The 84,031-nt window shown below is 51.4% G+C and carries 77 protein-coding genes and 1 pseudogene (1 of these 78 running past the window's edge); 46 read left to right on the plus strand and 32 right to left on the minus strand.

Translation table 11 applies throughout. The annotated features are described in order from the left end of the window. Positions 1 to 844, plus strand: the 3' portion of a protein-coding gene (locus tag ACFR81_RS03080) for a mannitol-1-phosphate 5-dehydrogenase (protein ID WP_343876227.1). The gene continues 311 nt to the left of window position 1, outside the view; 844 of the gene's 1,155 nt are visible here — the last part of the coding sequence; its start codon lies off the left edge, out of view; its stop codon occupies positions 842 to 844. A gap of 154 nt (positions 845 to 998) precedes the next feature. Here the strand turns inward: ACFR81_RS03080 and mscL are convergent, their stop codons facing one another. From mscL to coaA, 3 genes are all read right to left on the minus strand, one after another. Next, a complete protein-coding gene (gene mscL, locus ACFR81_RS03085) occupies positions 999 to 1,397 on the minus strand; it encodes a large conductance mechanosensitive channel protein MscL (protein WP_343876226.1) in 399 nt (132 codons plus the stop codon). Between the two features lie 178 nt (positions 1,398 to 1,575). Next, positions 1,576 to 1,788, minus strand: a complete 213-nt coding sequence (locus ACFR81_RS03090) for a D-alanyl-D-alanine carboxypeptidase family protein (RefSeq protein WP_343876267.1) — start codon at positions 1,786 to 1,788, stop codon at positions 1,576 to 1,578. A 123-nt stretch (positions 1,789 to 1,911) separates the two neighbouring features. Beyond that, a complete protein-coding gene (coaA, locus tag ACFR81_RS03095; protein ID WP_068169491.1) occupies positions 1,912 to 2,868 on the minus strand; it encodes a type I pantothenate kinase in 957 nt (318 codons plus the stop codon). Positions 2,869 to 3,017: 149 nt separating this feature from the next. Here coaA and glmS point away from each other — a divergent pair, with 149 nt between their 5' ends. The 3 genes from glmS (at position 3,018) to ACFR81_RS03110 (ending at position 7,053) form a co-directional block, all read left to right on the plus strand. Next, entirely contained in the window at positions 3,018 to 4,901 is a 1,884-nt protein-coding gene (gene glmS, locus ACFR81_RS03100) for a glutamine--fructose-6-phosphate transaminase (isomerizing) (protein WP_343876266.1), read from the plus strand. 125 nt (positions 4,902 to 5,026) lie between these two features. Continuing rightward, complete coding sequence (locus ACFR81_RS03105) at positions 5,027 to 5,473, plus strand: holo-ACP synthase (RefSeq protein WP_145175102.1); 447 nt, start codon at positions 5,027 to 5,029, stop codon at positions 5,471 to 5,473. After that, the gene (locus tag ACFR81_RS03110) at positions 5,470 to 7,053 is read left to right on the plus strand and encodes an NAD(P)H-hydrate epimerase (RefSeq protein WP_343876225.1); all 1,584 of its coding nucleotides are present in this window, start codon (positions 5,470 to 5,472) and stop codon (positions 7,051 to 7,053) included. Before ACFR81_RS03105 ends, ACFR81_RS03110 begins: the two co-directional genes overlap by 4 nt. Positions 7,054 to 7,126: 73 nt before the next feature. On the opposite strand, the gene ACFR81_RS03115 is transcribed toward ACFR81_RS03110, so the two are convergent. The 3 genes from ACFR81_RS03115 to ACFR81_RS03125 all read right to left on the minus strand — a co-directional run bounded on the left by ACFR81_RS03115 (position 7,127) and on the right by ACFR81_RS03125 (position 10,935). After that, on the minus strand, positions 7,127 to 8,602 hold the full coding sequence (locus tag ACFR81_RS03115; protein ID WP_186303180.1) for a sugar transferase: 1,476 nt from the start codon (positions 8,600 to 8,602) through the stop codon (positions 7,127 to 7,129). A 275-nt stretch (positions 8,603 to 8,877) separates the two neighbouring features. Further along, on the minus strand, positions 8,878 to 9,663 hold the full coding sequence (locus ACFR81_RS03120; protein ID WP_145175096.1) for a phosphatase: 786 nt from the start codon (positions 9,661 to 9,663) through the stop codon (positions 8,878 to 8,880). Between the two features lie 15 nt (positions 9,664 to 9,678). Then, a complete protein-coding gene (locus ACFR81_RS03125; protein ID WP_343876224.1) occupies positions 9,679 to 10,935 on the minus strand; it encodes a glycosyltransferase in 1,257 nt (418 codons plus the stop codon). A gap of 123 nt (positions 10,936 to 11,058) precedes the next feature. On the opposite strand from ACFR81_RS03125, the gene alr reads away from it, so the two are divergent. Genes alr through tsaD form a run of 5 tightly spaced genes read left to right on the plus strand, consistent with a single transcriptional unit; the run spans position 11,059 to position 15,223 of the window. Beyond that, entirely contained in the window at positions 11,059 to 12,282 is a 1,224-nt protein-coding gene (gene alr / locus ACFR81_RS03130) for an alanine racemase (RefSeq protein WP_377148629.1), read from the plus strand. 3 nt (positions 12,283 to 12,285) lie between these two features. After that, positions 12,286 to 12,894, plus strand: coding sequence for a tRNA (adenosine(37)-N6)-threonylcarbamoyltransferase complex ATPase subunit type 1 TsaE (tsaE, locus tag ACFR81_RS03135; protein WP_190618036.1), 609 nt, complete (start codon positions 12,286 to 12,288; stop codon positions 12,892 to 12,894). 27 nt (positions 12,895 to 12,921) lie between these two features. Next, positions 12,922 to 13,632 carry a tRNA (adenosine(37)-N6)-threonylcarbamoyltransferase complex dimerization subunit type 1 TsaB gene (tsaB, locus tag ACFR81_RS03140; protein ID WP_145175093.1) on the plus strand — a complete coding sequence of 237 codons (711 nt, stop codon included), beginning with the start codon at positions 12,922 to 12,924 and terminating at the stop codon, positions 13,630 to 13,632. A gap of 48 nt (positions 13,633 to 13,680) precedes the next feature. Then, positions 13,681 to 14,130: a ribosomal protein S18-alanine N-acetyltransferase gene (gene rimI, locus ACFR81_RS03145; RefSeq protein ID WP_377148631.1), complete on the plus strand. Its 450-nt coding sequence runs from the start codon at positions 13,681 to 13,683 to the stop codon at positions 14,128 to 14,130. Continuing rightward, a complete protein-coding gene (gene tsaD, locus ACFR81_RS03150; protein WP_343876221.1) occupies positions 14,123 to 15,223 on the plus strand; it encodes a tRNA (adenosine(37)-N6)-threonylcarbamoyltransferase complex transferase subunit TsaD in 1,101 nt (366 codons plus the stop codon). Before rimI ends, tsaD begins: the two co-directional genes overlap by 8 nt. Here the strand turns inward: tsaD and ACFR81_RS03155 are convergent. Both ACFR81_RS03155 and ACFR81_RS03160 read right to left on the minus strand, forming a co-directional pair. Further along, the gene (locus tag ACFR81_RS03155; protein WP_343876220.1) at positions 15,207 to 16,364 is read right to left on the minus strand and encodes a glutamate--cysteine ligase; all 1,158 of its coding nucleotides are present in this window, start codon (positions 16,362 to 16,364) and stop codon (positions 15,207 to 15,209) included. The two genes, tsaD and ACFR81_RS03155, sit on opposite strands and share 17 nt — an antisense overlap. A 124-nt stretch (positions 16,365 to 16,488) precedes the next feature. Next, on the minus strand, positions 16,489 to 17,775 hold the full coding sequence (locus tag ACFR81_RS03160) for a class I SAM-dependent methyltransferase (protein WP_343876219.1): 1,287 nt from the start codon (positions 17,773 to 17,775) through the stop codon (positions 16,489 to 16,491). Positions 17,776 to 17,984: 209 nt separating this feature from the next. Here ACFR81_RS03160 and groES point away from each other — a divergent pair, with 209 nt between their 5' ends. The 10 genes from groES (at position 17,985) to ACFR81_RS03210 (ending at position 31,182) form a co-directional block, all read left to right on the plus strand. Next, positions 17,985 to 18,281, plus strand: a complete 297-nt coding sequence (gene groES, locus ACFR81_RS03165) for a co-chaperone GroES (protein WP_198924120.1) — start codon at positions 17,985 to 17,987, stop codon at positions 18,279 to 18,281. Between the two features lie 33 nt (positions 18,282 to 18,314). Further along, the gene (gene groL / locus ACFR81_RS03170) at positions 18,315 to 19,901 is read left to right on the plus strand and encodes a chaperonin GroEL (RefSeq protein ID WP_145175079.1); all 1,587 of its coding nucleotides are present in this window, start codon (positions 18,315 to 18,317) and stop codon (positions 19,899 to 19,901) included. 213 nt (positions 19,902 to 20,114) lie between these two features. Then, positions 20,115 to 22,205, plus strand: coding sequence for an acyltransferase family protein (locus ACFR81_RS03175; RefSeq protein WP_343876218.1), 2,091 nt, complete (start codon positions 20,115 to 20,117; stop codon positions 22,203 to 22,205). A gap of 50 nt (positions 22,206 to 22,255) precedes the next feature. Further along, entirely contained in the window at positions 22,256 to 24,289 is a 2,034-nt protein-coding gene (locus tag ACFR81_RS03180) for an acyltransferase family protein (protein WP_343876217.1), read from the plus strand. Between the two features lie 181 nt (positions 24,290 to 24,470). Beyond that, on the plus strand, positions 24,471 to 25,988 hold the full coding sequence (gene guaB / locus ACFR81_RS03185) for an IMP dehydrogenase (RefSeq protein ID WP_068169442.1): 1,518 nt from the start codon (positions 24,471 to 24,473) through the stop codon (positions 25,986 to 25,988). Positions 25,989 to 26,045: 57 nt separating this feature from the next. Next, entirely contained in the window at positions 26,046 to 27,176 is a 1,131-nt protein-coding gene (locus ACFR81_RS03190; protein ID WP_068169437.1) for a GuaB3 family IMP dehydrogenase-related protein, read from the plus strand. A gap of 109 nt (positions 27,177 to 27,285) precedes the next feature. Next, a complete protein-coding gene (locus ACFR81_RS03195; protein WP_343876216.1) occupies positions 27,286 to 28,254 on the plus strand; it encodes an SURF1 family protein in 969 nt (322 codons plus the stop codon). After that, the gene (locus ACFR81_RS03200; protein ID WP_068169432.1) at positions 28,251 to 28,817 is read left to right on the plus strand and encodes a DUF3817 domain-containing protein; all 567 of its coding nucleotides are present in this window, start codon (positions 28,251 to 28,253) and stop codon (positions 28,815 to 28,817) included. The genes ACFR81_RS03195 and ACFR81_RS03200 overlap by 4 nt, the downstream gene beginning before the upstream one ends. A gap of 81 nt (positions 28,818 to 28,898) precedes the next feature. Further along, positions 28,899 to 30,491, plus strand: coding sequence for a glutamine-hydrolyzing GMP synthase (guaA, locus tag ACFR81_RS03205; RefSeq protein ID WP_068169430.1), 1,593 nt, complete (start codon positions 28,899 to 28,901; stop codon positions 30,489 to 30,491). A 568-nt stretch (positions 30,492 to 31,059) separates the two neighbouring features. Next, positions 31,060 to 31,182: a hypothetical protein gene (locus ACFR81_RS03210; protein WP_343876214.1), complete on the plus strand. Its 123-nt coding sequence runs from the start codon at positions 31,060 to 31,062 to the stop codon at positions 31,180 to 31,182. A 129-nt stretch (positions 31,183 to 31,311) separates the two neighbouring features. Here the strand turns inward: ACFR81_RS03210 and ACFR81_RS03215 are convergent, their stop codons facing one another. Further along, on the minus strand, positions 31,312 to 31,539 hold the full coding sequence (locus ACFR81_RS03215) for a VOC family protein (RefSeq protein ID WP_202939904.1): 228 nt from the start codon (positions 31,537 to 31,539) through the stop codon (positions 31,312 to 31,314). Then, positions 31,512 to 31,661 (minus strand): VOC family protein, encoded by a 150-nt coding sequence (locus tag ACFR81_RS03220; RefSeq protein WP_343876213.1) that lies wholly within the window; start codon positions 31,659 to 31,661, stop codon positions 31,512 to 31,514. Before ACFR81_RS03220 ends, ACFR81_RS03215 begins: the two co-directional genes overlap by 28 nt. Positions 31,662 to 31,828: 167 nt before the next feature. Here ACFR81_RS03220 and ACFR81_RS03225 point away from each other — a divergent pair, with 167 nt between their 5' ends. Then, entirely contained in the window at positions 31,829 to 32,344 is a 516-nt protein-coding gene (locus tag ACFR81_RS03225; protein ID WP_151145551.1) for a hypothetical protein, read from the plus strand. A 72-nt stretch (positions 32,345 to 32,416) separates the two neighbouring features. On the opposite strand, the gene ACFR81_RS03230 is transcribed toward ACFR81_RS03225, so the two are convergent. From ACFR81_RS03230 to ACFR81_RS03240, 3 genes are read right to left on the minus strand one after another with little or no spacing between them, the layout of a single operon-like run. Then, positions 32,417 to 34,156: a glycoside hydrolase family 13 protein gene (locus ACFR81_RS03230; RefSeq protein ID WP_343876212.1), complete on the minus strand. Its 1,740-nt coding sequence runs from the start codon at positions 34,154 to 34,156 to the stop codon at positions 32,417 to 32,419. 10 nt (positions 34,157 to 34,166) lie between these two features. Next, the gene (locus ACFR81_RS03235) at positions 34,167 to 35,885 is read right to left on the minus strand and encodes a glycoside hydrolase family 13 protein (RefSeq protein WP_068168203.1); all 1,719 of its coding nucleotides are present in this window, start codon (positions 35,883 to 35,885) and stop codon (positions 34,167 to 34,169) included. Positions 35,886 to 35,897: 12 nt separating this feature from the next. Then, positions 35,898 to 36,776, minus strand: a complete 879-nt coding sequence (locus ACFR81_RS03240) for an endonuclease/exonuclease/phosphatase family protein (RefSeq protein WP_068168206.1) — start codon at positions 36,774 to 36,776, stop codon at positions 35,898 to 35,900. A 249-nt stretch (positions 36,777 to 37,025) separates the two neighbouring features. On the opposite strand from ACFR81_RS03240, the gene ACFR81_RS03245 reads away from it, so the two are divergent. From ACFR81_RS03245 to ACFR81_RS03265, 5 genes are all read left to right on the plus strand, one after another. Continuing rightward, a complete protein-coding gene (locus tag ACFR81_RS03245; protein ID WP_343876211.1) occupies positions 37,026 to 38,690 on the plus strand; it encodes an alpha-glucoside-specific PTS transporter subunit IIBC in 1,665 nt (554 codons plus the stop codon). Between the two features lie 80 nt (positions 38,691 to 38,770). After that, positions 38,771 to 39,559, plus strand: coding sequence for a MurR/RpiR family transcriptional regulator (locus ACFR81_RS03250; RefSeq protein WP_343876210.1), 789 nt, complete (start codon positions 38,771 to 38,773; stop codon positions 39,557 to 39,559). After that, the gene (locus tag ACFR81_RS03255; protein ID WP_068168212.1) at positions 39,556 to 40,014 is read left to right on the plus strand and encodes a hypothetical protein; all 459 of its coding nucleotides are present in this window, start codon (positions 39,556 to 39,558) and stop codon (positions 40,012 to 40,014) included. Before ACFR81_RS03250 ends, ACFR81_RS03255 begins: the two co-directional genes overlap by 4 nt. Before the next feature lie 271 nt (positions 40,015 to 40,285). Then, positions 40,286 to 44,200 carry a DEAD/DEAH box helicase gene (locus ACFR81_RS03260; RefSeq protein WP_343876209.1) on the plus strand — a complete coding sequence of 1,305 codons (3,915 nt, stop codon included), beginning with the start codon at positions 40,286 to 40,288 and terminating at the stop codon, positions 44,198 to 44,200. Then, positions 44,184 to 44,405 carry a hypothetical protein gene (locus tag ACFR81_RS03265; RefSeq protein WP_141669322.1) on the plus strand — a complete coding sequence of 74 codons (222 nt, stop codon included), beginning with the start codon at positions 44,184 to 44,186 and terminating at the stop codon, positions 44,403 to 44,405. Before ACFR81_RS03260 ends, ACFR81_RS03265 begins: the two co-directional genes overlap by 17 nt. Positions 44,406 to 44,501: 96 nt before the next feature. On the opposite strand, the gene ACFR81_RS03270 is transcribed toward ACFR81_RS03265, so the two are convergent. Beyond that, on the minus strand, positions 44,502 to 44,699 hold the full coding sequence (locus ACFR81_RS03270) for an FmdB family zinc ribbon protein (RefSeq protein ID WP_068168218.1): 198 nt from the start codon (positions 44,697 to 44,699) through the stop codon (positions 44,502 to 44,504). Positions 44,700 to 44,745: 46 nt separating this feature from the next. Beyond that, positions 44,746 to 45,375 (minus strand): 5-formyltetrahydrofolate cyclo-ligase, encoded by a 630-nt coding sequence (locus tag ACFR81_RS03275; protein WP_068168221.1) that lies wholly within the window; start codon positions 45,373 to 45,375, stop codon positions 44,746 to 44,748. Positions 45,376 to 45,544: 169 nt separating this feature from the next. On the opposite strand from ACFR81_RS03275, the gene galU reads away from it, so the two are divergent. From galU to ACFR81_RS03300, 5 genes are all read left to right on the plus strand, one after another. After that, positions 45,545 to 46,447: a UTP--glucose-1-phosphate uridylyltransferase GalU gene (gene galU / locus ACFR81_RS03280; RefSeq protein WP_068168224.1), complete on the plus strand. Its 903-nt coding sequence runs from the start codon at positions 45,545 to 45,547 to the stop codon at positions 46,445 to 46,447. Between the two features lie 132 nt (positions 46,448 to 46,579). Beyond that, complete coding sequence (locus ACFR81_RS03285) at positions 46,580 to 47,494, plus strand: hypothetical protein (protein ID WP_343876208.1); 915 nt, start codon at positions 46,580 to 46,582, stop codon at positions 47,492 to 47,494. 95 nt (positions 47,495 to 47,589) lie between these two features. After that, positions 47,590 to 49,242 (plus strand): CYTH and CHAD domain-containing protein, encoded by a 1,653-nt coding sequence (locus ACFR81_RS03290; RefSeq protein WP_343876207.1) that lies wholly within the window; start codon positions 47,590 to 47,592, stop codon positions 49,240 to 49,242. 291 nt (positions 49,243 to 49,533) lie between these two features. Continuing rightward, positions 49,534 to 49,980 carry a hypothetical protein gene (locus ACFR81_RS03295; RefSeq protein WP_343876206.1) on the plus strand — a complete coding sequence of 149 codons (447 nt, stop codon included), beginning with the start codon at positions 49,534 to 49,536 and terminating at the stop codon, positions 49,978 to 49,980. A gap of 28 nt (positions 49,981 to 50,008) precedes the next feature. Then, entirely contained in the window at positions 50,009 to 50,947 is a 939-nt protein-coding gene (locus ACFR81_RS03300; protein WP_145175046.1) for a LysR substrate-binding domain-containing protein, read from the plus strand. A gap of 46 nt (positions 50,948 to 50,993) precedes the next feature. Here ACFR81_RS03300 and ACFR81_RS03305 read toward each other — a convergent pair whose 3' ends face one another. Next, entirely contained in the window at positions 50,994 to 52,130 is a 1,137-nt protein-coding gene (locus tag ACFR81_RS03305) for a mechanosensitive ion channel family protein (protein ID WP_233125928.1), read from the minus strand. A gap of 16 nt (positions 52,131 to 52,146) precedes the next feature. Here ACFR81_RS03305 and ACFR81_RS03310 point away from each other — a divergent pair, with 16 nt between their 5' ends. The 3 genes from ACFR81_RS03310 to ACFR81_RS03320 are packed head-to-tail and all read left to right on the plus strand — an operon-like array spanning position 52,147 to position 55,023. Then, positions 52,147 to 52,650 (plus strand): NUDIX hydrolase, encoded by a 504-nt coding sequence (locus tag ACFR81_RS03310; RefSeq protein WP_343876205.1) that lies wholly within the window; start codon positions 52,147 to 52,149, stop codon positions 52,648 to 52,650. Then, complete coding sequence (locus tag ACFR81_RS03315) at positions 52,644 to 53,792, plus strand: glycine betaine ABC transporter substrate-binding protein (RefSeq protein WP_343876204.1); 1,149 nt, start codon at positions 52,644 to 52,646, stop codon at positions 53,790 to 53,792. The genes ACFR81_RS03310 and ACFR81_RS03315 overlap by 7 nt, the downstream gene beginning before the upstream one ends. Positions 53,793 to 53,802: 10 nt before the next feature. After that, positions 53,803 to 55,023 (plus strand): aminotransferase class I/II-fold pyridoxal phosphate-dependent enzyme, encoded by a 1,221-nt coding sequence (locus ACFR81_RS03320; protein WP_145175043.1) that lies wholly within the window; start codon positions 53,803 to 53,805, stop codon positions 55,021 to 55,023. A gap of 106 nt (positions 55,024 to 55,129) precedes the next feature. On the opposite strand, the gene ACFR81_RS03325 is transcribed toward ACFR81_RS03320, so the two are convergent. Further along, positions 55,130 to 55,414: an exodeoxyribonuclease VII small subunit gene (locus ACFR81_RS03325; RefSeq protein ID WP_190618075.1), complete on the minus strand. Its 285-nt coding sequence runs from the start codon at positions 55,412 to 55,414 to the stop codon at positions 55,130 to 55,132. A 9-nt stretch (positions 55,415 to 55,423) separates the two neighbouring features. Beyond that, positions 55,424 to 56,734, minus strand: a complete 1,311-nt coding sequence (gene xseA / locus ACFR81_RS03330; RefSeq protein ID WP_343876203.1) for an exodeoxyribonuclease VII large subunit — start codon at positions 56,732 to 56,734, stop codon at positions 55,424 to 55,426. Positions 56,735 to 56,863: 129 nt separating this feature from the next. Between xseA and ACFR81_RS03335 the strand changes: the two genes are divergently transcribed. Both ACFR81_RS03335 and ACFR81_RS03340 read left to right on the plus strand, forming a co-directional pair. Beyond that, on the plus strand, positions 56,864 to 58,018 hold the full coding sequence (locus tag ACFR81_RS03335) for a hypothetical protein (RefSeq protein WP_343876202.1): 1,155 nt from the start codon (positions 56,864 to 56,866) through the stop codon (positions 58,016 to 58,018). A 5-nt stretch (positions 58,019 to 58,023) separates the two neighbouring features. Next, entirely contained in the window at positions 58,024 to 59,121 is a 1,098-nt protein-coding gene (locus tag ACFR81_RS03340) for a 4-hydroxy-3-methylbut-2-enyl diphosphate reductase (RefSeq protein WP_068168252.1), read from the plus strand. 190 nt (positions 59,122 to 59,311) lie between these two features. On the opposite strand, the gene ACFR81_RS03345 is transcribed toward ACFR81_RS03340, so the two are convergent. Then, positions 59,312 to 60,826: a DNA recombination protein RmuC gene (locus tag ACFR81_RS03345; protein WP_343876201.1), complete on the minus strand. Its 1,515-nt coding sequence runs from the start codon at positions 60,824 to 60,826 to the stop codon at positions 59,312 to 59,314. 300 nt (positions 60,827 to 61,126) lie between these two features. Between ACFR81_RS03345 and ACFR81_RS03350 the strand changes: the two genes are divergently transcribed. Beyond that, on the plus strand, positions 61,127 to 61,453 hold the full coding sequence (locus ACFR81_RS03350; protein WP_151147847.1) for a DMT family transporter: 327 nt from the start codon (positions 61,127 to 61,129) through the stop codon (positions 61,451 to 61,453). On the opposite strand, the gene ACFR81_RS03355 is transcribed toward ACFR81_RS03350, so the two are convergent. Genes ACFR81_RS03355 through ACFR81_RS03370 form a run of 4 tightly spaced genes read right to left on the minus strand, consistent with a single transcriptional unit; the run spans position 61,450 to position 64,904 of the window. Continuing rightward, complete coding sequence (locus ACFR81_RS03355) at positions 61,450 to 62,061, minus strand: response regulator transcription factor (RefSeq protein ID WP_068168262.1); 612 nt, start codon at positions 62,059 to 62,061, stop codon at positions 61,450 to 61,452. The genes ACFR81_RS03350 and ACFR81_RS03355 overlap by 4 nt on opposite strands. Further along, positions 62,058 to 63,167, minus strand: coding sequence for a sensor histidine kinase (locus tag ACFR81_RS03360; protein WP_068168266.1), 1,110 nt, complete (start codon positions 63,165 to 63,167; stop codon positions 62,058 to 62,060). The genes ACFR81_RS03355 and ACFR81_RS03360 overlap by 4 nt, the downstream gene beginning before the upstream one ends. Positions 63,168 to 63,207: 40 nt before the next feature. Beyond that, on the minus strand, positions 63,208 to 63,972 hold the full coding sequence (locus ACFR81_RS03365; RefSeq protein WP_068168269.1) for an ABC transporter permease: 765 nt from the start codon (positions 63,970 to 63,972) through the stop codon (positions 63,208 to 63,210). An 8-nt stretch (positions 63,973 to 63,980) separates the two neighbouring features. Further along, positions 63,981 to 64,904, minus strand: coding sequence for an ABC transporter ATP-binding protein (locus tag ACFR81_RS03370; RefSeq protein WP_068168271.1), 924 nt, complete (start codon positions 64,902 to 64,904; stop codon positions 63,981 to 63,983). Positions 64,905 to 65,055: 151 nt separating this feature from the next. Here ACFR81_RS03370 and ychF point away from each other — a divergent pair, with 151 nt between their 5' ends. Next, the gene (ychF, locus tag ACFR81_RS03375) at positions 65,056 to 66,141 is read left to right on the plus strand and encodes a redox-regulated ATPase YchF (protein WP_145175023.1); all 1,086 of its coding nucleotides are present in this window, start codon (positions 65,056 to 65,058) and stop codon (positions 66,139 to 66,141) included. Positions 66,142 to 66,239: 98 nt separating this feature from the next. On the opposite strand, the gene ACFR81_RS03380 is transcribed toward ychF, so the two are convergent. Next, positions 66,240 to 67,781 (minus strand): hypothetical protein, encoded by a 1,542-nt coding sequence (locus ACFR81_RS03380; RefSeq protein WP_343876200.1) that lies wholly within the window; start codon positions 67,779 to 67,781, stop codon positions 66,240 to 66,242. Between the two features lie 76 nt (positions 67,782 to 67,857). After that, a complete protein-coding gene (locus ACFR81_RS03385; protein WP_343876199.1) occupies positions 67,858 to 68,289 on the minus strand; it encodes a hypothetical protein in 432 nt (143 codons plus the stop codon). 56 nt (positions 68,290 to 68,345) lie between these two features. On the opposite strand from ACFR81_RS03385, the gene ACFR81_RS03390 reads away from it, so the two are divergent. Beyond that, positions 68,346 to 69,758: a S41 family peptidase gene (locus ACFR81_RS03390; RefSeq protein WP_343876198.1), complete on the plus strand. Its 1,413-nt coding sequence runs from the start codon at positions 68,346 to 68,348 to the stop codon at positions 69,756 to 69,758. 206 nt (positions 69,759 to 69,964) lie between these two features. Continuing rightward, on the plus strand, positions 69,965 to 70,495 hold the full coding sequence (locus ACFR81_RS03395) for an O-acetyl-ADP-ribose deacetylase (protein WP_343876197.1): 531 nt from the start codon (positions 69,965 to 69,967) through the stop codon (positions 70,493 to 70,495). Here ACFR81_RS03395 and ACFR81_RS03400 read toward each other — a convergent pair. Both ACFR81_RS03400 and ACFR81_RS03405 read right to left on the minus strand, forming a co-directional pair. Beyond that, on the minus strand, positions 70,412 to 71,203 hold the full coding sequence (locus ACFR81_RS03400) for an APC family permease (protein ID WP_343876196.1): 792 nt from the start codon (positions 71,201 to 71,203) through the stop codon (positions 70,412 to 70,414). The genes ACFR81_RS03395 and ACFR81_RS03400 overlap by 84 nt on opposite strands. 198 nt (positions 71,204 to 71,401) lie before the next feature. Beyond that, on the minus strand, positions 71,402 to 71,674 hold the full coding sequence (locus ACFR81_RS03405; RefSeq protein ID WP_068168955.1) for a hypothetical protein: 273 nt from the start codon (positions 71,672 to 71,674) through the stop codon (positions 71,402 to 71,404). 179 nt (positions 71,675 to 71,853) lie between these two features. Here ACFR81_RS03405 and ACFR81_RS03410 point away from each other — a divergent pair, with 179 nt between their 5' ends. Together ACFR81_RS03410 and ACFR81_RS03415 are read left to right on the plus strand one after the other, a co-directional pair. Beyond that, complete coding sequence (locus ACFR81_RS03410) at positions 71,854 to 72,780, plus strand: patatin-like phospholipase family protein (protein WP_343876195.1); 927 nt, start codon at positions 71,854 to 71,856, stop codon at positions 72,778 to 72,780. A gap of 39 nt (positions 72,781 to 72,819) precedes the next feature. Then, a complete protein-coding gene (locus tag ACFR81_RS03415; protein WP_343876194.1) occupies positions 72,820 to 74,169 on the plus strand; it encodes an MFS transporter in 1,350 nt (449 codons plus the stop codon). A 79-nt stretch (positions 74,170 to 74,248) separates the two neighbouring features. On the opposite strand, the pseudogene ACFR81_RS03420 reads toward ACFR81_RS03415, so the two are convergent. Then, positions 74,249 to 74,719: pseudogene (locus ACFR81_RS03420) on the minus strand (P-loop NTPase family protein); the annotation flags it as partial. A gap of 95 nt (positions 74,720 to 74,814) precedes the next feature. Here ACFR81_RS03420 and ACFR81_RS03425 point away from each other — a divergent pair. Further along, positions 74,815 to 75,807: a DMT family transporter gene (locus ACFR81_RS03425; RefSeq protein ID WP_343876193.1), complete on the plus strand. Its 993-nt coding sequence runs from the start codon at positions 74,815 to 74,817 to the stop codon at positions 75,805 to 75,807. A gap of 63 nt (positions 75,808 to 75,870) precedes the next feature. Then, complete coding sequence (gene tpx / locus ACFR81_RS03430) at positions 75,871 to 76,368, plus strand: thiol peroxidase (RefSeq protein ID WP_145173567.1); 498 nt, start codon at positions 75,871 to 75,873, stop codon at positions 76,366 to 76,368. Between the two features lie 209 nt (positions 76,369 to 76,577). Here the strand turns inward: tpx and ACFR81_RS03435 are convergent, their stop codons facing one another. Further along, positions 76,578 to 76,904, minus strand: a complete 327-nt coding sequence (locus tag ACFR81_RS03435) for a branched-chain amino acid transporter permease (protein WP_343876192.1) — start codon at positions 76,902 to 76,904, stop codon at positions 76,578 to 76,580. Further along, on the minus strand, positions 76,897 to 77,616 hold the full coding sequence (locus ACFR81_RS03440; RefSeq protein ID WP_343876190.1) for an AzlC family ABC transporter permease: 720 nt from the start codon (positions 77,614 to 77,616) through the stop codon (positions 76,897 to 76,899). Before ACFR81_RS03440 ends, ACFR81_RS03435 begins: the two co-directional genes overlap by 8 nt. Before the next feature lie 192 nt (positions 77,617 to 77,808). Between ACFR81_RS03440 and ACFR81_RS03445 the strand changes: the two genes are divergently transcribed. Together ACFR81_RS03445 and ACFR81_RS03450 are read left to right on the plus strand one after the other, a co-directional pair. Next, positions 77,809 to 78,267, plus strand: coding sequence for an OsmC family protein (locus tag ACFR81_RS03445; RefSeq protein ID WP_343876189.1), 459 nt, complete (start codon positions 77,809 to 77,811; stop codon positions 78,265 to 78,267). Between the two features lie 120 nt (positions 78,268 to 78,387). Continuing rightward, on the plus strand, positions 78,388 to 79,875 hold the full coding sequence (locus ACFR81_RS03450) for an amino acid permease (protein ID WP_145173559.1): 1,488 nt from the start codon (positions 78,388 to 78,390) through the stop codon (positions 79,873 to 79,875). Positions 79,876 to 79,973: 98 nt separating this feature from the next. Here ACFR81_RS03450 and ACFR81_RS03455 read toward each other — a convergent pair whose 3' ends face one another. Further along, positions 79,974 to 81,311: a DUF2252 domain-containing protein gene (locus ACFR81_RS03455; RefSeq protein ID WP_343876188.1), complete on the minus strand. Its 1,338-nt coding sequence runs from the start codon at positions 81,309 to 81,311 to the stop codon at positions 79,974 to 79,976. A 156-nt stretch (positions 81,312 to 81,467) separates the two neighbouring features. On the opposite strand from ACFR81_RS03455, the gene ACFR81_RS03460 reads away from it, so the two are divergent. Then, positions 81,468 to 82,091: a thymidine kinase gene (locus tag ACFR81_RS03460; protein ID WP_343876187.1), complete on the plus strand. Its 624-nt coding sequence runs from the start codon at positions 81,468 to 81,470 to the stop codon at positions 82,089 to 82,091. Positions 82,092 to 82,388: 297 nt separating this feature from the next. On the opposite strand, the gene ACFR81_RS03465 is transcribed toward ACFR81_RS03460, so the two are convergent. Continuing rightward, a complete protein-coding gene (locus ACFR81_RS03465; protein WP_343876186.1) occupies positions 82,389 to 83,483 on the minus strand; it encodes a hypothetical protein in 1,095 nt (364 codons plus the stop codon). Positions 83,484 to 84,031 lie beyond the last annotated feature (548 nt).

Raw genomic sequence — 84,031 nt, forward strand, 5'->3', positions numbered from 1 at the left:
TGGCTTACGCCAACGAGCAGAGAACGGTACCAGCAAAAAAGTTGCAGTCATGGCGTGCGAAAATGCCATTAACGCAACCGATGGTTTGGCAGATGAAGTGCGCTCGCACTTCGCCGAGGCTGATGAGTACGCCGTCTTCGCTAACACCGCGGTAGACCGTATTGTTCCTAACCAGGCGCCCGGACAAGGTCTTGACGTTACCGTTGAGAACTACTACGAGTGGGCTATTGAAACTGGACCCTTCGAAGGTAAACCACTGGATATCCCCGGTGCTACCTGGGTAGACGATCTTGCCCCTTACATCACCCGCAAGCTCTTCACCGTGAATACCGGGCACGCTACCACCGCGTACTTCGGCTACGAAGCGGGAATTTCTAAGCTTTCCGATGCGTTGGAGAAGCCGGAAATTCACGAAAAGGTTGCCGCAGCTCTGGCAGAGACGAAGGATCTTGTAGTCCGCAAGTTCGGGTTTGAACCTGAAGTCCAGCAGGCTTACGTCGATAAGATTCTGACTCGTTTTGCTAACCCGTATCTTCCCGACACCACTGAGCGTGTAGGACGTGCGCCGTTGCGCAAGGCTAGCCGCAACGAACGATTCATCGGCCCTGCAGCAGAACTTGCCGAGATGGGGCGCCCGGTAAGCGGACTCCTGGCCGCTGTTGAGGCTTTGCTGAAGTTCGATGTTCAGGAAGATCCTGAAGCTGTGGAACTCCAGAGTAAGCTCGCTGCTGTCAAGGATGGTTCAGCGGACCTGCCAGCAGTGGTTACTGAACTAACCGGCATCGAGAGTTCCCACCCCCTCTTTGAAGATTTGCAGGTTACTTTCAAGCGAGCACTCGCCTAAGTACCTTCATCTTTGCAGAGTAATAAGGCGCTCGCTTTCGGCCAGGAGAAACACTGACCGGAGGCGGGCGCTTTCTTGTATCTCGGGCTGATAGAGAAACAAAAATGCCCCGCATCGTATGATGCGGGGCATTTTTATTTTGACTCAAAAGAAATTAGACGCGGGGGTCACCCTTAGGTGCTGAGATAGCGTCGCGAATTTCTTTGAGGAGAACCAACTGGGGATCTTCAGCTTCGTCAGCAAGATCCTCAGTGCCAAGCTTTGCAGCGCGGCGTTCGTTCATCTTGTTGATGGGCATGACGATGCAGAAGTACAGAGCTGCTGCAACGATAAGGAAGTTGACGACTGCGGTCAAGAAGACGCCGACCTTGACGTCGCCAAAAGCCAACCAGCTATCGAAGTTGGGAGCCTGGAAAATCATTGCAATTGCAGGCATAAGTACACTCTCAACAAGTGCGTTAACAACGGTAGTGAAAGCGCCGCCAATGATAAGACCTACTGCAAGGTCAATGACGTTTCCACGGGTAATAAAATCTTTAAATCCACTAAGCATGAGTTCAAGAATAATCTTGCCTAGACAGATCGGGAATAATTTATCGAAAATATTTACCGGGAAAGTAAGTGTGATTTCTCACGGCGAACATATGGGGGCCTTTAGCTCCAATTTTAGAGGCGCTGAGAATTAATTGTTCGTACATCTAACTGAGATACTGTGGTGCAGGTTCGAATCCTCACCATTCTTCCAAGCTTGCGGCGTCGGCGTTCTGATAGCGCTGTGCTTCCCTTTCCCCAATATAACGGTAATGCCAGGACTCAATCCAATACCTCGTTATCTCATGTTTCCCATAGGGGAAGCGGAGGATGAAACCAAAGCGATGTGCGTTCTTCGCTAACCACTGCGCTTCAGGTGAATCGGCAAAACATACCGTACTGTGCCTACAGATGTTAAGTCCTCAGGCATCCAATTTTGAGGCTTTAGAGGGTGGGCTTTATTGACCAACACAGAGATTGACGCGGGGGAGCCCAGCTACAGCACATGGCGACGGGGAAGATTCATCGCTAACCTCTTAGTTCTTACGGAGCAGGACGCGTGAAATAGTATGATCTGCGCTTTTGGAGAGAATAAGGGTAGCTCGACCTCGAGTGGGGCGCACATTTTCAATCAGATTTGGCTCATTAATCGATTTCCAAATGGAATGAGCCAAATCTTTCGCAGCGTCGTCGTCCAAATCCGCATACTTATTGAAGTGTGAGTGGGGATTTTGGAATGCCGAGTCCCGCAATGAAAGAAAACGTTCGATGTACCAGCGTTCGATGTCGGAAGTCCGCGCGTCCACATAGATAGAGAAATCAAAAAAATCGCTGAGGGAAAGCGCCGCCTTATCGTTTGCACCCGTCTTCGCCGGTGCCAAAACATTTAGCCCTTCAACAATCAGGACGTCCGGAGCAGTAACCTCGATACACTCATCGGGCAAAATATCGTAGTAGAGATGCGAATACTTCGGTGCAGTAACCACAGGTGCTCCAGATTTAATCTCCGAAACAAACCGTAAGAGCGCGCGTCGATTATATGACTCAGGAAACCCCTTACGATCCATGATTCCCCGTCGCTCTAGCTCAGCATTGGGATAAAGAAAACCGTCGGTAGTAACGAGTTGTACACGAGGGGTGGATGGCCAGCGGCGCAAAAGTGCTTGCAGAATACGAGCTGTGGTTGACTTCCCGGCAGCCACCGAACCAGCGACTCCAATAATAAATGGAACACGGCGCTGGGAAACCCCAAGGAAATCATTAGTCATATGGTTGAGAGAGCTGGTGGCATTCACATAGAGATTCAGCAGCCGAGAAAGGGGCAAATAAACTTGCCGAACTTCCTCAACATTCATTGTTTCCCCTAAACCACGAAGGTCTTCAATCTCCTCTTGGGTGAGAGGAACCTGAATTTCTGAAGCGAGTCGAGCCCATGTAGTTCGATCAAGCTCGGTGTACGGGGAGAACTTTGGCAATAATGAAGCGGCGCTCATTGTCAATATCTTAGTTATACGAATGCCCGCAACCTAATCTTTAGAGCTTAAAAGACTTGAAGGATGAGATAAACGCAATAGATAACCGAAGAGTGGACAACACGAGTGTTTACCAGTACATACACCTGCTCTCAGGTATTATTACCCACATGTGTGGAATTGTTGGATATGTAGGTCTGGGTCATACCCTAGACGGTAAAGAATTCGGTCATGGTGCATACGATGTGCTCCTGGAAGGTCTCCGCCGCCAGGAATACCGTGGTTATGACTCCGCTGGTGTAGCAGTCATTGGTGACGAAGGTATTGAGTACCGCAAAAAAGCGGGTAAGCTGGTCAACCTTGCCAATGAAGTAGAAGCTCACCCTCTCTCAGAATCAAACATCGGAATTGGACACACCCGCTGGGCAACCCACGGCGGACCTACCGATGCAAACGCTCACCCCCATGTGGTCGACGGCGGCAAAATGGCTGTTGTGCACAACGGCATTATCGAAAACTTCGCAGAGCTCCGCACCGAACTTCTCGCTGAAGGTGTGGAATTCAAGTCAGAAACTGACACTGAAATCGCAGCAAACCTCATTGCAAGCATTTACAACAAGCTTGAGGACAAAAACCTGACCGAGGCTCTTCGCCTCGCTTCGAATCGTCTTGAAGGTGCCTTCACCATCTTGGCTATTCACGCAGATCACAAAGATGAAGTAGTGGCAACCCGCCGCAACTCACCTTTGGTTATCGGTCTGGGCGAAAACGAAAACTTCCTTGGTTCTGATGTTTCCGGTTTCATCGACTACACCAAGAGCGCAGTTGAAATGGGCCAGGATCAGATCGTTACCATTACCGCTACCTCCTACAGCATTATCGACTTCGAAGGTAACGCTGCAGAAGGCAAGCCCTACGCTATCGAGTGGGACGCAGCAGCTGCTGAAAAGGGCGGCTTTGACTCCTTCATGGAGAAAGAAATTCACGAACAGCCCGCGGCTGTGCGCGATACCCTGATGGGGCGTTTCGATGAAAAGGGTAACCTGACTCTTGACGAGCTCAAGATCGATGACTCGATTCTGCGCTCCATCGATAAGATCATCGTGGTAGCTTGCGGTACCGCTGCCTATGCAGGTCAGGTTGCACGCTACGCTATCGAGCACTGGTGCCGTATCCCCACCGAAGTTGAGCTCGCACATGAGTTCCGCTACCGGGATCCCATTGTGAACGAGAAGACCCTGGTTGTTTCCCTTTCTCAGTCCGGTGAGACCATGGACACTCTGATGGCTGTGCGCCATGCACAGGAACAGGGCGCCAAGGTTGTTTCCATCTGCAACACCACCGGCTCCACCCTGCCTCGTGAATCAGACGCTGCTCTGTACACCCACGCAGGTCCTGAGATTGCTGTTGCCTCCACTAAGGCATTTCTGTCCCAGATCGCCGCAGCTTACTTGCTTGGTCTCTACCTCGCACAGTTGCGCGGCAACATGTACAAGGACGAAATCCAGAGCGTTCTGAAAGAACTGCAGGCTATGCCTGAGAAAATTCAGGCAATCCTGGACAACGAACAGCAGATCAAGGATCTGGGCATTGAGATGAAGGACTCCGATTCGGTGCTCTTCCTCGGCCGCCACGTTGGCTTCCCCGTAGCGCTAGAAGGCGCTTTGAAGCTCAAGGAAATCGCTTACATCCATGCTGAAGGATTCGCCGCTGGCGAGCTCAAACACGGTCCGATCGCTCTGGTCGAAGAGGGTCAGCCCATCTTCGTGGTTGTTCCTTCACCTCGCGGTCGCGATTCCTTGCACTCCAAGGTCGTATCGAACATTCAGGAAGTCCGCGCCCGTGGTGCAGTAACCATTGCGATTGCAGAAGAAGGCGACTCCGCAGTGGAGCCTTACTCCAACCACATTATCCGTTACCCCCAGTGCCCCACTTTGCTGCAGCCTCTGCTGGCTACCGTGCCTTTGCAGATTTTCGCTTGCGCACTCTCCGGTGCTAAGGGTCTGGATGTTGATCAGCCTCGTAACCTTGCAAAATCAGTGACTGTTGAGTAAACAGACTACTCACTAGCTTGAGCTAAGGTGAAGTGAAAAGGGACGCAACCTGCCAGGGGGCGTCCCTTTTTCGTGCCCTGATAGCGCAGGTGTCTAAACTGGATACAGAAGAAAGGACCGCCGCAATGATTATAGGTACGGGCATCGACGTAGTAAACCTTGACCGGTTTGCCTCCATTATTGAGAGAAATCCTGCGCTGATAGAGCGCGTATTTGTGCCGGCAGAAAGAGGAAAAACGCTCCGATCATTGGCGGCTCGTTTTGCGGCTAAGGAGGCAATCGCTAAGGCGTTGCGTGCACCGAGTGGCATGGTATGGCAGCATTGCTGGATTGAAAATACTGACGACGGCGCGCCCTTCGTAGTTACTACGGGCACGGTTGCGGATCGCGCAGCATCCTTAGGTATTAATCGCTGGCATCTGACTATTACTCACGATGACCCTGTTGCAATTGCCTCTGTGGTTGCCGAACATCTCACACTAGAAGAACAAGAAATTTTACTCCGGATTGACGCTGAGGGGGCTCACCAGCTCATATCAGTGGAACCTGCCGTGGAAGGAGAAAGCCGATGATTTCTGCCTATTCAGGAAGTACTATTCGTGCTATTGAAGAGCCGGTGGTCAGCGCACCGGACTACGACGGTTATCTGATGCAACGCGCAGCCCTGGCGTTGAGTAGCTCCCTTGAAAACTATCTGGGCGCGAAGAACAAAGTGCTGTTGCTGGCGGGGAAGGGTAATAACGGTGCTGATGCTCTGTTTGCCGGCGCATCTCTAGCTCAAGGAGGAACCGCTGTAGATGCTCTCCTTACCGAGGGTTCCGCCGTCGAACATGCCTTAGATGCTTTCCTCGAAGCCGGGGGAGAAGTCCTGGCAGGGCTGCCCGAGTCGTTGGACGACTACGCCGTAGTGGTTGATGCAATTCTGGGAACTGGGTCCCGAGGGGGATTACGGAACACTTCCCAGCAGGTAGTGCAGAGTTTGAGGGAAATTCAGCTACGTGGGGAGCTACCGGCGGTCGTTGCCTGTGATCTTCCCTCCGGTATAGACGCCGATTCAGGGGAAGTATTTGAACCGGTTCTGCGGGCGCAACGCACCGTGACTTTCATTGCAGCTAAGACCCCTTTCCTCACTTCAGCCGAAACTCTCTGCGGGGAAATGGTGGTTGCTGATTTAGGAATTTCTGATTTGTTGAGGGAGACAACAGCTGACGCGGTTCGCTATTGCGATGCTGAACTGGTCGGTTGTTTGCCCCAACCCGGAGCATTTGACCATAAATACACGCGCGGAGTTTTGGGGATGATTTGCGGAAGCGAAGAGTATCCCGGAGCCGCTTTAATGAGCACCCAAGCCGCCGTCCATACGGGACCCGGTATGGTTCGTTTCGTAGGAACAGACCGCCTCAACTATCAAATCCAGCTCAATACACCTGAAGCTGTGTGTAGCCAGCAGAAGCCGGAGGAACTTCACGTACAAGCATGGGCGGCGGGATCAGGGGCTAATCCCGAATATCGACAGCAGGACCTCCTACATGCTATCCAGGCGAAAGAGGCAGCAGTTTTGGACGCCGCCGCTGTCGAAGTAGCTGGCCGCTGGGTGGCGATGGAAGCAATCCTGGGTAGCCATAAAATTCTTACTCCACATGCCGGCGAATTGGAAGGTTTTCTGCAGTGGATACAAGTACTCGATGCCCAGCGGTGGGAAGAGAAGATGGGGGAAGAAAAAGCTCCCTCCCGCGCAGACATAGAAGCGCATCCAGTTTTCTGGGCGCGACGAGCAGCTGTGCTGAGCGGAGCAACAGTGCTGTTGAAAGGGGCAACTACTCTGATTGCGTCCCCCAGCGGAAAAGTTATCAGTGTTGCTCCAGGAACTCCCTGGCTAGCCACTGCAGGTAGCGGAGATACGCTATGCGGGATTCTCGGTGCCCTGCTGGCTCAATATGAAGCGTCTCTTGAACAAGAAAATTCAACCATGCCAGCATCGGGAGAAGAGAAGCCTGAACCTGAAAATTATGCACGGATTGCAGCCTGTGCCGTTCGAATCCATCATCTAGCAGCGGACGTCGTCCACCAGGGCGGCCTGCAGGGACCTGTGCCGCCGTCTCAGGTTGTCCGACATATTCCGCAGGCCGTGGCTACTTTCTTAGCTTCCTAGGTGCTTTCAAGCGCAAAAATGCCGGTTGCTTCTTCACAGAAGTAACCGGCATTTTCTTCTCATCCCTACATGCTTAGTAAGCGCCTTCCTGGGCGAATACAGCGCGAACTGTGCGGAAGAGAATGACCATATCGCCAATAACGGACCAGTTCTCCACATAGTAGAGATCCAAGCGAATGGACTCTTCCCACGAAAGATCAGAACGGCCAGAAACCTGCCACAAACCGGTAATACCGGGCTTTACCAACAGACGGCGATAAGCATCTTCCTCATACTGCTCTACTTCAGATTCCAGAGGTGGGCGAGGACCTACCAACGACATATCGCCAATGAGTACGTTCCATAGCTGGGGGAGTTCATCGATTGAATATTTACGAATGAACTTACCAATTTTGGTAATGCGAGGATCGTCAGCCATCTTGAAGAGAATGCCGTTACCCTCGTTCTGCGACATCAGTTCTTTTTTCAGCTCTTCAGCGTTAGTTACCATCGAACGGAACTTCACCATGTGGAAAGGACGACCGCGGTAACCTACACGTTGCTGCAGGAAGAAGATCGGTCCTCCGTCAGACTTCACAATCAAAGCTACAACCAGCAAAAGCGGGGAAAGAAGAATAAGACCGAAAGATGCCGCGACGATGTCAATTGTGCGCTTGACCAGAGCAGAGAAACCCTCCATGCGCGGGGTCGAAACGTGAATGAGTGGAACACCATTGAGCGGCTGAGTGCGAATACGCGGACCGGCAATGTCAGTCATTGCGGGGGCAACGATCAGTTTGACGTGGCCAGCTGCCAGGTCCCAGCCCAAAGACCGAAGCTCTTTAGGGGTAAGACGGTGACCCGAAGAAACAGCAACCGCATGAATATTGTGAGCGCGGCAGGCTTCGAGAATCTCCTGGGAATTGGTGCTGTACCCCAACACAGGTACGTCGTACCCAGCAACGGTAGTGCCGGCTTCAAAACCGGGAAGATAGAAAGCGACCGGGTTAAGACCGGACTGCTTAGCACCATGCAAAGTGTCATAGAGGTGAGCGCCGGAAATTTCGTCGGAAACCACCATAACGCGAGTAAGCGCACGTCCCTTGTTACGCCAGTGCACTAGATAGCGGCGTAGGCACCACCGCGTAATGAGCAAAAGTGCAAGACCCAAGGGGTAGGCAATCAGAATGTAGGCACGGGCAAAGTCAATAGTCGTGACGTACGAGAAAATTGCTACCGCACAGAAGAAATACGTGGTTGCTTTGATAACTAGGCGGTATTCGTCGTTGCCTTGACCTAGATAGCGAATATTTCGTGAGTTAGCAATCTCCAAGGAAATGAACCACAAAATGCCAATGATGATTCCGGTTGCGCTGTAATCCAAAGTTGCTTCGGCACGACCGAGTACGTTGGCATCACGCCAACCAAAACTCACCACGTGTGCGACGATGATAGTAATTGCTATTGCGAGAAAATCACCGATATTAAGAGCGGCAACGATTTTAGGTTGCCACGTGCGCGTGTCGCGAGTTTCTGCCCAGCGCTCTTCGATGATGGATTCGTTCTCCACCTAGTTAATCCCCTTTTTATTTGCCCTCTGCCTCTATGAGGATACTTTTCGTCAATGCGACGAAAAGACCCTATTACCTCATAGAGTTCTATTCTAAACTTCATATTTCTATATCAGTATCAAAAATAATATGCGTGTTATATGCTCAGTCGGTCTTGCAACACCGACTGTTCCCTAAACCGGGGACAAAATACCCTCTCACTAGGGTATAAGTATCCTGCTATTTAGGGGGGTAAACGTGGGCAAGATGATAGAAAAAAGATAGAGGATGCCTCTTACCCCAGCAAACCTGCCTTAGTTAAGATAAATTCGGTTACCGGCTGGTAAAGATGAGGATTTACATTATCGTCCATAGGAACCGCTACCAAAAGTTGCCCCTGCTCAGCCGAAACAAATAGACCGGGATCGTTACAATCTGCAATGCCGATTGTGGCTAGCCCAGCGCTAGCAGCATACCCAGCCAGACCATGATCAGCAATCACCAGATCAGGTTCGGTTCCCCGTTCTCTGAGCTGACGGAGAGAAAGCTCCATCGGACCGGGAAAATGCGTGTGCTGTAGGTTGCCATACTGTTCAAACATCACTACATCAAGAATCTGCCGAATTTCGCCGTCGAGAAATTTATCTCCCTCTTGAATCTGCAAAATTTCTGCCCCAGCACTCTCGGCGTAGCGCGCTAGCTCGCAGTAGATGGGGAAAAGTCCGGCAGGGTGGCCGGTTCCGAATAGTAATTTTTGCTGGTTACCGACCGCACGTCCGAAGATTTCTGAATACTCATAGAGCGCCTCAATGCATTTTTCCGCGCTGATTGAATCTTGACCTTCGAGGAAAGAGGCCTCATTCTTTGTTCCCACCCGCCGCGCCATCAACTCGAAAATATCTTCATAGGTCCAGTTCCTGGTCCACTTCACACCAAATTTCAGGTGCTCGTTGCCCTCCACGAATCCGTGCATGTGGCTGATGTTGTTTTCGCGTGTGGTTGCTATATCTCCGCAAATACGGGCCTGATTCAGATAATCTGCAAATTCTTGGTCAGTGAGCGTAAATTTTTTGAGTTTCATGGAAGCTCCTAGTCTTTAGCGGTCAGTAAAGGACGGTTTTGAAAGGGAAGAATAAAGTTCAAAGAGATGTTCTGCGGTGAGCTCCCACGTCTTGCGAGCAGCTCGTTGTGCGGCAAAAGCCCCAAGATTCTGGCGTAATTGGGGGTGGCGCACAAGGTGTTCTATAGCCTGTGCCCAGTCCGCAGGGGTCCGGCTGGCAACCAATACACCTGAGCGTTGGTGCTCAACGGCAGCCGCAAGACCATCTGCATCGGTAGCAATGACCGGGGTTCCGCAAGCCTGAGCCTCTAAAGCGACCAGCCCAAATGTCTCCGACGACGAGGGACACGCCACTATATCTGCCCTTCTGAACTGCTGGGCAAGATCGCGGGAAGAAACCGGAGGAATAAGTTCTACCTGCTGTTCTAACCCGAGCTCCTGGGCGCGTGCCAGAAGCCGCTCCTCAAAGTCGGTGTTCGAGCGCCCTATGACCGTAAGGTTCACCGCCAGGTCTGCAGGGAGTAAAGCCAGGGCTTCCACCAGAATTTGCGGCCCCTTCAGGGGCTGAGGACGACCAGCAAAAACAAGATGCGCGGAAGTGGCAGAGCCCGCATGCTCAGCTTGTTCACCGGTAGTCGGCTTAAAAATACCGGTATCTACGCCGGGCTCAATAATCGAAATCTTGGCAGGATCCGCCGCATAGAAGCGAACCATCTGCTCTTTCTCTACCGCGGTATTGACCACCAGTGCCGCACACTTCTCGACAATTTCCTGTTCAGCACGGCGTCGTTCGGCCGGCTCATGCGGCTCGCCGGCGCCTGCCCGCGCGTTCTTAGCTGCGGCGGTAGTGTGCATGGTATGAACCACCGGGATATCCTCGCCATACTGCAATGCCACCAAACCTGAGAGCCAATAGTGAGAATGAATGATGTCGGGGGAGCGGCGGGACTTTTGCTGAACTCGGCGCGCAAATTCATCGATGAAACCAGGGAGCTCGGACTTCTTAGCACCGAACGCTTCTTCAATCTCAATCATATGGACGACTGCGCGCTCGGAGACCTGCTGGCAGGAGCGTTTCAAACGTTGCGGCGCCAGAGTAAAAATTTCAACGGAGAGCTGAGGAAATTCTGCCAGAAGTGCTCGTAGCGAACGGTCAATATACACATTCATTCCACCGGCGTCGCCCTCACCGGGTTGAGCTAGAGGGGAAGTATGCATCGAAATGATGTGAAGGTGCACACCGTTCTCCGAGGTTTGTACCTTGCACTCATCTGCAGTAAATATCTCATTCACAGCTCTAACTCTAGGACACACTCAGATGCTGCTCAAAGATTAAAGAAAGGTGCGCTTAACCGGGATAATACGCAAGGGCGTAAGATTTAGAAAGCAATGACCCTCTACGTTCAGGAGAAACGCATGTCTGCCACGCCATCTTTTACACCCGTGCTTGCGCCTGGTGCTCCCGAGCGCATGGCTGTCATTGACCTGAACGCTGTACGCCACAACGTGAGACACCTCAAGACTGAGATAGGGGAGCGTACCCTCATTGCCGTGGTGAAAGCTGATGCCTACGGACACGGCGCTATAGAAGTAGGACGAGCGGCGCTAGAAGCGGGAGCAGATATGTTGGGCGTTGCCCACATCCGTGAAGGTTTGTCCCTACGTCGTGCTGGAATCGACGCCCCGCTACTGGCCTGGATGCACACTCTCAACTCTGATTTTTCCCGGGCGCTGACAGGAAATATTGAGCTGGGGGTCTCGGGTTGGGATTTGGACGCCGTCGCCGAGACTGCGCAAAAAGTAGGAACCCGCGCCGTCGTGCATATAAAAGTTGATACTGGCTTGGGGAGAAATGGCTGCACCCTCGCTGATCTGCCCGCTTTGCTGCACCGAGCTCGTGAGTATGAAGAGCAAAATCTCGTGACCGTACGAGGTGTCTTTACCCATCTGGCAGTAGCCGACGAACCTGCCCGTACCGAGACTCTCACTCAGCTGGAAGCTTTCAACGCTGCTGTCAATCATGTACGCCAGGCAGGGCTGAACCCCGAACTTTTCCATATAGCTAATACACCCGGCACGCTGATGCACGGGCAGGAAGCAATTCCTGAAGAACTCCTGGGTAACGCGGTTCGAGTAGGTTTGGGTGTCTATGGACTATCGCCCATCTCCTCACATGATCCTGAAGATTTTGAGCTTCAACCGGTCATGACCTTTCAAACCTTTATCAACTCCGTCAAAGAAGTACCTGCCGGACAAGGTGTTTCTTATGGGTTGAGCTATCGCACCGAAACCCCCACCACCCTTGCACTGGTGCCTGTGGGGTACGCCGACGGGGTTCCGCGCGTCGCTTCCAACGCCTCCGTGCGCATCTACCCTGCCGGTGCACAAGCCCAGACTTATCAGGTGGTAGGTCGAATTGCTATGGACCAAATGGTCATTGACTTAGGTAAACCCGGACTATCTGACCCCGAATTTGGGTACCTAGGTGCGCCCGTCGTCCTCTTTGGCAACGGAGAAAATCCGTCGGTGACCGAATGGGCAGAGGCTGCAGGTACTATCAACTACGAAATCGTCACACGCATATCCTCTCGTGTGGACCGCGTATTTATTGGCGAATCGACATCAACCAGCGAGAGCTAACAAATGACTGCACTTTCGAAAATTGATATTGCATTACAAGGCCCTGAACATACCCGATCGGTAGCACTAGCCTTAGCGCCGCTCCTGCAACCGGGTGATTTGCTTATTCTCACGGGAGAACTAGGGGCAGGAAAAACTACTTTCACTCGCTCTCTGGGGGAGGGGCTTGGCGTCCGAGAAGGTGTCATCTCACCCACCTTCGTTCTCTCACGAGTGCATCCCAATCTCCCCGACGGTCCTCGCCCCGGTGGCCCCGATTTAGTACACGTCGATGCTTACCGCTTGAGCTCCGCCGAAGAAATCGACGACCTCGACCTCGAATACTCAATGGATCAGTCCGTTACCGTTATTGAGTGGGGCAGAGACAAAGTGGAGCATCTGGCGGAATCACGATTAGATCTTGAACTCACCCGCGTAACAGGTGCAGATATCGAAGCTGGTTTAGAATTCGTTGCCACCGAAGAACACGATCCCTGGGAAGAAAACGAGGAAGCTGAAGAAGATGCTCCCGAGCCGCGTTCCCTGAGAATCCTCGCCTCCGGCCCCCGCTGGGAAGGCACAGCATGGAGCGAACTATCTCAGGCGCTTGAGAGCGCGCCCCTCACTGCATAACCACCACTGGAAGTTGATACAAATACCGTGCTTGTACTTGCTTTAGATTCCTCGGCAACCGCCTCTGTAGCACTCGCAAAGATCCACCAGGACAGCGGAGAAGTCGAGATGCTCGCTCACCGCCGTACCTCAGATACTCGTTCACATGCTGAAGTCATGGCTCGCTTTGTAGAAGAGACCCTTCACGATGCCGCAGTTGACCCCTTTTCGATAGATGTCATTGTATGCGGCACCGGGCCCGGACCTTTCACCGGATTACGCGCAGGTATCGTCACCGCCCGTACTGTGGGATTTGCCTGGGACAAGCCGGTGCTGGGGCTGATGAGCCTCTATGCACTTGCAGAGTACGTGTTTGAAGACGCGCGACGGGCGGGAAAAGACAGCTTCGTGATTGTAACTGACGCGCGACGCCGCGAAGTTTATTCCGCGAAATTCTTATTGGAGAACAAGGGGTACACCTTGGTTTCTGGACCCTGCGTGGGACCGGCAGAGGAAGTTCCCGACGTCGCCGCATACGGCAAAGGTGCTGGGCTCTACTCCGATGTGATGAAGACCGTGGAGGGTTTCGAAAACCATCAGCCTGACGCCGAATATCTGCTGAAAGCCGCTTCTCGGCTGGGACTAGAGAACCTCTCCGAGGACACTTCAGCACTTTATCTCAGGGATTCTGACGCCAAAGTTCCTGCTGCCCGCAAAAAAGCAAGTATTTCTGCCGTTACCGTGCCGGGTGAAAAATAAATGCTGCATTCCGAACTGCCTGCCGTGGCTCACGCAATAATGCGTGAAATGACCCTTCACGATGTAGAAGCTGTGCATACCGCAGAGCTCTCCCTTTTCCCCGCCGATGCCTGGCCGCTGGAAATGTTTCTTGCAGAGATTCAGCACCCTACTCGTGCCTATGTCGTCATTGAAAGAGAGGGCGAAATCGTAGGTTATGCCGGTGCTATGTGCATAGCAGATACCGCCGATATTCAGACCATTGCGGTTCTGCCGCAGTATGAAGGGCAAGGGTACGGCAGGGCTATGTTGGATTTCTTACATCGTGAATCAGCGCAACGAGGCGCTCAGCGTATTCTCTTAGAAGTTCGAGCGGATAACCTGCGGGCTCAAAATCTCTATCATCTGAACGGATACCGGCAGATACACTGCCGCGCCGGGTACTATAACGACGGCGTAGACGCCCTCATCATGGAAAAATCTCTGACACTCAATTCACCGGGAGCAACGCATGACTAAAGAACCTCTAGTGCTAGGGATTGAATCATCCTGCGACGAAACGGGTATTGGCATTGTGCGAGGTAATACTTTGCTCACCAATGCCGTGTCATCTTCGATGGATGAACACGTGCGGTTTGGGGGAGTTATCCCGGAGATAGCATCTCGTGCTCACCTGGATGCTTTTGTTCCTGCTCTGCAGAGTGCGTTGCGGGAAGCCGATGTCACGCTCGATGAGATTGATGCCATTGCAGTGACGGCAGGGCCAGGGCTTTCTGGTGCTCTTATGGTGGGTGTCTCTGCCGCCAAAGCTTTATCCGTTGCTACGGGCAAACCGCTCTATGGTATCAATCACCTGGTAGCGCACGTCGGCGTGGGATTACTGGAAGACTCTGGAATCGAAGGTCACGGTGCTGAACTGCTCGACCAGCTCCCCCGCGAAGGACTTGGAGCGCTCTTAGTTTCAGGCGGTCACACCGAGATTCTGGCGGTTCGAGACATTACCTCGGATGTTGAACTCTTAGGGGCAACCCTGGACGACGCCGCCGGCGAAGCGTACGACAAAGTCGCGCGTTTGCTAGGTCTCAACTATCCAGGTGGCCCCGCCATCGATAACGCGGCACGAGCTGGTCACCGAAAAGCGTTTAACTTTCCCCGCGGATTATCCGCGCGCAAGTTCATGGGCACCGCCGAAAATCCCGGTCCCCACCGCTATGATTTCTCTTTCTCAGGCCTCAAAACAGCTGTAGCACGAGTAGTCGAAGGCTTCGAAGCAAGAGGAGAGGAAATCCCCGTTGCAGATATCGCGGCGTCCTTCCAGGAATCCGTCGTGGACGTCATTACTCAAAAAGCAATGCTTGCCTGCCAAGAAAAAGGCATCAAAACGTTGCTTCTAGGCGGGGGAGTAGCGGCAAATTCCCGCCTGCGCCAGCTCGCTGCCGATCGCTGCGCAGAACACGGAATTACCCTGATTATTCCCAAACTTTCGCTGTGCACCGATAACGGGGCTATGGTCGCCGCTTTGGGCGCACGACTGGTGGCAGAAGGTAGAGAGCCTTCTGGAATCGCTTTTGAAACCGATTCTTCGCTACCGGTGACTACCGTTCTGATCTAAAGTACGGAGACTTTGTCTGCTCCACGAGATAGCGCACGACGGCGGTCAAATCGTTACCGCTCTCCTGCGCTATCTTGCGTTGCTGGGTTGCACTGCCGCCGTCCTGAATCATCCGTTCAATCTGCGCTAGATCATCTGAGCAATCTAAATCGCGGGCAATAGGTTCAAAGATATTAAGCAGACGCTCAATATCTTCGGTCACTAGCAACTCGTTATTGTCGTTGTCTTGGATAATAATCGCATCCAAGCCGTAGCGAGCGGCGCGCCATTTATTTTCCTGCATATGCCAGGGTTTTAGCGGCGCTAAAATTTTTCCCGCTTCATAATCGCGTGAGAGCGATTCCACCAGGCACTGATCAAACGCTACAAGCCCGGAAATATCGTTGAGCGAAGACAAACCATCGCAAACGCGCATTTCAACAGTGCCGTAATGAGCTACCGGGCGGATATCCCAGCGGTTCTCGCTAGGATCATCAATCACACCGGTCACCATCAAATCTTTCAAAAAGACTTCGTAATCTTCCCAACTCTCAAACGAGAAGGGCAGACCTGCGGTGGGCAGCTGCTGGAACATGAGCGCACGCTGGCTCGCATAACCGGTATCGAAGCCCTCCCAGAACGGAGAGGACGCCGAAAGCGCCAGCAGATGCGGATAGAAATTACTCAAACCATTCAATACAGGCAATGCCTTGGCTTTACTATCAATACCGGTATGAACGTGCACACCGTAAATCATCATCTGCCTACCCCAGTACTGGGTGCGATCCAGCATCTTCTGGTAGCGATCTTTATTGGCGATAGGTTGGTCAATAGAACGAGAAAAGGGATGAGTACCCGCCGAAAAAATTTCAATACCCAACTGGTCGGTGGCGACCATGAGTTGTTCTTTTGCTTTCTCTAACTGGTGGACCGCTTCGGCAACATTGGCGGAAACGCCGGTAACGAGCTCCACCGTATTATCTAAAAATTCACCGGTAATATGCGGGCCGGTGGAAGCATCTAGCAGTTCAGGAGAAAGTTCCTCTATCAAATCGAATACTTCTTGCGCTCGGGAGGTGAGCTCCATGCTCTTGCTATCGACGAGCGCTAATTCCCACTCAACACCGAGGGTTGATTGAGCCGATTTGGCGAATGAAATCACGGAGGTTCTCCTGAACGATGAGAAGTAAGGCGTCTGACCTTAATGATAGGTCAGCGAAAAAGTGGATTTTACATACGAGTACACATAGTGAGATGTCTCTCAGGGTGCTAGAAAAGGGAGGCTCTTATCCGGTAAAAGTCATCAGCGATTGGGCCGATAACGCCAAGCGTCGAGATGCTGTGCCTTCCCCTAGCCTCGTGACAATCAGAGTGCCTTCAACGGAACCCTTTTTCTTCTTGCTCTGCCCCAGGAGCTTTTTACGTAGTTGCTCAGGAACAATATCTACCCCGCGTTTTTTGATGGTAAGCGTACCGATGTTTTCTTCGCGCACCCATTTTTTCAACACTTTTTCTTGCAGAGGCATCTCGCCAAGAATTCTATAGCCGCTCACGGCAGGGGAGTCTAGCTCCTTGTCGGCGCTGAGATAGGCAATGTGTTCGTCTATCAAATGTGCACCGAGCTGATCCGCGAGTTCACTCACCAGGTGCGCACGCACAATAGCGCCGTCGGGTTCGTAGAGGAAACCTTCAATCTCGCCCGAATCCGCCGGGGGTACCTCAACGTCATCGATAGCGCTGGTGATTTCAAAGAGTATTTCAGGTTCCAGTGGATGAGGGGAAAGCAACGTTGCACTGCGGCGCACGTTCTTACGGGCGAGCGCATTGAACCACAGAACTACTTCTACCACTTGGCCGCCGTGGCTAATCCATTGGGCTTCGCACTGCTCGGGAATTTCATGATGGGGGATTCCCGGCCCCATCTTCACACCCATGGGGATACCGGTTTGAGCCAGTTTCACCACAAACGATAGGGGAGGAGAGAACGCTTCGGCATCGAAAATTCGAGACGAGGTTCGCCCCTGCTCCACTGTGCGTCGGGCAGGATCTAGCCAGAGCCCTTGAACGGGGTTTCCTTCGTTATCTTTTAGCTCAGATATATCGAGGTGCTCAACATTTCCCACTTTCACCATCGAACGAGGGTAGTCGGAGAGATTATGGGCAGTCATAGCGGCGGTAGCTTCATCAAGCTCCACCGCAAGCACGCTCATGCCCGCGCGCGAAAATTCTAGAGAATCTGCTCCGATGCCACACCCTAAGTCTGCAACTGACACCACGCCAGCTTCTTTGAAACGCTGAGCATGCAAACGCGCCACTGACGCACGGGTTGCTTGCTCGAAACCAGCCTCGGTCAACACCATTTTTTGAGCGGCTTCGCCAAATTTAGAGAGTCCCTGCGTGCGCAGCTTCGCTTGATTCAAAATGGCGGATACGGAGGGAGGGTCAAACCCTTCAGCTCGCAGAGCACTGGCATATTCCAGAGCATTCTTCTGCAGGTAAGGGACGAATCGATCCACGGTTTCAAGTTCTCGCGCAGATAGTGCAAGCGCCGGAGGCGAAGAAAGTAAAGACATCACTGCTCATCTTAGCGAAGACATCCGGTGCGCTCATCGCGAAACGCGCGCGCTTTCTTGACCCTGAAACGCCAGCGGTTCTAAAGTTTGTATTAGCACTTGACCGCTCACAGTGCTAAACGCCTTCGAGGGCGGCACCGCGACGACGTCCTTGATAGCTCTCTGGAAACGGTCACCCATCATAAGATTTCATCATCGATGAAGGAGTAATAATGTCTTCCATCAAGCCTCTTGAAGATCGCGTAGTAGTTCAGATTGTTCAGGCAGAGCAGACCACCGCGTCAGGTCTGGTAATTCCCGATACCGCTAAAGAAAAGCCCCAGGAAGCTAAGGTCGTAGCTGTTGGCCCCGGTCGCGTAGACGACAAGGGCAACCGCCTTCCCGTAGACGTAGCAGAAGGCGACACCGTTATCTTCTCCAAGTACGGCGGAACCGAAGTTTCCTTCGAAGGTCAGGACTATCTGATTCTTTCTGCACGCGACGTTCTCGCAGTAATCTCCAAGTAAATTATTCCCACAAACTAAGGAGCTGATGAGTTCATGGCAAAACAGCTAGAATTCAACGATGCTGCTCGCAAGAGCCTCCAAGCCGGTGTGGATAAGCTTGCAGACACTGTCAAGGTCACCCTGGGCCCTCGCGGCCGCAACGTGGTTTTGGATAAGCAGTGGGGCGCACCCATCATTACCAACGACGGTGTTTCCATCGCCCGCGAGATTGAGCTGGATGACCCCTACGAAAACCTTGGTGCACAGCTTGCCAAGGAAGTAGCGACCAAGACGAACGACGTTGCCGGTGACGGTACCACCACCGCTACCGTGCTTGCTCAGGCTTTGGTTGCCGAAGGGTTGCGTAACGTTACCGCAGGTGCGGCACCTGGCGAGGTCAAGCGCGGTATCGAGCTAGCTACACAGGCAGTTTCGCAGCGCTTGCTCGATAACGCGCGCGAAGTTCAGGGCGAAGAAGTAGCTCACGTGGCTGCTATCTCAGCCCAGTCACCTGAAATTGGTGAGCTTCTCGCAGAGGCATTTTCTAAGGTCGGTCAGGACGGCGTCATCACCATTGAAGATGGCTCCACCACCGAAATCGAGCTGGATATCACCGAAGGTATGCAGTTCGACAAGGGTTACCTCTCACCTTCTTTCGTTACCGACGCAGAGCGTGCCGAGGCAGTTCTCGAAGATACCGCAATCCTGCTCTACCAGGGCAAGATTTCCACGGTTCATGAGATTATGCCCCTGCTGGAAAAGATTGTTCAGGCGAAGAAACCGCTGACCATCATTGCTGAGGACGTAGAAGGCGAAGCTCTCTCTACTTTGGTCGTCAACAAAATGCGCGGCAACCTCAACGTTGTTGCGCTGAAGGCACCCGGTTTCGGCGATCGCCGCAAGGCTATCTTCGAAGACCTTGCCATCTTGACCGGCGGCACCGTTATCACTAACGAACTCGGCGTCACTCTAGATTCAGTCACCATGGAGCAGCTTGGCTCTGCCCGCCGTGTGACCGTAACAAAGAACAACACCACCATCGTTGACGGCGGAGGTACCTCCGATGCTGTTGCTGATCGTGTGGCTCAGCTCCGCAAGGAGATTGAGCGTGTTGATTCTGAATGGGATCGCGAAAAGCTCAAAGAACGTCTGGCGAAGCTGGCTGGCGGCGTCGGCGTCATCAAGGTGGGTGCAGCTACTGAGGTCGAGGCTAAAGAACGCAAGCACCGTATTGAAGACGCTGTTTCCTCCACCCGTGCGGCTCTGGAAGAGGGCATCGTAGCAGGTGGCGGTACCGCTCTGGTTCATGCTTTGGCAGCTTTAGACGAGGTTTCACTCGATTCTAAGGACGCCCAGACCGGCGTAGAAATCGTCAAGCGTGCACTTGTTCAGCCCCTGCGCTGGATTGCAGAAAACGCTGGCGAAGACGGCTATGTGGTTACTTCAAAGGTTGCTGAACTTCCCTTGGGTTCGGGCTTCAACGCGAAGACCGGTGAATACGGCGACCTCATGGGCGCCGGCGTCATCGATCCTGTGAAGGTTACCCGTTCAGCTTTGGAGAACGCATCTTCTATTGCTGCGCTGGTTCTTACCACCGAAACCCTTGTAGTGGAAAAGCCTGTAGAAACTGAAGACGACTAGAAGAATTTGTTATAACCCGTCTTGAATAAACAGACAATTCCCCTTCTTTGTGATTACTCACAAAGGAGGGGAATTCTTATTTCGCCGACTGATTCGTCAGTAAACTTCAGGTAACGTGTTCATAGCCAAATTGGTAATCACACCCTTAGGAAATATTCACTCTTGTCTCCTTTCAGAGCGAGATGTGAATACCGCACCAGATGATTGAAGCAGATGACAAATTCCCACAACATGTCTTCTGTTCCCTTAAGCAATAAGCAGGGAACTCAGATTATTAACAATCAATCGAATCGCAAATTCCGCCCTGAAATTCAGGGTCTGCGCGCGCTTGCATTGCTCTTAGTCGCCGCATACCATCTGTGGTTCGGTAAAGTCTCAGGTGGCGTTGACGTCTTCCTGCTCATCTCAGCTTTCTTGATGACGGGGTCGTTCGTTCGCCGTATGGAAAACAATAAGTTCGCTGGTTTCCGCTCGGTGGTTGACTATTGGATTCACGTGTTCAAACGTATCCTGCCGTTGGCTTCTGTAGTGGTCGTTGGAATCCTGCTGGGTTCTTACCTTTTCCTTCCCGCTGACCGGTGGGAAAGCCTGCTTTCTGAAGCAAAATCTGTAGTTTTTTACTACCAAAACTGGTGGTCCATTTCTAACCTGGTGGACTACTATGCCGCTGACTCCTCTGTGGCATCTCCTTTCCGCCACTACTGGTCTCTCTCAGTGCAGGGGCAGATTTACCTCTTGTGGCCGCTAGTCTTTTTGCTGGGATGGCTGATTATTCGTGCAACGCGGGTGAACGTCCGCGGACTGATGCTTCTCATGTTCGGCACCATCTTTGCCGGTTCTTTGGCATATTCGATCTTTGTCACCGCGACGAGCCAGCAGACTGCTTACTTCAATACTTTTGCGCGTTTGTGGGAATTCGCGTTGGGTTCTTTGGTGGCTATTGTGATGCCCTGGCTCAGTATTAACCGCTATGTGCGTGCGGCAATGGGCTGGGCAGGTATCGTCATGATTATTAGCTGCGGTTTCATTTTTGACGTCGAAGGCGTGTTCCCTGGCTACCATGCGCTGTGGCCCACACTTGCGGCATCGATGATTATTATCGCCGGAGATACTCAGACTGCCTTCGGTCCAGAACGTTTGCTGACCTTGAAGCCACTCATGTGGTTGGGTAACTATTCTTACGGCCTCTACCTGATTCACTGGCCGCTTCTGGTATTCTTCCTCTCACGCAACCACACAGAAAAAGCAGGTTTCGTATCGGGTGTAGGACTACTGACCCTTTCTGTTCTTTTCTCCTACATCATCACCCGCTATATTGAACAGCCGTTGCGCGCATGGAAGGCTCCCGACCTTTCGCCGATTCGTGGGCTCGCTGTGGTGGCTGCCTGCATCGCGCTCGTCATGATTCCCACTCTGGGATGGCAGGGCAAGCTCGCCTACGATGCTTATAAAGCAGAATCACTCAAAGCGCAGAATAATCCCGGTGCAGCTGCTCTGGCAGCAGATTTCAAATTTGAGGGTGACGCTAATGCGGCACCATTTCCCACCCTCGCTCAACTACCTGACGACTGGGCGAACGTAGGCACACCCTGCACTGCAGATAACTTGCCGTTCTCAACAGATGTTGTGCTCAAAGATCACTGCAATACTGCTAACCTGCCAGAACACCCCGATAAAATCGTGGTCGCTGTAGGAAACAGTCATATGCAGGTGTGGTCACCAGCGCTGACCGAGTACGCCAAAGAAAACAACTGGGCACTGTACTACTTCCTAGAAGGTGGTTGCTTCTTTGATCAGTTCAAAGACGGGGACCCTAACGTCTGCGCTAATTTTTCCAATCAGGCAGACAAATTTGTTCACGATGCTGGAGCTGAAACGGTTGTAGTAACCGGGTCCCGATCAGTTCCGAACGGTCCTGATGAAGTAACTGATGGAATGAAGGACCGCATTGGGTCTCTGACTGGCGAAGGGTTAGAGGTCATTGCGCTACGTGACCACCCTCGTTTTGATTCCAGTTTTGCTGACTGCAATAGCAAGGGAGAAATTTGTTCTAAGCCAGCTGGGCAAGACATACATAACAACCCGTTAGACTCGTTAGAGCAACAGTACCCAGGCTTCTCTACAGTCAATCTCACCGATTTAGTGTGCCCTGATGGTAACTGCCCTTCGATCATTGGAAATGTATACACCTATATGGATGCTAACCATATATCTAAGAGCTACATAGATACTGCTACCCCTAATTTCATTGACCGTTTTGAACCGGCTGTAGAACGAGCAGAAGGCTCTACGAAATCTGAATAACGAAAGTTGTACCGCACGCCGCACCTCAAAAATTATTCGTCGGAGGAATGATGAACAGCACTCCTAGTTCACCGCGCAAGTTCCGCCCTGAAATTCAGGGGCTGAGAGCTTTCGCGGTGACGCTGGTGGCTATCTACCACATTTGGCTGGGGCGAGTATCCGGCGGTGTGGACATCTTCCTTCTGATTTCGGCTTTTTTGATGACTCTTTCGTTTACTCGAAAGATTGAAAGTGGTCAGCCGATTTTTGCCCGGGCTGTATTGAGGTATTGGGTTCATACTTTCAAGCGGATTCTGCCGCTTGCTACGGTGGTTGTCTTGGCGACGCTCTGGGGGACCAGGCAGATACTGCCCGCGCCCCGCTGGGCGGGCATCATGGAAGAAGCCAAAGCCGTTATTCTCTATCGAGAGAACTGGTGGTCCATTTCAAATATGGTGGACTATTATGCGGCGGATTCCTCCGAAGCTTCACCGCTGAGGCACTTCTGGTCCCTTTCGGTTCAGGGGCAGATTTTTATCATCTGGCCTTTGCTGTTCGCTTTGTGCTGGGTGCTGTATAAGATTTTTCGCCGTCGCCCGCGCGTCATTCTCTTCAGCGTCTTTGGTACGGTCTTTTGTCTGTCGCTGGCATATTCAATATGGTTAACCGAAGCCGACCAGGAAATCGCCTACTTCTCGACGTGGACCAGGCTCTGGGAATTCGCCCTGGGATCGCTTCTTGCCATTGCTCTGCCGTGGATTAGAATTCCGCAGCGCCTTCGAGGGATGCTCGGCTGGGTGGCGCTGGTAGCTATCGTGAGTTGTGGAATCATCCTCGACGTCGAGGGTGCCTTCCCCGGATATATTGCGCTATGGCCCACTCTTGCTGCCGCTGCAATCATCGCAGCGGGTGAATCCGGCACACGATGGGGCGCAGACCGTTTCCTCTCGACCAAACCCATGCTGTGGTTGGGCAAATATTCTTACGGGCTGTATCTGATTCACTGGCCCCTTTTGGTGTTTTACCTCTACAAAGTACAGCAGGAGAAAGCCGATTTATTTGCCGGTTTGATTCTTCTTCTCGTATCGGTGGCGCTCTCCTGGATCCTGACGAACGTTATCGAACGCCCCCTCCGGTCTTGGTCCTGGTTAGATGCGCGGAACTGGCGTTCAGCACTCGTCATTGCGGCGTGCACCCTGGCTGTTATCACCGTATCTAACCAGTGGTCAGCAGATTTGCAACGTCAGCAGGCAGAAATTCAGGCTAATGCGGCAGTTGATAATCCGGGTGCTCAAGTTCTTCAAAAGGGTTTTGACAAGCCAGTATCTACCGATGCTCAGTATTTGCCACTTTCTGCCGAGCGATATGATGATCGCCCCATTTACGCTAACCATTGCGCCCCCGAGGTTTTGAAAAAATATGGTTTTGAGGAATGGAACTGCAACCAGTTAGTGGCGAATGAGAAGCCAACTCAAAAAGTGATTGCTGTCGGAAATTCTCACATGGACCAGTGGGGAGATGCTCTGATTGCCCTCGCGAAAAAAGAAGGCTGGGACTTGCAGTATGTGCAGTTTAACGACTGCTACTTTCTAGAGCCCAGCATGAACACTGAAAAGCCTGACTGCCAGGCATGGGTAGAAAATACCCAGCGCTATATCGATGGCATGCACCCGGACCAGGTTATTATCATCGGTACCATTAGCTTGCCGGACGAAGGCGGAGAAATTGTGCCTACCGGTTTGAGAGATTTCGCGAACCATATGCAGCAGCAAGGAATTGGGCTCATTGCGTTGCGAGATAATCCCCGTTTCAAAGAGACACACGCAGATTGTGAAACTCGCACCAAAGGATTATGCGATTTTGATTCGGAGCTGGCGAGAACGCCAAGCCCGCTCACTCAGTTTAAAGATATTCCTGTTGTAGCGCCGGTGGATATGACGGATATTATTTGCCCGAATGGTTCTTGCCCATCGGAGATCGGCAACGTCTATGTTTACCGAGATGACTCTCATTTGACACGAACTTACGTGCTCTCTGCTAAGAATATTTTTATTCAGCGAGTGGAAGATGCCATAGCAGAGCGGGAGGCTCGCAACACTCAATAGGTAGTGGGGAATAAGCTGAACCGAATAGGCGTTGAGGTGGGCAACATCGCCAGTGTCCTTTTAACCGCAACACAGTGGGGTTCGAAGAATCCTCGATGGGGTTTAGAATTGAGACTGGATATCCAATTTTTGGCGAACTGCGACCACCGAAAAGCACAACAACCGAAAGGTTCGGGCATATATGTCAACTCCCACCGCTCTCTCCGAAGACCCCTTTGGCTTCACCGGTCTGACCTACGACGACGTCCTACTGCTTCCGGGCAACACTGACGTCAATCCCGCAGATGCTGATACCAGCACTAAACTTTCCAAGCGTATTACTCTCAAGACGCCCATCATTTCAGCGGCAATGGACACGGTTACCGAATCTGATTTGGCGATTGCTATGGCTCGGCTGGGCGGTATGGGTGTGCTTCACCGTAACCTTTCGATTGAGGATCAGGCATCCCACGTTGATCGCGTGAAGCGTTCAGAGTCGGGCATGATTACCAACCCCGCAACTATTGGCCCCGATGCAACTATTGAAGAACTTGACCAGGTCTGCGGTCACTTCCGCGTATCTGGTCTACCCGTAGTGGACGAGAACGGCGTGCTGGTTGGCATTATCACTAACCGTGACATCCGCTACCTTCCCGAGAGCGATTACACCACTCGCACCGTGCGCGAAATCATGACTCCTATGCCTCTCATCACCGGTCGCGAGGGCATGGACAAGGATGAAGCTTTCAAGCTCCTGGCCGATAACAAAATCGAAAAGCTGCCCTTGGTCGATAACGACGGCAAGCTCACCGGTTTGATTACGGTCAAAGACTTTATCAAGACCGAGCAGTACCCCGATGCCACTAAGGACGACGAAGGCCGCCTCCGGGTCGGCGCAGCTGTTGGCTTCTTCGGTGACGGCTACGAGCGAGCGATGACCCTGGTTGAAGCCGGTGTTGATGCGCTCTTTATTGATACCGCCAACGGACACTCTCAGGGTGTCTTGGACATGATTGCCCGCCTGAAGAAGGATTCAGCTGCAGCGCACGTCGATATTATTGGCGGCCAGGCAGCAACCCGCGAAGGCGCTCAGGCAATAGTTGATGCTGGCGCAGACGCCGTCAAGGTGGGCGTTGGTCCCGGTTCAATCTGCACCACCCGAATTATCGCCGGTATCGGCGTACCCCAGGTAACCGCCATCAATGAGGCAGCTAAAGCTGCTATCCCCGCGGGTGTCCCTGTTATCGCCGATGGCGGTATGCAGCACTCCGGTGAAATCGGAAAAGCTCTCGTTGCCGGCGCTGATTCAGTCATGATGGGCTCGATGCTGGCAGGTACTGCCGAGGCTCCCGGAGATCTCATTTTTGTGGATGGAAAGCAATTCAAGGCATACCGCGGTATGGGTTCACTAGGGGCTATGGTTTCTCGTGGCCGCCATAAGTCATACTCTAAAGACCGCTACTTCCAGGCAGATGTTTCCTCCGAGGAGAAGCTCATCCCCGAAGGCATCGAGGGTCAGGTTCCCTTCCGCGGGCCTCTTTCCTCTGTTCTGCACCAGCTTGAAGGCGGCTTGCGCCAGACAATGTTCTACACGGGCGCTCGCACCATTGAAGAGCTGAAGTACAAGGGTAAGTTTGTGCGTATCACCCCGGCAGGTCTGAAGGAATCACACCCTCACGACATCATGATGACCGTAGAAGCCCCTAACTACCGCCGCTAAAAACTTATTCAGCGTGGGAACTCCGATTAAAGCTCCCACGTGCTGAAAGGAAAATTCGTGACCGAGATTGAAATTGGATTGTCCAAGCGTGCTCGCCGTACGTATTCTTTGGACGACGTAGCTCTGGTACCATCCCGCCGTACTCGTGACCGCGCCGATGTTGATACCAGCTGGCGAATTGACGCATTTACGTTTGATACCCCTTTGATTGCTGCTCCTATGGACTCAGTGATGAGCCCTCAGACTGCTATTGCTCTGGGTAAATTGGGTGGATTGGGTGTACTGAATCTTGAAGGTTTGTGGACTCGTTATGAGGATCCTCAGCCTTATCTCGATGAGATTACCGCCTTGGATCTGCAGGATCATGTGGCTGCTACTCGTCGGATGCAGGAGATTTATTCTGAACCGATTAAGGCAGAATTGATTACCGAGCGTCTGCGGGAGATTCGCGAATCTGGCGTAATCGTAGCCGGCGCACTGACTCCGCAGAACACTCAGGAATTTTATGAAACCGTGGTGAAGGCTGGAGTGGATATCTTTGTGATTCGCGGGACTACTGTTTCGGCAGAACATGTGTCTTCAAACCATGAACCGTTGGATCTTAAGAAGTTCATTTATGAGTTGGATGTTCCCGTGATTGTGGGAGGTGTTGCAGGTTACACGCCTGCGCTTCACCTGATGCGCACCGGTGCTGCTGGTGTACTCGTAGGTTTCGGTGGGGGCTCTTCTAAGACCAATCGCCGTGGACTGGGTATTCAAGCTGCGATGGCAACAGCCATCGCAGATGTTGCCGCGGCTCGTTCTCGTTACTTGGATGAATCTGGTGGTCGTTATGTGCATGTTATTGCCGACGGTGAGCTTGGCCGGTCAGGCGATTTGGTGAAGTCTTTGGCGCTCGGCGCTGATGCTCTGATGATCGGTGCACCTTTGGCACGCGCCGAAGAAGCTCCTGGCAAGGGCCTCTACTGGGGTAATGAAGCCCACTCCACCGATTTCCCTCGCGGCATCCGTACCCAGCTGGGAACCAGTGGAACGATGGAAGAGGTTCTTTATGGGCCCTCCCATCACACCGATGGTACTTCTAACATCATGGGCGCTATACGCCGTTCGATGGCAACCTGCGGTTTCACAGACCTCAAGTCCTTCCAGCGTAGTGAAGTTGTATTGAATGGCTTCCACGCGGAATAAATCATAGGATTGCGAACGGCTCAACGTTTGCTGTGAATGCCCTGCCACCTCCGAATAATCAGCGGAAGGGGCAGGGCATTTTCTATCAAAAACAGATAGGCTGGAAAGCGTGTTCAAATTAGCTCTCGCTCCTCGCTGGATCGCCGCATTACTGCTTGTGCTGGCAGTGGCATTCGGTTTTGTGATGCTCAGTAAATGGCAGCTCAACGCGTCAACTCTAGGACAGGTGAGTGCGGATCCCGCTAAAGAGGTGGTGCATCCCTGGGAATCGGTGCTGATTGAACACGAGCCTTTGACAACTACTGAAGCGGACACCATGGTGAGCGCTACAGGAAAGTACGTTCCGGGTTCTTCATACCTGGTGGCCGAGAAGTTGCATGAGGGTGAAAAAGGATACTGGGTGATGAGCGAATTCACCCCGGACGATGGAGCGCAAGTAACGGCTGCGGGCAAGGTTCAACAGCGCAGCATTGCGGTTGCTCGCGGATGGACTGCATCACCTGAAATACCTCAGGAACCTTCAGGAGAGGTGACTATTGCAGGTCGCGTAGTTGCCAACGATGCTCCGTTCTACTCTTCCGACCTGACCGAGGAAGAGAAAACCCAGGGAAGAACTTTGGGCTCGGCGTCGGCTGCTCAACTCAGTAATATATGGGACGTGCCGCTATACGGCGCGTTACTCACCAACGACGCTGAGGTGCCCGCCTCAGAAAAACTGCCGCTGAACGAAGACGGCACACTATCTGACTCAGCAACTATCCTGGGTCAAAGCGAGCAGCTTAAACCGGTCCACGCTCAGCAGGTAACCGATGAAGAGGTCAACTGGCTCAATATCTTTTATGCTCTGGAATGGATTGTCTTCGCAGGATTCGCGGTGTACCTCTGGTGGCGGATGCTTCGCGATTCTTACCGCGAACAAAACAATCCAGCCCTGTACTTCGAATACGAAGGCGAATACTGGCTAGATGAAGAATCAGGCCGTTATTATTACTGGGATCCAGCAGACCAACAGTATTATTTCTTTGACGACGTCCCGCGTGATGACCGCGCGGGCAATGACGGAAAGTTGCATCAGTGACTGAACACAATACTCCGCGACCTGCACCGCAGGTTCGCCCTACCGAACGAACCGATGGTAAGAAAGTTACTCTTTCCGAAGGAGGACGTGCCGACGGCAAGGGCGGGTTTACCGTTCGTAAGAAATTTGGTGGCACCGAATCACAGATTCGTGGTGCGCTCACTTTCTATAAATGGTGCGCCTGGATTTCCGGTACTTTCCTACTCCTTTTGGTCGCTGAAATGGTCACCCGCTATATCTTTGGCTATGACCTCATCGCCGGTGGCGCCAACGCCCAAACCGGCGAAACGGTTGCCCTGGGCTGGTTAGATCGGGATATGGGAAACCTTACCGGTGGTATCAACATTTCTACCTGGATTCTCATCGTTCACGGTTGGTTCTATGTGGTGTATCTCTTCTCCTGTTTCCGTCTCTGGTTGCTCATGCGTTGGGGTCTGCCTCAGCTCATCGTGATGGCGCTCGGCGGCGTAGTCCCCTTCCTCTCCTTTATTGTGGAGAAGCGAATCCATCGCGAGACCCTGGAATTGCTTGACGCTAACCCCCAGGCGACCAAGCGTTACTAGGCCTCGTGCTTTAGAATGGCTTTATATCCATTTCGTGTGGTGAATCCATACGAGAAAACAATCGATCATATAAGGTGACTCGTGACAACATCAGCACATTCAACCGAGCTCGAAGAGCGTCCGGTTCTGGTGATTGACTACGGCGCTCAGTACGCACAGCTTATCGCTCGTCGCGTCCGTGAGGCCGGAGTTTATTCCGAAATCGTTCCGCATACTCTTGCCACAGAAAAGATTTTGGCCAAGAACCCTGCCGCTATCGTGCTCTCCGGTGGTCCTTCCTCGGTCTATGCCGAAGGCGCTCCTGCAGGAGATAAGGCTCTGTTTGAAGCTGGCGTACCGATATTCGGTATTTGCTATGGTTTCCAGTTGATGACTCAGACTTTGGGCGGAACCGTATCTCATACTGGTCGCCGCGAATATGGCGCGACCGACGCTACGCTGTGTGCTGAGAATTCTTCCTTCCTCACCGGAACCCCCAAGGTGCAGAACGTTTGGATGTCCCACGGGGATTCCGTTTCCGCAGCTCCCGAGGGATTCGAAGTTTTGGCAACTACCCCCGGTGCAGACGTCGCTGCGATGGTTGATGAAGGGCGAAAGCTGGGTGGTGTGCAGTGGCATCCTGAGGTCAATAACTCTGATTACGGTCAGCAGGCGCTCGAGAACTTCTTGTATAACATTGCCGGTGTAGAGAAGTCGTGGTCCACCGGCAACATCATTGAAGAGCAGGTTGAGAAGATTCGTGAGCAGGTTGGTTCTGCTCGGGTGATTTGTGCTCTTTCCGGTGGCGTTGATTCCTCGGTTGCTGCGGCTTTGGTCCATAAGGCTGTGGGCGACCAGCTAACCTGCTTCTTTATCGATCACGGTTTGCTGCGCCAGGATGAGCGCGAGCAGGTTGAGAATGATTACGCCTCCACCATGGGCATCAAGGTTGTCACCATTGATGAGTCAGAGCGTTTCTTGACTGCTTTGTCTGGTTTGACTGATCCTGAAGAAAAGCGCAAGGCTATTGGACGCGAGTTCATTCGCTCGTTTGAGGATGCTCAGCGCAAACTCATTGAAGAAGCTTCAGGTGAAGGCGGCGAGATTAAGTTCTTGGTTCAGGGTACCTTGTATCCCGACGTCGTTGAATCCGGTGGCGGTGAGGGTGCTGCGAATATTAAGTCTCACCACAATGTGGGTGGTCTGCCTGAGGACATGACCTTTGAGCTGGTGGAGCCTTTGCGTACTTTGTTCAAAGACGAGGTTCGTGCGATTGGCCGCGAGTTGGGTGTTCCCGAGAAGATTGTGGCTCGTCAGCCGTTCCCTGGCCCTGGCTTGGGTATTCGTATTATTGGCGAGGTTACTTTTGACCGACTTGAGACTTTGCGTGCTGCGGATGCGATTGCGCGTGAGGAGCTCACTAAGGCTGGTCTGGATGAGGAAATCTGGCAGTGCCCTGTTGTACTTCTTGCTGATGTTCGTTCGGTGGGTGTGCAGGGTGATGGTCGTACTTATGGTCATCCGATTGTGTTGCGTCCGGTTTCTTCTGAGGATGCGATGACGGCGGATTGGACTCGTTTGCCGTACGATGTGTTGGCGCGGATTTCGAATCGTATTACTAATGAGGTGTCTGAGGTGAATCGAGTGGTGCTCGATGTGACGTCGAAGCCTCCGGGAACGATTGAATGGGAGTAACCGCAGTTTTCCGAGCGCGCGAGGAAGTAAAAATTGCGGTTACTATCCTGAGGCGGAGCCGAAGGAGATAATGTTTCAGTTTTCCGAGCGCGCGAGGAAGTAAAAATTGCGGTTACTCGGCGAAGCCGGAGTTTTGTTTTCGGTAACGAAGGTTTCCGAACGCGTTAGTTCCGCTGTCGGGCGAAGTCAGAGGCTCTCATTTTCTTGTTGTTTAGAGAATGGGAGCTTTTGTTTTGCTATTGATGGGGGTCGAGATACTCTTTTGAACGAGTAGTTCATGTGAAGTACCAGAAAGGTAGACGAGGTACCGTCTTGATACGGTACCTCGTTTACTTTTCTGGTATGTCGCCGAGGGGGGAGAGGGGACAGGACGGTCTGGGACGAGAGTAGTCAGCCGCGTAAAAACTCAAAATATTCTTCAGATAATGATTTTTTACCGGTATCCATGAAACAGCTCACTAATAACCCTACTTATTTTCTGAAATTTTCCTGTATACTAAGAGAGCTAAAATGAGAACCTTTCATCAACGATGAAAGTGAATTAGGGGAAAAATTATGAATACTCTATTTGAATAAACTACGTATTAAGCTCACTGAAATTGCTCGCGATCCTAAGAATCAGGAAAAGATTCGTCAGTATGCGGGTAAGGCTGTAGAAGTTGTGCAGGGCTTCCTTCGCAAGCGCAAGTAGCATGAGTTGAAAATTCCCCGTCCTCTGTTGAGGGCGGGGAATTTTTGTCGTCCGGGGAAGGGCTTAGTCACCAATGTTGAAGAGCCATGCAATACCGAATTTGTCGGTAAACGAACCAAAGTGTGCGCCCTACGGAGCTTCAGCGAGTGGCTGCAGGTTGGTCGCGCCGTCGGATAGCTTATTGAACCATTCGTTTGCTCGGTCGAGGTCGGAGAGGTTACCCAGAATTGCGGCTTCCATGTTGGCGGTCGCGTTGTTTTCTGGTTTCTGGATGGCGGCGCCGTCGGATGCCTGAAGGGTGAAAGGCTCGGCGGTGAGTTCGCCGTGCATCACCATGTCGGTATATTCGGGGTCCACGGGGCGTGGAAATCGTTGAAGGTGGCAATGTGTAGCTCGCCGCCGAAAACGCTCTGGTAAAAGTTGAGTGCTTCACGGGCTTCGCCGGTGAAAGTGAAATAAGGATTGAGGCGAAAAGCCATCAATATCTCCTAGTGGGGAAGAAATGGCGGATAATCTATCCGCCGAAATTAGTTTACTCAGCAAAGAAAAAATAGGGGTAAACGCCTCGGAAGGAAACTTTAACTTTCTTCTAGGAGTTCCCTGAGCGATTTGTAACATATACTGACTAAAACGATAAGGGGAACCCATGTCACGTATCTCTACATCTCTTTCAAAACTTGCCATCGTTTCCGGTCTACTCCTAACAACATCTGGATGCACAACTCACGAGGTAGAACCGAATGCGACGGCATCATCTGAGATAGCTACGACAACGGATGCTGGTAGCCCGTCTGAAACAGCTCCGGGATATTCTGCTGAAACACCCCTGCACAGTGACGAAGAAATTGCGGTATTTCAGGAGCAAAAACGACAAAACCTTATTGCCCAAGGGCTAGACCCTGAGAGTATTTATGCGAAGTACCCGGATATTATGTGCCACGGTGCTTCATTCGGTAGCGAAGAGGATATTAGGTCTTCTCTCGGGGTAGTGTCCGCGGAAGAAGTTGACCGACAGCTTGAATTTATGCGCAATGCTCCTGCAGAAGTTAAACAAATGAGTGAGCGGAATTCACATGCGCTGGTGGGTACTTTAACTGTGATGACCTGGGCAGATAAAGAGCAGTGTGACCTCTATGGAAAGGGTATTCAGCTTGCCGGTTAAACCCGCAATGGTGAGGATAACTCATAAGATGCCTGCACCTGATGAATCAACCTCACCATCCTTGAGGGAAAATTATCCTTCAGCGGCGATGCGATAGACCTTCGACTCGTAAGGGCGTAGCGTTTCGCCCAAGTCATCCTCATAATTAGAAATGACTAGGGTGCGCTGCGCTTCGAATTCTTCAGCGAGCAACTCGAAATCGCGGATAATCTCTCGATCGGTGAAGTTATTAATCACCAGGAGCTTCTCGCCGTTGTTTGCATGACGTTCATAGGCGTAGACGGCGGCGTCCTCTGGATCGATCGGGACAAAACGTGCGTAGACCATCAACTCTTTGAGTTCGCCTCGGCGAAGTTCAATGAGCCGCTGGTAGTGATAGAACAGCGAATCTGGATTGGCTAGTGCGGCGTCTGCATTGATGCTCTGATAATTTGCATTCAACCCTATCCAGGGGGTGCCGGTGGTGAACCCCGCATTAGCTTCGGCGGACCACTGCACAGGGGTGCGCGCATTATCGCGGCCCTTGGCATAAATCATCTGTAGTACGTCGTCGGCTGAATATGTACCGTGGCGCTCCACCAGATTTTCATAGAGGTTAGTGGAATCAAGATCCCGGTAATCAGAGATAGAGGGGAATTGCACGTTAGTCATGCCGAATTCTTCACCCTGATAGATGTAGGGAGTACCCTGCATGAAATGCAAGGTAGTTGCTAGCATTTTGCCCGACAGCTCGCGGTATTCGGCAGAGTCATTGCCAAAGCGGGAGATAACGCGGGGCTGGTCATGGTTATTCCAGTAGAGCGAACCCCATGCTTTACCGTCCAGCTTGACCTGCCATTCGTTGAGCACTGCCTTCAAATCGCGCAGGTCGTATTCTTTGACACCCCATTTGCCAAGCCCCAGCGACTCGTCGCTATCGACACCCATATGTTCAAAGTGGAAGAGCATATTGAGTTCTTCTGCTTCGAAACCTGCAAAAAGGAGAGCTTCGTCGGCGGGAGTTGCCGACATTTCGCCGACAGTCATGGCATCGCGGTTTGCGACAGTAGCTAGGTTGAGCTCGTGCATCCACTCGTGAACCCGGGTGCCGTTGTGGATGATGAAAGCGGTGGAGGGGGAGTGCTTTTCGGGGTTGACGTTGGGGTCATCGGGCAAGCCCTGAGGTTTTGAAATGATGTTGATGGCGTCCAAGCGGAACCCATCAATTCCCTTATCGAGCCACCAGTTAATCATCGAATAGAGCTCGTTGCGGACGACGGCATTTTCCCAGTTGAGATCGGGTTGCTTGGTGGAGAAAACGTGCAGGTACCATTGATCGGTTACAGCGTCGTATTTCCAGGCTGGTCCGCCGAATTCCGAGATCCAGTTGTTGGGTGGGAGAGGATTTCCTTCCTTATCGGTGCCTGAAGAGTCCCGCCAAATGTAGTAGTCCCGGTAGGGGTTCTCGCGCGAAGCACGGGATTTTTGGAACCATTCGTGCTCATCAGAGGTGTGGTTGACGACGATGTCGAGCAGAATCTTGATGCCGTGCGCATGCGCGGTAGTCAGTAGCGTGTCGAAATCTGCCATCGTGCCGAATTCGCTCATGATGTCTTGGTAGTTACTGATGTCGTAACCCATGTCGTCATTCGGGGATGCGAACATGGGGCTCAACCAGATTACATTGATTCCCAACTTCGCAAGGTAGGGGATGCGCGCGGTGACACCGGGAAGATCCCCGATGCCGTCGCCATCAGAGTCTTGGAATGAGCGGGGCCATACCTGGTAAACCACTGCTTCTTTCCACCATTGTTGTCCGGCATATGAAGTCATGTTTTTCTCCTTAGCGGTTCGAAATTCGGTAGACCTTGCCCTCATAGGGGCGCAGGGTTTCTACGGCGTCGTCTGGATAGTTTGAGATGAGGAGCTCTGCTGAATCGTCGAGTTGCTCGAAAGTTCGGGTGAGCTGGCGGTCTGTAAAGTTACAGATCACCAGAAGTGATTCGTCGTCCCCGGTGCGCAGGTAGGCATAGACTTCCTCATCGAGGGGATTTTCTGCATTGTCGAGTAGTTCATACGTGCCGGTGATCATCAGGGGAGTGCTGTGGCGCAGCTCGATGAGACGGCGATAGAAATGGAATATTGAGTCTTCATCAGCTACAGCCTGCTCTGCATTGATTTCCTTATACCGGGGATTCAACCCCAGCCAAGGTTTTCCGGTGGTGAATCCAGCGTTTTCCTCTGCTGACCACTGCATGGGAGTGCGCGCGTTGTCTCGCCCGGATGCCGAGATGAAACTGAGCATTTTTTCAGGTGGAATGAGCTTCGATTCTTCGACGTATTCCCGCCAAGCATTATGGATTTCGAGATCGTCGTAGTCTTCTACCTGCTCGAAGAAGACGTTGGTCATGCCCAGCTCTTCACCCTGGTAGATATAGGGTGTGCCCTGCATAAAATGCAGGTTAATCGCTAGCATTTTGGCGGAGAGCACCCGCCAGGCGGGGGAGTCGTTACCAAAACGGGAGACGGCGCGAGGCTGGTCGTGGTTATTCCAATAGAGGGAATTCCAACCCTTACCTGCCAGGTCGTTTTGCCATTTGCTGAGTACCCGTTTGAGATCAACGAGCTTGAACTTTTCATCGTTCCATTTGCCAAAGCCCTCCGGGTTAGAATCAACGTCCATGTGCTCAAATTGGAAGACCATCTGTAGCTCATCGCGGTCAAAACCGGTGTACTTGAGCGCGTCTTCTGTGCTGACATCGGGGGTTTCACCCACCGTTACCACATCGTACTTTGAGAGCACTTCACGGTTCATTTCCTGCAGGTACTCATGGACGCGCGGACCGTTGGCCGCCATCCAGAGCGCTGACTCATGTCCGCCGGCTTCTACCTCAGGATCGTTGGGGTAGGCAGGATCTTTAGAAATCAGGTTAATGACATCCATTCGGAAACCCGCGACACCCTTATCCAACCAGAAACGCATGATGTCATAGACTTCCTGGCGCACGGTGGGATTATCCCAATTCAAATCTGGCTGCTTCTTAGAGAACAAGTGCAGGTAGAACTGTTCGGTTCCCTCGTCCCATTCCCACGCCGACGGCGCAAAGGCAGAAATCCAGTTGTTAGGAGGCAGGGGAGTGCCGTCGTCGTCATAACCTGCGGCGTCCTTCCAGATGTAATAATCGCGGAATTTATTGTCACGAGAAGACCGTGCCTGCTGGAACCATTCGTGCTCGTCAGAGGTGTGGTTGACCACCAAATCCATCATGATTTTGATGTCGTTCTCTTGTGCGACCGCCATCAGCTCATCAAAATCTGCCAGAGTACCAAACTCATCCATAATCTGACGGTAGTCGCTAATGTCATAGCCATTATCATCATTGGGCGATTTATAGACTGGGGACAGCCATACCATGTCCACACCGAGCTGTGCCAAGTAGGGTATACGCGAGGTAATACCGGGCAGGTCCCCGATACCGTCGCCGTTAGAGTCCTGGAAACTACGAGGATAAATCTGGTAGATGACCGGCTCTTGAAACTTCATGATGTCTGAGTTGCTCATGGGAGTTAACCTTTACTGTTGCTTCGGGGAAGTCAGATCGGCAGTCTGCATTAATGTAGCGGCATCGATCTCAACCACAATTCCTGAATGATCCGAAATAGCATCCTCGCTATTATCGGGAAAAACTACGGTGTACTTCTCGAAGGGAACTTTCTCAGAGGAGAACACAAAATCAATGCGCATTTCGCGAGTTGCACTTTCCCATCCTGAAATTTTTTTGTGCACGGTGAACTCACCTTCTTTGAGCTGCGCTAACTCAAAAGCGTCATGCCAGCCCGCTTGGAGAATCTGCCGGTAACCTTCATCCTCAATAGCGGCATCGTTATTGAAATCTCCCAGCAAAACAATGGGGGAATCACCGGCGAGATCGCGCATCTGCTGATCGAGAACCGCAAAATCATGTTCAAAGAGGTGAATATCGTGCATCAGCCACCAGTTCATGTGCACACTGGCAATCCACAAACTCTTTCCCTGCACCTCTACCTCTGCGGCAAGAGCGCACCGGCGAAATACATCGGTGTAGGTAAAACGAGCCTCGCTCAATTCAAGTAGCTGAACTCTGCGAACCGGAATACGAGAGAGAATAGACAACCCCTCGTCATAACGATTCCACCCTTCATGTGAATCTCCCCAGCTCCATCGGTATTCGCCGGTTCGTTCCTGAATAAATTTCATGAGAATGAACGCGAAGTTACTCTCTTTCAGAGGCACATCAGTGGCAGGTAGAAACGCTTCGCCACCGTCTACCGGAGCACTCACCAAGTTTTGATTAATCTCCTGAAGCGCGACGACGTCGATCTGCTCATCCACAATAAAATCAGCAAGGATTTTGATTTTGTGAATCTGGTGGATTTCCAGCCAACTGTGCGTATTCAGGGTTAAAAATTTCACGGTGTGGTCTCTATCGTCGTGCCTGCAGTGTTGTCTTCTATTCTAGGAATCCGCCACGAGTCGAATCCTGCGAGCGTCCTCGATTTCCTGCCATCTTTTGACACCTTTGTGCCGGATTCTGAAATTCTTGCCAGAATGTGACAACTTATGGTGAACACGAAGTTAAATCATCCATACTCACCTATAGTTCACAGTGAGAAAACACTCATAATTCATTTTTCATTCTTCTTGGTGAAAGGGGTCTCTCCAATGATGGAAAAGATCCAGAGGTTCGGTTCGGCGATGCTCGCGCCCGTCCTCATCTTTGCTTTCGCTGGTCTCGCAGTTGGTATCGCAATTATTTGCAAGAACGAGCAGTTGCTCGGTTCTATTGCCGCTGAGGGAACCGGTTGGTATAACTTCTGGTCTGTTTGGGAGTCCGGCGCTTGGACCGTATTCAACCAGATGGAACTCCTCTTCGTTCTTGGCTTGCCTATTGCGCTCGCTAACAAAGCGCAGGCTCGCGCAGTTCTTGAAGCAGGTATGGTTTACCTGACCTTCAACTACTTTGTGAGCTCTATCCTCAGCATCTGGGGCCCTAACTTCAACATCGATTTCAACCAGGACATCTCTGAGTCCGCCGCTGGAACCGGTTTGAAGATGATTGCTGGTATCAAAACCCTCGATACCGGTATCTTTGGCGCGATTATTATTTCTGCAATTGTCGTGTGGTTGCACAACCGCTACTTCGAAAAGAAACTTCCTGACTTCCTCGGTATCTTCCAGGGAACCCAGTATGTATATGGGCTAGGGTTCTTCATTATGATGCCCATGGCTCTACTCTTCTGCTGGCTCTGGCCTTTCGCTCAGCAGGGTATCGCTTCCATGCAGGGTCTGTTCATGTCCTCGGGCGCCTTCGGCGTGTTCTTGTATACGTTCTTAGAACGAATTCTCATTCCTACCGGTCTACACCACTTCATCTACACCCCCTTCGTGTTCGGCCCTGCTGTTACTCCTAACGGCATCGTAAAAGACTGGGTTGCAGAACTCCCTGAGATGTCTAAGAGTACTGCTCCCCTCTCCGAACTCTTCCCTGGCGGCGGTTTTGCGCTTCATGGAAACTCAAAGATTTTTGCACCTCTCGGTATTGCGGCAGCTTTCTACACGACCGCTCGCCCTGAGAAGAAAAAAGAAACTCTTGCTTTGCTGATCCCCGTTTGCTTGACCGCAATCTTGATTGGTATTACCGAGCCTTTGGAATTCACCTTCCTCTTCCTGGCTCCTCCATTGTTCGCAGTTCATGCGGTTTTGGCTGGCTTGATGGCGTCTACTATGTACGCTTTCGGTCTGCGCGGCAACATGGGTGGCGGATTGTTGGATTCCCTCTTTATGAACTGGATTCCGCTGTGGGGCAACCACCACAGCACCTACATCATGCAAATCATTGTTGGTCTAATCTTCACCGTCATCTACTTTGTAGTATTCCGCTTCCTGATTCTTAAGTTTGACTTCAAGACTCCAGGTCGTGAAGAAGTCGCCGAATCACCCAAGCTGTACTCCAAGGCAGAATACAAGCAGGCGAAGAAGGACGGCACTCTCAAGGCTGGCTCCAGCGTTGCTGCTGGTTCTACCGCAGCTACAGGTACTGCCACCGCTGAGGCGCCAACCGATGTAGCCAGTGACCCCTACTCCCAGCGTGCGAATGACTTCCTCGCATTGCTAGGCGGAGCTGAGAACATTACCTCGGTCAACAACTGTGCAACCCGTTTGCGCGTTTCGGTGGATAACCCCGAGCTTGTAGCAACTGAGGGCGACTTCAAATCTGCAGGTGCTCTTGGCTTGGTCAATAAGGGCAAAGCTCTTCAGGTGATTGTTGGAATGGACGTACCTCAGGTGCGCGACCGCTTTGAAAGTATGGTCAATTCCGGCAAGTAACCTTCCCTGGGTAAACGCCTGCAAGAAATAAATAAAAGGCTCTTGGGTTATCGGGCATGTAGTATCTAAGAAGATACTTGTTGCCTGATACTCAGGAGCCTTTTGTGGATTTGCAAACTTTAGTGAACAAGCATCAGTCTCACTTTTCTGAGACTGAACGAGAAATTCTTTCTTTTATGCTTCAGCACGAAGAGTTTGTGGCTAAGGCAACTATTTCTTCGCTGTCCAATCGCACTTTTACGTCGACGTCGAGCATTATTCGTCTCACCAAAAAGCTGGGGTTTTCTGGTTTTGCAGAACTTAAATATTTTGTGAAAACATCCCTTTCCCAGCTGGTGCCGCAAAATTCGGACTTTGTGCAAAGCGGTCGCGACGATGTTTTTAACACTTTGGAGACCTTAGAAAACACCGACGTTGAACGTATCCTGAAGGTCATCCATGACGCCCGAACCGTCTACTGTTTTGGTACAGGGTATGCCCAGCGCAATGCCATTCAGGAGTTTGCCAAAGCAATGCTGGTATGCGGAAAATTCATGCATGTTATTCCCGCACGGAACGAATTTGCCGGATCCCTATCGGTCATGAGCCCCCAGGACGTGGTGATTGTGGTATCGCTATCGGGTAATACTGCATCGGTTTTGGATACCATCAAGCTGCTGTCCGTACGTAAGATACCCATGATTGCCATTACTGCCGAAGGCGTGAACGTCATTGCTAGCCACGCCACATACAACCTTCACTACCATTCCACACCTACGCGCTTGAAGCAAAATAGTAAGCCCTACCACTCTTTCATAGGGCTCAACATCCTCTTGGATTATCTAGTGCGTAAGTACATTGAATTTATAGATCAAGAAGAAATCTCATGAGAACTATCCTGGCTGTCTTAAACAACCCTCATAAGCTGTACACATATTTGCTGGCTTACTGGTTGATTAGCCCTCTGTTGTACCTGATTTATGTCTATATAATTTCGCAAAATGCGGGCACACCGTTTCGGGAGCTTCTCAACACGCCCACCGTCGCTCTGGCATTTTTGATCGCGTGCATGACTTTGGTTCTAGCGGGAATGCTGAAACTAGCACACGATGAAAACGAGAATACGGTAAGAGTGTTCGCACTCTACTCGGCAGTTCAACAGCTCTTAGTAGGAAACCTCATCGGCGTATTACTGTCCGTTTTTCTTACCCGTTCACTCTGGTGGGAACAGCGTGAGCAGTTCGGTCCCCGCTTCAAGTGGGTGTTGGTAGCCGGGATGGTTCTCATTGCTTTTCTTACTTTCCTGGTACTTTTAGCCGGAATGAACTTCTTCCACGTCGTCTAATAAAACAGCCCCAGCGCCAACGAATGTTGACGGTGGGGCAGCAGTTACTTAATCCGTATGATGTTATAGAGAGATTAATTTATAAGGTATTCCTGCAGCCAGGTACAGCGTGAGGCAAGCTGGCTGGGTCTGGCGTGAATCGCCTCTGTGAGCGCTAGCGAACCAGGCGAGAGGGATTGCTTGCCGACGCTGTGCCGGGCAGAAGACGGCCATAACTTTTGAATAAATCTCAAAACCGTGAACACCAGACCGTATGAAAGAGCAATTCTTCGTGAACGAACAGTCAAACGCCGCATCAACCTCTTCGAATCCGCAGGGTTCGCAAGGGGGCAATTCTGCTCCTGCGCCGGTGTCGTTCCCCGAACCTCCCACGGAAGATATCCGGAACCACTCTATTGAAGAAGGTTTGGACGCCTGGGGTAAGCAAATGGATCTTTACACAGGTCCCGATGCTCTCTTGGATTTTAATCAGGTCGATTACGTCCACATCGACATCACCGATGCCAACCCTTCCGGTCTTGCCCAGCTGATGATGGGACGTAAAACCAGGCTTTCCACGATTATCCGTGATAAATCTAAATTGCAGTCGGCTATGGACGCCGCGCAGACCTTGCGGAGCAAAATCTTTGAGTTAGAAACCCATCACGGTCTCTCTGCGGGCTATTTTGCTGCAGGTACGGCGTCGTGGCTTTCTCGGTCTGTGCAGAAAAACGGCATGATGACCGAAAAGCGATTTATTGCGCCCATTCTTCTGGCACCGGTTTCGATTTCAGTGCACCCTACCAGTAACGATTTTGAAATTAAGCTCACTGGCGCAGCTCAGCTTAATCCCGCGATGGTGCGGCAAATCAATAAAGAGTACGGAATCAACCTGGAGAACATGGATATTGCAGAACTTGCAAACTCCATGAGCAAGCTAGATCCCGAGCCCGTGATTGATCGTATGCGAACCTCGGTGAACCATATTCCCGGGATGATGATTGAGTCTAAGTATCTGATTTCTACTTTTGCTGACGTCAAAGAAAGCACCTCGGAGCTCCCCGACAAAGCACTCACACCGCTCGTCCAAAACCTTGCGCAGCTTGCCCTCGAACCAGAAGACACCATGCGTCCGGAAGTTTTCGTCAATAACAGTGCGCTTGATGTGGACCACCGCGATCCTGAAAACGAGATGTTGGTCTTTGACGCCGACGCCGCATCGCAGGACGTCATTGATTTAGCGACTGCCGGGCATTCGTTGGTGGTTACCTCTGCCTCCGGTACAGAACCTCTAGAAACTGCTGCGAATATCGCAGCTTCTCTGATGAGCCGCGGCAAATCTGTGCTGGTAGTGGGGGAGAAGAGCTCCACCGTGGAGGAATTCTCCGGTCTCATCAAATCTGCTGGGATGCAGGAGCTTACCCTTGATTTGCTCAGCGAAAGCACACCGGAAAACCTGCGGGATCTTATGGTGCGCGCTATCGTTCGCAACGAACAAGTTGCCGAGCCTAACATGCGCGAAACGTTTGAGACACTTAAAGAAACGAGAGAGCGGTTAGCTAACCACACTGCTGCACTAAAATTCACCGAATCCCGCTGGGGCTGCTCGGTCTATGATGCGCTACAGACCTTGGCTGCCCTCACCGCCCAAGAAGAGGCACCTGCAACTTCTATTCGTTTTAGTCGCGAGGTTTTGGACAACCTTACTGACCGCGCTGACGTTACGGAGAAACTGCAGAAACTCGCTGATTTAGCTGCTTTCAAGCCTTCCACTCATCTTTCTGCATGGAAAAACGCTAAGCTCATTACAACCGATGAGTGCAAGGCAGCCCACGAATTAGTCATTTCACTGCGGGATTCGATGGAGAGCCTACACCGGAAAATGAGCGCACTTTGCGCCGAAACCGGAATGCGTTTGGGGCGCACCCTGGAAGAATGGACCGAGCAGCTCTATCTTTTGGAGCGAATCGGCGATACGCTGACTCGATTCCGCGTCGATGTCTATGACCGACCCGTCACGGATCTTATGGCAGCGACGGCCTCTGGCTCATGGCGTCGCGAACACGGCGTGGAAATGAGTAGCATTCAGCGCTCCCGCCTACGCAAAGCGGCAAAAGAATACATTCTTCCGGGCATCCATATCGGAGATCTTCACGAAACTCTTCAAATTATTCAGAGCCAGCGCGAAGAATGGATTAGTTGGGCAGAGGACCCGCGCGAACCATCAGTTCCTGCAGAAACGATGGAAATCAAGTCTGCCCTTCGGTTGCTCAAACTTGAATTTTCCGGGCTGGAAATTGTTTTAGAAGACAGCCCTGAAGGTAACGAATTTGAATCGATTGATGTTTCTATCGTTCTTCAGCGCCTTATGAATCTTGAGGCTGACTACCGTAACCTGATGACCCTGCCCGAACGCGACCAGCTTACCGCTGAACTCAAGACGCAGGGACTTGAGGCCTTGATGTCTGATTTGCTAGAACGCCAGGTTCCCCGCGACCTGGTAGGTGCAGAACTTGAGCTGGCATGGTGGCAGAGCGCCCTGGAAATGATGATGTCTTCGCAGGAACTTGAAATCCTCGATGGCGCAACCCTGAGAGAGCTTGAAGGCAAGTTCCGCATGGCAGATTCTGCCCATATCGCTGCCGGCGCTGCCCGTTTGAGTGCTGCAATCGCTCGCAACTGGAACCATAAAATTGCTCAAGATACCGAAGGCTCTGCCTACCTCAAGAGCCAACTCACCGGCCACGAATTCCGGTTTGATCAATTGCTAGAAAACGCTCCTGGCATGGCAACAGCGCTGTACCCGCTGTGGATTACAAGCCCCTTTGCCTTGAGCCGACGTATTTCCCCGCAGATGCGTTTCGACTGCGCCATCTTGCTCGACGCCGAATCGTCGCCCATGGCGGCAAACCTTCCCGCAATCACCAGAGCTGATCAGGTCATTGCCCTGGGTGACCCTCACTCGGGTTTCCCCGCACCGTTCATGGTCTCCGCTGTCGCCAAATCGGCACCGGTGGATACTGACCATAACATAGTGAGCACCTACTCGGCACTCTCCAAAATCCTGCCCAAGCGCACGCTCTCACTGCTCAAAGATCGCGCGGTGGACCCCGCCGTCTTTGCCTACCTGAACGAGCATTTCTACGATGGCAAACTACGGGCATACCCCTGGGGCGAAGAAATCTCCCAGACCACCCCGGCATTCATCGCAGAATACCTCGACTCCACAGGCAAGATTAGCGATAACTCCAACCTCGATTCCCCTGAATTCGAAGTACAACGAGTTGCCCAGCGCGTCCTCGAACACGCCTATAAAAACCCCAACCAATCGTTGGCTGTGGTGACGGCATCTCCCCGCCACGCCCGGCGCATTGCCGAATCGGTGCGCTCCATGCTTGCCCAGTATCCGCAGATGGCGCCGTTCTTCAGCGGCGGTCGCGAACCTTTCCGCGTGGTCGATTTAGCGCGAGCGGGCGGAATGGTACGAGACGTTATCATTTTCTCCCTGGGTACAGGAATTGGGCGTCAAGGTGCTGTCAACCACCAGCTGGGTCAGCTCTCTGAAGAACACGGTCGCGAGCTTCTAGTTTTAGGCCTATCCCGCGCTCGCCATCTGACACGTTTCATGGCTTGCGTTCAGCCCAAAGATTTGGATCCCGAGCGTCTGGAATACGGTGCGCGCGATTTGTACAATATTTTGCGTGACCATGAGGCTTACCTCGAACGCCAGGGCCTAGAGCAGACGGCAACTATTACCGATAAAATTCCTGCCAACGAATTCCTGAAGAATACCGATATCGAAGCAATCGATATGGGGGATTGGCTGCTGAACGATATGGTTCGCCGTCTGCATGATCGCGGGGTAAAACTGCGAGAGAGCGAATACGACAATATCTCTTTGGTGGCATTGAGCTCCGAGGAATCGTTGATGGCTGGTTCAACGTTGAGCCCCCGCCAGCGCAAAATGGGAACTGAAACCCCTCCATTGAAAGTAAATCTGCCGTTGGCAGCGATTTCAGACGGGTCTGAGGAGTTTGCGCGAATGAGTGTTCGCGAGCGTTCTCGCCTGGTTCCTGACCTTCTATCGAAGACTGGCTGGAACTATCTAACGCTATGGACCATTGAGGTCTTTTCAGACCCTGAGTCCGTGGTCGATCGGATGTGCCTTTACCTGGGAATTGAGGGGTCAGATGATGACGCCGAATGAGGGGAGCGCCTACTCACCAATTCCCCGCAGACGTCGAGGCAACCGTCGGGCAACTTCAGGTGAGTCTGAGTTCAAGCAGGAACCACGTCTTGCCGGTCTGGAAAACTCTGCGCATCCAATTCAGCGCGACCCTGCGGAGCTGAGCGAGCAAACTGAGCGCGACCGCTGGCTGAAGGAGCAGAAGCCTCCGCACCACTCGCTCTAAGTTGCACCATTCCCTCTCAACCGAGCGGTAAGAGCATGTAAAAGATTCGGCGGTACAGAATACACATTCTGTACCGCCGATTTTTTATGTTAAGTGCTAGGAATCTGAAGAGCCTGAAGATTTATCGGTGCTGTAGAAACCCGATCCTTTAAAGACCACTCCAACATTCCCATATTTTTTGCGGAGCTGATCTTCGCCGCAACTGGGGCATGTTTTGAGTGGGGCGTCTGAGAAGGACTGATGTTCCTCAAAAACAAAGCCACAGTTTTTGCACTGGTATTGGTAGACAGGCATTTTTCTCCCTTGAACAACTTTTCGAAGATAATCTTACTCTGCCGCGTTAGCTTTTGAGTTTCGTGATTCCTTCTTCGGTGAGGACCTGCTCCAGGTGAGAGTCCCATGTGTCGGTGGGGAGAGCGTCGAGTATCTCTCGGGCAAAGACAACACCGAAGGTAAAGGGGCTTTTCGCTGTTTCTTCGGTCAGGAACCTGTCGTAGTATCCGCCGCCTTGGCCTAATCGTGCCCCGTTGACGTCGTAGGCTAGAGCGGGAACGAAGTGGACGTGGGCGTCGAGAAATGCCTGGGTATCTAATTTTTCTCCCAGCGGCTCTTCAATGCCCATGGAGTTTTTGGCGAATTCAGTCTCAGGCGTCCACTGTACCCAGCTCAGTTGGCGTTGGGGCTCTACTCGCGGAACCAAAATAGTGTGGCCGGCTTCGGAGAGAGCGGTGAGACCGGGGATGAGCGGTGGCTCGACGTCTACGGGCAGGTAGGCGGCGATGGTGAGGTGGGTTTGTCCCAATTGTTGACAAGCCTCGTGCACAATATCTTTCATGTTCTGCTCAAAGTTCTTAGACCACTGTGGAGGGTGGGGAAGTGCTGCAGCGCGACGGGCTCGAATAGACGCACGGAGAAGTTTTTTATCTGCGGCGATTTCTTCTGCTGAGCTGGGAGAAAATGGGCTCATCATTATTTAGCCTCTCGAAAAGTGTGTTGTTTACCTTCCAATGTATGCAAGGTAACTAGTCAATCAAAGAGCTTTCGACACAAGGCAAAAACTTTGTCCCCAAAACTGTCTATTTTTGTTGCTGTCCCCAGATGAGCGTTGATTTTTGGTCAACTCAGGTATCGTAATTCTTATGACTGACAAGAATAAGAAGCCTGTAACTAAGGCTGTGATCCCTGCAGCTGGTCTCGGAACTCGCTTCCTCCCAGCCACCAAAGCAACTCCTAAAGAGATGCTTCCGGTAGTGGACCGCCCTGCTATTCAATATGTAGTGGAAGAAGCTATCCGTGCAGGTTTGAATGATGTTCTGATGATTACCGGCCGCAACAAGCGTGCCCTGGAGGATCACTTTGACCGCGTTCCTACGCTGGAAGACCAGCTAGAAGAGCAGGGTAAAGACTCCTTGTTGCAGAAGGTACAAGATACGAACGATATGGGTGAAATCCATTATGTTCGCCAGGGTGACCCCAAAGGTTTGGGCCACGCTGTGTTGCGCGGAAAGATTCACGTGGGCGACGAGCCTTTCGCTGTACTTTTGGGCGATGACCTCATTGATGAGAAGGAAGACCTTCTCTCTGAAATGGTTGCTGTACAGGAGAAAACCGGCGGCTCTGTTATTGCTTTGATGGAAGTTCCCGAAGATCAGATTTCAGCCTATGGTTGCGCTGCTATTGAAACCGTTGAAGGCGAAGATTTCTTCAAAGTGACCGAACTGGTTGAGAAGCCTGCTAAAGAAGAAGCTCCTTCTAACTATGCAGTAATTGGTCGCTACGTTCTTTCTTCGAAGGTATTTGAGGTACTGGAGAACACCGCACCTGGTCGCGGTAACGAAATTCAGCTTACCGATGCTCTTCAGACTCTAGCTAAGGGCACCGGTCAAGGCGACGGCGTCTACGGCGTTGTTTTCAAGGGTCGCCGTTTTGATACAGGCGATAAGCTGAGCTACCTGAAGGCAAACGTCATTCTAGCTGCAGAACGTTCCGACCTCGGACCGGAACTCAATAAGTGGCTCAAAGAATTCGTCAATAACCAGTAATTGATTATTCTTCAAAGCGAGATTACTTATTATGAGTAATCTCGCTTTGGTGTACCCATATTTGGGAGTACCTTATGTAAGATTGAAAGTCCTAGAGATATCGTGAACTTTTGATGAAAAGTGGTTTTGGCTATGGCTTCCTCTTGGCTTGGGGCAACGAGCGTTCTGCTCGTTCTCGCTGTCATTATCTTTTTGGCACTACCCAAGTTATTGCAGCGCTCACAAGACACCACTATCGCTGCAGAACGGTTTGCTGAGGATATTTATCTCGATGCGCAGACTGGCCTAGCGGGGGAACCGCTCGCTCATACGGCAGTACCTCACTCACGCTTAGCAGCTCCATCCGAGGAACCCACTCAACTACGGGATGCCGAACAACCAGCTTTCACTATCTATTGGGGCCGCGTTCTCATCTTTGGGGTGGGCGTCTTTGCATTGCTGACCGCTTTCTTCACCTCACTTATCGCCCTATTTACTGCTCTTTCATGGGCTATGCCCGCTACTAGCTTGTTGGTTGCCGGTGCCTGCGTGGCAACTCTGCGTGCCTTTGCTTTGCACGATGCTAAGAAGCGTGGTCACCATGCGGTAGCCACCCGTCCAACCATAGAACACGAAGAAATTGTGTTGCGCCCGCGGGAAAAATCCCAGGAGAAATCCCCGCTTACCCTGGAGAATCTGCCTGAAAACGCGAACGTCCGTATCAAGCCTTCAAAAACGGATGATCAAGTACCCGTGGCTTTTGCCGCCAAATCTTTGCGCTATGCCCGCACCCACCATCAGTCCGAGCGCCCGGTACTTGAAGGCACCGCCACTTCTACTCCTTTAGAAGAACGCCGTTTGCCGGAAGAACCCTTTGAATCTGCCGTAGCTGAATGGCAGCCCACACCGCTTCCCGAACCTATTTACACAGATTTCGAACTGGTTCGGCCCGAAGGTCAGAGCTCGATCCCTGCAGAGTTCACGTTGCCGGTGCCGCCGTCGTCGTCACCGACCATCGTTTCGGGATCATCGCTCGATGATATTCTGAATCGCCGACGCCGCCCCTAAAATTCCAAGCGCCTGTTTTCCTTCAGAGAAAGCAGGCGCTTGTACTATTTTGAGTAGAGAATCCTCTGCACAGCTCACGAAGGAGAAGACCGCCCATGGTCGAGCATCATCTTGAAGTGGAACGTAAGTACGAGTTTGTCGGTGGAGACGGGGAACCGACTCATGTTGACTGGTCAGCTCTGGATGGATATTCGGTGCAAAAGCCGGTTGAGGAGCATCTAGAAGCGTCCTATTTTGATACCGCCGATAACGATTTGAGCCGTAATCTCGTAGCACTGCGCCGTCGGCTGGGCGGGTATGACCAAGGATGGCACATCAAATTTGATGATCGCGCTGGCGCTCGCCATGAGATGCACTTTGACTTGCTTGCAGATGAAATGAAAATGCCCGCGCGGGTTTCTAAATTTGTACGTTCGGTAACACTGGGGGATGAGCTGCATGAGATAGTTTCGCTCATTACTGATCGAATCCGCACGGTTCTCAAAGATTCTAACGGCGTGAGTGTAGCTGAAATCTGCCAGGACGCCGTTCACGCTCACGACTTTTCAACGGGTATTGAACGTCAATGGAATGAATGGGAAATTGAACTTTTGGAAAGCGGCGAGAAAAGCCCCGCTGAAATCTTTGCTGATTGTGAAAAGATTTTATTTGAAGCAGGTGCGAAGCCCTCAAAGTCTCCGGCAAAAATTGCCCGCGCGCTGGGGCAAGACGGCGAGTTTGAGGCTAGACGACAGGGGAAAAATCTTTCTGGTGAGCAACTTGCCAAGAAGACAAAGAAGAACGAGAAGAAGAACAAACGCCGCGTTCAAGACACCGCGCCCCAAGACTCTTCAGAGCTGCTTCAGCACGTTCTGCACATGCTCACCAGTAACCTCATGCTGTGGGAGCTTAAATTCCGTGCGGGCACACCTGAAACTGTGCACGGGATGCGCATTGGAACGCGACAGGTTCAATCAGTCTTGCGCTATGCGGTGCGCCCGTATGTGAAGAATGAGGTCGAAGCCGAAGCGGTAGAGCAGCTGATTAGTTCTTTGAAGAAGCTGATGAAGGGTCTCTCTTCTGCGCGAGATATTGATATTCTGACTGACTTTCTAGGATCAGTTGAGGTAAGACCGGGTTTGGTGAGCGAAAAATCCCGTGAGGAACTCGAAGAATATCTGGCGTTAGATGACGAAGACGCCTCAAAGAGCGTCCTGCGGCTCTTGGATTCTGAGGAGTATTTGAAGCTTCGTGTGGCGTTGATTGAGCTAACACAGAATTTGGATATGGCTGTCACGCTACCTCTCAATGCAGAGAACTTTGTAAATAAGGTAGCTAAGCGCATTCGCAAACACTTGAGCAGCTTTCTCAAAGCCGACTATAAGGATTTATGGGAGCTGAATCCTTCTGCCTTCGCCTACGACGAGGTACATAACGATGTTCTGTTTGAAATACGCCGTGATGCGCAAGCCGCACGCTACTGTCTCGAAGCTTTTGAAATTGCGGGAATTAAGCTTTCTAAAGATCACAAGAAACTGCGTAACTACGCCGGTGAGCTCCATCGAGAGATTTCAATATTATCTGATGAAAACGTAGTGGTACGCTGGCTGGAAAGAAGTAGCCGACGCGCAATGAACCACCAAAGTGACCGGCTGGGCATTGGATATCTGCTCGGGCGCTCCAGCTATTATGCGGTGGGCTTGCGTATGACTCAGCATTCTTTTGTGCCGGCTGAGCTCAAACGCATCAAGAAGCTTGATTTGAAATAAGAAGCAGGGACATACAACCCAACTTAAAGTGCGGGGGTGGTCAACCAGCGGTTGACCACCCCCGCTTCACACACAGGAAGAAAAGTCTTCTGAAAAAGCCGCCGATTTTCGTCTTCCCACAAGGCGTAAATCATTAGCTAATAAAAATATAACCTAATTACTTTGTGTTGACCAGATATTTCTTTTAAAGAAATGAAGAAACTCTGGAATCACCTCACCCTATGCTGTTCTTCACGCCGAGCAAAGAAGCAGATAGCTCCGAGGGAAGACCACACAGGTAGTATTGAATGCGTGTTCGAATGGATCGACAGCTTGCACTGGTCCTTAGCAATCGTTTTCTTTTGGATCATAGGAATCCTTCGCACCAGCATCGTATTCGCTCTAGGGTGGAGCGCCTCTGCCGGTACCGAACGATTTAAACGACTTCAACGAGCTATGGATAGCCCCATCTACCGGCGCGCGCACGCATTTATCAACCAATGGGGCGCCCTTGCTGTGCCCCTGTGCTTTATCACGGTCGGATTTCAGACCGCCGTCATCCTAACTACCGGGTTCACCCGTATGCCCTTAATTCGCTGGATTCCCGCCATGCTTTTGGGAACTCTGCTCTGGGGAATCATCTATGGCACTATAGGCATGGCAGTCTTCTGGGCATGGCTCGAAAGACCCTTTATGGCCCTGGCGCTCATTGCAGTGGTGGTACTGGTGATTATCGTCGTGCGGCGTCGTCAAAAATAAGACCTGCAGACCGTGCTACCTTTGCGGTATGACTCTTGTGCACCTGGAAGATTTTCATCCGCTGCTACTTCAGCCGGAGAAAGCAGAATATATTGGCTGGGCGCCGGACGCCGAACAACTGCGCGTGGGATATGTACCGGGTGTTATGCCTGGAAAATGGTTCAACCGCTGGCATCAGCGCTATGACATTCACCGCGCCCTTATAGAAATTCCCCTGGCGGAAAAGCGCGGAGTTGATGCGCTGAACCAAACCCATGAAGGAAATCCGTTAGCGCACATGGTGTTGTTGCGTCCAGAAGAAGAACCCGACTGCTTAGATAAGAAACGCTTTCACGCTATTAATCTCTACCGGGAAAAGCAAGTAGTAGTGCTTCCTACCGATCATGTGCTTACTGTATATGAAGATTCTGTTCCGCTGGCAGAACTTGCGGAAGAATTCATGCTTCAAGACCCTCAAACGGTACCGCAGTGGGCAGAAATTTCTGCTGCTTATCGGCAGGCGAATCCGCAGAAGGTACCGGCGACGCGCCATATTCACGATGCGGTTGAGCTGGTGGCAGCGGGACTGGGGCTACTTATCGTTCCGCTATCGGTCGCTCGTTATCACCACCGTAAAGATTTGACCTACCGGTATGTTGAAGAGCTGGATGAATCGGCCGTCAGCCTGGTGTGGGAGCGAAAATTCCGCTCGAATGAGGACGAACAGATCATCCAAGATTTTGTGGGTATTTGCCGCGGACGCACGGCGGGATCAGACCGAGGATCTGAAAGCCTGCAAACCCTCAAAGAAAAAGCCGCGAGGGAAAAAGAAGAAGCCAAGCAAAAACGACGTGCGGCGAATGCGCGCCGGGAAACCCGGGACCGCAAGGCGCGTAACGCCAAAAACAATGGAAATGTCCGCCAACATCAAGCTCAAAAGGGCAAGAGTGCTCCACCGCGCGGTTCAGGCGGCCGCAAGAAGCGCTAGAGAAAACCCACCTCAGCCTTGTGGCTGAGGTGGGTAGAAAACTCTCTTAGGAAGAAGCTTCGCCGGGTTCAGGATGTATTCGAGCAACCACGGGCATTTCCTGGGTCTTAGGATTGAATGTTCGAACCAGCGACTGGTTAGCTAGCGGAATACGAGCCCCGTTTTCATCGAGAGCCCGCTTCAGCGCCACTCGTAACACCCGCGCTACAGCCCACTGTTCACTGGGCGCGGTCTTAACAGAGATACGCAGGGTAAGAGATTCACCGGTCACAGATTCCACCCCGAGAACCTCTGGCTCGCCCATAATCGAGCGTTTAATATCCGGGTTGCTCAGTGCGCGGTGCGCAGCTTGGAGTAGGATTTCACTAATTTCTTCGATGTCCGAATCGTAAGGGACAGGCAAATCGATATTGGTACGCGCCCAGCCCTGAGAAGAGTTACCCACCCTCAAAATTTCGCCATTGCGCACATGCCAGAGCGTACCGTTGACGTCGCGTACCTGAGTGGTTCTCAACCCGACTGCTTCAACTGTGCCGGAGGCTTCGCCCAAATCGACGACGTCCCCAATTCCTAGCTGGTCTTCTGCCACAATAAAAATACCCGAGAGAAAATCTTTCACCAGTGATTGCGCACCGAAAGAGAGCGCCACGCCGGCGATACCCGCCGAAGCAATAACTGGGGCTATATTGAATCCCAGTTCAGAAATAATCATGACGATAGCAACGGTCCAAATCACGATGGCCGAAACCGAGCGAAGAACGGAACCCACCGTTTTGGCGCGTTGGGACTGACGCGAATTGCTCTGCAGATTATCGGGCACATACTGAGTTGCCTGCGTGTGCGGGTCTTTAGCAGGAACAATTCGGTATCTTGTTCCCTTGGCCACTTGGTCGGTGATATGCCGAACGGCAACCCCCAGCGCAAGTCGCAGAATCATAGCCCCCACGATGATAAGCACGATACGCAACGGCTTATCCAACCAAAAGTCAGTACTCAGCACTCGCTGAAACAGATGAGTCGTTTCATCCGCAGTGTTTTCTAGCGTATAAATATCACCGGTGAGGGCTGCGCCCAATGGAAAAAGAAGCATATTTTTAAGAGTACTCACCGCGAGCGCAAACCCCACAATTTCTGGGGAGTTTTCAGAGAACATTGACTGTACTGTGAGGAGTAGCTGAGACATTCGTTAAGATAGAACCATGCCCCTCGTTATGGATACCAGACCTGCCGCCTACTGCGTGATTGTGCGCGAAGGCAAGATACTTCTTACTCATTTTTCAACGGTCACCGCTGCGGGGCATCGCATTTCTGGGTGGACTCCGCCCGGCGGAGGAATGGAAAGAGGGGAACAGCCTGAGCAGACTGCCCTTCGAGAAGTCTTTGAAGAAACCGGTTATGAGGCACAGGTTGACGGGCTAGTGGGTGTGCACGCGGGGTATTCTGATCGCCCAGATGGTTCCACCTTTTGTGCTTTGCGCACTGTTTTTACTGCTCGAATTGTCTCTGGCGAATTCGCAATCGAAGCTGACGGTAGCACTAACGACGCTCGATGGGTTCCCCTGAACGAGCTCGACCTCTATATCCCACAGGCTTCAAAACATTCAATGTCACCGCATTTTCTGACTGCCGTAGTAGCCATGATGGGTTTCGATTCTGCCCTGGACTGGAGCAAAGCCGTGGAAAAGGAGCTACCTGCATGCTGAACCTCTCTCACACCCTCTCTCGACGACGCGCAGTAGCTTTGAGTAGCGTCGGACTCCTTGCAGCCCTGAGTGGCTGCGGTGGTACAGGTGGGATCCAAGAAGACCCTCAAGCCGCGGAATTTGGAACCATCAAAATCTCTAAGGGACTCTCCCAGGAAACTGAAACGGTAGCTAATATCTATGCGCAGGCACTTCAAGAAGCGGGCTACTCTGTTGAAATCGTAGATACCGGCGATACCCGCGAAGACTACCTCAACGCCATGGGCGGGTTGGAAGAACCAGAGGCATCTACCGCCTCAGCTTCTCCCACCGGAATTACACCTTCTGCCGATCCAGCAACAGTCGATCTCACCCCTGATTATTCGGGTAATTTGTTGTACGAGCTGACTGACAACGGCGCTTTTAGTACTGCTTATATCGAACAGCAACGTAAAGCCTCTGCAGAAGCAACTCAGTCTGCCTCCGCTGAAGTCACCTCCGCTGAATCCGCTGAAGCAAATGAAACCCCCACCGCTTTAGCCACGCCATCACCCCAGGAAACCTCCCTGCAAGCGCCCTCTATGTCCTCTAGCGACATCCTCGATTCCATTGACCGCCTGCTACCCAGCACCCTGCAGTTACTGGCAGCTTCGGACGGCCAAAACCGCGATGCGCTCGTCGTCACTCAAGCTACAGCTGCTAAATACGAACTTAACTCCATGACGGATCTCAGCGACTTCTGTAAAAAACTAACCTTCGGAGTCACCACAAAATTTAGTGAGAAACCCCATGGGCTGAAAGCACTCTCAGAGTATTATCAGTGCAAACCAAAAGCTGTAAAAATCTTTGACGATCAAACAGAGCTCTCCCGAGCACTGGCGTCCAACGAGGTACAGGTAGCGGATATATATTCGGCATCGTCTCAAATCAGCCAAAACGCATATAAAGTTCTGGACGATCCCGCAGGAATCTTTATTCCCCAGCAAATCGTGCCGATTATGCGCGTCAATGAGTTGCCCTCCAGCGCTCAAAACGCCGTCAATACCGTATCCCGTCAAATCACAACCGATGATCTCAAAACCTTTGACAGACTGACCCACGGCTCAGAAGCAATGACACCCGAAGAAGTGGCAAAATTCTGGCTCGACCGATCAACGGAGTAACCTAGGCACTATGGCATCTTTCAAACAATCCGCAAAACTTCAAAACGTTCTCTACGATATCCGTGGACCGGTACTCGATGAAGCTCAGCGTATGGAATCACAAGGGCACCGTATTCTCAAGCTCAACATCGGTAACCCCGCGCCGTTTGGCTTTGAAGCGCCAGATGCCATCATGATGGATATTATCCAGCACCTTCCCGAAACGCAGGGCTACTCTGATTCACGTGGTCTCTACTCGGCGCGTACCGCCATTGTGCAGTACTACCAGACCAAGGGAATTCTGAACCTCGAACCTAACGACGTTTATCTGGGTAACGGCGTTTCCGAGCTGATTCCCATGACCTTGCAGGCACTGTTAGATCCGGGCGACGAAATTCTTATTCCAACCCCTGACTACCCGCTGTGGACGGCATCCACTGCGCTCGCCGGTGGTACTCCGGTGCATTACCTGTGCTCCGAAGAGGACGACTGGCAGCCAGACTTTGAAGATATCCGTTCGAAGATTACCGAACACACCAAGGGAATTGTGGTCATCAACCCCAATAACCCCACCGGTGCGGTCTATAGCAAGGAAGTTCTGCAATCTATCGTAGATATTGCCTATGAATTTGGGCTCATCATTTTCACCGATGAAATCTACGAAAAAATTACCTATGACGGCGTTGAAGCCATCAATATGGCAACTCTGACCAAAGACGACGTCCTGTGCCTCACCTTTTCCGGACTCTCCAAGGCATACCGCGTGTGCGGTTACCGCGCTGGCTGGGTTGCCATCACCGGCCCCAAATACGCAGCCCGAGACTACATTCAGGGCATCAATCTGCTGGCATCCATGCGGCTGTGTGCAAACGTGCCCGCCCAGCATGCCATTCAAACGGCGCTGGGGGGTTACCAGTCTATTAATGATCTGATTCTGCCCGGTGGACGCCTCAAAGAGCAACGCGATCTTTCCTTTAAGATGCTCAACGAAATCGACGGCGTGAGCACCAAGCAGGCAGACGGCGCGCTGTATCTCTTCCCGCGCATCGACACCGATAAATTCAACATCACCAGCGATGAGCAGTTTGCCTTTGACCTGCTGAAAGAACAGAAAATTCTCGTCAGCCACGGATCAGCCTTCAACTGGAAGCAACCGGACCACTTCCGCCTGGTTTTCTTGCCCGATACCCAGACTTTAAAGTCCGCATTGGAGCGGCTGGGGAATTTCCTTGATGACTACAAGCAGAACTAGGCAGTCTTTTGCGCTGATTGAGCGCTAGTTCTTCTGAAAGACCGGTGTCCCTGGTGGGGTTCACCGGTCTTTTGTCTGTTACTTGGGATGGGCTACTCCCAACGCTCTATTCGGTATCTGAGGATGAACGCGCCTCTTTAGCTGCAGTAAGACGTTGACGGGCGCCGTCCAACCACGCTTCACAGCGGGTAGCAAGTTGCTCCCCACGCTCCCACAAAGCAATAGTTTCTTCCAAATTCGAAGACCCTGACTCCATGCGCGAAACCACCTGCATGAGTTCTGCCCGAGCCTGCTCATAGGAGAGCTCTTCAACCGGTGCGCCCTGAGCGGAAACGCTGAATTCGATGTTCTGGGCTGCCCTTTTATGTTCGGTGTTGTTCTGATCTGACATGATGTTTCCTTATTCTGATGTTGAGATATTTGAAGAGTAAGTGGCGGAGACTGTGGCTTCTGCCGACCCGTGCGCGGCACGCACAACAATCTGCTCACCAGGTTCTAGAACTGCGGCGTCTTTGACGAGCGTGCCGTCAGCTTTTTGAGTAAGCGTATAGCCACGCTCTAAAGTGTTCTGGGGTGATAGGGCCCGTACCCGGGCTTTGAACTGAAAGACGACGTCTGAGGCTCGATTAATCTGGAATTGTGCCGCAGCGAATCCCCGCGAGCGAAGCCGATCAATATCTTCTTCTCGTTGAAGCAACGTCGAATCAGGTTGAGCCAGCGCCGGTCGACTCCTCAGCTGTTCTAGCGCGTAACTTTCTCGTTCGATGAGCTGCTCTACAGAGCGTTGTAAATAGACTCTCGCTTGGGCAACGCGCAAACGTTCTTCTTCAACATCAGGCACTATTCGCTTTGCCGCGTCCGTAGGCGTAGACGCCCGTAAATCTGCAACGAAATCGAGAAGCGGAGAATCCGCTTCGTGCCCGATAGCAGAAACTACCGGAGTATCAGCGGCAAAGACAGCTCTTACCAGCGCTTCTTCGGAGAAAGGCAATAGATCTTCCATAGAACCGCCGCCGCGAGCAATCACGATGAGGTCGACGTCGTCGCGCCCATCAAGCTCCTGAAGCGCTTCAGTGACCTGCCGGAGCGCATGCACTCCCTGTACCGCTACTTCACGAATTTCAAATTCGACAGAGGGCCAGCGCAGGGTAGCGTTGCGGATGACGTCTTTCTCCGCATCTGAATCTCGACCGGTAATCAGTCCAATCCGATGGGGCAGAACGGGCAGAGCTTTTTTGTGGTGAGCTTCGAAAAGCCCCTCTGCAACGAGTTGCTGCCGCAACTTTTCGATTCTCTCTAACATGGTGCCCAAACCCACCGGTCGAATATCGTGACCGAGCATCGACAGCCTACCGGTCTTGACCCAAAAATCAGGTTTGAGCTGAACGACTACCCGCTGACCGCGCTCTAAATCGCTGGACAGGCGGGCAGTTTCCTGGGCGAAAAGAGTGACCGGCACCGAAACTTCTTCATTGACGTCGCGCAACGTCAAATAGGTAACGCGCGCTCGCTTATTGAGCTCGATAATCTGCCCCTCCACCCAGGTAGGGGAGCACTGTGCAATATACCCATTGAGCTTGTGTGAAAGCATATGCAACGGCCAGGGATTATCCGGGGTGGTTTGCGCAGCGCGCGCCGGTAAATCACGCCGAGCATCTGATGGATCGGCTGTGTTATCCGGAACCAAAGTGGGTTCGAGAGAATCGCTCATGCACATATCATGGCATCGACCACTGACATTTTAGAAAGTTTTTAGCTTCTGCCTGAAAAAATTTGAAACGTGGGCAGGTTGACTTTCAACTCACAGCGTAAATAGATATTGATTCTGTACGGTTAACACATGGCGAACCAACAGCATTCCGGTTCTTTTTCAGCGGAAGAACCATCTTCACGCCCTCACGCGGCGTCGAGCAGAGCTCCTGAAAACTCAGGTAGCTGGCGCAATATTACAGTTGAAGCGGAAAACCGTAGAAGGCGACCAGCACCTTCTGTTACCGCGAAAGAGGCTTATGCAACGCGGCCCCGTCCGCGTTTTTCCGCTGCCCGTAAATTTTTGGCGGTTCTTTTGGCTCTGACGGCGCTTCTGCTGGGGGCTAGCGGTGCCACAGCCTATTGGGCTCAGAAAAACTTTGTTGAGCCCGCTGGATTTTCTGCCATCAGCGCCAACATGGCTCAAGACAAAGAATTTCAGCATGAGCTTGCCCAAGGCGTGGCTCACGACGTCATGAAATCTGACAACATCAAACAGTATTTGGGCAACGGTGATTCTAAAAATACGTTCAACCCCTTAGATATCATTGGATCCTTAAAAGACTGGGGTTATGACCGGGTTGAGGGCGTAGTAACAGGCGCGACGACGGCTGTTGTAGATTCGGAAAATTACCCCCAGGTATGGAATCAAGTCATGATGGACACTCACGCCTATAACCTGGACGAATCGAAAACAGACTCTGTTATTGACATCACGGCGGTTTACCAGCAAGTGGACCAACAGGTTGGCTCCATTATGGGATTTGACCCTGATTTAGTCGGTAGCGACCGCCACCTCATCACCTTGGATGCAACAAATGGTACGTCCCTGCGCGACGTCGTCACCGGTGTGAAAAATTTTGCTGCAACCTGGCAGACACAGCTTATTCTTGCAGCGGTTGCTCTTTTCCTAGCATTCTTGCTCTGGCCACGTGGACGGTTACTATTTACCGGCATCACGGTATTAATTGCTGGAGGGCTATTGTGGTTCGGTTCATTAGCCACCGAGGGAATATCTACGGCGGCTCGCTCGCTGAATTTAACGTCGAGCGTAGGGCAGGTCTTCATCCAAGGCCTAGCTAACCAGTACGCCCATTCGCTCTCAGGTTTTGCAGGATCGTATGTTGCTCCATTTTTGATTATTGGTGCGGTGCTTGTCGCGTTAGGTATTGCCGCTCAGATCGCGGGGCTCTCTACCAGGAACCGTTCCGCCCGCTCGCTCCCATTTCAGAACACAGTAGGATAGAGGGTATGTCCACAACACAGGTTGATTCTTCAGTATCACTCGGCTTTCCGCAGGTGCCTCGTACGCGCCGTTCTCGTGAAGAGATCGAAGCGGCTGCTGCAGTGAACGGAGAGAAAAAAGTTTTGCTCGCTGCCCCTCGTGGCTATTGCGCCGGGGTTGACCGCGCCGTCATCGCCGTTGAAAAAGCGCTGGAGCACTATGGGGCTCCGGTTTATGTGCGTAAGCAGATTGTTCATAACCGCCATGTGGTAGAGACCCTTGAATCTCAAGGCGCTATTTTCGTGGATGAGGTAGAAGAAGTGCCTGAGGGCGCTGTGACCGTCTTTTCGGCGCACGGTGTTTCACCTGCAGTTGTGAATGCTGCTGAAGAGCGTTCTTTGAATACGATTGACGCCACCTGCCCGCTGGTTAATAAGGTTCATCGTGAGGCGGTTCGGTTCGCCAAGCAGGATTACGATATCTTGCTGATTGGTCACACTGGCCACGAAGAAGTTGAAGGTACCGCGGGAGAAGCCCCAGAGCATATTCAGATTGTGAATTCACCGGATGAGGTGGATCAGGTGGTAGTACGTGATCCCGATAAGGTGGTTTGGCTGTCGCAGACGACTCTCTCCGTTGACGAGACCTTGGAGACTGTGGCGAAGTTGCGGGAGCGTTTCCCCTCTCTGCAGGATCCTCCGTCGGACGACATTTGCTATGCGACGTCTAACCGTCAGGGAGCTATCAAGGAGATTGCTCCGCAGGCGGATCTGGTGATTGTGGTGGGTTCGGCGAATTCATCCAATTCGGTGCGGTTGAAAGAGGTCGCTCTGGAGTACGGTGCGCGTCGTGCTGAGCGTGTTGACTTTGCTAACCAGGTTGATGAAGCCTGGTTTGAAGGTGTGGCGACGGTCGGGTTGACCTCCGGCGCTTCTGTGCCTGAGGTTCTGGTGGAGGACGTGTTGCGTCTTCTGGCTGATTATGGATATCAGGATGTTCAGCCGGTAGAGACCGCTAAGGAAGATATTTTGTTCTCTTTGCCGAAGGAGCTGCGCGCGGCGTTGAAGAATGACGGCGATACCAGCAATCAGTTGGGAGGACGAGGTGCGAAGCCGACCCGCTAACGGCGTAGCCTATAGCGGGTCGACTTCGCGACGAAGTCCTCATCCGTTAAAAAATCGCCCCAGTGGGGCGATTTTAGGATGTGAGGAGCAAAACCTACCAGATGAGCTTCGCGGTTCCGAGCGTGCGAGGAAGTAAGAGCGAAGCGAATTGGGCAGGGCGTGAGCTCCTTTTTCAATCCAATCTCGTGATTTATTCGTTCCATGAGTCGTAGTCGAAGGGCTGCTCACCGTTTGGGTGGGCGGCTCTTTTGCTATCTGTGCCGTGGTCTATGGGGTGCTCGGTGATGATAGCGGGGCCGTCGTAGTCGTCGTCGAGTTCATCGTTGAAGCCTTCGGGATATTGGTCCCACAGCGGTACATTTTCGAAGGTGGGTTCGTAGGCTGATTGTTCTGGATCGAGGATGTGGTCGCTCGCATCTAAAGATGAAGGTTCTGGGTCGTCGAGATCGCCGTTGTTGAAGGCAGCTAGATACTGCTGATAGGAGTCGTCCGCTGCATCTGAGTTTGTTGTTTCGGCAGCGGAGTCGGTCTCGGATTCGTCGAGAAATTCGACGGCGGTAAGAGGCTTGACGGTGGAGCTAATAGGTTCGGTCTGTAAATCGTCCACGAGGTTTGCCGAATCTAGCTCGGCAATTTTTCGCGCGGTGACAAAGACGCGGGTTTCGAGGGAACCGACCAATCCGTTATATGAATCGACCGTGCGGCTGAGCATACGACCCATGGACGCTAAATGTGAACCGGCTGTTCCTAGACGGTCGTACAGTTGTTTGGAGAGCACAAATAGTTCGCGGGCGTTGTCGGTCAGCGCATCTTGACGCCAGGAGAATGAAATCGCTTTGAGCGAGGAAAGTAAAGAGACCGGCGAAACGAGAGCCACGTTCTTCGATGCGGCGTAGTCCAATAGCGTGGGGTCTGCCGTCAGCGCAGCAGATAAGGCAGATTCAGCGGGGATAAAGCACAACACCAGTTCGGGAGAAGCCTCGAATCCAGTCCAGTATTTTTTATTCGCCAGCGCATCAACATGTGATTTCACTGCTTTAGAATGGCGCAAAAGTTCGGCTTTTTTCAGCTGGTCGTCGTCGGCATCTTGCGCTCGTAAATAGGAATTCAGCGGTGCTTTAGAATCGGCGACAATGGTTTTGTTGCCGGGTAGATAGATGACCATATCGGGGCGGACCGCGCGGTCTTCATCTTTGCCACTGGTTGCGGTGGCTGAAACTTGCTCGGAGAAGGAAACATGGTCGGTCATTCCTGCAGCTTCAACCACGCGCCGCAGTTGTGCCTCGCCCCAGGTACCGCGCGCAGAGCTGGAGCGCAAAGCGGTAGAAAGTGTTGAGGTGACGTCGCGCAGCTGTTCCTGTGTTTGTACAGAATTCTTCAATGCCTCGGATACTGAGCCAAACTGTTCGGCACGCTGGGTTTCCATCGAACGCACCGATTTTTCCATGGTGGCGAGCTGTAGTTTGACCGGGGCGAGTGCCTGAAGCACATCAGCATCCGCACGGGAGCGTTCTTCTAAGGATTCCACGCGTTCTGCCAGCAAATCGCGGGCTTGCGACGCCGCCGCAAGATCGGCACGCAACTGGGAGTTTTCGTTCTGCAGGGCGCCGGATGAGCCAGCGCCCGCGCGTCCTAAAAACCAGCCCACCGCAATACCAAGAATGAGCGCCAGGGCTAGGGCAAGAACCAGGGTCAAAGAATTCATGGTTCAACATTGCCACGAGTGACTGACAAAATAAGAGTAATTAGCCGATCCTTGCAGAATTTCCCGTACGTCTCTGGTGAGATACCAGAAAATCACACGAGATACCGTTTCGAAACTGTACTTCGTGAACTTTTCTGGTACCTCATATGAGGTACTCGTTCAAAGTAGTAACTCAACCTTGTCGGTAGCGTTCATCGCCTCCACCACATGTTTTGTAGCGCTGGGTTACACGAGAGATATCCTTATCTTCTAGGGAGGCTTCCCCTCAAAAATTCAACTGTTCTTCGAAAGTGGGCTCGTGTGCCTTATTTGTTTCTTGCGCTAGCTATTGGTGCTGAGCTGCTGGCAACTTCTTTGCTGAAAAATACGGATGGATTCACTAAAATACTGCCGACTTTGCTGTGCCTGGGTCTCTACGGGGTTTCTTTCTTTGGGCTAGCACAGGCAGTACGCGATATCCCGGTAGGCGTGGCTTATGCGATGTGGTCGGGTCTTGGAACCGCCGCAATCGTTGCCATTGGCGCTATCTTCTTAGGCGAACCGCTAACGGTTACCAAGGTCGTGGGCGTGGGCCTCATTATCGGCGGAGTGGTGCTGTTGAATCTTGGGGGAGCGGCGAGCCACTAAAGCCAGCCATTGTGTTCAGCCTGCTGAGCCGCATCAAAACGGTTTTCGGCATTGAGTTTTGCCATAGCGTTAGAAATATGGTTTCGCACAGTTCCCTGTGAGAGGCTGAGTTGCTTTGCTATAGCAACGATGGATGCCCCGCCGAGGGATGTCCGAAGCACCTCTTGTTCGCGCTCGCTAAGCGGTGATTGACCTAGGGCGAAACTTTCTGCCACTAGCCCGGGGTCAATCACTTTTAGACCGCTATTAATTTTCCTAATTGATTCTGCGAGTTGTGCTGCTGGAGTATCTTTGACGACGAAACCGCGGGCTCCAGCTTCAAGTGCACGGGCAAGATAACCTGGGCGGCCAAAAGTTGTGACGATTAGTGATTTGGTATCTGAACCTGTAGTCGTGAGTTGCTGAGCTACTTCTATACCGGTCAGCTCAGGCATTTCTATATCGAGTAGAGCCACATCGGGATTGAGCTGGTTAATATCTCTCAGCGCGCTCTGCCCGTTCCCACTACTTCCAATAACTTCTAAATCGGGTTGTAGATTCAATAGAACGCTCAGGGCGTCTCTAATCATTTGTTGATCGTCTGCAATATATAGTCTTATGGTCCTCATCCTGTGTTTCCTATCGAAGTGAAATTACCGTTCATTGACACCATGATTCTGGTCTGAGAACCGGTTACTACATGTAAATCTCCGCCTGCTTCAAGAACTCTATTGCGTAAACCGCTTAGCCCATTTCCTTCATCGATCTGTGCGTTGACTCCATTGTCGACAATTTCGATACGTTCGGGTTCTACGAAAACCCAACAAGCGGTGGCATGTGAATGACGCAAGATATTGGTGATTGATTCTCTGAGCACCCACGTAAATAATGTTGAATTATTACCGGCTTGGGCGGCTTCATCCGAGGAGGGTAAGCGGAACCGTATTTGAGCCGTTTCGAGTGCTCTTCTCGATGCTTCAATTTCCCCGGTAAGGTTAGGAGACTTCATGCGTGTCACAGTTGCTCTGACTTCGGCAAGGGCTGTGCGAGAAATAGTATTGATTTGCGCAAGTTCTTCTTTAGCTTGAGCCGGATCTGTTTCTACTAACACAGCAGCTACTTCAGCCTTTAAATTGATAACGGTTAGCGAATGTCCCAATAAATCATGGACATCCCGGGCGATTTTTTCGGAAGTTTGTGCTTCTAAGAGTTGATTGGCGAGTTCTCTTCTCTGATCTAGTCTCCAGTTCAGCAACGCCATAACGAGCACAAAGATTGCTCCAAAAAAGAAGCTATACCCACTGCTTCTAAATTCTGGTGGAAAAATAAAGGCGATACTGAGAAGCCCCACCACAGTAATGATCAACCCAACTGATATGCCAACTGAAGGCTTATTTTGAAATGCCCATTTAGCAACGAAATAAGTTGAAAAATAGATTGCCCACGGTCCTACAAAAATGAGCTGTATAAGAGCTGGGATCAGCAGTAGCAAGCTCCATTTGAGCGTGCGTTGCGGCTGAGTTTTGGCGGCGAGTAAATCATTGGCCCCGAAGGACACTAAATAGAGAGTGCAGAAGAGAAAAGTGGAGGTTATTGCGAGCCATTTTTGCCACGATTCAAGCGACGGGCTACCCCAAACTTCGGTAAGCGGGTAGAGCAAGAAAGCTAACCAGATTCCAGCAAAACCAACGGCGGTCCAGTTGAAGTTTTTGAAATTAAATTTGTGCACATCCATGGACTCTTTGCCCCAGTTTTCTTGATACTTAGAATTTACTTTAGCGAGCGTTGGCGCGTTTTCTGGTTTTGAGGCAGATTGCTACAAATATGCCACCCCATACCAGGGTATTGATGAGTGCATAGGCTAGCGGTTCATTGACAAACCAGGGGTTCTGTCCGGTGATTAAGGTGTCGCCGTGAGTAAAAGCAAAACGGGACAGCTCAGTGACTCCGTAAAGCGGAGTAAATCGAGCAATACTCATCATGCTTTCAGGCAGGGGACTGAAGGTTGTACCGAAAAAGGAAAAGAAGACGAGCAAACCGCTGCCGATAGATACAGCACGGGCATTTTTGAATACCTGGGCCAATGCCATTCCGTAAAAGCTAAAGATAGTGCAGCACACCACGGTAACCGCAGCACAAATGATTTGCTGTTCGATTGGAATTTCTGCACCGGTCATTGAACCAAAAATATTGACAATGATGACGGGCAACATGGTGGTAATTAGCGCGATTACACATTTACTGAGCAATATATGTTTCCACCTAATGGGTGTAAGAGCGAGTTGTCTACCCCACCCTGATTCTATTTCTAGTACTGCGGTGCCCGATGCAGACAATGCACCGGTGACTGCACCATAAACCGCCATGCCCAACATGACGTATGCTGAGACATTTCCATCATGAAATGGCTGGGTTCCATAACTTTGGGCTGCTCCAAAGAGTAGATACATACCTGCGGGCATCACAATAATGCCAAATAGCGTGGAAAAGTTTAAAATTGCCTGTTTGATATCTAGGGCAATAAATCGTGAGAGTTTCATGATGGTCCTTAGATAGCTGCTAATGAGTTATGGGTCAGTTCTTTGAAGATTTGTTCGACCGATGGTTTATGTATTTCCAGATTCGAAATCTCATAATTGTTCAGGAGATAACGAGCCACATCTTCAGGGTTCTGGCTACTGAGCGAGATAGTTTTGGCATGAGATTCAATATCAAACACTGAATAATCTTGAGAAAGTTCAGCGAGTAGCTTTTCTTGCTCTGATTGCTTCATATCAAAGCTAATACGAGAGGTTCCAGAAGCATTCTGTAATGACGTTGTACTTTGATCTGCAAGTACTTTTCCGGCTCCCATAATGATGATTCGTTCTGCGAATTCTTGAGCTTCTTCAAGATAATGCGTCGCAAATATGATGGTGGTTCCTTGTCGAGCAAGCTGTTGCATTGCTGTCCAAAAATCTTGTCTGGCGTTGACATCCATCCCAGTTGTGGGCTCATCAAGAATGAGCAGTTGCGGTTGAGCAAGTAGTGCTATTGCAAATTTTATTTTTTGTTGTTGTCCACCTGAGCACTTTTCAATTTTCCGTTGCGCAAATTCCGTGACACCGGCAACTTCCATTGCAGCCTCAACATTGACCTTGTGAGGATAAGTGGCGGCAACCATTTCAATCTGGTCTTTAACTTTTAGAGTTTTGAGGAGACCGCCCGTTTGAAGAATTGCGCCAACTTTTCCTTGCTGAATGGCGGTTGATCGTTCCTCTTCGAAGAGAGAAACTGTGCCTTCATTGGGGTCTGAAATTCCCAAAATGATGTCAATGAGCGTGCTCTTCCCCGCGCCGTTTTCTCCGAGCAGAGCAACAATTTCTCCTGAACCTATGGAGAAGCTGGCGTTCTGGACCGCGTGAACAGTGCCACCACGAGTGGTGAAAGTCTTTGATACTTGGTGCACTGAAAGTGCTGTTTCGTTCTTCATGGTTCAAGTATCGAACGCTTTCTTGCACCGGCTTTATACGTTTTGTCACTGATTTAGACTGACATTTGTCATGGTCTAAAGTTTGGTTTAGAGATACTTCACTCGCCCGGATCCTTAGGGCTTGCACATCAAAGAAGGTAAGGTAAAACCTGTGGCTTTAACTATCGGAATTGTGGGTCTGCCCAACGTCGGCAAATCGACCCTTTTTAATGCATTGACCAAGAACACCGTTCTGGCGGCGAACTACCCCTTCGCAACCATCGAACCTAACATCGGCGTCGTGAACCTCCCAGATTCGCGCTTGAACCGTTTGGCTGAAATTTTCAGTTCCGAACGCATTCTGCCTGCAACCGTGTCCTTCGTGGATATCGCGGGCATTGTGCGTGGCGCATCAGAGGGTGAAGGGTTGGGCAACCAGTTCCTCGCCAACATCCGCGACGCGCAGGCAATTGCGCAGGTTGTTCGCGTGTTCGACGACCCCGACGTCATTCACGTGGACGGCAAAGTTGACCCTGTTTCCGATATGGAAACCATCAACACCGAGCTCGTTCTAGCAGATATGCAGACTCTCGAAAACGCTATTCCTCGCCTCGAAAAGGCTGTGAAGATTAAGAAGGGCAACGCCGCCGCACTGGAGGAATACAAGAAGGCGCAGAAAGTTCTTGAAGAGGGGCATACCCTTATTTCCCAGCAAAAAGAAGCTGGTCTAGATTTCTCCCTGCTCAAAGAATTGAACCTTCTCACCACCAAGCCTTTCATCTACGTGTTCAATGCAGACGAAGGTGTTTTGGGCTCTGAAGAAAAGCAGCAGGAACTGCGCAATCTCGTTGCACCTGCAGAAGCCGTATTCCTGGACGCAAAACTTGAAGCTGACTTGGTCGAACTTTCAGACGAAGAAGCTGCAGAGATGCTTGAAATGAGTGGACAGGACGAGTCTGGCCTAGATCAGCTTGCGCGCGTTGGCTTCTCCACACTGGGATTGCAGACTTACCTCACCGCAGGTCCGAAAGAATCACGCGCTTGGACCATCAACCAGGGCGATACCGCTCCTCAGGCAGCGGGCGTTATTCACACCGACTTTGAGCGTGGGTTCATCAAGGCTGAAGTTGTGTCTTTCGAAGATTTGGACGCCGCCGGTTCAATGGCGGAGGCAAAGTCTCGCGGCAAGGTTCGTATGGAAGGCAAGGATTACGTGATGCACGATGGCGACGTCGTGGAATTCCGCTTCAACGTCTAGTCTCTAGAACACTAAAAAGCCCCTGTTCACTCGCATAGCGTGGGAGAACAGGGGCTTTTAGTATAAGAAGCTACATTTATGAGTAGATTCTTAGTACATTACTTAGTTGTCAGTTCAGTAACCTGGCCGGTTTTAGGAGACCAAGACAGAGTCTTTCCCTTACTGAATTTGACGGTGACGGTGCCGTCCTTCTGCACAGTTTCATCTGTTACGGGGTAGCCAAACTTTTCGACGGAACCCCAGTTCTTATAAGCGTTATTAATGCCGCCCTTACCCACGAGTGTATGGGTTCCGGTCTGAGCCGACCAGTAGAAAGCTGTTTCTGAACCATCTGTTCGGCGGAACGTTTGAGTGGCGCCGCCTTCTGGCATGGCGGACTCATTTGCTACGGGGAAACCATATTTTCCGGTTCCACCTTCGCGAGTAAAGCGGCCACCGATAGCGCCTGGTTCCCATACTTTATATGTGCCGGTATTGGGCGCCCAATAGAATGCAGTAACTCTTCCGGTGGAGACATTCTTGAACTTCTGCATAGCTCCGCCTGCAATTGCGGTCTCGTCAAACATGGGGTAGCCGTGACCGTTTTCATAACCGCCCGCGCGGTAAGCTGCGCCTATGCCGCCGTTATAGTTCACCGCATGGGCACCGGTTGCATCAGTCCAGTAGACGGTCGTGTTGTTACGGAAATTCTGCGCCGCGCCGCCGTCCACGGTGCTGAATTCATTGGTGGTGGGGGCGCCAAGAGTAGAGGCATGACCGTAATAGTAATTGCCGATTGCTCCGACGAGTTTGAAGGACGAGCGCTTTTGAACGCCTGCCTCGTTGAGTGATTTTTCCAGAATCCAGGGGAAGTCGTAGGCGTAGTGGTCACCGGCTGTATGGTTCATGTTGGTGTTGTAGAAACCGCTATTGCGGTATACCGAGTTACCGGCATGTGCTGCACCCCAGGCTGACCAATTCGTCGGCCAGGTGACTCCTGCACCATCACCGTAACCTACGTACCAGTCCATAGGCATGCCCTTAAAGTTGCTTGAAGGAGCGGTGAGAATACCATTTGAATTTCCGCCGCCCACCATGATGGAACCGCCTCCCGTGCGCCACGATTCTTGATTGCGCGCATTAAGTTCAAAGGTTTCAATTTCGGCGCCTCCCGAGTAACCGAGCGTCCATACTTTCGAACGATCAACGGCAGTATTGCTAATAAACCAGTTAGCAAATGAACGGAAATAGTTACCGTTTGAATACTGATTTTCCCACCAGGTAATGCCGTCGCCGGATGGATTTTGGTCAGGGGAAATAACGGGAACGAAAAGCATGTTTCGTTCGTTGGCGACTTTAGCCATACCCGTTAGCGCTGGGTCGCTGGGGTTGTGTACTTTTGATTGCCATTTTTCCCAGTAGTCGCCGTCCAGGTAGAAGACGACGCCGACGGGCTGGGACCAGTCAATTCCGTTGGCGTACACGTGGTACTGGGAGTTTCCGTAAGGGCGAAACTGCCCGGTTGTTGTATATGCTTCGGCGGGTGTTGCAGAGATGGTTGCTGAGAATGCCGAACCTGCGATGAGTGCGAGAGCTGCGAGGGTTTTGGCAGATTTTTTGGGGGCGCGCGATTTGGGCACACGGGGGAGTGCGAAAGTCATCTTTACCTTTGTATGAAATTAGAGGGGGAGGTGTATGAGGCTGAAAGCGGAAAGTTCTCAGCTATTTTTAGAATACTTATTTTTGAGCACCGTTACTGAATTTAACGAGTGTGGTGTAAAGAATATCGTCAAGAGTCATAATTTTTTCACTGGATGAAAAACGAATGGCTTGGATCTTTCCTAAATGTTGATGCAACGTTGCTTCTAAACGAGGGTCAGTAATGTCTTTGAGTAAGGCACGATAAATCTGTTCTGCTTCTGGGTATCTTTCTAGGCCTCTAAAACAGTCAGCTATGAGAGCCTGCTGGCGAGTTGAAACGGACTTCTTTTCTAGCAGTCGAAAAGCTTGCTCTGGATAGCCCGTCCATAATAATTCCAAAGGAACAGACAGATTATCTTGCTCGAATGCTTCTCTGAAAAGAGTATGGTCGTTTATTTCGGGAAGTAACGTTCTGCCAGAAATAATCCACCCAGGACCACCCTCTATGTCGTAAATAGGTTGAAACATTAGTTCGTCCCCTGCAGACTCGCTTGGTTGTTCAAAACTAAAGTTATAGTAAATCCATGGTGGCTTTTAACTTAGATTCATCACTCACCCTATACCTTGAATTCGAGGGGTGGCTGAGTGAATCAATGCTCAATCTTATTGCGCAAGAAATTGATGAGTATGAGGCTGTCCTGGGCACCAAAGTAAAGGTGGGCGAAGCACCCCAAGGCGCGCCCAAATGGCGTATTGAAGAAGTACCTCAAAAGGAATTTCCGTCGTTGACATGGGATGACAAGAACCTCATTCTAACGAGTCACGTCAGTGATGAAAACCAGTTCCTTGCTTCTCTCAGTTTGCTTCAGTCCCTTGCTAATTCAGCGGACGGCAGAGTTCACGGGAAGCAACCTGAAACCGTTGAAGACGCCATCGAACTCCTCATTCAACAGTGCAAAAATACCTACCCTTATTTCGAATTACGAGAGTTGGACTGGGATTCCGTTCTCGCCAAAGCACTTTTAAATCTGCCACTTAACTGGGATGAATTTTGCGTTTGGGCTCAGGAACTAGTTGCCCAACTCGGGGATGCTCATACAGCAGTTATCGACAGCCGTTTACGCGGTTATAACCCGCCTTATACAGGAGAACTTAAAGACGGAAGAATAGTGCTCACCGAAGTACCTCCTCATTCAGCTGCTGTATTAGCGGGGGTCCAGCAAGGCTGGGCTATAGAAGTTGAAAACGCAGAATTTTGGGAAAGAATAACAGGTGCCTCGCCTCAGCAATATAGATTCATCGCTGCTCGCAACGCGATGGCAATTCCCCAATCTTCCCGTGTTTTTCATGCAGTATCTTCGGATTCAACTCAGCAAGCGTCATGGCTAGAAGAAGCACCACTGCCCTCACTTCCCGAGGTTTTCCAACTAAGAACCCTCGATGAGCACACCGTTTATCTGAAGCTGACAAGTTTTCTTTCCGGTACAGGTATTCCAGAAGAAATGGAAAAGCTCTGTAGAGAGTACTCCGGCGATAGCACCCTCATTCTCGATCTCAGGAATAATACTGGCGGCAATATTCAACTTGCCAACACAATGCGTAGCTATTTTCTTCGGGAGAAAATATTGCTTGGATATTCTTCCTTCACCACCGGTACGGGTAAGTTATCCAAAAAGCGGGAGCGTTGGGCTGAGCCTCACCCTTCTTCTCGGTGGAAAGGCAAACTTATAGTTCTGGTCAATGCTATGACGTATAGCGCTAGCGAAGATTTCCTCTGGGGTCTTCAATGGCTAGACCACGTCCAAATCTTGGGGACGACGACCGGCGGTGGTAGCGGACGCCCGCGTGAGCTACCCCTCGGCTCGCATCTTGATTTGCGCCTTAGCACCTGTATTACCTACGACCGCCACAAGCGTCCCATCGAGTTCTTTGGAATAGAACCAGATGGGGGTATCCCGGATCATCTAGAACAAAAACTTAGTCAAATGCATCGATAATCCAACCCTCTGATATCGAGTAAAAACCGCTGCCTCATCCGTAAACAGAACAGTTCATAGCACTCTGAAAAAGTACACCGTTTCAGCAAAAATACATGCTGCAGATTGTATTTTTGTGGGAAAGGTGTATTTTTTGGCAGAGGGTGCGGAAAGCTTTTGTATAAGTATGGCTCTGCTACATACATTTTAGGTTTGAGGAGATTCGCATGAAGATTAAGGTTGTATCCGGTGACATCACGGTGCAAAAGGTAGATGCGGTCGTCAACGCCGCTAATTCCAGTCTGATGGGCGGTGGGGGAGTCGACGGTGCTATCCACCGGGCGGGCGGCCCTGCCATCCTCAAAGAGTGTAAAGAACTACGCGCGAAGCAGTATTCCACTGGTCTACCGCCCGGACAAGCCGTGGCAACGACCGCTGGCGATTTACCTGCGCATTGGGTGATACATACGGTTGGTCCCGTCTATTCAGCCCGAGATAATCGTTCCCATATTTTGTACAGCTGCTATGAGAATTCACTCAAAGTTGCCGCCGAGTTGGGAGCACGTTCGGTAGCATTTCCAACGATTTCCGCCGGGGTTTATGGTTGGCCGATGGACAGCGCCTGTCAGATTGCGGTTGACGCTATCCGAGCCTTCGAACAACACCACCAGCATTCATTGGAAGAGGTATTGTTGGTAGCTTTCAACCCCGACGCACGAGCCGCCTATGAACGGGCGTTGGGCGCGCCGTCGTCCTAGTTGCCCTCCATTCATCGAGGACAAAAAGGAGAGAGCCACCCTGAGGTGGCCCTCTCCTTGCATATGACCGCGAACGCTAGCCTTCTGGCGTACCAGGTAGTAACCAATCACTGAGGCGTGCAGTAGTACGAAAGCAACCAGCGCGCCCATGTTCACCAGCGAGGAGAGCAAATCAAGACCGTCGGGGCGGGTAGAAGTCCACAGTGAGACGCCAATGCTGCAACTAGCAACTACAATCACAGCGAGTGAGGGAACCTGGCGCTTGGCGCTGACCTTGGATAGAGCGGTAGGTAGCTGACCTGAGCGAGACATATCGAGGATGATGCGGGTGCCTGCAGCCTGACCAACCATGGCGCAGAAAGCCATGCCGATGCCCGCAATCATAAATGCAATCGAAGGCACCAGAACATAATCGAGCAAAATCATCCAGCCGGCAATGTAGCCGGTGCGCGGACCAATGCCGGCGTTAGCGTAAGCGAAGACTGAGCCAGCGCGAGGTACTTCGCGGGACATCCGCATGTAGCTCGAACCGGTCAGTGCTAGCGCGAAAGTAGCCACGAGATAGACGGTTGCTACTGCGCCATTTGATTTAGCATCCAGGGTTCCAAAGATACCGATGGGAGCCAGCGGACCAATAAATACGAGGCCCATAAAGATAAGTTGCGACATGCTCAATGATCGTTTGAGCTCGCTACTGGAAGTAGTCATAAGCAGAAAAAACTCTAGTAATTCTCAAAACGTTCTTTGGCATTCGCCAAATCTCATATATTGAATGCCCCGTTATCCAGGTCGCACGTCAACCTTCCCCTATCCATTCTTAACAAAAAAGGAGGAGACCCGCAGGTCCCCTCCTTCTTGCACAAAAGATATTTAAGGAAGCTTAGAAAAGTCTGGCTAAAGACTTTTCTAGAAATCGCAGTTTTCCTGGAAGCGACGCTTCCCTGCGATAGTAAGCCAAGCTCCCGCGCCCACTGCAACGGTGCCAAGACCGGCTTTTTGCAGTACCTCCCCAGCAGAATTTTCTGGTGTCTGCTGAACCTGGGCGATATCTTGAGTAGATTCTGTTTGCTGGACTGATTGATGCGATCCGGTTCCAGTGTCTGCTGTTGCCGGAGTTAGAACGAGTGATAGTCCACCAAGTATGAGCGCAAAGAGTGCGCCCCAGAAATGATTTTTCATCAAATTTTCCCCTAATTAGATGATTATTTGTCCCTATTTACTTATGTGCACAACTAAAAATTCTACCCACTTGGGGGACATGAAACTATGCGTCTTTAGTTGATTTTGAGGGCAAGAATTGCAAAGTCTTTCATCCTTAAGACGGAGGCACACGACACCCACCCACTAAAGTGATGTATATGCACACAACCCTGGAAATCATCCGTCAGCGTCATCAAAGCGGCTCTCAACCCGGTCAACGAAACGACGACGCGCGGCTCGTCGTCGTTCTTGAAGGCGGCTCCTCTCGTGCAGCTTTTGGCGGTGGAATGGTAGGAGTGTTGGAGGAGCACGGACTGCTTCCCGTTTTTGACGCGGTATATGGTGCTTCTGCTGGGGCGCTCAATGGGGCATGGCTCATTTGCGAAAAAGCGAATGAGAACATACACGGCTGGTGGGCGCCTGAATCGATAAAAGAGATTATCAAGCCTGCAAATTTTGTGCGGGGCAAGCCCATCGTCAACGGCGATTTCCTGGTGGACGAAATGTATGAGAGTTTCACCCGCATGGGTTTTGAGGAAATTCTGGCGAGCCCGGTGGAGTACCATCCCCTAGCCACGGATGCCGATAGCGGCGAATCCGTTGATCTTGCGCCGTTTATCACGGACCGCGCAACCCTGAAAACCGCCATGAAAGCAACCACGCGCATTCCGGTACTGTCGGGGGATCCGGTTTCTCTCGGCGGGCGCCGCTTTATTGACGGGGGCATGGCAGAGAATATTCCCATCGAAACGGCGCTCGCCCAAGGCGCCACCCACCTGCTGGTGCTGAGAACGCGCCAGCCCAGCGTCGATTTAGCCAGCACCCATAAACTTAAACAGCAAGCTGTGGCTCTCTGGATGAAAAAGAACGCCGCTGGGGCATTACACACGTGGGAGAACCGCAACCGGCGCAAGCAGCAGCTTGAAGTTCTTTTGCGCGATCCACCCCAGGTATTGCAAGTTGCTCCGCCACAGGGCGCCCCCAAAATTTCTATGATTGGGCAAGCGACAGAAACTCAAAAACTTGCAGTAGAGATGGGCAAAGAACAAATGCGCCAGGTGTTGCGAGAAGCAGGTATCAGCTAAATTACTTTTCCTTGACCGACTGATTGAAAGATGATGAGAATGCACAAAACCAGTAACCTCAAATTTTTGATGTGGGCACTGAGCGTTCTCACTTACGTTCTGGCAGCGGTCAACCGTAGTTCGTTCTCTGCGCTCGGAATTGTTGCCCAGGAGCATTTCTCGGCGGAGGCTGCTCTAATATCTACCTTCGTGGTAGTTCAGCTAGCGGTCTATGCCGCCGCACAGATTCCTGTGGGCATTTTGCTGGATCGGCTCGGCGCTAGCGTCATGCTTTGTGTTGGATTGTTTCTGATGGGGTGCGGGCAGTTCATGATGGGCATGAGTTCCTCGGTACCCTTAGCCCTTGCCGCTCGCGTGTTTGTAGGCGCCGGCGATGCCTGCATATTCGTCTCGATGATCAAAGTTATCTCCGACTGGTTTAGCGCCAAGGTAATCCCCAGTATCAACCAGATCAGCGGTTTGATTGGGCAAAGCGGCATGCTCATTGCGGTGACACCCCTGGCGGCATCAGTAGCTTTGCTGGGCTGGACGGGCGCGTTTAGTTCCCTTGCCTTGATTGCGCTTGCTTTGATGGTGCTGATTTTTATCTTGCTGAAAGATACACCGGGTAGCCTTCCGCTGGCACGACGTCTTTTTAGACCTCAAAATACTGCCACCGAGCAGCGCACCTCAGCTACCACCGCGGTGAGCCCGATTACCGACGCACTTCCTGTATTAGGTCCCGGTTCCAGCGGAATAGTACCAGCACTCAAATCACTGCTCAAAAGACCCGGCGTACGTCTAGGTTTCTGGGTTCACTTTGCCACCTGTTTCTCCACCAACTCATTTGTGTTGCTGTGGGGCTTACCCTTTATGACCGGTGGGCTGGGCTATTCATTCGCTACAGCCTCAACCATCGTGAGCCTCAACGTGGTAGCGATTATGGCGGCAGGGCTGATTGCCGGGCCGCTTTTCACCCGATTCATGCGCCAGCGCGTAGAAATCGTCACCGGTCTGGTAGCTGTGATTGCCGCCCTCTGGTGTGCTGTACTGCTGTACCCCGGTGGCTCACCTGTATGGCTGATGACGCTCACCGCCATGATCGGCGGCATAGGAGGCCCTGCCTCCATGGTGGCTTTTGAAGTCGTACGCACCCACGCACCGTATACTCAGCGGGGAATCGCCACAGGCATCGCCAACATGGGTGGATTCCTCGGCGCGCTCGTGAATGTTCTAGCCATCGGTCTCATTCTGGACTTCACAGGGGCTGGGACACCCGATACCTACAACCTAGAATCTTTCCGGTGGGCCATGGCATTTCAAGTACCTCTGATGATTCTGGGCATCACCATGATGCTAATCGAGCGTCCCAAAGCGCAGAAATACTTGCGCGAAAAGGGTTTGCGCTAAGCGGTGTACCGCGCCAAATGCTGACCAGTGAGGGTCTTCTTCTGTGCCACCAAATCGGCAGGAGTACCCTCAAAGACCACCGTTCCGCCGTACGAGCACCCTGGGCGCTCACCGTCGCCACGTTCAAGGAATAAGCGTTGGGGCCACCAATAGAAGGTTCTGCCACACGGGAGAACAAAATACGCAACAGCGCAGTAGCATCGGTAGCAGTCCCCACAGTTGAGCGCGGATTACCGCCCATCCGCTCCTGATCGACGACGATCGCCGTCGTCAACCCCTCCAAAATATCCACCTCGGGGCGCGGCAAATTAGACATAAATCCCTGCACAAATGCCGGGTGCGTCTCGTTAATCAACCATTGCGACTCAGCGGCAATCGTTCCAAAAACCAGCGAAGATTTTCCCGAACCCGAGACTCCGGTAAAAACCGTGAGCTGACGTTTAGGGATCTCAACATCCACATTCTTCAAATTGTTCTGATGGGCACCGCGTACACTAATAAATTCCTGATGAACGGTGGGGGACTGCTCTGCGCTCACGCTAACTCCAATGATTGAAGGAGAAAATAATTACCTTCATACTAGACGGGGGAGCCCGCCAGCACGAGTAAAGTAAACCATGTTGAGCAGATAGAAGAAGGTACTTTATGGCAGGTCTATTTTTTGGCATTTTCATTGGGTTACTACTCCCTATTCAAACCTGTCTCAACTCGCGGTTACGCCAGTCCGTGGGGTCTCCCTACCTCTCGTCGTTGGGTTCTTTCTTTGGCGGAACGCTTTTTCTGGCTGCGCTCGCTCTGGTAGTGGAGGGTTCCGTTTTCTTTTCCTGGGACGACGTCGCTCACCAGCCGCTGTGGATTTGGCTGGGCGGTTTATTCGGCGTCATTGGACTCACTACTAACATTCTGATTTTCCCCAAGCTCGGCGGAGTTCAAACCACTGTGCTGCCGATTTGCGGGCAAATCCTGATGGGACTTCTCGTCGATCATTTCGGATTATTCGAAGCTCACCAGGCGGTGCTGACTCCGCTGCGCGTCATCGGCGCGGTTCTGGTTATTGCCGGTGTGGTGGGAGCGGTGACACTCGGCGGGAAACGAATTTCTCGGCAGCCTTCCACTGCTCATGAAGCGCAATCAAATACCGAAGCACTACGCCAGGTTTCTGCAAATGCATCTCCCCAAGCGGAACCTTTACTCTGGGGATGGCGCGCTTTAGCTCTGGGTACAGGGTTTCTGATGGCATCACAGTCGGCAATCAACGGACATCTAGGAGTGCTGATTGGTTCGCCTACTCAAGCCGCTTTAGTGTCTTTCACCGTGGGCACCACTGTCCTCTTTCTTCTGGCATTGGTGTTACGTCTGAAATTCCGCGTTCGCGTGCCTGACGGGCAGAAAAAGAACCCCTGGTGGATGTGGTTCGGCGGGGTTCTGGGCGCCATCTATGTCTTTGGAAATGCTTTCTTAGTTCCTCTCCTGGGCACGGGACTTACCGTGGTCGCTGCTTTGGTTGGCATGATTTCTGGTTCACTTCTCGTCGATAAATTGGGGCTACTCCAAGCGCCCAAGCGCCAGGTAGGTTTGGGGCAGGTGCTCTCGCTTGTACTCATGCTGGGCGGGGTTGCTCTGATTCGTTTGGTGTAGCCACGGCATCCTCAAAATATAAGAGGGCTTGCTAGTTTTGCGCTAAAGCAAGACAATGGAGCTATGGCACAAACTAAATTTCAAGGAAATACTGTAAATACCAATAGCGACCTTCCCTCGGTAGGATCGCAGGCACCTGAATTCACCGTCACCGGCTCAGACCTAGCTGATATTTCAGCAGCTGACTTCAAAGGCAAGAAGATTGTACTCAACATCTTCCCTTCGGTTGACACCGGCGTATGCGCTCAGTCAGTTCGCACCTTCAACGAAAAGGCAGCGGATCTTGATAACACCGTAGTACTGTGCGTTTCCAAGGATTTGCCTTTCGCCCACGAGCGTTTCTGCGCAGCTGAAGGCATCGAGAACGTAGTTTCGGGTTCAGCATTCCGTAGCTCATTCGGCGAAGACTTCGGCGTACTTCAGGCAGATGGCCCCATGAAGGGTCTTCTGGCTCGCGCTGTGATTGCGCTGGATGAAGACGGCAAGGTTATCTACACCCAGCTCGTTCCCGAAATTACTGAGGAACCTGACTACGAAGCAGCTTTGGCAGCAATCAAGTAATCATTTGCTTATTGTAAGAAATGCTCGGCATCGAAAAGGTGCCGAGCATTTTTGTGTGTGGTGAGAATTGGGTTTAAGCGGTTGTTCCTGGCGCCCGGCGCAGTGTCGGCAAGCAATCCCTCTCGCATGGTTCGCTAGCGCTCACTAATGCGATTCACGCCAGACCCGACCAGCTTGCCTCACACTGCGCCGGGCTAGCGGAACAATCCCTAAAAAACCCAGTTCGCCAGCACCACGCAGGTCGCTGTGCCTATCAACAGACTGAGCGCAATGTTCTTGCGCCACGAATGGACGAGCACCGTCACCACCGCTGCAATCAGGTAGGGGAGTGCCGTCGTCGTGGAGGAGTAATCAATTTCTGCCATCACGTAGACGCCCAGAATGAGGATGGCACCCATGGGAATCCACGCTGCTAAATCGGCAATGAGCTTGTTATCTTTGAGAATACTTTTGATGCCAAACGGAATGAGCCTGAGAATGAAAGTAATTCCTGCGGCGATTCCTATGGCGCTGAGAATGTAAGCGATACTAGGCATCGGTCTTCTCCTGTGTTGCGGATGGAGCGTGCTTGGCTTCCACGAAATGGCGGATGGTCAGCAACACGACGAGCATGAGCAGCGCAATGAGCAGCATAGATTCGGGCGCAATAATCAGCGCGAAAACAGCGGAGAAAACCGCAGCGATCGCCGTCTTATTGTCTTTGACAGCACTATAAGAATCGATGGAAAGAATCAGGAACATCCCCGTCATCACAAAATCAACGCCCTTGAGGTGGCTCAGATATGAGGCACCGAGAATTGCACCCAGCGTTGAACCGAAGACCCATGAACCCCACAGCCCCAGGGATACGGTGAGAATTCGGGACGAGCTAAAACGGTGGGAATTCGGGCCGGTATTGAGGGCGTAGGCTTCGTCGCTGAGCAGATACATCGAGAGGAACTTGCCCAGTACCCCGTTGACGTTCTGCACAGGGAAAGAGATGCCGTACACCAGATGGCGGGCGTTAATAAGCAATGTGGTGGAGGCAATGAGGGTGAGCGGCGCCATCGAAGCAATCATGCCGACCAGCAGAAACTCTACCGACCCGGCGTACACCAAACCCGAGAGAATCGGCGCAACCCACCAGGGCAAACCTACCGACGTAACGAGAACACCAAGGCCTAAACCCATGGTGATGAAGCCTAGGAACATCATCCCTGCAACTTTGAGGCCCTCCCTGAACCCGCTTTCCTGCGGCGTAGCGCTCACTATGCCCGCCTTCCTCACAACCCTTATTTCTGCTACTCAACATAGCAATGCTATAGCGCCTGAGCACCACGGCTCATACTGCCGGTTCACCTCGTGGAAATAAGAAGGGAGTTAGAGTTGTTAGAAATAGCAAAGCAACTACCCCTCCAACTCGGCGTAACGTCGTCCAACCCCTCTTATCTAAGGAAACTCATGAGCGAATCAAATACTGTAACTAACCGAGAGAGCGATCCGAATTATCGCTCAGTCAAGGTCGAGCGAGTTGAAAAGCAGCGTTACCGTGCAACTAATAGTGAAGGTGCGTCGGTGGAGTTCGGACAGGGTGAGGGCCTGCTGAATCCGGTGGAGATGCTCCTGGCTGCTATCGCCGGTTGCTCCGCCATCGACGTCGATGTGGTGACCTCCCGCCGTTCCGAACCTGAAGTGTTCGAGGTAAAACCTTCTGCGATAAAGCTCAATGAGGACGGCGCTGTGCGGCTGGACGACGTGGAGGTCAGCTTCAACGTGCGATTCCCCAACGATGCCAAGGGCAAGCAAGCCGAGCAGCTGGTCGACAGACTGATGAAGCTTTCGCATGAGAAAGACTGCACGGTGTCCCGCACCGTTGAACACGGTGCGAACGTCCGGTTTATCAACGAAAACGCATCTTAAATAAAATCAATTCCAGCACCGAGAAAACACTGATTTCTCGGTGCTTGTTTGTTTCTACAGTGGTAATCTGAAGTTTGTCTTAATTACCCTTAGATTTTCTTAAGACCGGAAGGTCGGATTATGTCTGAACGCGTGAGGGAAGAGCTGCCCCCGTCAGAAAAGCAGCTAAACCGCGGTCTCAAGAGCCGCCACATGCAGATGATTGCCATCGGCGGCGCCATCGGTACGGGTCTGTTCGTTGCCTCCGGTGCAACCGTGGCAACAGCCGGTCCAGGTGGAGCTTTGCTGGCTTACTCTGTTATCGGTTTGATGGTTCTTCTGCTCATGCAGTCCCTGGGCGAAATGTCGGCGCATTTGCCGGTTCCCGGTTCTTTCCAGACGTTTGCGACTCGCTACGTCTCGCCGTCCTTCGGTTTTGCAATGGGCTGGAACTATTGGTTCAACTGGGCAATTACCGTGGCAGCGGAACTGGTAGCTGCCGGTATTGTGATGAATTTTTGGTTGCCCGATGTTCCTAGCTGGGTGTGGGCAGCGAGCTTCTTGCTCATTCTCTTTCTGATTAACGCGCTGTCCGCTCGTGCTTATGGTGAAAGCGAATTCTGGCTGGCGACAATCAAGGTGATTACCGTGATTGTCTTCCTGATTGCAGGCGTCGCCATGATTATCGGTATTTTGGGCGATAATTCACCCGGTTTCAGCAACTGGACTACCGGTGACGCTCCTTTTGTGGGCGGCTGGATGTCTATTATCTCCATCTTCATGATTGCGGGATTCTCCTTCCAAGGCACCGAAATGGTTGGTGTTGCCGCTGGCGAATCGGAGAACCCCCGCCGCGACGTCCCCAAGGCAATCCACTCGGTTTTTTGGCGGATCTTGTTGTTCTACATCGGTGCGTTCGTCATTATCGGTTTCTTGATTCCTTACACCGACCCCAACCTTTTGCGCTCGGACGCCACCGACATCGCGTACTCACCCTTCACCCTGGTGTTTGAACACGCTGGTGTGGCGATTGCTGCTTCGGTAATGAACGCCGTCATTCTGACCGCTATTCTCTCTGCAGGCAACTCCGGTCTGTACGTTTCCTCCCGTATGCTTTATTCGCTGGCGATTGAGGGTAAAGCGCCCAAGATTTTCTCGCGTGTTAACAGCCGTGGCGTTCCCATGCCCGCGCTGATTGCTACTTCCGCCGTAGGTCTCTTTGGGTTCCTCACGGCAATTATGGGCGAGGGCAAAGCCTACGAATGGCTGGTTTATGTGTCCGGTCTTTCAGGTTTTATCGCCTGGGTTGGCATTGCTATTTGCCACTATCGCTTCCGCCGCGCTTACCTTAAGCAGGGAAAGAGCCTCAAAGATCTTCCCTACGTTGCACCATTCTTCCCTTTGGGGCCGATTATCGCTTTCGTCATGTGCGCCCTCGTTATTGTGGGTCAGAACTACGAAGCGATTTTTGCCGGCGACTGGGCAGGTGTTGCCATGGCTTACATCGGTTTGCCCATCTTCCTTGCTCTGTGGCTAATTCATAAGTTCGTGACTCACGGCAAAATGGTTCCGTTGGAACAGGTCGATGTTTCTGGCATCGACGTTGAAAGCCAGCGTTTGGTCGACTAGTCGGCTCTGACCGGCTCGAAGTTGAGCATAAAAGCGCCGCGCGTCCTTTCCCGTATGAGGGAGGACGCGCGGCGCTTTTGCTCTGCGGCTAAACCGGGTTAGAGGGCGTACTGCACGGGGAGCTGCCCTTTTTCAACCGCTGCCCGCAGGGCATGAAAATCTTCGGTACAGGTTTGTGCGTAGGTGTGAGCGAACTTTCCTAGCTGATGGTCGAAGAACTTATCTGACTCGCAGTAGACGGCGATGTCGTCGATATGGCGGGACTGCGCGTGCGCACGAGCCAGCAGAGAAGCACAAATCTTAGCGGTCTGCTTGAGGCCATCGCGGTCGAGTGCTGAGAGGTTGATGGACCCCTTCATATCGCGGAACTGGCGTACATAGTAGTCGGTGGTACCTCCCTGGCGGGTAGGTACATTTTCAATCCAGCCGAGGAAAGGGTCTGACTGCGACTGCATCACGCGCTGACCAGCTACCACACGGAAACCATTGCCCATAGGGCGATCGGGGAAGCCGAGCGACTCGGAGGTCTGCTCAATCTTGCCGTAGCTGTGCAGAACGGTGTCTTGAGCTTCCTTAATCTGGATGAAGAGCGGGTTCTTACGCTGGTCTTCAAGGAGCGCAATAAAGCAGCGTGTGCCCACCGAACCTACGCCCACTACGCGAAGCACGTGGTCGCGAATCTTGAAGTTACGCAGAAGGTAGCGGATGTCTGGGCGGGCAGTGTATTGGTATTCGGTCCAGAGCCGTTGCAGGTCTTCTTCTGGAATCTCATTGTGGTGCATGGTCAGTGGGGGCTGATCGATAATGCGGTGGTTGCCGTTATCGTCTTTTACCGCGAATTTGTGGAGTGCCTGTTCGGAGTTGCGTGTGCGTGCCTTGCGCTCGAACTTGTCAAAGAGCGGTTTGTATTCTTCTTTGATGAGACTCTCGAACATGTCCGTGTTCACACGCGAGTAATAGCGGTTGAGCGCGCTTTCCTCGTTCATACGCAAGATGGTCTGGCGGTAGTACTTAGATGTTTTCTCAGCCAAGACGGTGGCGGTTTCTTCAGACTCGCCGTTGTCGGTTGCTGCAAGGTACACCGAGGTAGCCAGGCGTTTGAGGTCCCATTCAAAGGGGCCTCGGCCAGCTTCGTCAAAGTCGTTGAGGTCAAAGAGCAGGTTGCGTTCGGGGGAGGCGAAGTAGCCAAAATTACCGATGTGAGCGTCACCGCAAATCAGGGGCATGACGCCGGAGTTTGGCACGGTGGAAAGGTCTGCTGCCATGGGGCCTGCTGTGCCGCGGTAGTAAGCGAAGGGTGACTCGGACATGCGTCCGATGCGCACGGGAACCAATTCGGTCAAGCGTGATTTGTTTTGCTCGGTGATGATACTGAGCGGGTCCCTATCTCGTGCTGGAGGAGCCATGAGAGCTTCAATATCACTGTGCGAAATCATCGTTGAACCTTATGCGTTGGTTGCGGTTTGCCTACACAAGTATAAGGGCGGATGGTCTGCATGGGCGTGCCGCAACTCGTTCTTCTCATCTCACTTGTGCTGGGTAGCGGATTGTTTAGCTAGAATTGCAGGAGTTCTTTTGAAGGAAGGTCTCTGGTGGCAAAGCTTTATTTCCGATACGGCGCAATGAATTCTGGCAAGTCAACGGGGCTTTTGCAAGCTGCGTATAACTATGAGGAGCGCGGTCAGCGGGTTCTGATTGCTAAGCCACAACTTGATACCAAGGGCGACGCCGACGTCGTCTCTCGCCTGGGAGTAACGCGCCACGTAGACTTTTTGATTGGTGCTGAGGAGAGCGTACGGGAGCTCTTTTTGCATGCTTCGGATAATGCTCACCCCGAATCGGCGCACCGGCACTTGCCGGTTTCTTGCCTGCTGGTGGATGAGGCGCAGTTTTTGACGTCTGACCAGGTAGACGATTTGATGCGTATTGCTGTGCTCGATGGCGTGCCGGTGATGTGCTACGGAATTCGCACGGACTTTCAGACGCGGGCTTTTCCGGGGTCTGCGCGTCTTTTGGAAATCGCGCACACTCTGGAGGAGCTGAAGACGATTTGCCGCTGCGGCAAGAAGGCGCTGTTCAACGGACGCACGGTGGACGGGCGCTTTGTTTTTTCCGGCTCGCAGGTAGCAATTGACGGTGTGCATGTGGGCTACGAGTCGCTGTGCGCCAACTGCTACCTGGAGGAGTCCGGGGGAGTGCTGAATCCTTCGATCTGATACATCCCTTGGCAATTCAAATCTACTCCCGCTGTCCTCGATGAAAGCCAGGGGCAACGGGAGTTATTGTAGAGGGCTTAAGTTAGATAAGCCCCTACTAGGTAGCGGTTAATATCGGAACGGTTGATAATGCCAATAACTGTTCCGGGATCATCAGCTCCCCCACGTATATGAGATTTGTATGTGTAAGTATGAGGCTGGAATCTCGCAGGTTACTTCTACCTTGAGTAATATATTTAGCGATCCTAAATTCTTTTAAATCAACCCCATTGATTCTAATTTAAAATATAATAAAAATTAGGAATTCTGCATTTTCTTTTCAAATGTCAAAATAGACATATTTTTAAGTTTAATAATCTCTTTCCTGTTTTTGTCCACTAACCTATCAATACTCAAAATCCATTTATTTAATATTGTATTCAATAATGAAATATCATCCGGGGATAAATTCAGAAGATTAGGAATTATTTTGTTGAAATGACTAAAAAAGGTTGAATGAGGGTATGTAGATTCATACTTTGAATTTTCTAAAGCTTCAAAAAGTATTTCATCAGATTCTAATAAAGTCTTAAATAAGTCTGAGTATTTTTCTTTTTCTGCTCTTACAAGGAGAATTTTACCTAAAGTGGTCAGAGTTAAGAAGTCTCTTTTTAATGCCACCGCTTTCCGGGCGTATGACTCTGCCTCATCGTGCATCTCATTATAGGAGGCACATAAAGCTCTTTGTTCCCAAAATCTGTAGTTATTTATATATTGAAGTCGTACTGACTCATATATTGATTCAATTATTTCATTGATTTGGGACGACATTTTTTCATTAATTCTAGAATCTGGAGAGAAAATACTGTATAAATGTCTATATTGCATAAGTTCTTTTCCGAGGGAAAGTCTGGAAAATTCCTTTTTTGAATTGTTTGTTAAATTCATAAAAGGGGCAAGTATTTTTAGATATTCCGTAATAATAGGGGCTGTTTCTAGCATGCCTTGAGTTTTTACTAGCCTTTCTCCAAAATAACTGTGGTAATACTTAATATAATTATTATCATCAATGTAAACCACATCGTCGAGGTGCTCTTTAACCAATTTAATTAGATTATCTGATGATAATTTCACTAAAATTGAAATGTCGTGAATGTGGGACGGAAGTGCAAAAAAACTTGAAATCCCAACAGCTATCAAAATTTCTACTAAAATATTTTGTTCAAATAATTCATTTTTATGAATTTCATCAGTTATTCTAGATCCATAAAATTTGCTGTCAGTAATCTTTGCAAGCGTGGAAAATATTTCATTGTTATTCTTGCGAAATATTTCTTTCTGCTGAATTTCACTTAGATCAGTTATCTTATCTTGAGCACCATGGCTATCCATAACCTCTAAAATATTATTCACCTCCTCAGGATTCAACTTATTTTTAAGCCTGAATATTTCATGATCAATATGAAATAGATGCCTAGTTACGGTGTTGAGGTTAGTGTTTCTCGTTATTAAAATTGCTTTAAAATTATTACTATTGTTACTAGTAGTTATCTTTTTTAGAGTTTCTCCATGCAGATGTGGATTTTCGATTATCCAAATAACATTATCCTGGAAAGAAATATAATCAATTACATCATCAACATTAATAGAACTATCTAAATTAAGCTTAAATATTTGATAACGTTTAGATAATTTTAGAGCAAGGAAGAAGCTAAAGGTAGTTTTTCCGGAGAAAGCACTTCCGGTTATGATAGCTATTCTTGAACTATCCTGTGAAATATATTGAATTATTTTTTTGTATAAGGTTCTTAAACCAATCCGTTTATTTAAAGCATCTTGCCAAATTGCCTCGTGACCTAAAAATATATTATGTTTTATATCTGGAACATACGAGGCTTATTCAAAAGTAGGAACACACCCACACCCCACCAACTAGACAACGGCCCCACCAGCGGCAAAAA

The organism is Rothia amarae (assembly GCF_042677725.1).
Classification (GTDB): Bacteria; Actinomycetota; Actinomycetes; order Actinomycetales; family Micrococcaceae; genus Rothia; species Rothia amarae.

Excerpts from the sequence above, each read along its gene's own strand:
- mscL (WP_343876226.1), bottom strand. The coding sequence starts at position 1,397 with ATGCTTAGTGGATTTAAAGATTTTATTACCCGTGGAAACGTCATTGAC.
- coaA (WP_068169491.1), bottom strand. The coding sequence starts at position 2,868 with ATGAGCGCCGCTTCATTATTGCCAAAGTTCTCCCCGTACACCGAGCTT.
- glmS (WP_343876266.1), top strand. The coding sequence starts at position 3,018 with ATGTGTGGAATTGTTGGATATGTAGGTCTGGGTCATACCCTAGACGGT.
- ACFR81_RS03105 (WP_145175102.1), top strand. The coding sequence starts at position 5,027 with ATGATTATAGGTACGGGCATCGACGTAGTAAACCTTGACCGGTTTGCC.
- ACFR81_RS03110 (WP_343876225.1), top strand. The coding sequence starts at position 5,470 with ATGATTTCTGCCTATTCAGGAAGTACTATTCGTGCTATTGAAGAGCCG.
- ACFR81_RS03120 (WP_145175096.1), bottom strand. The coding sequence starts at position 9,663 with ATGAAACTCAAAAAATTTACGCTCACTGACCAAGAATTTGCAGATTAT.
- alr (WP_377148629.1), top strand. The coding sequence starts at position 11,059 with ATGTCTGCCACGCCATCTTTTACACCCGTGCTTGCGCCTGGTGCTCCC.
- tsaE (WP_190618036.1), top strand. The coding sequence starts at position 12,286 with ATGACTGCACTTTCGAAAATTGATATTGCATTACAAGGCCCTGAACAT.
- rimI (WP_377148631.1), top strand. The coding sequence starts at position 13,681 with ATGACCCTTCACGATGTAGAAGCTGTGCATACCGCAGAGCTCTCCCTT.
- tsaD (WP_343876221.1), top strand. The coding sequence starts at position 14,123 with ATGACTAAAGAACCTCTAGTGCTAGGGATTGAATCATCCTGCGACGAA.
- ACFR81_RS03160 (WP_343876219.1), bottom strand. The coding sequence starts at position 17,775 with ATGTCTTTACTTTCTTCGCCTCCGGCGCTTGCACTATCTGCGCGAGAA.
- groL (WP_145175079.1), top strand. The coding sequence starts at position 18,315 with ATGGCAAAACAGCTAGAATTCAACGATGCTGCTCGCAAGAGCCTCCAA.
- ACFR81_RS03175 (WP_343876218.1), top strand. The coding sequence starts at position 20,115 with ATGACAAATTCCCACAACATGTCTTCTGTTCCCTTAAGCAATAAGCAG.
- ACFR81_RS03180 (WP_343876217.1), top strand. The coding sequence starts at position 22,256 with ATGAACAGCACTCCTAGTTCACCGCGCAAGTTCCGCCCTGAAATTCAG.
- guaB (WP_068169442.1), top strand. The coding sequence starts at position 24,471 with ATGTCAACTCCCACCGCTCTCTCCGAAGACCCCTTTGGCTTCACCGGT.
- ACFR81_RS03220 (WP_343876213.1), bottom strand. The coding sequence starts at position 31,661 with ATGGCTTTTCGCCTCAATCCTTATTTCACTTTCACCGGCGAAGCCCGT.
- ACFR81_RS03225 (WP_151145551.1), top strand. The coding sequence starts at position 31,829 with ATGTCACGTATCTCTACATCTCTTTCAAAACTTGCCATCGTTTCCGGT.
- ACFR81_RS03230 (WP_343876212.1), bottom strand. The coding sequence starts at position 34,156 with ATGACTTCATATGCCGGACAACAATGGTGGAAAGAAGCAGTGGTTTAC.
- ACFR81_RS03235 (WP_068168203.1), bottom strand. The coding sequence starts at position 35,885 with ATGAGCAACTCAGACATCATGAAGTTTCAAGAGCCGGTCATCTACCAG.
- ACFR81_RS03245 (WP_343876211.1), top strand. The coding sequence starts at position 37,026 with ATGATGGAAAAGATCCAGAGGTTCGGTTCGGCGATGCTCGCGCCCGTC.
- ACFR81_RS03255 (WP_068168212.1), top strand. The coding sequence starts at position 39,556 with ATGAGAACTATCCTGGCTGTCTTAAACAACCCTCATAAGCTGTACACA.
- ACFR81_RS03265 (WP_141669322.1), top strand. The coding sequence starts at position 44,184 with ATGATGACGCCGAATGAGGGGAGCGCCTACTCACCAATTCCCCGCAGA.
- ACFR81_RS03270 (WP_068168218.1), bottom strand. The coding sequence starts at position 44,699 with ATGCCTGTCTACCAATACCAGTGCAAAAACTGTGGCTTTGTTTTTGAG.
- ACFR81_RS03275 (WP_068168221.1), bottom strand. The coding sequence starts at position 45,375 with ATGATGAGCCCATTTTCTCCCAGCTCAGCAGAAGAAATCGCCGCAGAT.
- galU (WP_068168224.1), top strand. The coding sequence starts at position 45,545 with ATGACTGACAAGAATAAGAAGCCTGTAACTAAGGCTGTGATCCCTGCA.
- ACFR81_RS03285 (WP_343876208.1), top strand. The coding sequence starts at position 46,580 with ATGGCTTCCTCTTGGCTTGGGGCAACGAGCGTTCTGCTCGTTCTCGCT.
- ACFR81_RS03290 (WP_343876207.1), top strand. The coding sequence starts at position 47,590 with ATGGTCGAGCATCATCTTGAAGTGGAACGTAAGTACGAGTTTGTCGGT.
- ACFR81_RS03300 (WP_145175046.1), top strand. The coding sequence starts at position 50,009 with ATGACTCTTGTGCACCTGGAAGATTTTCATCCGCTGCTACTTCAGCCG.
- ACFR81_RS03305 (WP_233125928.1), bottom strand. The coding sequence starts at position 52,130 with ATGTCTCAGCTACTCCTCACAGTACAGTCAATGTTCTCTGAAAACTCC.
- ACFR81_RS03310 (WP_343876205.1), top strand. The coding sequence starts at position 52,147 with ATGCCCCTCGTTATGGATACCAGACCTGCCGCCTACTGCGTGATTGTG.
- ACFR81_RS03315 (WP_343876204.1), top strand. The coding sequence starts at position 52,644 with ATGCTGAACCTCTCTCACACCCTCTCTCGACGACGCGCAGTAGCTTTG.
- ACFR81_RS03320 (WP_145175043.1), top strand. The coding sequence starts at position 53,803 with ATGGCATCTTTCAAACAATCCGCAAAACTTCAAAACGTTCTCTACGAT.
- ACFR81_RS03325 (WP_190618075.1), bottom strand. The coding sequence starts at position 55,414 with ATGTCAGATCAGAACAACACCGAACATAAAAGGGCAGCCCAGAACATC.
- xseA (WP_343876203.1), bottom strand. The coding sequence starts at position 56,734 with ATGAGCGATTCTCTCGAACCCACTTTGGTTCCGGATAACACAGCCGAT.
- ACFR81_RS03335 (WP_343876202.1), top strand. The coding sequence starts at position 56,864 with ATGGCGAACCAACAGCATTCCGGTTCTTTTTCAGCGGAAGAACCATCT.
- ACFR81_RS03340 (WP_068168252.1), top strand. The coding sequence starts at position 58,024 with ATGTCCACAACACAGGTTGATTCTTCAGTATCACTCGGCTTTCCGCAG.
- ACFR81_RS03345 (WP_343876201.1), bottom strand. The coding sequence starts at position 60,826 with ATGAATTCTTTGACCCTGGTTCTTGCCCTAGCCCTGGCGCTCATTCTT.
- ACFR81_RS03355 (WP_068168262.1), bottom strand. The coding sequence starts at position 62,061 with ATGAGGACCATAAGACTATATATTGCAGACGATCAACAAATGATTAGA.
- ACFR81_RS03360 (WP_068168266.1), bottom strand. The coding sequence starts at position 63,167 with ATGGATGTGCACAAATTTAATTTCAAAAACTTCAACTGGACCGCCGTT.
- ACFR81_RS03365 (WP_068168269.1), bottom strand. The coding sequence starts at position 63,972 with ATGAAACTCTCACGATTTATTGCCCTAGATATCAAACAGGCAATTTTA.
- ACFR81_RS03370 (WP_068168271.1), bottom strand. The coding sequence starts at position 64,904 with ATGAAGAACGAAACAGCACTTTCAGTGCACCAAGTATCAAAGACTTTC.
- ACFR81_RS03380 (WP_343876200.1), bottom strand. The coding sequence starts at position 67,781 with ATGACTTTCGCACTCCCCCGTGTGCCCAAATCGCGCGCCCCCAAAAAA.
- ACFR81_RS03385 (WP_343876199.1), bottom strand. The coding sequence starts at position 68,289 with ATGTTTCAACCTATTTACGACATAGAGGGTGGTCCTGGGTGGATTATT.
- ACFR81_RS03390 (WP_343876198.1), top strand. The coding sequence starts at position 68,346 with ATGGTGGCTTTTAACTTAGATTCATCACTCACCCTATACCTTGAATTC.
- ACFR81_RS03395 (WP_343876197.1), top strand. The coding sequence starts at position 69,965 with ATGAAGATTAAGGTTGTATCCGGTGACATCACGGTGCAAAAGGTAGAT.
- ACFR81_RS03400 (WP_343876196.1), bottom strand. The coding sequence starts at position 71,203 with ATGACTACTTCCAGTAGCGAGCTCAAACGATCATTGAGCATGTCGCAA.
- ACFR81_RS03405 (WP_068168955.1), bottom strand. The coding sequence starts at position 71,674 with ATGAAAAATCATTTCTGGGGCGCACTCTTTGCGCTCATACTTGGTGGA.
- ACFR81_RS03410 (WP_343876195.1), top strand. The coding sequence starts at position 71,854 with ATGCACACAACCCTGGAAATCATCCGTCAGCGTCATCAAAGCGGCTCT.
- ACFR81_RS03415 (WP_343876194.1), top strand. The coding sequence starts at position 72,820 with ATGCACAAAACCAGTAACCTCAAATTTTTGATGTGGGCACTGAGCGTT.
- ACFR81_RS03425 (WP_343876193.1), top strand. The coding sequence starts at position 74,815 with ATGGCAGGTCTATTTTTTGGCATTTTCATTGGGTTACTACTCCCTATT.
- tpx (WP_145173567.1), top strand. The coding sequence starts at position 75,871 with ATGGCACAAACTAAATTTCAAGGAAATACTGTAAATACCAATAGCGAC.
- ACFR81_RS03435 (WP_343876192.1), bottom strand. The coding sequence starts at position 76,904 with ATGCCTAGTATCGCTTACATTCTCAGCGCCATAGGAATCGCCGCAGGA.
- ACFR81_RS03445 (WP_343876189.1), top strand. The coding sequence starts at position 77,809 with ATGAGCGAATCAAATACTGTAACTAACCGAGAGAGCGATCCGAATTAT.
- ACFR81_RS03450 (WP_145173559.1), top strand. The coding sequence starts at position 78,388 with ATGTCTGAACGCGTGAGGGAAGAGCTGCCCCCGTCAGAAAAGCAGCTA.
- ACFR81_RS03455 (WP_343876188.1), bottom strand. The coding sequence starts at position 81,311 with ATGATTTCGCACAGTGATATTGAAGCTCTCATGGCTCCTCCAGCACGA.